Origin of the sequence: Stenotrophomonas sp. ZAC14D2_NAIMI4_6 (assembly GCF_003086875.1) — a bacterium.
Lineage (GTDB): Bacteria > Pseudomonadota > Gammaproteobacteria > Xanthomonadales > Xanthomonadaceae > Stenotrophomonas.
Genome location: NZ_CP025996.1, coordinates 1 through 115,343 on the forward strand (window position 1 = coordinate 1; position 115,343 = coordinate 115,343).

General features: G+C 67.6%; 90 protein-coding genes (1 of these 90 running past the window's edge). 63 read left to right on the forward strand and 27 right to left on the reverse strand.

Going from position 1 to position 115,343, the window contains the following annotated elements:
- The 16 genes from dnaA to C1933_RS00080 all read left to right on the forward strand — a co-directional run bounded on the left by dnaA (position 1) and on the right by C1933_RS00080 (position 17,521).
- Positions 1-1,332 carry a chromosomal replication initiator protein DnaA gene (dnaA, locus tag C1933_RS00005; protein ID WP_108747903.1) on the forward strand — a complete coding sequence of 444 codons (1,332 nt, stop codon included), beginning with the start codon at positions 1-3 and terminating at the stop codon, positions 1,330-1,332.
- Positions 1,333-1,608: 276 nt separating this feature from the next.
- Positions 1,609-2,709, forward strand: coding sequence for a DNA polymerase III subunit beta (dnaN, locus tag C1933_RS00010; RefSeq protein WP_005411731.1), 1,101 nt, complete (start codon positions 1,609-1,611; stop codon positions 2,707-2,709).
- 879 nt (positions 2,710-3,588) lie between these two features.
- Positions 3,589-4,683 (forward strand): DNA replication/repair protein RecF, encoded by a 1,095-nt coding sequence (gene recF / locus C1933_RS00015; protein WP_108751676.1) that lies wholly within the window; start codon positions 3,589-3,591, stop codon positions 4,681-4,683.
- Between the two features lie 111 nt (positions 4,684-4,794).
- Positions 4,795-7,254, forward strand: a complete 2,460-nt coding sequence (gene gyrB / locus C1933_RS00020; protein WP_108751677.1) for a DNA topoisomerase (ATP-hydrolyzing) subunit B — start codon at positions 4,795-4,797, stop codon at positions 7,252-7,254.
- 67 nt (positions 7,255-7,321) lie between these two features.
- Entirely contained in the window at positions 7,322-8,167 is an 846-nt protein-coding gene (locus C1933_RS00025) for a CPBP family intramembrane glutamic endopeptidase (protein WP_108751678.1), read from the forward strand.
- Positions 8,168-8,236: 69 nt separating this feature from the next.
- Positions 8,237-9,043, forward strand: coding sequence for a M48 family metallopeptidase (locus C1933_RS00030; protein ID WP_108747907.1), 807 nt, complete (start codon positions 8,237-8,239; stop codon positions 9,041-9,043).
- 131 nt (positions 9,044-9,174) lie between these two features.
- Positions 9,175-10,362, forward strand: coding sequence for a DUF4032 domain-containing protein (locus tag C1933_RS00035; protein WP_108747908.1), 1,188 nt, complete (start codon positions 9,175-9,177; stop codon positions 10,360-10,362).
- Between the two features lie 255 nt (positions 10,363-10,617).
- A complete protein-coding gene (locus C1933_RS00040; protein ID WP_199911433.1) occupies positions 10,618-11,175 on the forward strand; it encodes an energy transducer TonB in 558 nt (185 codons plus the stop codon).
- Between the two features lie 92 nt (positions 11,176-11,267).
- Positions 11,268-12,029: a TonB-system energizer ExbB gene (exbB, locus tag C1933_RS00045; RefSeq protein WP_108747910.1), complete on the forward strand. Its 762-nt coding sequence runs from the start codon at positions 11,268-11,270 to the stop codon at positions 12,027-12,029.
- Between the two features lie 57 nt (positions 12,030-12,086).
- Entirely contained in the window at positions 12,087-12,512 is a 426-nt protein-coding gene (locus tag C1933_RS00050) for a biopolymer transporter ExbD (RefSeq protein ID WP_025875550.1), read from the forward strand.
- Between the two features lie 3 nt (positions 12,513-12,515).
- A complete protein-coding gene (locus C1933_RS00055; RefSeq protein WP_065200109.1) occupies positions 12,516-12,929 on the forward strand; it encodes a biopolymer transporter ExbD in 414 nt (137 codons plus the stop codon).
- A gap of 169 nt (positions 12,930-13,098) precedes the next feature.
- Positions 13,099-14,559 carry a cardiolipin synthase gene (gene cls / locus C1933_RS00060; protein WP_108751680.1) on the forward strand — a complete coding sequence of 487 codons (1,461 nt, stop codon included), beginning with the start codon at positions 13,099-13,101 and terminating at the stop codon, positions 14,557-14,559.
- Between the two features lie 40 nt (positions 14,560-14,599).
- Entirely contained in the window at positions 14,600-14,881 is a 282-nt protein-coding gene (locus C1933_RS00065) for a hypothetical protein (protein ID WP_108751681.1), read from the forward strand.
- A 9-nt stretch (positions 14,882-14,890) separates the two neighbouring features.
- Positions 14,891-15,634, forward strand: a complete 744-nt coding sequence (locus C1933_RS00070) for a pyridoxine 5'-phosphate synthase (RefSeq protein ID WP_108751682.1) — start codon at positions 14,891-14,893, stop codon at positions 15,632-15,634.
- A 210-nt stretch (positions 15,635-15,844) separates the two neighbouring features.
- Positions 15,845-16,957 carry a PA0069 family radical SAM protein gene (locus C1933_RS00075; protein ID WP_108751683.1) on the forward strand — a complete coding sequence of 371 codons (1,113 nt, stop codon included), beginning with the start codon at positions 15,845-15,847 and terminating at the stop codon, positions 16,955-16,957.
- A 201-nt stretch (positions 16,958-17,158) separates the two neighbouring features.
- Positions 17,159-17,521 (forward strand): hypothetical protein, encoded by a 363-nt coding sequence (locus C1933_RS00080; protein ID WP_159093921.1) that lies wholly within the window; start codon positions 17,159-17,161, stop codon positions 17,519-17,521.
- A 75-nt stretch (positions 17,522-17,596) separates the two neighbouring features.
- On the opposite strand, the gene C1933_RS00085 is transcribed toward C1933_RS00080, so the two are convergent.
- The 3 genes from C1933_RS00085 to C1933_RS00095 form a co-directional block, all read right to left on the reverse strand.
- Entirely contained in the window at positions 17,597-18,304 is a 708-nt protein-coding gene (locus tag C1933_RS00085; RefSeq protein ID WP_108751685.1) for a 2OG-Fe(II) oxygenase, read from the reverse strand.
- Positions 18,305-18,412: 108 nt separating this feature from the next.
- On the reverse strand, positions 18,413-19,429 hold the full coding sequence (locus tag C1933_RS00090) for a class 1 fructose-bisphosphatase (protein ID WP_108751686.1): 1,017 nt from the start codon (positions 19,427-19,429) through the stop codon (positions 18,413-18,415).
- 345 nt (positions 19,430-19,774) lie between these two features.
- Entirely contained in the window at positions 19,775-20,977 is a 1,203-nt protein-coding gene (locus tag C1933_RS00095) for an amino acid aminotransferase (protein WP_108751687.1), read from the reverse strand.
- 168 nt (positions 20,978-21,145) lie between these two features.
- Between C1933_RS00095 and C1933_RS00100 the strand changes: the two genes are divergently transcribed.
- The 4 genes from C1933_RS00100 (at position 21,146) to C1933_RS00115 (ending at position 27,861) form a co-directional block, all read left to right on the forward strand.
- Entirely contained in the window at positions 21,146-23,260 is a 2,115-nt protein-coding gene (locus tag C1933_RS00100) for a TonB-dependent receptor (protein ID WP_108751688.1), read from the forward strand.
- A gap of 120 nt (positions 23,261-23,380) precedes the next feature.
- The gene (locus C1933_RS00105; RefSeq protein WP_199911396.1) at positions 23,381-25,699 is read left to right on the forward strand and encodes a TonB-dependent siderophore receptor; all 2,319 of its coding nucleotides are present in this window, start codon (positions 23,381-23,383) and stop codon (positions 25,697-25,699) included.
- A 58-nt stretch (positions 25,700-25,757) separates the two neighbouring features.
- Complete coding sequence (locus tag C1933_RS00110; RefSeq protein ID WP_108751689.1) at positions 25,758-26,474, forward strand: response regulator transcription factor; 717 nt, start codon at positions 25,758-25,760, stop codon at positions 26,472-26,474.
- Positions 26,467-27,861, forward strand: a complete 1,395-nt coding sequence (locus C1933_RS00115) for an ATP-binding protein (protein WP_108751690.1) — start codon at positions 26,467-26,469, stop codon at positions 27,859-27,861. The genes C1933_RS00110 and C1933_RS00115 overlap by 8 nt, the downstream gene beginning before the upstream one ends.
- A 171-nt stretch (positions 27,862-28,032) precedes the next feature.
- Here the strand turns inward: C1933_RS00115 and C1933_RS00120 are convergent, their stop codons facing one another.
- Positions 28,033-28,356 (reverse strand): hypothetical protein, encoded by a 324-nt coding sequence (locus C1933_RS00120; protein WP_108747923.1) that lies wholly within the window; start codon positions 28,354-28,356, stop codon positions 28,033-28,035.
- Between the two features lie 143 nt (positions 28,357-28,499).
- Between C1933_RS00120 and C1933_RS00125 the strand changes: the two genes are divergently transcribed.
- The 3 genes from C1933_RS00125 to ligD all read left to right on the forward strand — a co-directional run bounded on the left by C1933_RS00125 (position 28,500) and on the right by ligD (position 32,409).
- On the forward strand, positions 28,500-28,898 hold the full coding sequence (locus tag C1933_RS00125; protein WP_108751691.1) for a hypothetical protein: 399 nt from the start codon (positions 28,500-28,502) through the stop codon (positions 28,896-28,898).
- A gap of 112 nt (positions 28,899-29,010) precedes the next feature.
- Positions 29,011-29,946, forward strand: a complete 936-nt coding sequence (locus tag C1933_RS00130; RefSeq protein WP_108754677.1) for a Ku protein — start codon at positions 29,011-29,013, stop codon at positions 29,944-29,946.
- A gap of 3 nt (positions 29,947-29,949) precedes the next feature.
- Positions 29,950-32,409, forward strand: a complete 2,460-nt coding sequence (gene ligD / locus C1933_RS00135; RefSeq protein WP_108751692.1) for a DNA ligase D — start codon at positions 29,950-29,952, stop codon at positions 32,407-32,409.
- A gap of 42 nt (positions 32,410-32,451) precedes the next feature.
- On the opposite strand, the gene C1933_RS00140 is transcribed toward ligD, so the two are convergent.
- The 5 genes from C1933_RS00140 to adh form a co-directional block, all read right to left on the reverse strand.
- Complete coding sequence (locus tag C1933_RS00140) at positions 32,452-35,205, reverse strand: TonB-dependent receptor (protein WP_234414593.1); 2,754 nt, start codon at positions 35,203-35,205, stop codon at positions 32,452-32,454.
- Between the two features lie 169 nt (positions 35,206-35,374).
- Positions 35,375-35,770, reverse strand: a complete 396-nt coding sequence (locus C1933_RS00145; RefSeq protein ID WP_108751694.1) for a hypothetical protein — start codon at positions 35,768-35,770, stop codon at positions 35,375-35,377.
- Between the two features lie 24 nt (positions 35,771-35,794).
- A complete protein-coding gene (locus C1933_RS00150; RefSeq protein ID WP_108751695.1) occupies positions 35,795-36,172 on the reverse strand; it encodes a DUF779 domain-containing protein in 378 nt (125 codons plus the stop codon).
- Between the two features lie 116 nt (positions 36,173-36,288).
- Positions 36,289-37,317: an alcohol dehydrogenase AdhP gene (gene adhP, locus C1933_RS00155; protein ID WP_108751696.1), complete on the reverse strand. Its 1,029-nt coding sequence runs from the start codon at positions 37,315-37,317 to the stop codon at positions 36,289-36,291.
- 74 nt (positions 37,318-37,391) lie between these two features.
- The gene (adh, locus tag C1933_RS00160; RefSeq protein ID WP_108751697.1) at positions 37,392-38,921 is read right to left on the reverse strand and encodes an aldehyde dehydrogenase; all 1,530 of its coding nucleotides are present in this window, start codon (positions 38,919-38,921) and stop codon (positions 37,392-37,394) included.
- A 225-nt stretch (positions 38,922-39,146) separates the two neighbouring features.
- On the opposite strand from adh, the gene C1933_RS00165 reads away from it, so the two are divergent.
- Positions 39,147-41,021, forward strand: a complete 1,875-nt coding sequence (locus tag C1933_RS00165) for a sigma-54-dependent Fis family transcriptional regulator (protein ID WP_234414594.1) — start codon at positions 39,147-39,149, stop codon at positions 41,019-41,021.
- Positions 41,022-41,146: 125 nt separating this feature from the next.
- Here the strand turns inward: C1933_RS00165 and eda are convergent, their stop codons facing one another.
- A complete protein-coding gene (eda, locus tag C1933_RS00170; protein WP_108751699.1) occupies positions 41,147-41,785 on the reverse strand; it encodes a bifunctional 4-hydroxy-2-oxoglutarate aldolase/2-dehydro-3-deoxy-phosphogluconate aldolase in 639 nt (212 codons plus the stop codon).
- On the reverse strand, positions 41,772-42,791 hold the full coding sequence (locus tag C1933_RS00175; RefSeq protein WP_108751700.1) for a sugar kinase: 1,020 nt from the start codon (positions 42,789-42,791) through the stop codon (positions 41,772-41,774). Before C1933_RS00175 ends, eda begins: the two co-directional genes overlap by 14 nt.
- Positions 42,792-43,076: 285 nt before the next feature.
- Here C1933_RS00175 and C1933_RS00180 point away from each other — a divergent pair, with 285 nt between their 5' ends.
- The 3 genes from C1933_RS00180 to C1933_RS00190 all read left to right on the forward strand — a co-directional run bounded on the left by C1933_RS00180 (position 43,077) and on the right by C1933_RS00190 (position 53,141).
- Positions 43,077-45,857 carry a TonB-dependent receptor gene (locus C1933_RS00180; protein ID WP_108751701.1) on the forward strand — a complete coding sequence of 927 codons (2,781 nt, stop codon included), beginning with the start codon at positions 43,077-43,079 and terminating at the stop codon, positions 45,855-45,857.
- A gap of 224 nt (positions 45,858-46,081) precedes the next feature.
- Positions 46,082-49,264, forward strand: a complete 3,183-nt coding sequence (locus C1933_RS00185) for a TonB-dependent receptor (protein WP_108751702.1) — start codon at positions 46,082-46,084, stop codon at positions 49,262-49,264.
- Between the two features lie 58 nt (positions 49,265-49,322).
- Positions 49,323-53,141: a LamG-like jellyroll fold domain-containing protein gene (locus C1933_RS00190; protein WP_108751703.1), complete on the forward strand. Its 3,819-nt coding sequence runs from the start codon at positions 49,323-49,325 to the stop codon at positions 53,139-53,141.
- Between the two features lie 352 nt (positions 53,142-53,493).
- Here the strand turns inward: C1933_RS00190 and C1933_RS00195 are convergent, their stop codons facing one another.
- From C1933_RS00195 to C1933_RS00210, 4 genes are all read right to left on the reverse strand, one after another.
- Positions 53,494-54,081, reverse strand: coding sequence for a cysteine dioxygenase family protein (locus C1933_RS00195; protein ID WP_108751704.1), 588 nt, complete (start codon positions 54,079-54,081; stop codon positions 53,494-53,496).
- Positions 54,082-54,202: 121 nt separating this feature from the next.
- Positions 54,203-55,060, reverse strand: coding sequence for a rhamnogalacturonan acetylesterase (locus C1933_RS00200; RefSeq protein ID WP_108751705.1), 858 nt, complete (start codon positions 55,058-55,060; stop codon positions 54,203-54,205).
- A gap of 1 nt (position 55,061) precedes the next feature.
- Complete coding sequence (locus tag C1933_RS00205; protein WP_108751706.1) at positions 55,062-56,687, reverse strand: carboxylesterase family protein; 1,626 nt, start codon at positions 56,685-56,687, stop codon at positions 55,062-55,064.
- Positions 56,684-57,718 (reverse strand): alpha/beta hydrolase, encoded by a 1,035-nt coding sequence (locus C1933_RS00210; RefSeq protein WP_108751707.1) that lies wholly within the window; start codon positions 57,716-57,718, stop codon positions 56,684-56,686. The genes C1933_RS00205 and C1933_RS00210 overlap by 4 nt, the downstream gene beginning before the upstream one ends.
- A 155-nt stretch (positions 57,719-57,873) precedes the next feature.
- On the opposite strand from C1933_RS00210, the gene C1933_RS00215 reads away from it, so the two are divergent.
- From C1933_RS00215 to C1933_RS00260, 10 genes are all read left to right on the forward strand, one after another.
- Entirely contained in the window at positions 57,874-58,701 is an 828-nt protein-coding gene (locus tag C1933_RS00215) for a 2-keto-4-pentenoate hydratase (protein ID WP_108751708.1), read from the forward strand.
- A gap of 40 nt (positions 58,702-58,741) precedes the next feature.
- A complete protein-coding gene (locus C1933_RS00220; protein ID WP_108751709.1) occupies positions 58,742-59,743 on the forward strand; it encodes a TRAP transporter substrate-binding protein in 1,002 nt (333 codons plus the stop codon).
- Positions 59,744-59,753: 10 nt separating this feature from the next.
- Positions 59,754-60,290 (forward strand): TRAP transporter small permease, encoded by a 537-nt coding sequence (locus C1933_RS00225; RefSeq protein ID WP_108751710.1) that lies wholly within the window; start codon positions 59,754-59,756, stop codon positions 60,288-60,290.
- A 3-nt stretch (positions 60,291-60,293) separates the two neighbouring features.
- Positions 60,294-61,577 (forward strand): TRAP transporter large permease, encoded by a 1,284-nt coding sequence (locus C1933_RS00230; protein ID WP_108747944.1) that lies wholly within the window; start codon positions 60,294-60,296, stop codon positions 61,575-61,577.
- A complete protein-coding gene (pelA, locus tag C1933_RS00235; RefSeq protein ID WP_234414595.1) occupies positions 61,574-62,731 on the forward strand; it encodes a pectate lyase in 1,158 nt (385 codons plus the stop codon). Before C1933_RS00230 ends, pelA begins: the two co-directional genes overlap by 4 nt.
- A gap of 28 nt (positions 62,732-62,759) precedes the next feature.
- Complete coding sequence (locus C1933_RS00240) at positions 62,760-64,346, forward strand: family 43 glycosylhydrolase (protein ID WP_108751711.1); 1,587 nt, start codon at positions 62,760-62,762, stop codon at positions 64,344-64,346.
- Positions 64,347-64,384: 38 nt separating this feature from the next.
- Positions 64,385-65,443 carry a LacI family DNA-binding transcriptional regulator gene (locus C1933_RS00245; protein ID WP_108751712.1) on the forward strand — a complete coding sequence of 353 codons (1,059 nt, stop codon included), beginning with the start codon at positions 64,385-64,387 and terminating at the stop codon, positions 65,441-65,443.
- A 155-nt stretch (positions 65,444-65,598) separates the two neighbouring features.
- On the forward strand, positions 65,599-66,447 hold the full coding sequence (gene kduI / locus C1933_RS00250) for a 5-dehydro-4-deoxy-D-glucuronate isomerase (protein WP_108751713.1): 849 nt from the start codon (positions 65,599-65,601) through the stop codon (positions 66,445-66,447).
- A gap of 81 nt (positions 66,448-66,528) precedes the next feature.
- A complete protein-coding gene (kduD, locus tag C1933_RS00255) occupies positions 66,529-67,284 on the forward strand; it encodes a 2-dehydro-3-deoxy-D-gluconate 5-dehydrogenase KduD (protein ID WP_108751714.1) in 756 nt (251 codons plus the stop codon).
- Between the two features lie 92 nt (positions 67,285-67,376).
- Positions 67,377-68,474: a GDSL-type esterase/lipase family protein gene (locus C1933_RS00260; RefSeq protein ID WP_108751715.1), complete on the forward strand. Its 1,098-nt coding sequence runs from the start codon at positions 67,377-67,379 to the stop codon at positions 68,472-68,474.
- 129 nt (positions 68,475-68,603) lie between these two features.
- On the opposite strand, the gene C1933_RS00265 is transcribed toward C1933_RS00260, so the two are convergent.
- Both C1933_RS00265 and phhA read right to left on the reverse strand, forming a co-directional pair.
- Positions 68,604-69,287, reverse strand: a complete 684-nt coding sequence (locus C1933_RS00265) for a DUF4375 domain-containing protein (RefSeq protein ID WP_234414596.1) — start codon at positions 69,285-69,287, stop codon at positions 68,604-68,606.
- A gap of 117 nt (positions 69,288-69,404) precedes the next feature.
- Positions 69,405-70,298 (reverse strand): phenylalanine 4-monooxygenase, encoded by an 894-nt coding sequence (gene phhA / locus C1933_RS00270; protein ID WP_108751717.1) that lies wholly within the window; start codon positions 70,296-70,298, stop codon positions 69,405-69,407.
- Positions 70,299-70,423: 125 nt separating this feature from the next.
- Between phhA and C1933_RS00275 the strand changes: the two genes are divergently transcribed.
- From C1933_RS00275 to C1933_RS00290, 4 genes are all read left to right on the forward strand, one after another.
- A complete protein-coding gene (locus tag C1933_RS00275) occupies positions 70,424-70,906 on the forward strand; it encodes an Lrp/AsnC family transcriptional regulator (RefSeq protein WP_108747953.1) in 483 nt (160 codons plus the stop codon).
- Between the two features lie 86 nt (positions 70,907-70,992).
- Positions 70,993-73,002: a hypothetical protein gene (locus C1933_RS00280; protein ID WP_108751718.1), complete on the forward strand. Its 2,010-nt coding sequence runs from the start codon at positions 70,993-70,995 to the stop codon at positions 73,000-73,002.
- A 127-nt stretch (positions 73,003-73,129) separates the two neighbouring features.
- Complete coding sequence (locus C1933_RS00285; protein ID WP_108751719.1) at positions 73,130-73,984, forward strand: hypothetical protein; 855 nt, start codon at positions 73,130-73,132, stop codon at positions 73,982-73,984.
- Positions 73,981-75,345: an XVIPCD domain-containing protein gene (locus tag C1933_RS00290; protein WP_159093922.1), complete on the forward strand. Its 1,365-nt coding sequence runs from the start codon at positions 73,981-73,983 to the stop codon at positions 75,343-75,345. The genes C1933_RS00285 and C1933_RS00290 overlap by 4 nt, the downstream gene beginning before the upstream one ends.
- Positions 75,346-75,412: 67 nt before the next feature.
- Here C1933_RS00290 and C1933_RS00295 read toward each other — a convergent pair whose 3' ends face one another.
- Positions 75,413-76,405: a patatin-like phospholipase family protein gene (locus tag C1933_RS00295; RefSeq protein WP_108754679.1), complete on the reverse strand. Its 993-nt coding sequence runs from the start codon at positions 76,403-76,405 to the stop codon at positions 75,413-75,415.
- A gap of 163 nt (positions 76,406-76,568) precedes the next feature.
- Positions 76,569-77,615: a TIGR00266 family protein gene (locus C1933_RS00300; protein ID WP_108751721.1), complete on the reverse strand. Its 1,047-nt coding sequence runs from the start codon at positions 77,613-77,615 to the stop codon at positions 76,569-76,571.
- Positions 77,616-77,774: 159 nt separating this feature from the next.
- Between C1933_RS00300 and C1933_RS00305 the strand changes: the two genes are divergently transcribed.
- Positions 77,775-80,042, forward strand: a complete 2,268-nt coding sequence (locus C1933_RS00305; RefSeq protein WP_108751722.1) for a TonB-dependent receptor — start codon at positions 77,775-77,777, stop codon at positions 80,040-80,042.
- 124 nt (positions 80,043-80,166) lie between these two features.
- Here C1933_RS00305 and C1933_RS00310 read toward each other — a convergent pair whose 3' ends face one another.
- Positions 80,167-81,006, reverse strand: a complete 840-nt coding sequence (locus C1933_RS00310; RefSeq protein ID WP_108751723.1) for a phosphatase PAP2 family protein — start codon at positions 81,004-81,006, stop codon at positions 80,167-80,169.
- Positions 81,007-81,215: 209 nt separating this feature from the next.
- Between C1933_RS00310 and C1933_RS00315 the strand changes: the two genes are divergently transcribed.
- Together C1933_RS00315 and C1933_RS00320 are read left to right on the forward strand one after the other, a co-directional pair.
- Positions 81,216-82,094, forward strand: coding sequence for a hypothetical protein (locus tag C1933_RS00315; protein WP_108751724.1), 879 nt, complete (start codon positions 81,216-81,218; stop codon positions 82,092-82,094).
- A gap of 11 nt (positions 82,095-82,105) precedes the next feature.
- Positions 82,106-83,308, forward strand: coding sequence for a DUF4785 domain-containing protein (locus C1933_RS00320; protein ID WP_108751725.1), 1,203 nt, complete (start codon positions 82,106-82,108; stop codon positions 83,306-83,308).
- Between the two features lie 220 nt (positions 83,309-83,528).
- On the opposite strand, the gene C1933_RS00325 is transcribed toward C1933_RS00320, so the two are convergent.
- Positions 83,529-84,323: an ATP-binding cassette domain-containing protein gene (locus tag C1933_RS00325; protein WP_325051514.1), complete on the reverse strand. Its 795-nt coding sequence runs from the start codon at positions 84,321-84,323 to the stop codon at positions 83,529-83,531.
- Positions 84,324-84,501: 178 nt separating this feature from the next.
- On the opposite strand from C1933_RS00325, the gene C1933_RS00330 reads away from it, so the two are divergent.
- The 7 genes from C1933_RS00330 to C1933_RS00360 all read left to right on the forward strand — a co-directional run bounded on the left by C1933_RS00330 (position 84,502) and on the right by C1933_RS00360 (position 92,382).
- Positions 84,502-85,704, forward strand: a complete 1,203-nt coding sequence (locus C1933_RS00330; RefSeq protein WP_108751726.1) for a fatty acid desaturase — start codon at positions 84,502-84,504, stop codon at positions 85,702-85,704.
- Positions 85,701-86,033: an EF-hand domain-containing protein gene (locus C1933_RS00335; protein ID WP_108751727.1), complete on the forward strand. Its 333-nt coding sequence runs from the start codon at positions 85,701-85,703 to the stop codon at positions 86,031-86,033. Before C1933_RS00330 ends, C1933_RS00335 begins: the two co-directional genes overlap by 4 nt.
- A 44-nt stretch (positions 86,034-86,077) precedes the next feature.
- On the forward strand, positions 86,078-86,728 hold the full coding sequence (locus tag C1933_RS00340; RefSeq protein ID WP_234414598.1) for a hypothetical protein: 651 nt from the start codon (positions 86,078-86,080) through the stop codon (positions 86,726-86,728).
- A 66-nt stretch (positions 86,729-86,794) separates the two neighbouring features.
- A complete protein-coding gene (gene mutM / locus C1933_RS00345; RefSeq protein WP_108747964.1) occupies positions 86,795-87,607 on the forward strand; it encodes a bifunctional DNA-formamidopyrimidine glycosylase/DNA-(apurinic or apyrimidinic site) lyase in 813 nt (270 codons plus the stop codon).
- 67 nt (positions 87,608-87,674) lie between these two features.
- Positions 87,675-88,241, forward strand: coding sequence for an ECF-type sigma factor (locus tag C1933_RS00350; protein WP_108747965.1), 567 nt, complete (start codon positions 87,675-87,677; stop codon positions 88,239-88,241).
- A gap of 22 nt (positions 88,242-88,263) precedes the next feature.
- Positions 88,264-90,729 carry a serine/threonine-protein kinase gene (locus C1933_RS00355; protein WP_108751728.1) on the forward strand — a complete coding sequence of 822 codons (2,466 nt, stop codon included), beginning with the start codon at positions 88,264-88,266 and terminating at the stop codon, positions 90,727-90,729.
- Positions 90,730-90,777: 48 nt separating this feature from the next.
- Positions 90,778-92,382: a glucan biosynthesis protein D gene (locus C1933_RS00360; RefSeq protein WP_108751729.1), complete on the forward strand. Its 1,605-nt coding sequence runs from the start codon at positions 90,778-90,780 to the stop codon at positions 92,380-92,382.
- 611 nt (positions 92,383-92,993) lie between these two features.
- Here the strand turns inward: C1933_RS00360 and C1933_RS00365 are convergent.
- Positions 92,994-93,614 (reverse strand): thymidine kinase, encoded by a 621-nt coding sequence (locus tag C1933_RS00365; protein ID WP_108751730.1) that lies wholly within the window; start codon positions 93,612-93,614, stop codon positions 92,994-92,996.
- Positions 93,615-93,715: 101 nt separating this feature from the next.
- Here C1933_RS00365 and C1933_RS00370 point away from each other — a divergent pair, with 101 nt between their 5' ends.
- From C1933_RS00370 to C1933_RS00380, 3 genes are all read left to right on the forward strand, one after another.
- A complete protein-coding gene (locus C1933_RS00370) occupies positions 93,716-95,692 on the forward strand; it encodes a UvrD-helicase domain-containing protein (RefSeq protein ID WP_108751731.1) in 1,977 nt (658 codons plus the stop codon).
- A gap of 260 nt (positions 95,693-95,952) precedes the next feature.
- The gene (locus C1933_RS00375) at positions 95,953-96,489 is read left to right on the forward strand and encodes a GNAT family N-acetyltransferase (protein ID WP_108751732.1); all 537 of its coding nucleotides are present in this window, start codon (positions 95,953-95,955) and stop codon (positions 96,487-96,489) included.
- Positions 96,490-96,535: 46 nt separating this feature from the next.
- The gene (locus tag C1933_RS00380) at positions 96,536-97,543 is read left to right on the forward strand and encodes a DUF4272 domain-containing protein (protein ID WP_108751733.1); all 1,008 of its coding nucleotides are present in this window, start codon (positions 96,536-96,538) and stop codon (positions 97,541-97,543) included.
- A 42-nt stretch (positions 97,544-97,585) separates the two neighbouring features.
- Here C1933_RS00380 and C1933_RS00385 read toward each other — a convergent pair whose 3' ends face one another.
- Positions 97,586-98,245: a DUF480 domain-containing protein gene (locus C1933_RS00385; RefSeq protein ID WP_108751734.1), complete on the reverse strand. Its 660-nt coding sequence runs from the start codon at positions 98,243-98,245 to the stop codon at positions 97,586-97,588.
- Between the two features lie 102 nt (positions 98,246-98,347).
- Here C1933_RS00385 and C1933_RS00390 point away from each other — a divergent pair, with 102 nt between their 5' ends.
- The 5 genes from C1933_RS00390 to plsB all read left to right on the forward strand — a co-directional run bounded on the left by C1933_RS00390 (position 98,348) and on the right by plsB (position 104,937).
- Complete coding sequence (locus C1933_RS00390; protein ID WP_108751735.1) at positions 98,348-99,271, forward strand: 5'-nucleotidase, lipoprotein e(P4) family; 924 nt, start codon at positions 98,348-98,350, stop codon at positions 99,269-99,271.
- Positions 99,268-99,993, forward strand: coding sequence for an orotidine-5'-phosphate decarboxylase (pyrF, locus tag C1933_RS00395; protein ID WP_108751736.1), 726 nt, complete (start codon positions 99,268-99,270; stop codon positions 99,991-99,993). Before C1933_RS00390 ends, pyrF begins: the two co-directional genes overlap by 4 nt.
- 215 nt (positions 99,994-100,208) lie before the next feature.
- Positions 100,209-101,024 carry a serine protease gene (locus tag C1933_RS00400; protein WP_108751737.1) on the forward strand — a complete coding sequence of 272 codons (816 nt, stop codon included), beginning with the start codon at positions 100,209-100,211 and terminating at the stop codon, positions 101,022-101,024.
- Between the two features lie 317 nt (positions 101,025-101,341).
- Positions 101,342-102,301, forward strand: a complete 960-nt coding sequence (locus C1933_RS00405; RefSeq protein ID WP_108751738.1) for a hypothetical protein — start codon at positions 101,342-101,344, stop codon at positions 102,299-102,301.
- On the forward strand, positions 102,301-104,937 hold the full coding sequence (gene plsB / locus C1933_RS00410) for a glycerol-3-phosphate 1-O-acyltransferase PlsB (protein WP_108747980.1): 2,637 nt from the start codon (positions 102,301-102,303) through the stop codon (positions 104,935-104,937). The genes C1933_RS00405 and plsB overlap by 1 nt, the downstream gene beginning before the upstream one ends.
- Before the next feature lie 406 nt (positions 104,938-105,343).
- Here the strand turns inward: plsB and C1933_RS00415 are convergent, their stop codons facing one another.
- Positions 105,344-105,547, reverse strand: a complete 204-nt coding sequence (locus C1933_RS00415) for a YdcH family protein (RefSeq protein WP_079224582.1) — start codon at positions 105,545-105,547, stop codon at positions 105,344-105,346.
- A 91-nt stretch (positions 105,548-105,638) separates the two neighbouring features.
- On the opposite strand from C1933_RS00415, the gene ttcA reads away from it, so the two are divergent.
- From ttcA to C1933_RS00430, 3 genes are read left to right on the forward strand one after another with little or no spacing between them, the layout of a single operon-like run.
- The gene (ttcA, locus tag C1933_RS00420; RefSeq protein ID WP_199911397.1) at positions 105,639-106,526 is read left to right on the forward strand and encodes a tRNA 2-thiocytidine(32) synthetase TtcA; all 888 of its coding nucleotides are present in this window, start codon (positions 105,639-105,641) and stop codon (positions 106,524-106,526) included.
- A gap of 39 nt (positions 106,527-106,565) precedes the next feature.
- Positions 106,566-107,471, forward strand: coding sequence for a recombination-associated protein RdgC (locus C1933_RS00425; protein ID WP_108747982.1), 906 nt, complete (start codon positions 106,566-106,568; stop codon positions 107,469-107,471).
- Between the two features lie 59 nt (positions 107,472-107,530).
- Positions 107,531-108,310 (forward strand): SprT family zinc-dependent metalloprotease, encoded by a 780-nt coding sequence (locus C1933_RS00430; protein ID WP_108751740.1) that lies wholly within the window; start codon positions 107,531-107,533, stop codon positions 108,308-108,310.
- 168 nt (positions 108,311-108,478) lie between these two features.
- Here C1933_RS00430 and C1933_RS00435 read toward each other — a convergent pair whose 3' ends face one another.
- A complete protein-coding gene (locus C1933_RS00435) occupies positions 108,479-109,342 on the reverse strand; it encodes a methylglyoxal synthase (protein ID WP_108751741.1) in 864 nt (287 codons plus the stop codon).
- A 165-nt stretch (positions 109,343-109,507) separates the two neighbouring features.
- Here C1933_RS00435 and C1933_RS00440 point away from each other — a divergent pair, with 165 nt between their 5' ends.
- A complete protein-coding gene (locus C1933_RS00440) occupies positions 109,508-111,970 on the forward strand; it encodes a response regulator (RefSeq protein ID WP_234414600.1) in 2,463 nt (820 codons plus the stop codon).
- Here C1933_RS00440 and C1933_RS00445 read toward each other — a convergent pair.
- Both C1933_RS00445 and gltB read right to left on the reverse strand, forming a co-directional pair.
- On the reverse strand, positions 111,956-113,401 hold the full coding sequence (locus C1933_RS00445; RefSeq protein ID WP_108751742.1) for an FAD-dependent oxidoreductase: 1,446 nt from the start codon (positions 113,399-113,401) through the stop codon (positions 111,956-111,958). The two genes, C1933_RS00440 and C1933_RS00445, sit on opposite strands and share 15 nt — an antisense overlap.
- Before the next feature lie 28 nt (positions 113,402-113,429).
- Positions 113,430-115,343: the end of a glutamate synthase large subunit gene (gene gltB, locus C1933_RS00450; protein WP_108751743.1), read on the reverse strand. 2,541 nt of this gene lie beyond the right edge of the window; the window shows 1,914 of its 4,455 coding nt (coding positions 2,542-4,455); the start codon falls outside the window, past its right edge; it ends in the stop codon at positions 113,430-113,432.

The following is a 115,343-nucleotide window of genomic DNA, read 5'->3' on the forward strand; positions in this document are numbered from 1 at the left end:
ATGGATGCCTGGACCCGAAGTCTCGAACGCCTCGAAGCGGAGTTTCCGCCGGAAGACGTTCACACCTGGTTGAAGCCACTGCAGGCCGATCTGCGCGTGGACAGCCTGGTGCTGTATGCACCGAACGCCTTCATCGTCGACCAGGTGCGCGAGCTGTACCTGCCGCGCATCCGCGAGCTGCTGGCCCATTTCGCCGGTTTCAGCGACGTTTTTCTTGAAATCGGCTCGCGCCCGCGGCCCTCGGACACGCAGAACGCGCCGGTTTCGAGCCCGGCAGCGGCCGTGGCTGCAGAACCGCAGGTGCCGTTTGCCGGCAACCTGGACAACCACTACACGTTTGCCAACTTCGTGGAAGGCCGCAGCAACCAGCTGGGTCTGGCCGCGGCGTTCCAGGCGGCGCAGAAGCCGGGCGACCGCGCGCACAATCCGCTGCTGCTGTACGGGGGCACCGGCCTGGGCAAGACCCACCTGATGTTTGCCGCCGGCAATGCCATGCGCCAGGCCAATCCGGGGGCGAAGGTGCTCTACCTGCGTTCGGAACAGTTCTTCAGCGCGATGATCCGGGCCCTGCAGGAAAAGACCATGGATCAGTTCAAGCGCCAGTTCCAGCAGGTGGACGCGCTGCTGATCGATGACATCCAGTTCTTCGCCGGCAAGGACCGCACCCAGGAAGAGTTCTTCCACACCTTCAACGCGCTGTTCGACGGCAAGCAGCAGATCATCCTGACCTGCGACCGGTACCCGCGCGAAGTGGAAGGCCTGGAAGCGCGCCTGAAGTCGCGGCTTGCCTGGGGCCTGTCCGTCGCGATCGAACCGCCGGACTTCGAGACGCGCGCAGCGATCGTGCTGGCCAAGGCACGCGAGCGCGGCGCGGAGATTCCCGATGATGTTGCGTTCCTGATTGCCAAGAAGATGCGCTCCAACGTGCGCGACCTGGAAGGTGCGCTCAATACCCTGACCGCCCGCGCCAATTTCACCGGCCGCGCGATCACCACCGAATTCGCCCAGGAAACCCTGCGCGATCTGCTGCGCGCCCAGCAGCAGGCGATCAGCATTCCCAACATCCAGAAAACCGTGGCCGACTACTACGGGCTGCAGATCAAGGATCTGCTGTCCAAGCGCCGGACCCGTTCGCTGGCCCGCCCGCGTCAGGTCGCCATGGCCCTGACCAAGGAACTGACCGAACACAGCCTGCCCGAGATCGGCGACGCCTTTGCCGGTCGCGATCACACCACGGTGCTGCACGCCTGCCGTCAGATCCGCACCCTGATGGAAACCGACGGCAAGCTCCGCGAGGACTGGGACAAGCTGATCCGGAAGCTGAGCGAATGATGCACCGACGCCGATAAGGCGTCATCGCACAAAACGGTGCAGAATCCGGTAGCAAGCGCGGGATGAGTTGTGGATAAAAAAGCGGTTTGAAATCGCTGCAGATTTATCCACAGCTTTCCCCACCCCTTGGGGGTCGGTAATGCAGAGGGTTTCGCGGTCTGAAAACTCTTTAATTACAAAGACTTAGGGTTGTTTTCCAGCAATTCTGTCTCTACCAGCACCACCAAGCTTTTGATTTATTCCACATTTTTTTAAAGCATAGGGGCACGGAACCACATGCGTTTCACACTGCAGCGCGAAGCCTTTCTCAAGCCGTTGGCACAGGTCGTCAACGTGGTCGAACGCCGCCAGACCCTTCCGGTTCTGGCCAATTTCCTGGTCCAGGTGCAGAACGGCCAGCTGTCGCTGACCGGTACCGACCTGGAAGTGGAGATGGTGTCGCGGATCGCGGTTGAAGATGCCCAGGACGGCGAAACCACCATTCCCGCCCGCAAGCTGTTCGAGATCATCCGCGCCCTGCCCGACGGCAGCCGGATCACCGTCTCGCAGACCGGTGACAAGATCACCGTGCAGGCCGGTCGCAGCCGCTTCACCCTGGCCACCCTGCCCTCCAACGACTTCCCGTCGGTGGACGAAGTGGAAGCCACCGAGCGCGTGGCCATTGGCGAAGCGACCCTGAAGGAACTGATCGAACGCACCGCGTTCGCGATGGCTCAGCAGGACGTGCGCTACTACCTCAACGGCCTGCTGTTCGATCTGCGCGGCGATGCCCTGCGGACCGTGGCCACTGACGGCCACCGCCTGGCCCTGTGTGAAACCGATCTGGCCAAGCCCAGCGGTTCCAAGCGCCAGATCATCGTGCCGCGCAAGGGCGTGACCGAACTGCAGCGTCTGCTGGAAAGCGGCGATCGCGAGATCGAGCTGGAAGTCGGCCGCAGCCACGTGCGCGTGAAGCGCGACGATGTCACCTTCACCTCGAAGCTGATCGACGGCCGCTTCCCGGATTACGAAGCGGTGATCCCGATTGGCGCCGATCGCGAAGTGAAGGTGGACCGTGAAGCGCTGCGTGCCTCGCTGCAGCGCGCCGCGATCCTGTCCAACGAGAAGTACCGCGGCATCCGCGTGGAAGTCTCGCCGGGCAACCTGAAGATCAGCGCGCACAACCCGGAGCAGGAAGAAGCGCAGGAAGAGATCGAAGCCGACACCACGGTCAGCGACCTGGCCATCGGCTTCAACGTGAACTACCTGCTGGATGCCCTGTCCGCCCTGCGCGACGAGGAAGTCATCATCCAGCTGCGCGATTCCAACTCCTCGGCTCTGGTGCGTGAATCCAGCAGCGAGAAGTCGCGCCACGTGGTGATGCCGCTGCGTCTCTGACGCTTGCGTTGTTCCACGTGAAACAAGAAGACGCCCGGCAGATCCGGGCGTTTTTTTTTGTTCCACGTGGAGCATTACCGAGAACAGGCGGATGACGGTGGCCACGTCATCGATGGGAGACGCACATGGCTGCGGTGGTCGGAGTCGATTCCTTCGACCCCGGGTCTGCGCTGACTTCGCAGGTCAACAGTCGGCGAGGCGAAGCCGCATCTGCTGACGTTACTGTCCACAGGCCTGGATTCGTGCGCTCGAGGGCGTCCCAAGCTTTTAAATCTGGGTATAAATCTAAAGCATGGTGGTGCTGGTAGAGCCAGATTTCGTGGAAAACAGGCTTATCTCTTTGTTTTTAAAAAGATTTATGACCCTGAAACCCCCTGTATATCGGGCTCTGGGGCTGGGGGGGAAGCTGTGGATAGTTTTACCAGCGGTCAAAACCGGCTTTTTTATCCACAGATTGTCCATAGCTTGTGCATAAGTCATACAGACCTGCTGTGGACAGCGTGGAACGCAGCGCCTGAATTTCTTGAAATCTGTGGAACGCTCGGCTGCTCCGCCCCGCAGATTTCAAGCAATCAACGCACTGGCTCGCCCGCTGCCCTGCGCCGCATTGCGCGACGGGACCTGGCGAAGGCGAAAATCTGTTGAATTCTGCTCACGCCAGCCCTGCCAAGGCCCGCAGATTTCAAGAAATCCACGCTGTTCCAGCGGCCGGCATGGGCAGCAATCGGCACGGCTGCACGTGGAACCCACTTGGTGTCCGAAACGCGCGTTGCCGTCGCCCGCCATGCCCCCGCAACACGGTGCCGGCCTTGACCGATGCAGTAAGCTGATGGATTCCCTGCCCTGTTGCCGCCCCGCGCGGCTGGTCCCCCGCGTCCCATGCTGATCCGCCGCCTCGCCTTGAACCAATTGCGCCGCTTCAGTGCCGTGGAGCTGTCGCCCCAGCCGGGGCTGAACCTGCTGACCGGCGACAACGGTGCGGGCAAGACCAGTGTGCTGGAAGCGCTGCACCTGATGGCCTATGGCCGTAGCTTCCGCGGGCGCGTGCGCGACGGACTGGTCCGCCAGGGCCAGGAAGCGCTGGAGATCTTCGTCGAATGGGACGAACAGCGTTCCAGCCACCCGCCCCACCGCCGCAAGGCTGGCCTGCGCCATAGCGGGCAGGAATGGAAAGGCCGGCTGGATGGCGAGGATGTGGCCCAGCTCGGCAATCTCTGTGCGGCCCTGGCGGTCGTGACGTTCGAACCCGGCAGCCATGCCCTGGTCAGCGGCGGCGGTGAACCGCGTCGGCGCTTCCTGGATTGGGGCCTGTTCCACGTGGAACCAGACTTTCTTTCGCTGTGGCGCCGCTACTCCCGTGCACTGAAGCAGCGCAATGCGCTGTTGAAGCAAGGCGGGCCCTCGCGGATGCTGGACACGTGGGACCACGAGCTGGCCGAGGCCGGCGAACCGCTGACCAGCCGGCGCCAGCACTACCTGGAGCGGCTGCAGGAGCGGACGATCGCCCTGGCGTCGCAACTTGCGCCCCAGCTGGGCATCCAGGGCCTGAATCTCAGTCCTGGCTGGCGCCGGCACGAACTGCCGCTGGCCGATGCGCTCCTGCTGGCCCGCGAACGCGATCGCCAGGCCGGTTACACATCGGTGGGCCCACACCGCGCCGACTGGAGCGTGGAGTTCCACAGCATTCCCGGTCGCGATGCCTTGTCCCGTGGCCAGGCCAAGTTGACGGCGCTGGCCTGCCTGCTGGCACAGGCCGAGGACTACGCCGAGCAGCGTGGCGAATGGCCGGTGATCGCGCTGGATGATCTGGCCTCAGAGCTGGATCGCACCCATCAGGCCCGCGTGCTGCAGCGGTTGCTGGCCGGGCCGGCACAGATCTTCGTCACCGCCACCGAAACACCGGCGGCGCTGGTGGATCTGCCCGAGATCACCCGGTTCCACGTGGAACATGCACGGATCGTGGCTGTGCCATAGTGGCAACATCAGGGCCCGCAAGGCCCGACTGGTATAATTCACGCTGTACCCCTACTTACCCGGCGCACCGCTCCACGTGGTGCCCGACCTGCGGAGCCTACGGCAAGCGCAATGACCGACGAACAGAACACCCCGGTAAACAACGGCAACTACGACGCCAACAGCATCACCGCCCTGGAAGGGCTCGAGGCTGTCCGCAAGCGTCCTGGCATGTACATCGGCGACGTCCATGACGGCACCGGTCTGCACCACATGGTGTTCGAGGTTGTCGACAACTCCATCGACGAAGCGCTGGCCGGCCATGCCGACCACGTCGCGGTGACGATCCACGCCGACGGCTCGGTGTCGGTGTCGGACAACGGCCGCGGCATCCCCACCGGCAAGCACGAGCAGATGAGCGCCAAGCTCGGTCGCGAAGTGTCGGCTGCCGAAGTGGTGATGACCGTGCTGCACGCCGGCGGCAAGTTCGACGACAACAGCTACAAGGTGTCCGGCGGTCTGCACGGCGTGGGCGTCAGCGTGGTCAACGCGCTGTCGCAGAAGCTGCTGGTGGACGTGTTCCAGAATGGCTTCCACTACCAGCAGGAATTCAGCGATGGCGCCGCGGTAACGCCGCTGAAGCAGCTGGGCACCACCACCAAGCGTGGCACCACCGTGCGCTTCTGGCCGTCGGTGGTGGCGTTCCACAACAACGTGGAATTCCACTACGACATCCTGGCCCGCCGCCTGCGCGAACTGTCGTTCCTCAACTCGGGCGTCAAGATCGTGCTGGCCGACGAGCGTGGCGACGGCCGCCGCGATGATTTCCACTACGAAGGCGGCATCCGCAGCTTCGTGGAGCATCTGGCCCAGCTGAAGACCCCGCTGCACCCGAACGTGATCGCCGTTACCGGCGAGCACAACAACATCGTGGTGGACGTGGCGCTGCAGTGGACCGACTCCTACCAAGAGACGATGTACTGCTTCACCAACAACATCCCGCAGAAGGACGGCGGCACCCACCTGGCCGGCTTCCGCGGCGCGTTGACCCGCGTGCTCAACAACTACATCGAGCAGAACGGCATCGCCAAGCAGGCCAAGATCAACCTGACCGGCGACGACATGCGCGAAGGCATGATTGCCGTGCTGTCGGTGAAGGTGCCCGATCCCAGCTTCTCCAGCCAGACCAAGGAAAAGCTGGTCAGTTCCGACGTGCGCCCGGCGGTGGAAAACGCCTTCGGTGCGCGCCTGGAAGAGTTCCTGCAGGAAAACCCGAACGAAGCCAAGGCCATCGCCGGCAAGATCGTCGATGCCGCGCGTGCACGTGAAGCGGCACGCAAGGCCCGCGACCTGACCCGCCGCAAGGGCGCGCTGGATATCGCCGGCCTGCCGGGCAAGCTGGCCGATTGCCAGGAGAAGGATCCGGCGCTGTCCGAACTGTTCATCGTCGAGGGTGACTCGGCAGGTGGTTCGGCCAAGCAGGGCCGCAACCGCAAGAACCAGGCCGTGCTGCCGCTGCGCGGCAAGATCCTCAACGTGGAACGCGCACGCTTCGACCGCATGCTGTCCTCCGACCAGGTCGGTACGCTGATCACCGCGCTGGGCACCGGCATCGGCCGCGACGAGTACAACCCGGACAAGCTGCGGTACCACAAGATCATCATCATGACCGACGCCGACGTCGACGGCGCGCACATCCGTACCCTGCTGCTGACGTTCTTCTACCGTCAGATGCCGGAGCTGATCGAGCGCGGTTACGTCTACATCGGCCTGCCGCCGCTGTACAAGATCAAGCAGGGCAAGACCGAGTTGTACCTGAAGGACGACCCGGCGCTGGACAGCTACCTGGCCAGCAGCGCGGTGGAAAACGCCTCGCTGGTGCCGGCGTCCGGTGAACCCGGCATCGAAGGCGTGGCGCTGGAGAAGCTGCTGCTGGCCTACGCCGGCGCGCAGGATGCGATCGCCCGCAACGCGCACCGCTACGATCGCCTGCTGCTGGAAGCACTGGTCGATTTCGTGCCGATGGATCTGGAAAGCCTGCGCAATGCGCCGGCCGGCGAAGGTCTGGACGCACTGGCCAAGCAGCTCAACCAGGGCAGCCTGGGCAGCCCGCGCTTCACCCTGGAACTGCAGGACGCCACCGAAGAGCGCTCCGCCGCTGTGCTGGTCACCCGCCGCCACATGGGCGAGGAGCACCTGCAGGTGCTGCCGCTGTCGGCCTTTGAAAGCGGCGAACTGCGCGCCATCCATCAGGCCGCCAAGCTGCTGCACGGTCTGGTGCGCGACGGTGCCACCATTGCCCGCGGTGCCAAGTCCATTGAAGTGGACAGCTTCGCCAAGGCACAGAACTGGCTGCTGGACGAAGCCAAGCGCGGCCGCCAGATCCAGCGCTTCAAGGGCCTGGGTGAAATGAACCCGGAACAGCTGTGGGATACCACGGTGAACCCCGATACCCGCCGCCTGCTGCAGGTACGCATCGAGGACGCGGTCGCGGCTGACCAGATCTTCAGCACCCTGATGGGCGATGTGGTCGAACCGCGTCGTGACTTCATCGAAGACAACGCGTTGAAGGTCGCCAACCTGGATATCTGACACACTCGACTGCTGGCCGGTGCGCGGGGAGGCGCGCCGGCCGTCGTCCCTTGACCACAGGTACCCGATGTCTGCTTCCGCTCCGGTTTCCGCACCGCCGCCGGTTCCCCCGGCATCCGCCGCGCCCCGCGCCTCCTCGCCGCTGGCCGGCTTCTTCATCGATCTGGGCATTGCCGTGGTAGCGCTGTTCGGGCTCAGCCTGATCAGCGGCATGGTCTGGGGCCTGACGCGTACCGTGGCGATCAGCGTGGCCAATGCCAAAGCCGGTGGCGAAGCCGCCGATGCCGGCGCACTGGCCGCCCAGCTCGGCCAACCCGGTGCCCTGGCACAGGTGGTGATGGCGCTGGTGGCCACCGGTGGCGCCGCGTTGCTGGTCTATTTCTGGCGCCGGCCGGCCAATGCCGCCGAACGCCAGCGCTCCCTGCAGGCACTGCGCCGCCCCGCGACCTGGGGCTGGACGCTGCTGGTGGCCACCCTGATCGTGATCGGCAGCAACGGCATCGCGTTCCTGGCCAAGCAGCTGGGCGTGGAACCGGTGCCCACCAACCTGCACCTGATGCAGAACGCCATTGCCCAGTTCCCGGTGTTCCTGGTGCTGTTTGCCGTGGTGCTGGCGCCGGCATACGAAGAACTGCTGTTCCGCCGCGTGCTGTTCGGGCGCCTGTGGCAGGCCGGCCGGCCCTGGCTGGGCATGCTGCTCAGCAGCCTGGCCTTCGCCCTGATCCATGAAATTCCCGGAACCAGCGCCAACGGTCCGGCCGAGATCGCCCAGCTGTGGCTGGTCTACGGCGGCATGGGCGCGGCGTTCTGCTGGCTGTACAAGCGCACCGGCACGCTGTGGGCCGCCATTGCCGCGCACGGCCTGAACAACGCCGTGGCGCTGGCGGCACTGGTGTTCTTCGGCGCCACGTAAGGCCACGCGCGCTTGACGAAAGATTAAGCAGGCGCGGTACACACTGCCTGCATGAACACGGGGGATTCCATGAAATCACTGCTGCTCGCCCTGCTCATTACGTCGCTGGTGGCCGCGTGCGCGACCACCACCTCGCCCACCGGCCGCCGCCAGATGGTGGGCGGCGTGTCGCAGGCTCAGCTGGACCAGCTGGGTGCGCAGGCGTTCGCCGAAACCAAGCAGAAGGAAAAGATCAGCACCGACGGCCGCCAGAACGGCTACGTGCAGTGCGTGGTCAATGCGCTGGTAGCCCAGCTTCCCGATCAATACCGTGGCGTACGGTGGGAAACCGCGGTGTTCGTCGACAAGGAACCCAACGCCTTTGCCCTGCCCGGCGGCAAGGTGGGGGTGAACAGCGGCATCTTCACCGTGGCCAAGAACCAAGACCAGCTGGCGGCGGTCATCGGCCACGAGATCGGCCATGTGATCGCCCGCCACCACGAAGAGCGCATTACCCGGCAGATGGGCGCGCAGACCGGCCTGGCAGTGCTGGGGGCGCTGGCTGGGGCTTACGGCGGCGATGGCGCGGCCAGCACGGTCAATCAGCTGGGCGGCATGGGCGCGCAGGCGGCCTTCCTGCTGCCGGGCTCACGTACCCAGGAAAGCGAGGCCGATGTGATCGGTCAGCGGCTGATGGCCCAGGCCGGTTTCAACCCCGCCCAGGCCGTGGATCTGTGGCAGAACATGATGGCCGCCAGTGGCGGACGCAGCCCGCAATGGCTGTCCACCCACCCCGATCCGGCCAACCGTATCCGCGAACTGCAGCGTGACGCCCCTGCCCTGGCGCCGGTCTACCAGCAAGCCCAGGCGGCCGGTCGCCGGCCAAAGTGTGGGTGAGTGCGCAGATTCATGCTGTACTGCAGCACATAAAACGATTTCTCATGCCATCCGTTTCTGATACGTTTGGCGGCTCAGATTTTTCTGACAGTCCGACTTTGCCGCTCCGGGCGGTTCGATCGAGGTGAACGATGATTTTCCGTAACCACAAAGCTGTGCTTTCCGTCCTGATCGCCACTGCCCTGACCGGCGCCGTGGTCACCGATGCGTTCGCGCAGTCCTCGCGTTCGTCCGAGCGTGGCAACCGCGGCGGCAAGCAGGCCAAGGCCGAAGTCCTGTACCCGAACGCCACCCGTGAGGAGCCGAAGGAAAAGGCGTCCTCGAAGATGGGCAGCAAGCTGCAGAAGCTGATTGACAACTACAACGATCAGAAGTTCCCGGAGACACTGCAGGTTGCCGGTGAGATCCTGGGCAACAGCGCGTCGAACAACTACGACAAGTCGCTGGCTGCGCAGCTCGCTTCGCAGGCCGCCTACCAGACCGACGACACCGCCGGCGCGATCACCTACCTCAAGCAGGCTCTGCAGCTGAACGGCCTGGACAACAACGGCCACTTCCAGGCCATGCTGATGCTGGGCCAGCTGCAGCTGCAGGAAGACCAGACCGCCGAAGGCCTGGCCACGCTGGACAAGTACTTCGCCGAGAGCAAGTCGAACAAGCCGGAAGAGCTGATCGCCAAGGGCCAGGCGCTGTACCAGCTGGAGCGCTACCAGGAAGCGATCCCGGTGCTGCAGCAGGCCATTGCCGGCGCCACCGAGCCGAAGGACAACTGGAACCAGCTGCTGATGGCGGCCCTGTCCGAAGCCGGCCAGACCGGTGAAGCGGTGAAGACCGCCGAGGCGCTGGCAGCGAAGAACCCGAACGACAAGAAGGCGCAGCTGAACCTGGCCAACATGTACATGCAGGCCGACCAGATGCCCAAGGCCGCCGCGGTGATGGACAAGCTGCGCAGCAGCGGCCAGCTCACCGAAGAGCGCGAGTACAAGCAGCTGTACTCGATCTATGCCAACACCGAGAACAAGGAAAAGGACGTCATCGCGGTCATCAACGAAGGGTTGCAGAAGGGCATCCTGAAGCCGGATTACCAGGTTTACCTGGCCCTGGCCCAGTCCTACTACTACTCCGACCAGGTGCCGCAGGCGATCGAGGCGTGGCAGAAGGCTGCCCCGCTGTCCAAGGACGGTGAGACCTACCTGAACCTGGCACGCGTCCTGCATGCCGAAGGTCGCGTTCCGGAGGCCAAGCAGGCCGCCCAGCAGGCGCTGGCGAAGGGCGTGAAGAACCAGGCTGATGCCAAGAAAATCATCAACCTGAAGTAAGTAGGAATAACGCCTGAACGCCTGCGAGATTAATGCGCAGGCGCTCAGGATTGGTATAAGCTTGGAGGTTCCTGCGGTGTCATGCACCGCTGATCAGGGATCCCGCCCCCCGGGACTCCGGCCCCACTATTGAGCTCTTGGCGCATGACGGAACAACTAGTCGTTCACCGGTACGAACAACCCGATGACAAGGGGCTGAGCTGGCCTCGCATCGTCGGCATCGCGTTTGTAATCGCCCTGCATCTGGCCGCCTTCATGATGCTCCTGATCCCCGCTGTGGCCCCCAAGGCCGTGGCTGAGAAGGAGCGCAACGTCATGGTGACCATCGTCGACGCGCCGCCGCCACCGCCGCCGCCGCCGCCGCCGCCGCCGCCGCAGGATACTCCGCCGCCGCCGGTGAAGAATCTGTCGCCGCCGAAGCCGTCGCCCGTCCCGCCGCCGCCGCAGGCGCCGGTCGTCGACGTGCCGGAACCGCGCCCGAACGATATCGTCACCCCGCCGTCGCCTCCGTCGCCCCCGGCACCGCCGGCGTCGATCGAGGCCAGCGTCGACATCTCGTCGAAGGCCATGAATCCGCCGCGCTACCCGCCGGCCGCTTTCCGCGCTGGTATCCAGGGCGAAGTGATCCTGATCATTGATGTCGATGCCCAGGGCAACGTCACCAATGTCACGGTGGAAAAGTCCAGCCGTAACCGCGACCTGGACCGTGCTGCGATGGAAGCCGCGCGCAAGTGGCGTTTCAACGCCGCTGAATCTGGCGGTAAGAAGGCTGCTGGTCGCGTCCGCGTCCCGGTCAACTTTGCGCTGAACTGATGCGAGCGGGTGGCCGCCGGCCACCCCTCCTCCGGTTCGATTGTCTAGCTTAGCTACACCCTTTATCACCACACACAACAAAGGTAAGCGTCATGCTGCAGGAAATTTTCATCGCCGCTGCTGCCGGGGGCAATCCGTCCAACGCCCTGTCGCAGATGGGCTTCGAGCACCTGATCCACGAAATGACCACCAAGCCGGGTGATTTCGCCGTTTCCTGGGTCGTGCTGCTGACCCTGGTCGTCATGTCGGCCATGTCCTGGTACTGGACCGTCATCAACATCTTCCGCGCTACCCGCCTGAAGAGCGCTGCTGACCGCGTCGTCAGCCTGTTCTGGGATACCCCGAACGCACAGGACGCCATCCGTGCGATGGAAGAACAGCCGGCTTCGGAGCCGTTCTCGAAGATCGCCCTGGATGCTGCGCAGGCTGCTGCCCACCACCAGCGCGCTGAAGGCGGCGCCACCGGTGGCCTGGGTGAAAACCTGAGCCGTTCGGAGTTCGTCGACCGCGCCCTGCGCCAGGCCGTCACCCGCGAAAGCAACAAGCTGCAGTCGGGCATGACCCTGCTGGCCACCGTCGGTGCAACCGCTCCGTTCGTCGGTCTGCTGGGTACCGTGTGGGGCATCTACGGCGCGCTGATCAAGATCGGTGCCACGGGCTCCGCTTCGATCGACGCCGTTGCCGGCCCGGTGGGTGAAGCGCTGATCATGACCGCCATCGGTCTGTTCGTCGCGATCCCGGCCGTGTTCGCCTTCAACTTCTTCAGCAAGATCAACAGCGCGACCATCAGCAAGTTCGATACCTTCGCGCACGACCTGCACGACTTCTTCGCCACCGGTTCGCGCGTCCGCTAATTGCGACGCGCTGTACCCAGCGAGAACGTAGTCAACACGATCTAGACGGAGCCCGTTATGGCTTTCAGTAGTGGTAACAGCGGCGGCCCCATGGCCGACATCAACGTTACGCCCCTCGTGGACGTGATGCTGGTGCTGCTGATCATCTTCATCATCACGGCGCCCCTGATGTCCCACAAGGTCAAGGTGGATCTGCCGGAGGCCAATCTGGTCCAGAAGCCGGACGACACCAACGACCGCAAGGGCCCCATCACCCTGGCAGTCAAGGAAGACGGTTCGATCTACTGGAACGACGAGGAAATCGACAAGCAGACTCTCGAGTCGCGCCTGGCGACCGCCGCCCAGCAGACCCCGCAGCCGCCGCTGAACCTGCGTGGTGACCGCACCACCAAGATGCGTGTCATCAACGAGATGACCAAGGTCGCTCAGGAACAGGGCATGCTGGACGTCGGCTTCGTCGCTACCAAAGAAAAGGGGCAATAAGCCATGGCATTCAGTAGTGGTGGTGGCAAAGGCCCCATGGCTGACATCAACGTGACGCCCCTGGTGGACGTGATGTTGGTTCTGCTGATCATCTTCATCGTGACCGCGCCGATCATGACGTACCCGATCGCCGTGGACCTGCCGCAGCGCGTGCTCAACCCACCGCCGCAGCTGGTCGAACCGCCGCCGCCGATCGAACTGAAGATCGACGCCAGCAACCAGGTCTCGTGGAACAACAGCCCGATCAGCACGCACGAACTGCAGCAGCGGATGGAACAGGAGGTCCAGCGTGACCCGACCAACCAGCCGGAACTGCGGATCGATGCAAGCCCGGATTCCGAGTACGACGTGATGGCCAAGGTTCTGGCCGCCGCGAAGAATGCTCAGATGAAGAAGATCGGCTTCGTGCAGCAGTAATTACGCAATACCGCAGCACAACAGTCATGACGCGACTGCAGACGCCCCTGGAGACAGGGGCGTCTTTTTTTGTGCCCGGGGGTGGGGTCAGAGCCCTTCCCTGCGGGAAGGGATCCGACCCCGGGGGCTCTGACCCCACCACCACGCACCCGCCCGCTATCATCGGCGCATGCTCGCCCTCTTCGATTCCCTGCGCGTCTGGCTCGATGGCATCGCCCATCTGGGCACGATCCTGGCCGTGGCCTACCTGCTCTACCTGCTGGCACTGGCCGGCTGGATCATGCTGCAGAAGCGCGAACCGGTCGCCACGCTCAGCTGGATCCTGTCGCTGGCCCTGCTGCCCTACCTGGGCCTCTTCATCTACTACCTGCTGGGCCCACAGAAGGTGAAACGGCAGCGCCTGCGCCGTGGCCGCGCGCGCTCGGGCATGGAGCACTACAGCGATGTCTGTCCGCCCGATGCCGGCTGCACCGAACTGGCCAAGGTGGCCCAGGCGACCACCGGCCTGGCGCCCAGCACCGCCACCGAAGTGACCTGGCTGGTGGATGGCGCGGCCACCTATGAAGCCCTGCTGCAGGCCATCGCCGAGGCGCGCGACCACGTGCACCTGGAGTACTACATCTTCAGCCCCGACCATGCCGGTACGGCGCTGCGCGATGCCCTGGTAGAACGTGCACGGGCCGGCGTGCAGGTGCGCCTGCTGCTCGATGCGGTGGGCTCGTCGTCGTTGCCACGGCGCTTCCTGCAGCCGCTGCTGGATGCCGGCGGCGAGGCCATCTGGTTCCATCCGCGGCAGCTGCTGAAACCTTTCAAACGGCCGTGGTTGAACCTGCGTACCCACCGCAAGCTGGTGCTTGTCGATGGACGCTTGGCCTTCACCGGTGGCATCAACATCACCGACGAAGAAGACGAGAGCCGCAACCCCAACGCCTACCGTGACCTGCACATGCGCATTGCCGGCCACGTGGTGCGCAGCCTGCAGCTGGTGTTCGTGGAAGACTGGCTGTACGCCAGCGGCCAGGAACCCTCGCGCTTCGACATCGCGCGGCTGTGGCCGGCCGACATGCCGCTGCGTGGCGATGGCAGCATCGATGCACAGGTGCTGGTGTCCGGCCCCGATTCGGGTTGGGAAACCATCCACCGCCTGCATGTGGCGGCCATCCAGGAAGCGCACGAACGGGTCTGGCTGGTCACCCCCTACTTCGTGCCCGGCGAAGCGGCGCGCATGGCGTTGACCTCGGCCGCACTGGGCGGGCTGGACGTGCGCCTGCTGGTGCCGAAGATGAGCGATTCCTGGTTCGTCACCCAGGCCGCGCGCTCGTACTTCGACGAACTGCTGCATGCCGGGGTGAAGATCTACGAATACGGCCCGCGCATGCTGCACACCAAGGCCTTCATTGCCGACGATGATGTCTGCATCGTCGGCAGCGCCAACTTCGACCACCGCAGCTTCCGCCTGAATTTCGAACTGTCGATGATGATCAGCGACCGCGACCGGGTGGCTGCGCTGGCCGAGCTGCTGCAGGCCGAATTCGACCGCTCGAGCCGTGTACAGGACCAGGCGGCCCGTTCGCTGTGGCTGCACCGCCTGCCCGAGGCGTTCGCGCGGCTGGCCTCGCCGCTGCTGTAACGCAGCGCTACACTGCCGCCTGACCTGCGGGAGATCGCACATGTACTGGCTGTACCTGCTGCTGGCGCTGGGCTGCTTCGCCTTCGCCCTGAAGACCCCGCACATGGGGCTGATGTCGCTGGCACTGCTGGCGGCGCTGGCCTTCCTGCTGGCCTGGGTGCGTGGCCGCTACGTGGCCCGCTTCGGCGATCTGCAGCGCGACCCGTCCACCCTGGTCGACGCCGAACAGGTGCGCCGGCTGCGCGAGCAGGCCCCCCAGGCGCATGCCTCGCAAGGGCACGCCCCGCGCGAACCCCACGATCCCCCTTCCCCGACCCCGTAGTTCCGTTCCATGACCCAGCTCAGCGTCAACGTCAACAAGATCGCCGTCCTGCGCAACTCGCGCGGCGGTGCCGAACCGGACGTGGTGCGCGCCGCCCAGGCCTGCCTGGATGCCGGTGCGCATGGCATTACCGTGCACCCGCGTCCCGACCGCCGCCACATCACCGCCGAGGACGTCCTGGCGCTGTCCACGCTGACCCGCGCCCGCGGCGTCGAGTTCAACATTGAAGGCAACCCCTTCGCGCCGCCGCGCGAGGGTTACCCGGGTCTGCTGCCGCTGTGCGCGCAGACGCGGCCGGCGCAGGCCACCCTGGTGCCCGACGGCGATGGGCAGATCACCTCCGACCACGGCTTCGACTTCAAACGCGACGGCGAGCGCCTGCGCCCGCTGGTGGCCGAGCTGAAAGCCATGGGCTGCCGGGTCAGCCTGTTCGTGGATGCCGGCAACCCCTTGCTGGAACAGGCCGCCGCAGTTGGTGCCGATCGCATCGAGCTGTACACCGGCCCATACGCCGAAGCCCACGCCGCCGGCGACGCGCGCGCCATGCTGGAGCTGTTCGCCAACGCCGCACGTCGCGCCCAGGCGGTCGGTTTGGGGGTGAATGCCGGCCATGACCTGTCGCAGGACAACCTGCGCGATTTCCTGGCGGCCGTGCCGCAGGTACTGGAAGTGTCCATTGGCCACGCGCTGATCGGCGAGGCGCTGTACGACGGCCTGGACGCCACCGTGAAGGGCTATCTGGCCCTGCTGTAAACCCTGGTCGCAGTTGTTGAGACCGCCGTGGCCCAGGCTTCTGGATTGCCACGGCGTTCGGCTGCGCCTGCCCCGTGGAACCTGTGGATAACCTTGGGGTCAACCTGCACCGGGATTCGCCTGTACGCCTACAGCTACGTGAATTCCCGCCGCTTGCGCCGCCTGTGGTTAGCAATAATACTAACGGCCCAGCAACGGCCGGAGGGCGACATGCAGCACCTGCCTCTCAAGGCCCACGCCGCCATCAAGGGTCGCGGCTCCACCTCGCATCTGGCCGGCCGCTTCGAAAGCACGGTCAGTGAGGCCATCGATGACGGCTGGGCGCCAGACGAAAGCGACGAGTTCAGCGCCCCCCGCCTGCGCACCGAAGTGCGTGCGGAGACCGCGCGCAGCATCATCAGCCGCAACAATTCCCCCGACGTGGGGTTCAGCCAGTCGGTGAACCCCTACCGAGGCTGCGAGCACGGTTGCTCGTACTGTTTCGCGCGGCCCTCGCACGCCTATCTGAACCTGTCGCCGGGCCTGGACTTCGAAACCAAGCTGTTCGCCAAGACCAACGCGCCGCAGCTGCTGCGCAAGGAGCTGGCGAAACCGGGCTACGTGCCGCAGCCGATCGCGCTGGGCATCAACACCGACGCCTACCAGCCGATCGAACGCAAGTTGAAACTCACCCGCCAGCTGATCGAGGTGATGCTGGAAACGAAGCATCCGTTTTCGCTGATTACCAAGAACGCGCTGGTGGAGCGCGACATCGATCTGCTGGCACCGCTGGCGGCGGAAAACCTGGTCAGCGTGCATTTCTCGGTCACCTCGCTGGACCTGCACCTGTCCGCCAAGCTGGAACCGCGCGCATCGGCACCGCATGCACGCCTGCGTGCGATGAAACGCCTGCACGAGGCCGGCATTCCGGTGGGCGTGATGGTGGCGCCGGTGATCCCGTGGATCAACGACAGCGAGCTGGAGGCCGTGCTGGAGGCCGCCCATGACGCCGGCGCCAGCACCGCCGGCTACGTGCTGCTGCGCCTGCCGCTGGAAGTGGCACCACTGTTCCGCGATTGGCTGGAAACCCACCACCCCGACCGCGCCGCGCACGTGATGAGCACCATCCAGCAGTTGCGCGGCGGCAAGGATTACGACAGCCAGTTCGGCACGCGCATGCGCGGCCAGGGCGTGTATGCGGATCTGTTGAACAACCGGTTCAAACTGGCGCGCAAGCGGCTGGGTTTCAATGCGCAGAACAGCCATTGGCCAAAGCTGGATTGCAGCCGGTTCCTGAAGCCGTTGCCGCCGCAGAAGGAATCGCCGCAGGGAACGCTCTTTTAGTAGAGTCGAGCTTGCTCGACTGAAGTTGAAAGCAGTCGAGGTAGAGTCGAGCTTGCTCGACTGATGATGAAAGCAGTCGAGCACGCTCGACGCTACGAAGCAGAAGCAGTCGAGCACGCTCGACGCTACGGGGTGGACGCGGCGCCCTGCTTCGGCCAAGAATCGGGGCGAGGCCCATGAAGGGCCGGACAGGAGATGCCCGTGAACGATGGCGCACTTGCCGCAGCGATCGCCGCTTCCGCTGCCAACACCCATCCTTGGATGCAGGCGCAGCATCGCCAGGTACTGGAGTACTTCGAACAGCGGCAGGCATTTTCGCCGGCGACCTCGATTCCGTTGGCCGCCTTCGACGTGGAGCTGGAAGAGGTGGTGTACGACATGATCGACGACGGCCTGGTCGAGGTCGTGGCGACCGACCGCTGCTACCTGGACCGGCAGACGCTGCTGCAGCGCGTGCAGGACGACGAACGATCGGCCGAGCGCCTCAACCGCGTGCTGCTGCGCTACGTAGTGCCCGTTCTGGTGATCGTACTCATCGCCGTGGGCGTAGCGCTGGCCCTGTAGCGTCGAGCTTGCTCGACTGAGCGCGCCGCAAAGAGCAGCAAAGCGCAGTCGAGCAAGCTCGACTCTACGGCGTCGTCAGCCCCCGAACAGCTTCTGCGCGCTCTGGAACAGGATCCAACTCGTCGCGATGAACTTGTCGCCACCCTGCGGCCGATTGCCACGATGGGTATGGGTGAACGCTGTCGGCGCGATCAGCAGGCTGCCGGTGCGCGGTGCGATCTTGCGGCCCTGGAACAGGAATTCGGTTTCGCCTTCCTCGAACTCATCGTTGAGGTAGAGCGTCCACAGCACGTGCCGGTGCAGGGTCTCGGCCTGCGGGTCCTTCGGGTACAGCTCACAGTGCCAGTACGGGTAACCGCCCTCGCCCGCCGCGTACCACTGCAGGTTGATGGCACCCGGGCGCAGGCAGGTGCGGGCCAGGTCGGCCAGCTGTTCCTGCGCCATGTCGGGGAAATCCTCGGCCGACAGTCGGCGCGGCTGGCCGCTGCTGTCCTGGATCTGCAACATCAGGGGCGCGATCAACGCCTGTGGATAACGGCGTAGATAAGTCAACAGTCCGGCGAAAACCGCCTGCTGCAGCGCGCTGTCCACATCCTTCCAGCCCTCCGCGCCACTGATGCGCAGATCCTTGCTGCGCTTGAGTTCCGGGAACACGCCACTGCCCACTGCGCCGGGTTTCAGGTGCTGGCTGGCACGCATGCGGGCAACGATCGCCGCGCAGACGTCGCTGGGGACGGCGTTGTGGATGACTTCGATGAAATCGACCGGACCCGGCTCGTGCATGCGTACATTCCTTCGGCGGCAAGGGCCTGATGGTGCCGTTTGCCGCCGCTGCTGTCACCCTGCGGTCATGTCATCGTTGTGCCATGACCGCTGTAGGGGTGGCCGCCGTCAGACGCTCTTCGCGTCGTGCTCCTGGTGATAGCGCACCGCTTCAGCCACTTCCTCGCGCGAACCCAGGAACACCGGCACGCGCTGGTGCAGATGCTCGGGCTGAATGTCGACGATGCGTTCGCGGCCGGTCCACGCGGCGCCGCCGGCCTGTTCCACCAGCAGGCCCATCGGGTTGGCTTCGTACATCAGGCGCAGCTTGCCGGCCTTGCCTGGTTCCTTCTTGTCCCACGGGTAGATGAAGATGCCGCCGCGGGTCAGGATGCGATGCACGTCGGCCACCATGCTGGCGATCCAGCGCATGTTGAAGTTCTTGCCGCGCGCGCCTTCCTTGCCGGCCAGCAGATCGCCCACGTACGCCTGCATGGGAGCTTCCCAGTGGCGCTGGTTGGACATGTTGATGGCAAATTCCTGGGTGGCGGCGGGAATCTGCATGTTGGCGGTGGTCAACACGAACTCACCGGTTTCGCGGTCCAGGGTGAAGGCGTGGGTGCCATGGCCGACGGTCAGCACCAGTTGGGTGCTGGGCCCGTAGATGCAGTAGCCGGCGGCAATCTGCTTGCTGCCCGGCTGCAGGAAGGCATCATCCCCCGGCAGTTCGACATTGGTGGGGCAGCGCAGCACCGAGAAGATGGTGCCGACCGAGACGTTGACGTCGATGTTCGAGCTGCCGTCGAGGGGATCGAACAGCAGCAGGAAATCGCCACGCGGGTAGATGTCCGGCACCGGCTGGCTGTGGTCCATTTCTTCCGACGCGCACGCGGCCAGGTGGCCGCCCCAGGCGTTGGCTTCCAGCAGGATCTCGTTGCTGATCACGTCCAGCTTCTTCTGCGCTTCGCCCTGTACGTTGCCGGTGCCGGCATCGCCCAGTACGCCGCCCAGGGCGCCCTTGCTGACGGCGATGGAGATGCTGGTGCAGGCGCGGGCGACCACGGCGATCAGCTGGCGCAGGTCGGCGTTGATGCGGCCGGCGTGCTGTTCTTGAATCAGGTACCGGGTCAGCGAAGTACGGGACATGGCGGGCGGGCCTTGGCAGCGGGGAAACGGCTATTGTCGCTGCTGCGCGCGGCGCGTGCGTGATTGGTTTGAGGGGAAATCGATTACAACGGCGTTGCGCTGTGCGGCGCCGTCTTTCTATCGAGGCCCGCGGGAGGGACAGGCTGCGCGGGACACGCCGTTAACCCATCCATGGGGGCTCGTAGGCGCCATCCTTGGCGCCTGCGGTCCCGCGCAGCCTGTCCCTCCCGCGGGCTTCAGGGTTCGCCGCGAGCGCGGAGGGTGTGGCAAAGGCAGGAGCAAAGGCAGAGCAAAAAACAAAGGCGCCTTTCGGCGCCTCTGTTTTCAAGCATGTGCAGCGGTGCTTCAGCCCTTGGCGACGGTGGCCACGGCCTTGGCGACGTATTCCAGGTTGTTCTGGCTCAGTGCGGCCACGCAGATGCGGCCGGTGCCGACGGCGTAGATGCCGAACTCGTCACGCAGACGCTCGACCTGCACGCGGCTGAGGCCGGAGTAGGAGAACATGCCGGCCTGCTGGTTGATGAAACCGAACTGCGGCGCGCCGGCGGCGGCCAGCTTTTCCACCAGACCGCCACGCAGGGCGTGGATGCGTTCGCGCATCTCGGTCAGTTCCTGTTCCCACAGCGCGCGCAGTTCCGGGCTGTTGAGCACACCAGCCACCAGTGCGGCACCGTGGGTGGACGGGCTGGAGTAGATGGTGCGGATGATGCGCTTGATCTGCGACTGCACGGCCTTGGCGTCGTTGGCGGTCGGGGCGACCACCGACAGTGCGCCCACGCGTTCGCCGTACAGCGAGAACGACTTGGAGTACGAGTTGGCGACGATGAAGCTGTCGATGCCGGCTTCGGCGATGATGCGCACGGCCGCGCCGTCCTGCTCGATGCCCTTGTCGAAGCCCTGGTAGGCCATGTCGATGAAGGGGAACAGCTGGCGGTCCTTCAGCAGCTGTGCCACCTGCTTCCACTGGCTGACGGTGAGGTCGGCGCCGGTGGGGTTGTGGCAGCAGGCGTGCAGCAGCACCACGGTGCCCGGCTGCAGCGTCTGCAGGTCGGCCAGCATGCCGTCGAAGTTCACGCCATGGGTGGCGGCGTCGAAGTAGGTGTATTCCACCACCTCGAAACCGGCCGCACCGAACACCGCGCGGTGGTTTTCCCAGCTGGGGTTGCTGATGGCGATGGTGGCGTGCGGCAGCAGCTTCTTCAGCAGGTCAGCGCCGACACGCAGCGCACCGCTGCCGCCCACGGTCTGGGTGGTGGCCACGCGGCCGGCGTCCAGCAGCGGCGAGTCCTTGCCGAACACCAGTTCACGGGTGGCCTGGGTGTACGCCGGCAGGCCGTCGATCGGCAGGTAGCCGCGCGGTTTTGCTTCGGTGGCGAGCTGCTGCTCGATCTGCTTGACGGCACGCAGCAGCGGAATGCGGCCGCTTTCGTCGTAGTAGATGCCTACACCCAGGTTGACCTTGGTCGGGCGGCTGTCGGCGTTGTACGCCTCGGTCAGGCCCAGGATCGGGTCGCCCGGGACCAGTTCCACGTTTGCAAAGAAGGACACGGCGGTACTCGTTCGATATGAGGGGGAGAAGAAGCGCGGGTCGCGTGGTTGCAGCCGTCGGCCGCAACCGTCCCATCGTAACAAAGCGTGCCACCGGCGCGGCGCTCATCGTCACGCTGCAGCCCGTACCATGCCGTGTTGTTTTCCCCCCGTGGTTGAAGCTGAACAATGAACGAGCCCGTGGCGCGTCGCCGCCTGCCCCTGCTGATCGCCCTGCTGCCGGCTGCCGCCGTGGCGCAGGCCCAGACCACCACCGCGTTGCCCACGGTGGAGGTGCAGGCCGCACGGGTACAGGGCATCGACCCGTTCGCGCTGCCGGCCAGCCAGGACACGGTCTGGGTGGACGACGACCGCAGCGGCGCCAGTGCCCAGCTTTCCGAGGCGCTGGCCGGCGTACCGGGGCTGCTGGCACGTGACCGGCAGAACTTCGCCCAGGACACCCAGCTGTCGATCCGCGGCTTCGGCGCCCGTTCCACCTTCGGCGTGCGCGGCGTGCGCGTGGTGGTGGATGGCGTGCCGGCCACCATGCCCGACGGGCAGGGCCAGCTGTCGCATGCCAGCCTGCTGGGTGCCGAGCGCATCGAGGTGCTGCGGGGGCCGTTCTCGGCGCTGTACGGCAATTCATCCGGTGGCGTGCTGCAGGTCTGGAGCGCGCAGGGCCAGGCCGGCGATCCCTGGCGGCTGCGGGTCAATGCCGGGGCCGACAACACCCTGAGCGTGGGTGCGCAGCTGCGTGGCGCCAGTGCCGGCATCGATTACAACATCGCCGCCAACCACTTCCGCACAGACGGCTGGCGCGACCACAGCCGGGCCCGGCGCGAATCGTTGAACGCGCGCATCGGCGGCGAGCTGGCCGGTGGCCGCCTGGAGCTGCTGCTGAACGCGCTGGACGCGCCCGACGCGCAGGACCCGCTGGGCCTGACCCGCGCACAGGTGGCCGCCAATCCGCGCCAGGCCACGTCCGTGGCCACGCAGTACAACACCCGTAAATCGGTCAGCCAGCAGCAGGCCGGGCTGCGCTGGACCCGTGAGACCGGCGCCCAGCGCTGGCAGCTGATGGGCTACGGCGGGCAGCGCGAGGTGACCCAGTACCTGGCCATTCCGCCGGGCCCGCAGGCCAACCCGCTGCACGCCGGCGGGGTGATCGATCTGGACGGCAACTACGGCGGCGTGGACGCGCGCTGGGGCTGGCGCGGCGATCTGGCCGGTCGCCCGCTGGACGTGGTGGTGGGCGCCAATGCCGACCGCCAGCGCCAGCACCGCACTGGTTACGAGAACTTCATCGGCAGCACGCTGGGCGTGCGCGGTGCGCTGCGCCGCGACCAGCGCGACACCGTGCAGAACGTGGACCAGTTCGCCCAGGCCTGGTGGCAGTGGAGCCCGCGCTGGTCGCTGCTGGCCGGGGTGCGCCACAGCACGGTGCGCTTCGAGTCGGACGACCACTACATCGTTGGCCGCAACCCCGACGACAGCGGTCGCCGCCGCTACCAGGCCACCACCCCGGTGGCCGGGGTCAGCTTCGAGGCCACGCCACAGTGGCGCCTGCATGCGGCGGTGGGCCGTGGTTTCGAAACGCCCACCTTCAACGAACTGGGCTACCGCGCCGATGGCCAGGCCGGGTTGGCGCTGGACCTGGCCGCCGCGCGCAGCCGCAACCTGGAAGTGGGCAGCAAGTGGCATGCGCAGAACGGCACCCAGTTCGACGTGAGCGTGTTCCGCGCCGACACCGATGACGAACTGGCGGTGGCCAGCAACACCAACGGCCGCAGCACCTACCGCAACATCGGCCGCACCCGGCGCCAGGGCGTGGAACTGCAGTACCGGCAGCCGCTGGCCGAACAGCTGGAACTGCAGGTGGCCTGGACCTGGCTGCAGGCGCAGGTGCGGTCCGGCTACCTGGCCTGTGCCGGCAGCGGCTGCAGCGTGCCCGATACCGAAGTGCGTGCCGGCAGCCGCCTGCCCGGCGTGCCCCGCCAGCAGGCCTATGCGCGCCTGCAGTGGTCGCCCGGTGCCTGGCAGTGGGCGCTGGAAGGCACCGCCAGCAGCGACGTGGTGGTGAACGATCTGGCCACCGAACGGGCGCCCGGCTACGTCGTGCTGAACCTGGAAGCTGGCCACCGCTGGTCGCTGGCCAGTGGCGATCTGCGCGCGTTCGCCCGCCTGGACAACGTGCTGGACCAGCGCTACATCGGCTCGGTGATCGTCAACGATGGCAACGGTCGCTTCTTCGAACCCGGCCCGGACCGCCGTGCCAGCGTCGGCCTGCAGTGGTCGTGGCGCTGAGCGCGCAGCGCGGCCCGTTACACACGCTTACATTCCCACACGCAGGAACACAGGACGGCGTCGCTATCATGACGCAAATGGGAATCGATCCCATTTGAATCTCCGATAAGGACTCCCCCTGTGACTGCCGATGCCCTCACCCGCGCGGGCCTGCCGCGCGCTGTTCTGCCGTGCCCGCATGCGCCTGGCCTGCGCCGCGCCCTTGCCCTGGCCGTCGCGCTGGCGCTGCCGCTGGCCGCCCATGCCGAGGCCCCGGCCGATGCCAACCCCACCACCCTGGACGGGTTGGAAGTGACCGCGCGCCGCCAGTCGCAGGCCGACAGCTACACCCTGCCGGTCAGCCGCGCCGCCATCGGCCTGGACCTGAGCGTGCGCCAGACCCCGCAGTCGGTCACCAGCGTCACCCGCCAGCAGATGGACGATCTGCAGATCGAATCCATCGATGACGTGCTGACCAGCACCACCGGCATCACCACCTATTCGCTGGACAACGCCGGCCGCACCACGTTCCGCGCGCGCGGCTTCGACATCGGCAACTTCAAGGTGGACGGCATGCTGGTGAACGGTGCCAGCAGCTTCAGTGGCGGCGGCGCGGCGCTGAACATGGATCTGTACGACCACGTGCAGGTGGTGCGCGGTGCCAACGGCCTGCTGGGCGGCACCGGCGATCCCTCGGCCACGGTCTACCTGGAACGCAAGCGGCCGACCGCCGACTTCGGTGGCGCCGCCGCGCTCACCCTCGGCAGCCATGACAAGCGCCGCCTGATGGGTGACGTGAACGTGCCGCTGACCACCGATGGTCGCGTGCGCAGCCGCTTCGTGGTCAGTGCCGAAGATTCGGACACCTTCCGCCAGCGCGAAGACATCCAGCGCCTGGCCGGACTGGCCAGCTTCGAGGCCGACCTGGGCAGCGCCACCGTGCTGAACCTGGGCGTGCAGTACGAAAAAACCCGCAACGGCGGCGCGTCGTGGGGCAGCAACGTGCCGATCTGGTGGGCCGACGGCAGCCGTGCGCAGCTGTCGCGCAGCACCAACCCTGCCGCCGACTGGAGCCTGGCCAAGCGGGACAACACCACCGTGTTCGGCAGCGTGGAACAGGGGCTGGGCGCGGACTGGACGCTGCGCGTGGCGTTCGCCCACGACAGCGGTGAAAGCTTCACCAACTACGGCGTGGCCAAGGTCAACAACGCCGCGCGCAACCAGGGCTTCGCCGGCTTCTGGAACCCGGACGGCAGCGGCGCCTTCCTCAATGCGATCCACAGCGAATCGGAAACCCGCCGCGACAACCTGGACATCAGCGCCAGTGGCCCGCTGCAGCTGTTCGGCCGCGAGCACCAGCTGATGGTGGGCTTCAACGGCTACCGCAGCGAGATCACCGACTACAGCTTCAGCGCCGCGCTGGGCAACTGCACCATTGCCGGCGTGGCGCCGTGGAGCGGCTGCCAGTACCGCGCCGTGGGCCTGCCGATCGCCGACTGGCGCAGCTGGGATGGCAGCTACGCGGGCTTTGAAACCTTCCGCACGCCTGCACGCAGCAAGACCATCACCGAGAACCTGGGCGGCTACCTGGCCGGTCGTTTCAGCCTGGCCGACCCGCTGTCGCTGGTGCTGGGCACGCGGCTGAGCAACTACAAGACCTATACCCAGACCTACACCCAGGCCGACGTGCGCACCCGTGGCGCGGCCACTGGCGAACAGCAGGTCGTCACCCCGTACGCCGGCCTGGTCTGGGACTTCGCCGCGAACTATTCGGCGTATGTGAGCTACACCGATGTGTTCAGCCCGCAGGGCAACGTGCGCGATGCCAACGACACCCTGCTCGATCCGGTGACCGGCAAGAGCTATGAGGCCGGCATCAAGGGCGAATGGGCCGACGGCGCACTGAACGCAGCGCTGGCCCTGTTCCGCAACGAGCAGAACAACGTGGCCGAAAGCACCGGCGAGGTGCATCCGGACACCGGCCTGACCATCTACCGCGCGGTGGACGGGGTGAAGTCCAAGGGTGCCGACCTGGAAATCAGCGGCCGGCTGGCCCAGGGCTGGAACGTCTATGCCGGCTACACCTGGCTGCAGGTCGATGGCCTGTCCTACCAGCAGGACCCGCGCCACCTGCTGCGCTTGAACACCACCTGGACCCTGCCCGGTGCGTTGTCGAAGCTGACCGTTGGCGGTGGCCTGTCGGTGCAGAGCGGCACGGTGATGTCGACCAACCCCGGCCGCCCGCTGGGCGGTGGGCGCTACGACGCCAGCAACCTGCCGATGGGCGGCTACACCCTGGTGAACCTGATGGCGCGCTATGCCCTGACCGATACCGTGCAGCTGGCGGTGAACGTGAACAACCTGACCGACAAGACCTACTACACCCAGTACGGCTTCTACGACGGGTTGATCTTCGGCGAGCCGCGCAGCACCACCTTCAGCGTGCGTGCGCGCTTCTGATCCCACCAACGGCGGCGCCTGCACTGCGGGGCGCCGCCGCTTCTGGGAAGATGCAGCAATGACTGACAACGCCGCTGCCACTGCGCGCATCCTGATCGTCGATGACGATCCGGAAATCGGCGCGCTGCTGGCCGAATACCTGGGCCGGCACGGCCTGCACACCGATACTGCCGCCGAAGGGATGGCCATGTGGGCAGCCCTGGATCGCCAGCGCTTCGACGCGGTGGTGCTGGATCTGATGCTGCCGGGCGAGGACGGCCTGTCCCTGTGCCAGCAGTTGCGTGCGCGCACGGCGCTGCCGGTGATCATGCTGACCGCCCGCGGGCGCGCGGCCGACCGCATCCTGGGGCTGGAACACGGTGCCGATGACTATGTGGCCAAGCCGTTCGACCCGCGCGAGCTGCTGCTGCGGCTGCAGGCGGTGCTGCGCCGGGCGCAACCGGCGGCGCTGGCCACGCGGCTGCGCTTTGCCGGCTGGACCCTGGACACGCGCACCCACCAGCTGCAGGCCGACGATGGCCGCCGCCACCTGCTGGGCGAGACGGATTTCATCGCGCTGCAGCTGTTCCTGCGCCACCCCGACGAAGTGCTGGAACGCGATTACCTGGTGGAACAGGTCTACGGGCGCGACCGCCTGCCCAGTGATCGCAGCATCGACATGTGCATCAGCCGGCTGCGGCAGATGCTGGAACACGACAGCCGCGCGCCGCTGCTGATCCGTACCGTGCGCCACCGCGGCTACTGCCTGGCCGGGCCGGTGCACGCCGATGGCTGAGCCGCGCCAGGGCTGGCCGCGCACCCTGTATGGCCGCCTGGTGCTGGTGCTGGTGGCCGGCATGCTGCTGGCCCAGCTGCTGACCGGCACGATCTGGCATGACGCCCGCTACGAGCGCGTGGCCGAGATTCCCGCGCGGCTGGCCGCCGCCCACGTCGCGCAGAGCCTGCGCCTGCTGGAAGCGCCGGGATCGCCACTGGCCGGTGCCGACCCGGCGTTGCTGTCCACCGCCGACCTGACCGTGCACGCGGTCGACGACGGTGGCCCGGTGCCGCTGCGTGCGCGTGACCGGGCGGTCGAACACCTGCTGCAGGCCGCACTGGCCAGCGAACTGGGCGCGCCGCGTGAACTGCACCTGCAGCACCTGCGCCTGTACGACGGGCAGGGACGCGAGGACGACAAAGCGCTGTCGGCCCGCCACGTGGCCGGGCAGTTCCAGTTGCGGGTGCGCAGCAGCACCGGCCGCTGGCTGCAGTTCGACGTGCGCGAAGGCCAGGCCGGCCTGCAGCTGGAGCCGGGCCACGCCCTGAGCGACTACCTGCTGCGCATCTATGGGCTGCGCACCTTGCTGATCGTGCTGCTGGCCCTGCTGGTGGTGCGCTGGCTGACCCGCCCGCTCACCCGCCTGGGCGCCGCCGCGCAGGCGCTGGGCCACAACCTGCACGCACCGCCGCTGCCACTGGAGGGGCCGCGCGAAGTCCGCCAGGCCGCGCAGGCCTTCAACCAGATGCAGCAGCAGCTGCAGCAGGCCGCGCAGGCGCGCGAGGAGCTGCTGGCTGCGGTATCGCACGACCTGCGTTCGCCGTTGACCCGGCTGCGCCTGCGTACCGAACTGCTGGCTGATGAAAGCGCGCGCACGCGCTGGCGTGCCGATCTGGACGACATGCAGGAGCTGGTGGATTCGATCCTGGACTACAGCAGCGCCACCCAGCTGCGCGGCGAACGCGAGCCGCTGGATATCGACGCCCTGCTGCGCACGGTGGTGGACGATGCACGCGAGGCCGGGCATGCGGTACAGCTGCAGGGACAGGCGGGCGTGGCCTACCGCGGCTTCCCGCGCAGCCTGAAGCGCGCGCTGGCCAACCTGCTGGACAACGCCGGGCGCTATGGCGGCGGCGCCTGGGTGAAGGCTTGGAGCGATGCACAGGCCATCCACATCCGCATTGTCGATGAAGGACCAGGCATTCCTGCCGAACAGCGCGCGCGCATGCTGCAGCCGTTCCAGCGCTTGGAAGCCTCGCGCAGCGCGCGGCATGGCGGTACGGGGCTGGGCCTGAGCATTGCCGTGGCCGTGGTGCAGGCACATGGCGGTGAACTGCTGCTGGAAGACGGCGAGGCGGGGCGCGGTCTGTGCGTGCGCATCACCCTGCCGCATGCGCCCGGGTAGAGTCGAGCTTGCTCGACTGGCTTCTGTAGAGCCGAGCCGTGCTCGGCTGTCTTGAAGCAGTCGAGCAAGCTCGACTCTACCAACAGCAGTCGAGCAAGCTCGACTCTACCAACAGCAGTCGAGCAAGCTCGACTCTACCAACAGCAGTCGAGCAGGCTCGACGCTACGCGTTCAATCCGGTGCCTTGGCCGGCACGAACGGCGAGGTCGGGTCGCTGGCCGGGAAGGTCTCCTCCAGTGCCTGGTCCTGGTTGTCGCTGGCGTGCTGCTTGCGCTCGCGGCGCTTGAGCGGGCTCTCCTGCCCGCCCCGGTGGCGGTCGCCACAGTCCTTGCGGTCCTGCGCCGCCTGTTCAGGGTGGTGGACCACGGGCAGGGCGTCCACGTGCTCGGCAGGCATGCCGGCGCCGCGGTCTTCGGCATCGGCCAGATCATGCTTGGCACGTTGTTCGCCCGGAACCGGGGTGTGGGTCTGGCGCAGGGGATCTCGGCTGGACATGGGCGTGCTCCGCGGACGGGGTGTCCACTACAGCGCCGCGCGGGTAAAGGAACCGCGAACCCGGCGTCATGAACATATCTGTCACGGCTGGATAACGGCACCGCCGGTATTCCTGCCCTCCCGCCTCGCTGCAGGAGCCGGCCATGCCCCGTCTTGAACGCCCCGCCCCGTCCGTGTTCAACGCCCTGCTGGACCCGGCCGCGCCGCGCCCGGCGCAACGTCGCAGCCGTCGCCATGAAGATCCGCAGGCGGTGGCGCAGGACTACCTGCAGTACATGCTGAACGACTACGAGACCCGCCGCGCCCACGGCCACCGCAACTGGCGTGATCTGTGCCCGGTGTACGCCTTTGCGTTGACCACCCATGCCGCCGACTGGCCGCGCGGCGATGCCGCCGACACCTGCGAAGAACTGGCCGAGCACTGGGAACAGATGCGCGGGCAGTCGCGCATGGGCTGGGCGCAGGCGCGCCCCGTGGTGGAAGACGCCTGGCGCGCGCTGGACCACATTCCGACGGCAGCGGTGCGGCCATTGCTGCAGTGATGCAGCACCGAACCCACGCGCGCCTGCACCACCCGCCCTGCACGGCCCCGACACGGCTGTTTCACGGCGGCCGACGGAAGCTGTGCGCCCCGCCGCTATGCAGGTGCGCGCCATGGCCCGCCCGATCTGGACCGGAACCCTTTCCTTCGGCCTGCTGAACGTGCCGGTGTCGCTGATGTCCGGTGAACGCAAGGTCGACCTGCAGTTCCGCATGCTGGATTCACGGGATCGAAAGCCGATCCGCTTCGAGCGGGTCAACGCCGATACCGGCGAAGAAGTGCCGTGGAAGGACATCGTCAAAGCCTACGAGTACGACAAGGGCAGCTATGTCGTGCTGGAAGAAGGCGATATCCGCTCGGCCGCACCGGAAAGCCACGAAACCGTGGAAGTGGAAACCTTCGTCGATGCCAACGCCATCGATCCACGCTACTACGAGAAGCCCTACCTGCTGCTGCCTGGCAAGAAAGCCGAGAAGGGCTACGTGCTGCTGCGTGAAACCCTGCGCGACACCGGCAAGGCCGGCATTGCGCGGGTGGTGGTGCGCACCCGCGAGTACCTGTGTGCGGTGATGCCGCAGGGCCATGCGCTGGTGCTGATGATCCTGCGCTACCCGCAGGAACTGGTCGATCCGGACGATTACAAGCTGCCCACCGGCAGCCTGGCCGACTACCGCATCACCGCCAAGGAAACGGCGATGGCCGGCCAGCTGATCGAATCGATGGCCGCCGACTGGGACCCTTCGCAGTACCACGATGAATTCCGCGAGCGACTGCAGCAGGTATTGAACAAGCGCATCAAATCCAAGGGCGGCACCACCCGCGTGGAAGAAGAGCCGGAACCGCGCGAGGACGCCACCACCAACGTGGTGGACTTCATGGCGCTGCTGCAGAAGAGCCTGGATGCGAACACGCGCACGCCGGCGAAGAAAACCGCTGCACGCAAGGCGCCGGCGAAGAAGGCCAGCAAGACGAAGAAGGCGAGCAAGAGCACCACCGCCAAGGTCGCCAAGGCGACCAGGAAGGCTGCAACGCGCCGCAAGGCAGGCTGAGCCGTGTCCCTGCACCAGTACCGCCGCAAGCGCCGCCTGGGCGGGGGCAGCGGGCAGACACCCGAGCCCGACGATGCCCCGGCGGCCGGCAACCCGAAGCGGCGCCCGCAGTTCGTCATCCAGCTGCACCATGCCAGCTCCCGCCACTACGACTTCCGTCTGGAGATGGATGGCGTGCTGAAGAGCTGGGCGGTGCCCAAGGGCCCTTCGTTGCGCGTTGGCGAGAAGCGCCTGGCGGTGGAGGTGGAAGATCATCCGCTTTCCTATGCCGGTTTCGAGGGCAATATTCCCGAAGGCCACTATGGCGCGGGCCATGTGCAGGTATTCGACCACGGCAGTTGGGCCTGCGAAGGCGACCCGCTGCAGGCCCTGGCCGACGGCAAGATCGACTTCGTGCTGCACGGGCAGCGCTTGGCTGGCGGCTGGAAGCTGGTGCGCACGGCCATGAAGGGCCGCCAGGTGCAGTGGCTGCTGATCAAGCGCGATGATGCGCAGGCACGCGATGCGGAGGCCGATGATCTGCTGCAGGAAGCCACGCCATCGCGCGCGGTGGCCCGTACGCGCGGCACGACACCCACCGCGCCACGCAAGGCTGATGCGCGCTGGCACGCGCGCGCGCTGAAGCTGGCCGGTGCACGTGATCATGCATACCCGCGCGGCTTCAAGCCGCAGCTGACCGACCACCGCGACAGCGCGCCCGACGGCGAGCGCTGGCTGCATGAGATCAAGTGGGATGGCTATCGCCTGCTGGCCGACCTGCACGAGGGCGAGGTGAAACTGCGCTCGCGCAATGGCCTGGACTGGACCGCCGACTTCCCCGAAGTCACCCAGGCCGTGCGCGCGCTGCCGGTGCGCGATGCGCGCCTGGATGGCGAGCTGGTGGTGCTCGATGCACAGGGACGCAGCGACTTCGCCGCCCTGCAGCGGGTGATCGATGGCAGTTCGAAGCAGCCGCTGCGCTACATCGTGTTCGACCTGCCCGGCGTGGCCGGCGTGGACATCAGTCGTGCGCCACTGGTCGAACGCAAGGCCTTGCTGAAGCAGCTGATCGGGACGGAACCGGGCACGCTGGCCTTCAGCGAGCACGTGCTCGACCACGGGCCGGCGGTGTTCGCCGCCAGTGGCGACGCCGGCTTCGAGGGCATCGTCAGCAAGCAGGTGGACGCGCCCTACGTGAACACGCGCGCGCGCAGCTGGGTGAAGGTGAAGCATGAAGACAGCGACGAGTTCGTCATCGTCGGACACACCGCACCCAAGGGCAGCCGGGTCGGCTTCGGTTCGCTGCTGCTGGCCACGCCCGATGGCGACGGCCTGCGCTATGTGGGGCGGGTCGGCACCGGTTTCGATGATGCAAGCCTGAAGAGGCTGGGCAGCGTGCTGGCGCCTTTGGCGGGGAAGACGCCGGTGCTGGAACTGCCGGCCCATGTCCCGTTGCGAGCGTCCAGCGTGCGCTGGGTGAAGCCGCAGGTGGTGGCCGAGGTCGCCTTCCGTGGCTGGGGCAAGGAAGGACTGCTGCGCCAGGCCAGCTTCAAGCGCCTGCGCAGCGACAAGGGAAAGCAGGACCTGGGCGTGGCACAGCCCGCTGCGGGGCGCGATGACACTGCGGTAGCCATCAGCCATCCCGAGCGGGTGGTGTACCCGCGGCAGAAGCTCAGAAAGGGGGATGTGGCCGACTACTACCGGCAGATGGCGCGCTGGATTCTGCCGGAGATTGCCGCTCGCCCGCTGTCACTGCTGCGTTGCCCGGACGGCGTCGGCAAGGCCTGCTTCTTCCAGAAGCACCACGGACCGGGCCTGGGCGATGCGGTGCATGCCGTGCCGCTGCAGCAGAAGAGCGGGCGCGAGGACTACGTCTACATCGACGATGCGCGCGGTTTGCTGCAGCTGGTGCAGATGAACACGCTGGAGCTGCATCCGTGGGGTGCGACGGTGGATGATCCCGAGCATCCGGACCGGCTGGTGTTCGACCTGGACCCCGGTGACGGTGTGTCCTGGGCGCAGGTAAAGACGGGTGCCCGCGATGTGCGCGACCGCCTGCTGCAGGTCGGCCTGCAGAGCTTCGTGCGGTTGTCCGGTGGCAAGGGCGTGCACGTGGTGGTGCCATTGCAGCCGAAAGCCGATTGGGAACAGGCCAAGACATTCTGCGAGGCCTTCGCGCAGGCGATGGCGCTGGAACAGCCTGAGCGCTACGTGGCGACGATGAGCAAGGCCAAGCGCAGCGGCGTGATCTTCATTGACTGGCTGCGCAACACCCGCGGTGCCACCAGCGTGTGCTCGTGGTCGCTGCGGGCACGCGACAGCGCCGGCGTCGCCGTGCCGTTGCGCTGGGACGAGCTGGCGCGGGTGAGTGCTGCCGATGCCTTCCCGATGCCCAAGGCGTTGGCCCGGGCGAAGCGGCTGAAGGCCGACCCCTGGCAGGGCATCGAACGGTTGCAGCAGGTGTTGCCGGGCGGTAATCGGTAGCGCCGGGCCACGCCCGGCGCTACCAGATCACTGCGGCGCCGATCAGAAGTCCGCGCGGATGCCGAAGGTCACCCGGCGTCCGGAGAACTCGTACTGGGTCGGGAAGGCCTTGTTGATCGTATAACCGCTGGTCTTTTCATCCAGCAGGTTGATCGCTTCCAGGTTCACCTTCCAGGTGTCGTTCAGGCGCAGGCCGATGGACGCGTCCAGCTGACCGTAGGCATCGCGGTAGACCGGGTACATGTTCAGGTGGATGTACTCGACGTACTTGTCCTTGTAGTTGTACGAGGCGCGCGCGCTGAAGCGATCGTTCTCGTAGTACAGGGTGAAGTTGTACGCCTTCTCGGCAAGGCCTTCCGGCGGGGTGGGAATGTCCAGGTCCGAAGCGCCGGTCAGCGAGTTGTCCAGCTGGGTGTAGTTGGCATTGATACCCCAGCCTTCCAGCGCCGGATGCAGCATCGACAACGGCAGCTGCGCCACCAGCTCCACGCCGGTCACCTTGTAGGAACCGTCCGCATTGACCGGCTGGTAGACCTCGAAGTCGTAGTAGCCGTCGAGCGACCCGTTGGCATTGAGCTTCTCCACGCCGGGCACGATGCCGGTCAGCGACTGCCGCACCACGCCATCGATCTTCTTGGAGAAGTACGATGCGGCCAGCAGCCCGCCGTTCTGCAGGTACTTCTCAAGGCCCACTTCCCACTGCCGGGCGGTGGTCGGCTTCAGTGCCGGGTTGCCGTCCATGAAGCGGAAGCTGCTCCAGCTGACCGTGCGGCGATAGGCGATGTCGGTCAGCGACGGGCGCATCAGCGTTTCCGATGCGGCGCCGCGCAGCACCAGGCCATCGGCAATCTCGGCGGTCATGTTGAAACTGGGCAGCACATCGCTGTAATCGCCGCTGCTGGAAATCGGCGTGGGCGTGTAGCCGTTGCTGCCATCGGCGTTCTGCACCGGGTGGAAGCCGGCCGAATCCACATCGGTGTCGATCGAGCGCACACCCAGGTTGGCATACACCGGCACCCGGCCGATATCGAAGTAGAAATCGGCCATGGCGTACAGCGCCAGGGTCTTCTCTTTCACTTCGTAGTACTGGCCTGGATCAATCGGCGTGCTGTAGCCGGGGTAGCGGAACGTCGCGCGTGCATAGGCGTTGGACACCTGCTGCCAGTCCAGATCGCTGGGGCGATAGCCGCCGCCCGGCGCCAGCTGGCTGATCCAGGTCGGGTTGCTGTCGGCCAGGGTGCGGGTGTTCACCCAGGCCACGCTGCCGGCGCTGGGGCCCTGGATCTTGCCGCTGCCGAACGCGCGTTCCTTGGTCTTGTCGGTATAGCGCGCGCCGAACTGCACGGCGTTGAGCGCGGGGAAGAACGCCAGGTTGAGCTGCCGGCGCAGGTCGAGCTGCGCGGCGTACTTGTCATCCTTCACGTTCTCCACTTCGGTTTCGTAGGCCTCGAACAGGTATTTCTCCGGCGAGGCATACATGTTGAAACCGTTGGAGGCTGCACTGGGCACGGTCTCGCCGCCATCGGCAGTCCAGCGCGTGCGCGAGGGCGCATAGGCCACATGCTTCAGGTTGGCGTAGTCCGAATCCTTGCGCGCGCCGGAATAGCCGACCAGCGCGTCGATATCCCAGCCGCCCACCTTCCAGTCCAGTTTGCTGCTGAACTGGCGATAGTCGGTGTTGGCGCTGCGTTCCTTGCTGAGGATCTCGTGCTGGGTGGCGGTGTAGGACACATCCTTCAGCACGGTGATGCCATAGGCCGACAGGGTGTCGCTGTCGTAGTCGTGGATGGTGTCGAGCGTGCTGCGGCTGGAGGCCGAATAGGCGGCCGCATCGTACTCGTCCTCATGCGTGTCGTAGCCGCCGAACATGGCATCGAAGCTGAGCGAGAACGTATCGCTGGGCTTGAACTGCAGCGATGCGGTGGCACCCCACTGGTCCTGTTCGTTCAGATAGACGCGGTCGCCGACCTTGTCCTGGAAGATGATGCGGCTGGTTTCATCCTTGTCCATGCGGTCCTGCACGATGATGCCCGCATCGCGCGCCAGCACCGCCGCGGCCTGCGCGCCACGCGTGCCTGACGCCTCCAGGAAGCGCCCCATCGGCCGGAAGTTGATGCCCGAGTTGGAATCAGTACGGTTCGTGCGCTTGGCCTTGGAGAACGACACCAGGCCACCCCAGTCGCCCCAGGTGTCGCTGGCCAGGAACGAGATCTTCGGATCGATCTTGCCGTTGATCGAGTTGTGCGAGGCTTCGGCCGAGGCGCTGAACTTCGGTTCGGCATAGTCGAACGGCTTGGCGGTTTCGATGTAGACCGAGCCGGCGATGCCCCCTTCCTCGTCGGCCGCGGTCGGCGACTTCTGCACGGTCACCGTCTGCACCACGTCGGCGGCGAAGATGTCGAACTGCACATCACGCCCACCGCTGCCGGAGGCCGTGGCCAGGTTGTTGATCGACACCAGGGTGAACTCGCTGGGCAGGCCACGCACGCTGACCTTGCTGCCCAGGCCCTTGTTGCGCTCGATGGTGACACCGGGCATGCGCTGCAGCGCTTCGGCCAGGTTCTGTTCGGGGAAATCGGCCACGTCGGTGGCCACGATCGAATCGGAGAAACCGATGTTGGCGCGCTTGAGGTCGACGGCCTCCTCAAGGCTTTTGGCGTAGCTGCCGGTCACGGTCACCGTGTCCAACTGCTGCAGCTGTTGGCGGGTATCGCCATCGGCGGCCTCTTCGGCCATCGCGTCGATGGGCAGCACGGCCAGGCCGCCGATCAGCACCGCATGCACGGCGCGGGACAAAAGCTTCGCATGGGGAGCCGCAACGGCGGCTTCCCGGATCTGGTGACGCATCGGATGATTTCCCGGTTCCCTGTGGTGTCTTACGCCGCGCCTGCCCCTTTATCCGTGGGTGCAGGCCCCTGCGCCGCGTTGCCGACGTTCGGCGGGCACCGAGCCTAGGGGGGAATTGTTAAGCCTGTGTTGCGCTGCGCGAGGGGCGGCGCCCGAACCACCAGCCCAGCAGCAGTTGCACCGGCAGTGACAGCAGCAGGGAAACCGCGAACCAGCGTGGGAAATCGCCGCCCATCAGCCACAGACCGTAACCGGCACCGAGCACCAGCAGCAGCCACACCGAGGTGCCATGCGCGCGCGGCCAGCACGGCGCGTAGTAGGTCGCGAAGGCAATGGCGGCGATGCCGCCCAGCACGCTGAAGCCCAGGTCCCAGCCCAGCTGCGCTTCACTGCCCGGGTGCAGGCCGAACAACGACGGCAGCCAGCCACCGGCGCTGCTGACCAGAGCCAGGGCAAGCAGCGCACCGATCAGGGCGACGATGGACAGGAAGATGGTTTTGAGCAGGGCAGGCATGCACACATTGTACGGCGCGCCGGGTCATGCCTTGCTGGCGGCCTGCAAGGCGGCGAACTCTTCATCGCTGAACAAGCGCGAGCGCACCAGGAAGCGCACGCCCTCGCCGTTTTCCAGCGAAAACATGCCGCCCCGCCCGGGCACCACGTCGATGATCAGCTGTGTGTGCTTCCAGTATTCGAACTGCGAGGGGCTGATGTGGAACGGCGCGCCGCCGATCTCACCCAGGCAGACGTCACGGTCGCCCACGATGAAATCGCCCTGCGCGAAGCACATCGGCGAAGAGCCATCGCAGCAGCCACCGGATTGATGGAACAGCAGCGGGCCGTGGCGCGCGTGCAGCCGCTCGATCAGCTGCAGTGCGGCCAGGGTGGCGGTGACCTGTGGCGGAAGGTCGTTCATGGTGGCCTCGTTCGAGGGTCAGAGCCCTCTGCCAGTGGCAGAGGGATCCGACCCCTTTGCACGCCTGCCGCGCCCGTGGGAGAGGGGGACGGGCGCGGCAGCCGTGCGCGGGAGGGTCAGGCGGCGAAGTCCAGCACCACGCGGCCTTCAATGGTGCCCGCGTGCATGCGCGCGAACACGTCGTTGACGTTCTCCAGGCGGTCGGTGCTGACCGTCGCCGCCACCTTGCCCTCGGCAGCGAACAGCAGCGATTCCTGCAGGTCCAGGCGGGTGCCGACGATGGAACCGCGCACGGTCACCCCGTTGAGCACCATGCCGAAGATATCCAGGGGGAAGTTGCCCGGCGGCAGCCCGTTCAACGACACCGTGCCGCCGCGGCGGACCATGCCCAGCGCCTGCTCGAACGCCTTGGGCGACACCGCGGTGACCAGTGCACCGTGCGCGCCGCCGATTTCCTTCTTCAGGAACGCGGCCGGATCGGTGGTGCGCGCATTCACCGTCACCTGCGCGCCCAGGCGCTCGGCAAGCTTCAGCTTGGCATCGTCCACGTCCACGGCCGCTACGTTCAGGCCCATGGCGCGTGCGTACTGCACGGCCATGTGGCCCAGGCCGCCGACGCCGGAAATCACCACCCAGTCGCCGGGCTTGGTGTCGGTCACTTTCAGGCCCTTGTAGACGGTCACGCCGGCGCACAGCACCGGTGCGATCTCCACGAAGCCCACTCCCTTGGGAAGCAGGCCGACATAGTTGGCATCGGCCAATGCGTACTCGGCGAAACCGCCGTTGACCGAATAGCCGGTGTTGCGCTGTGTTTCGCACAGCGTTTCCCAGCCGCCCAGGCAGTGTTCGCAATGGCCACACGCCGAGTACAACCAGGGGATGCCGACCCGGTCACCTTCCTTGATGTGGCCGACCCCGCCGCCCACGGCCACGACGTGCCCCACGCCCTCGTGGCCGGGGATGAACGGCGGGTTCGGTTTCACCGGCCAGTCGCCCTCGGCGGCGTGCAGGTCGGTATGGCAGACGCCACAGGCCTCGATCTTGACCAGTACCTCGCCCGCCCCCGGGCGCGGTACCACCACTTCTTCGATGACCAGCGGCTTGCCGAACTCACGGACAACGGCGGCCTTCATGGTTCTGTTCATGCATGGATCTCCGTAGTGCGCTTGCGGACAGAATGGCGCCGGCGGCGAACCGGCGCCTTGATCACGATCAAACTTCAGAAGAAACCCAGCTTCTTCGGCGCGTAGCTCACCAGCAGGTTCTTGGTCTGCTGGTAGTGGTCGAGCATCATCTTGTGGTTTTCGCGGCCGATGCCCGACTGCTTGTAGCCGCCGAAGGCCGCGTGCGCGGGATAGGCGTGGTAGCAGTTGGTCCACACCCGCCCGGCCTGGATCGCGCGCCCGACCCGGTACAGGCGCGCCGCATCGCGGCTCCACACGCCCGCCCCCAGGCCGTACAGCGTGTCGTTGGCGATCTGCAGGGCCTCTTCCTCGGTCTTGAAGGTGGTCACCGCCACCACCGGCCCGAAGATTTCTTCCTGGAAGATGCGCATGCGGTTGTGGCCCTTGAACACAGTGGGCTTCACGTAGAAGCCGCCGGCCAGCTCACCCTGCAGCGTGTTGCGCTCGCCGCCGATCAGCACTTCAGCGCCCTCCTGGCGGCCGATGTCGATGTAGGACAGGATCTTTTCCAGCTGCTCGCTCGATGCCTGCGCGCCGATCATCGTGTTCGGGTCCAGCGGGTCACCCTGGACGATCGCCGCCACGCGCGCCAGCACGCGTTCGATGAACTTCTCGTAGATCGATTCCTGCACCAGTGCACGCGAGGGGCAGGTACAGACCTCGCCCTGGTTGAGCGCGAACATCACGAAGCCTTCCACCGCCTTGTCGAGGAAGTCATCGTCTTCGGCCATCACATCGGCGAAGAAGATGTTGGGCGACTTGCCGCCCAGCTCCAGGGTGACGGGAATCAGGTTCTGGCTGGCGTACTGCATGATCAGGCGGCCGGTGGTGGTTTCACCGGTGAAGGCGATCTTGGCGATGCGCGGGTTGCTGGCCAGCGGCTTGCCCGCTTCCAGGCCGAAGCCGTTGACCACGTTCAGCACGCCCGGCGGCAACAGATCGCCGATCACTTCCATCAGCACCAGGATCGAGGCCGGGGTCTGCTCGGCGGGCTTGAGCACCACGCAGTTGCCGGCGGCCAGCGCCGGGGCCAGCTTCCACGCCGCCATCAGCAGCGGGAAGTTCCACGGAATGATCTGCCCGACCACGCCGAGCGGTTCATGGAAGTGGTAGGCCACGGTGTCCGCATCGATCTCGGACAGGCTGCCTTCCTGCGCGCGCAGGGCACCGGCGAAGTAGCGGAAGTGATCGACCATGAGCGGCAGGTCGGCGTTGAGCGTTTCGCGGATCGGCTTGCCGTTGTCCCAGGTTTCGGCATGGGCCAGCAGTTCCAGGTTCTGCTCGATGCGGTCGGCAATGCGGTTCAGCACCAGCGCGCGCTGGGCCACCGGAGTGCGGCCCCAGCCCTCCCGGGCGGCGTGGGCCGCGTCCAGCGCGGCTTCAACATCGTCGGCATTGGAGCGGGCCACTTCGGTGAACACCTGGCCGTTCACCGGCGAGGTGTTGTCGAAGTACTGGCCGCTGCGCGGGGCAACCCAGTCGCCGCCGATGTAGTTGCCGTAGCGCGGCTTGAAGATCGAACGCGGGTCGGTGGCATGCGGACGGGTGGACGGTACGGCGTTCATGCGGGGCTCCCAACGGGTTGGCGTAGTGCCCGTGCTGGCGCAAGGACGGTGCCAACTGTGGCGTGCTGCGGCGCGTCACGAGGTCCTGCGCTGCCCCGCCTGCGCCTGAGACGCGCGGCTGCGGCGCTGCAGCAGCGGCCTTCCTTGCGGGCTGGCGCGCGATGTGCTGTTAATCGGAACAGGTCCTGAAACAACTGTCGCAGAATGCGACACAGGAGGCTGTCGGTGTCCCCGCTTGCTCCCGACCCGCGCCTGGGCAGTGCCCGGCGCAGTTTCTTCGAACGCGGTGCGGCGCCGGTGGGCGCGGTGCCCGACGCCATCCTGCACTCGTGGCAGCGCTGCCAGCGCCATGGCCTGCTGGTGGACGCGCAACCCAATGCCGAACCGCTGACCGATGGCCGCCTGCGCGAGCTGCGGCAGCGCCGCGAACGGTTGTGGCGGCAGGCCCGGCCCGAACTGGAAGGCTTGGCGGCGGAGATGACCCACAGCGGCAGCATCGTGCTGCTGACCGACGAGGATGGCTGGATCCTGGATGCCGAAGGCAGCACCGGCTTCCTGGACAAGGCTGGCCGTGTCGCGCTGATGCCGGGCGTGCGCTGGGACGAAACCAGCGTGGGCACCAACGCGATCGGCACCGCGCTGGTGGAAGGCCGTGCGCTGCAGGTACGCGGTGGCGAACACTACTTCGCCCCGCACGGCATCCTCACCTGCTCGGCGGTACCGATCATGGACCCGCACGGCCAATGCCTGGGGGTGCTGGACGTATCCGGCGACGCGCGCCTGCCCCACCTGCACGCACTGGCCCTGGTGCGGCAGGCGGTGGCCCAGATCGAGCACCGTGGTTTTGCCGATGGGCTGCCCGACTGCGAGCTGTTGCGCCTGCACCACCAACCGGTGCTGCTGGGCAGCGCGCGGGAGGGCGTGCTGGGCTTCCGCGGCGGGCGCCTGGTCGCGGCCAACCGTGCCGGCCTGGCCCTGTTCGGGCTGGAGCGCCATGACATCGGAAGAACGCCGTACGAAGCCTTGTTCGAGCAACCGCTGTCACGGCTGGCCGACGATGGCGTGCTGCTGGATCGCCAGGGCCGCCGCCTCTACGGGCTGCGCCAGCCGCGCGGTACGCGGCGCGCGCAGGGCGCCCCCGCGCAGCGCCTGCCGCAGGCGCCGCCGGTGGTCGCAGCGGTTCCGCGCGGGCCGTTGTTCGATGCCGCCCAGCAGGCGCAGCTCGACGCGGCCGGGCGGGTCCTGCAGGCGGGCCTGCCGGTGCTGCTGCAGGGTGAAACCGGAACCGGCAAGGAAGTATTCGCACGTGAACTGCATGCGCGCAGCGCACGCGCGGGGCGGCCGTTCGTTGCGGTGAACTGCGCTGCATTGCCCGAGGGCCTGATCGAATCGGAGCTGTTCGGTTACGAAGAAGGCGCGTTCACCGGCGCGCGCCGCCACGGCAGCACCGGGCTGCTGCGCCAGGCCGAAGGCGGTGTGCTGTTCCTGGATGAGATCGGTGACATGCCGCTGGCGCTGCAGCCCCGGTTGCTGCGCGTGCTGCAGGAACGCGAGCTGTCGCCGCTGGGCGGCGGCAAGCCGGTGAAGCTGGATTTCGCCCTGGTCTGCGCCAGCCACTGCGACCTGCCGCAGGCGGTGGCCGCCGGGCGCTTCCGCGCGGATCTGTACTACCGCATCGCCGACCACGTGGTGACCCTGGCACCGCTGCGCCAGCATCCCGATCGTGGCGCGGTGGTCGATGCGCTGTGGCAGCAGCTGGGCCACGACCAGGCGTTGCCCGCTGCCACCCGTGCCGCGCTGGCGGCCTGTGCCTGGCCGGGCAACCTGCGCCAGCTCAGCGCCTGCCTGCGCACCCTGGTGGCGTTGGCAGGGCCAGGCCAGCCGGCAGGCCCGGAACTGCTGCCTGATGGCGTGCGCAACGGTGCGGCGGACACCGTGCCACCGGTACTGGCGTCCACCGCAGCACTGGGGGAGATTGCCGAAGCGGCGATGCGCCAGGCGCTGGCCGCGTGCGAGGGCAATGTAAGCGCAGCGGCCAAGCGGCTGGGAATCAGCCGCAGCACGCTGTACCGGCGGCTGGGCGCACCGCGCGGCGGTTGAACGCGGGGCAATGCCGGGCTTGCGCGACGAACCCGGTCCGTAGAGTCGAGCCTGCTCGACTGCTCTACGCGAAATGCCGCGAAAGGCCAGTCGAGCAAGCTCGACTCTACCAACGGCGGTGGCCGTCAGCTGGCCAGTACCGAGGCCTGGCGTGCCAGGTCTTCGATGCCCTGCCAGTCGCGCGCCTGCACCAGGGCGGCGGTGGTCAGCCACGAACCGCCCACGCACAGCACGTTGGGCAGGTGCAGGAACTGCGGTGCGGTCTGCACGCTGATGCCGCCGGTCGGGCAGAAGCGCACATCGGCGAACGGGCCGTGCCAGGCCGACAACAACGCCGCGCCACCGGCCTGCACCGCCGGGAAGAACTTGAAGGTGTCCAGCCCGTGCTCAAGACCCACGATCAGCTCCGAACCGGTGGCCACGCCCGGCAGGTACGGAAGGTCGGCATCGCGGGCGGCGGCATACAGGGTGGGCGTTGCGCCGGGCGACACCGCGAAGCGCGCACCGGCGGCCTTCGCGGCCTGCATCTGCGCCGGCGTCATCACCGTGCCAGCGCCGACCACGGCATCGGGCACGGCCTCGACCATCGCCTTGATCGCCTCCAGCGCGCGCGGCGTGCGCAGGGTCACCTCGATCACCGGCAGGCCGCCACGGAACAGGGCCTGTGCCACCTGCACCGCATCGTCCACGTCATCGGGAGTGAACACCGGGATCACCGGGGCCAGTTTCAGTACCGCACGTACGCGCGGATCAGCGCCGGACATCGAATCGCTCCTCGCCCACCAGGGCCAGCACGTCAGCTTCGCTGACAGGGTTGAAATCGCCGGGGATCGAATGCTTCAGTCCGCCGGCCGCCAGGCCGAAGCGCACGGTGGCCTCGGCATCCAGACCGGACAGGATGCCATGCAGAATGCCGGCGGCGAAGGCGTCGCCACCGCCGATGCGGTCGACGATGCCCTGCAGCTGGCGTACCGGCGCCTGAGCGCGGGTGCCATCGCGGCCCAGCAGCAGCGCGCCCAGTGCGTGGTGGTCCACGCTGATCGCCTGGCGCTGGGTGCAGGCCATCCACTGCAGGTGCGGGAAGGCGGCAAAGGCGGCCGCCGCTGCGGCTTCCACCTTGGCCACCACATCGGCCTGCTCGAACCGCTGGCCGAGGATCACCTCGATGTCGCGGTAGTCGGCGAACACGATGTCGGCCTGCGCGAACAGCTGGTGCAGGATCGCCTGCGCATCGCCGCCCCAGCGCTGCCACAGCTTGGGCCGGAAGTTGCCGTCGAAGGACACGCGCACGCCCAGGGCGCGCGCTGCACGCGCTGCTTCCAGCGTGGCCTGCGCCACGTCCGGGCCCAGCGCCGGGCTGACCCCGGACAGGTGCAGCCACTGCGCGCCCTGCAGCAGTGCCGGCCAGTCGTAGTCGGCGGCAGTACTGCGGGCGAAGGCCGAATCGGCACGGTCGTAGACCACTTCGCTGGCCCGCTGCACCGCACCGGTGGTCAGGAAGTACAGGCCCATGCGCCCATCCGGGTCCTGGCGTACGCCGCGCGTGTCCACGCCATGGCGGCGCAGTTCGCCCAGCACGTGCGCGCCCAGCGCATTGCCGGCCACGGTGCTGACCATGGCCACCTCATGTCCGAAGCAGGACAACGAGACACCCACGTTCGCTTCCGCACCGCCCACATGCACCTGCAACTGCGGCGACTGCAGCAGCAGCTCGCGACCTGGTGCTCCCATCCGCAGCAGCAGTTCCCCGAAACACACGACACGACCCATTTCCGCTCCCTTACGCTGGCCGCCAGCACGTACGGCTGCACGGCGTGGAATCGCACCACGCACCCGCGTGGCGGTTGGCTATCGGTGTCATTGTAGATCCGACCCGCCGTCCGCACAGCCTAGCAAACTGTCGGAAGCATTGTCCCGCAAGCGTCTTGGAGACATTGCAGATCTGTTGCGGTGCAAGATGCCGGAACCGGGAGGTGCTGTTACCGTCCGCCTTGACCAGCGGTGTCATTCCGCTGAAACACTCGCGAGACCAGACCTTTGGGAGAGGGGAAAGGCATGCATTCTCGGAACCACGCAAAAAAGACACCGGTTACCTTGCTCGCCATGGCCGTCGGCCTGGCACTGTCGGCAGGCGCCGCCGCCCAACAGCAGAGCGAAGCGCCCGCCGCCACCAACCTGGACACGGTGAACGTCACCGGCTACCGCGCCAGCGTGGAAAAGGCGCTGGACATCAAGCGCAGCGAATCCGGCGTGGTCGACGCCATCGTGGCCGAGGATGTGGGCAAGTTCCCCGACCTGAACCTGGCCGAATCGCTGCAGCGCATTCCCGGCGTGGTCATCACCCGCGAAGCCGGCGAAGGCCGCAACATTTCGGTGCGCGGCCTGGGCCCGGATTTCACCCGCGTGCGCTTGAACGGCATGGAAGCGCTGACCACGGTGGGCGCCGGCGACCAGAGCGGCGGCACCAACCGTGGCCGTGGCTTCGACTTCAATGTGTTCGCCTCGGATCTGTTCTCGCAGATGATCGTGCGCAAGACCGCCTCGGCCGATGTCGAGGAAGGGTCGCTGGGCGCCACGGTGGACCTGCGCACCGCGCGCCCGTTCGACTACGACGGCTTCACCTTCGCGGCCAGCGGCCAGGCCGGCTTCAACGCCATGGCTGAAAAGGCCGACCCGCGCATGGCCGCGCTGATCGCCAACACCTTCGCCGACGGCACCTTCGGCGCGCTGCTGTCTGTGGCCTATTCCGAACGCCAGGCGCTGGAAGAAGGCTCCAACACCGGGCGCTGGGCCAACGGCACCAGCAACGGCGGGTTCGCCGCCAGCCCGCTGTTCCCGGCCGCGCGCAGTGCCGATGTGTACCACCCGCGCTTCCCGCGCTACGTGCAGATGGAACACGAACAGAAGCGATTGGGCGTGACCGGTTCGCTGCAGTGGAAGCCGACCGATCGCACTGAAATATCGCTGGATACGCTGTACTCGAAGATCGACGCCACGCGCGACGAACACTACATCGAAGCGATCTCGTTCAGCCGCAACCGCGATGCCGCCACCGGTGCCAACCGCCGCCCCGACCGCGACGGCAAGCCGGTGATGGTGGTGCGCAACGGCGAGATCCGCAACAACGCGCTGGTCTACGGCGAATTCGACAACGTCGATATCCGCAGCGAGAACCGCCACGACGAATGGAGCACCGAGTTCAAGCAGGCCAGCCTGAACTTCGATCATCGCTTCAACGATGCGTTCTCGTTGAACGGCAAGCTGGGCGTCTCGCGTTCCAAGCACGAGAACCCGGTGCAGACCACCATCATCATGGACAAGTACGATGTGGATGGTTACAGCTACGACTACCGTGGCAACAGCCGTGCGCCGGTACTGAACTACGGCATCGACCCGACCAACCCCAATGGCTGGGAGCTGGCCGAGATCCGCCTGCGCCCGCAGTACGTGGACAACGACTTCGACACCGCCGAAGTCAACTTCAACTGGAACATCAGCCCCGGCTTCCGCCTGAAGGGCGGCGTGCTGGCCAAGAACTACACCTTCGACACGCTGGAACTGCGCCGCAACAGCGAAGGCGCGGTACCAACCTTCGCCAACGGTTCGCGCATCGTGCCGGTGGACCTGACCAGCCAGGCCGGGCTGAAGGGCATCTCCGGTTCGCCGTCGAGCTGGGTGGTGCCGAACCTGGATGCCGTGGCCGACGCGCTGGACATCTACAGCAACACCGGCACGTTCGCGCTGGCACCGCGTGCCAACAACAGCCGCAGCGTGGAAGAGAAGGACCGTGGCGTCTGGCTGATGGGTGAGTTCTCCACCGATCTGGGCAGCATTCCGCTGTCGGGCAACTTCGGCGTGCGCTACGTGCAGACCGAACAGACCTCCAGTGGCGCGGCCACCGTGGGCGGCGTGCTGGTGCCGGCCACCACCAACCGCAAGTACAACGACACCCTGCCCTCGTTCAACCTGGTGGCCGAGATCACCCCGGACTTCCTGATCCGCCTGGGCGCGGCCAAGGTGATGAGCCGACCGGGCCTGGGCAACCTGACCCCCGGCGTGACCGTGGCCGTGGCCGGCGGTGCGCGCACCGTGGCCGGCGGCAACCCGAACCTGGATCCGTTCCGCGCCACCAACGTGGACATGAGCTTCGAGTGGTACTTCAACGAAGGCGCGATGGCCGGCATCGGCCTGTTCTACAAGGACATCGAATCGTTCGTGCAGACCACCCGCGAAGTGCGCCCGTATTCCACCAGCGGCCTGCCGGCCAGCCTGCTGGACGGCACCGGTGCATCGGTCAACGATGACTTCACCTTCAGCATTCCGCTGAACACCCCCGGTGGCGAGCTGTACGGCGTGGAAGCCAACTACACCCAGCCCTTCACCTTCCTGCCCGGCAAGTGGTCGAACCTGGGCGTGCAGCTGAACTACACCTGGGTCGACACCAGCATCCAGTACGTGAACGGCAACGGCGTGGCGGTGATGAAGAACCAGCTGACCGGTACCTCGAAGAACGCCTGGAACGCCACGCTGTTCTACGAAGGCGAGGTCTGGTCCGGGCGCGTGTCGGCCACCAACCGCAGCGATTACCTGACCCAGGCACCGGGCCAGGAAACCGGCTTCAACCTGGATGGCTACCACGGCATGACCGGCACCACCGTGCTGGATGCTTCGATCCGCTACCGCATCAGCGACCAGCTGGAACTGAGCCTGGAAGGCATCAACCTGACCAACGAAGCATCCGACGAGTGGGTGTACTCGCCCACCACCGGTCAGCTGCCGCTGCAGTACACCGAAACCGGCCGCCAGTATCTGCTGGGCGTGCGCTACAAGTTCTGATGCAGCCGCGGCGGCGTGTGCGCACGCCGCCGCATTCCCGTGCAACGACATACCGCTGCGGCGCACTGCTGCGGCGCAAGATGCCGCGTCCCATGTGCTTTGTTACGTTCACGCATGACCCGCGGTGTCAGCACGTCGTTGCACCCGCGTCGTGCCGGAGGAGGCCGGCACGAACGCAGCAACGCACCTGCAACGCTTGAGGACACCCTGGGAGGGGATTTCAGATGGATTCGTCGCTCGCGCTTCATCGCGGCCGCGCGCCGCGCGCCGTGCTTGCCCTGTCGATCGGCCTGGTGCTGTGCCAGGCTGCCTATGCCCAGCAGACCCCGGAAGCGGCTGCGTCCGCACCCGATGCGGTCGACCTGGACAAGGTGGAAGTAAAGGCCACCTACCGCGAAAGCCTGCAGCAGTCGCTGGACGAGAAGCGCTACAGCGTCGAGCAGGTCGATGCGATCTACGCCGAGGACATCGGCAAATTCCCCGATCTGAACCTGGCCGAATCGATGCAGCGCATTGCCGGCGTATCGATCGACCGCGAAGGCGGCGAAGGCCAGCAGATTTCCGTGCGTGGCCTGGGGTCGGACTTCACCCGCGTGCGCATCAATGGCCTGGAAGCCCTGTCCACCGCCGGCAGCGGCACCACCGGGGTGAACCGCAGCCGTGGCTTCGACTTCAATACCTTCGCCTCGGAACTGTTCAGCCGGGTCAAGGTGAACAAGACCCAGTCGGCGCAGATGGATGAAGGCTCGCTGGGTGCGACCGTCGATCTGCGCGCCTCGCGACCGTTCGATTTCGAGGGCTTCCAGGCCTCGCTCAACGGCCAGTACGGCTTCAACGAACTGTCGCGCAGCAAGGACCCGCGCGTGTCTGCGCTGCTGAGCAACACCTGGGCCGATGGCCGCTTCGGTGCGCTGATGTCAGTGGCGTGGAGCAAGCGCACCATCTTCGAGGAGGGCTACAACCCGGTTCGTTGGGAGCACGGCAACTACCGCAACTCCAACCAGTCCACCGCTGCCAACAACGGCACCTACGGTTTCTGCAGCCCGGTGGGCTACGACCCGCAGACGCCGCGCAACCCGGCCAGCAATGAAACCGCGCAGGGCGTGGGCAGCGCCGCCAACCAGGCGCGCAACAACGGCTGGGGCAGCTACGGCATCGATGCCACCCACTGCGGCACCGGCATCGACCGGCCGGCGGCCACGGCAGAAAACATCGCCGCCTACGAGACCGCGACCAATGCGTGGATTCCCCGCTACCCGCGCTACGTACGCACCGAACACGAGATCGAACGGCTGGGCGTGACCGGCGCGCTGCAGTTCCGCTTCAGCCCCGACAGCCTGTTGAACCTGGACCTGATGTATTCCCGCCTGGACAAGGACCAGCGCGAGGATTCGCTGGGCGCCAACCTGCACCGCACCGCGCAGTACGGCGGCAAGACCCAGATCGCCGTGCGCGAGGCGCAGGTGGATGCGCAGAACCGCCTGGTCTACGGCGTGTTCGACAACGTGGATTTCCGCACCGAATCGACCTCGATCGAAGAGACCACCGAGTTCAAGCAGGCCAGCCTGAACTTCGAGCACCGCTTCAACGACGCGGTGCGCCTGGACGCGCTGGTCGGCCATTCCTCGTCCAGCTTCGAACGTCCCGTGTTCTCCATGGTCAGCTTCGACAACAGCAACCTGGATGGCTTCGTGCTGGACATGCGCAACGGCGCCAGCATGCCCTCGATGACCTTCCCGTTCGCGCTGGGCGATGCCGCATCGTGGCAGTGGCTGGGCTATGGCACTGCACCGGTGAATGCCAACGGCACCGCGCGCGGCGGCAACATCAGCGAAGTGCGGCTGAACCCGCAGTACGTCGACAACAGCTTCGACACCGCCAAGGTCGACCTGACCTTCAACATCTCGCCCACCTTCACCCTGCGCGGCGGCCTGGCCTACAAGGACTACGGCATGAGCACGCAGGAATACCGCAACATCAGCTACGGGCGCATGTCGCAGGCGCTGCCCAGCGGCGTGGGCGTGGGCGATCTGTCCACCACCCTGGACGGCTTCGGCAAGGGCCTGGACGGCAACACGCCGAACGGGTGGTTGATTCCCGATTTCAGCCGCATCGCCGAACTGCTGGATATCTACTGCAACTGCAACACCGGCACCCTGGGCGGCGACTACCGGCTGGCCGGCGTGGGCCACTATGGCGCATCGAACAACAACTTCGACGTGACCGAGAAGAGCTACGCCAGCTACCTGCAGCTCGATTTCAACACCGAACTGTGGGACCGGCCGTTCCGCGGCAACCTGGGCCTGCGCTACGTGCGCACGCAGATCGATGCCAGTGGCTATGCGCCGTGCCAGGCCGCCAACAGCAACGACCTGTCGTCGCAATGCGAGCCATTCCTGGGCGTGGCCAGCGCCACCGCCGATGCCGGCGAGCGCCTGCTGGTCGGCACCACCGTCGCCCACCGCTACGACGACTGGCTGCCGTCGCTGAACCTGGCGTGGGACCTGACCGACACCTTCGTGCTGCGCTTCGGCGCGGCCAAGACCATGGCCCGGCCCACCCTGTCCAACCTGTCGCCCAGCGTCAGCGGTGGCCCAACCGCCTTCGTCGATGAAGACCGCTACTACTCGATCAACCTGGGCAACCCCAAGCTCGATCCGTTCCGCTCCACCAACTACGACCTGAGCGCGGAGTGGTACTTCCAGGAAGGCGCGCTGCTGTCGGCGGCGGTGTTCTACAAGGACATCGAAACCTACGTGCAGCGCACCCGCCTGCTGACCACCTGGCAGGACATGGGCTATTCGCTGGACCTGCTGCCGGCCGGCTTCAGTCCGAACTCGCTGTTCAACGTGCAGAGCTACTTCAACACGCCGGGCGGCCCGTTGAAGGGCTACGAGCTGACCTACCAGCAGCCCTTCAGCTTCCTGCCGGGCTTCTGGAAGAACTTCGGCATCCAGCTGAACTACACCCACGTGGATTCGAAGATCAAATACCTCTTCAGTTCCGGCAGCGGCGACACCATCGTCACCACCTACACCGAGAACGACCTGCTGAACCTGTCGCCGAACTCGTACAACGCCACCCTGTACTACGACGACGGGCGCTTCAGTGCGCGTGTTTCCACCAGCTACCGCGACGCCTACATCAACCAGATCCTGACCCAGGAAAACGTCTGGGACCTGGACGGCAACCAGTACGCCACCGCCGACGTGACCGGCAAGTACAGCGTGGAGAACGTGGATTTCAACATGTCCTGGAAGTTCAACAAGCAGCTGACCGTCAGCTTCGAGGCGATCAACCTGCTGGACAGCGCCGATGAGCGTTACGTGGACTCGGCCTTGTCCCTGCCCGACCGCTACACCCATACCGGTCGCCAGTACTACCTGGGGCTGCGCTACAAGTTCTGAGCCCCTGCCTGCCCTGCCGTACCGCTGCACCGTCGAATGCTGCTGAAAGGAAGGTTCCATGCACCGCACCGCTTCTGCTTCGCCCCGTCCGCGCCGCCGCCTGCTGGTGGCCGCGCTGCTGCTGGCCACCGCCCTGCCTGCGGGCGCCGCGGCACCGCCCGCGCTGCTGTTCCACGTGGACGCCAACCAGGGACTGACCGCGGTGACGGCGCAGGGCGAGGCGGTGCCGAACTTCCGCGACAAGGCGGCGGTGGTGGACGACGGCGCACGCGGCAAGGCGATCCAGTGGGAAGACGATGGCGTGCTGGCCTGGGATGCACCCGGCAACATCCAGGCCCAGCGCGGCACCCTGGCCTTCGACTGGCGCCCGCGCTACGCCGTGGGCGAAGCACCGTTCGTGATCTTCCGCGTGGGCTATGCCGACCACAGCAGCTGGGACATGGCCTGGCTGCGCATCGACTGGAACGGCCACGGCTTCGATGCGTTCGTGACCGATGCCAACCTGGCACGCAGCCGCGTGTCGTTCCGCATGGACACACCGCCGCGGCCGGACCAGTGGCTGCACCTGGCCTTCGCCTGGGACGAGGACCAGGGCGTGCGCCTGTTCGTGGATGGGCGCGAAGTGGCGCGCACGCAGGCCACCGGCGATTTCGATGCCGCGCTGGACCAGTTGGGCCTGGCCGGGCGAGTGATGGCCCCTTACCAGGTGCAGAGCCGCTACAACTTCCTGCGCGGCAGCGATTTCCAGCACATCCGCGTGTACGACCGCATGCTGGATGGGCCCGCCGTGGCCGCACTGGCGCGCGGCCAGGCACCGGCCAGCGCGGTGGCGTCGGCCACCGACGAACGCGCCTGGCGCCATCGCTTCGGCTGGGAAGGCGCCGCCCCGCCTGCGCTGTCGGCGGCGGGCACGCGCATCCGCAAGATCGAGTTCGCCGACACCCGCGACCTGAAAGCGTGGATGTGGAAGGCCACCGATGGCATTGCCGAGACCACCTGGCCCGGCGTTTACAACCGTTCGCGCCTGCCCGGCCGCAACGACTACTTCCAGTTGCCGGACTGGAACACCTACGTCGAAAGTGGCCAGCACCTGGACCTGACCCTGCCGGTGGGCGAAACGGTGAACCGGGTTGAGATCCGCGGTGCGGCCTTCGGCACCCTGGCCCACGGCGCCGACGCCGCGCATGCCAGCCAGGTGCTGGCCACGCGGCAACAGGGCGTGGTGCGCAGCGTGCAGGACATTCCCGCGCAGTCCGGTGGCGTGCTGCGCTTCAGCAACGTGGAACAGGAAACCCCGATCCAGGAAATCTGGGCCTACCACGTGAGCGAGGGCGCCGAGCCCGACGGCACGGTGAAGCAGACGTACATCATCGACAGCCAGGCCCTGCCCGACTACACCAACCTGGACGCGCTGCGCCGCTACATCGACGGCCGCTATCCGGCCGCCGAGCGCAGCACGGTCATGGCCCTGCCCAAGGGCGCCGGCTCACGCCGCCGCAGCGCCGATACCCTGCCGGCGCAGCCGCGCCCGATCGTGCACGTGCTCATTCCCTCCGGCGTGGGCGATGCGCCGGCCAACCAGCCGTTGATCCGCAGCTGGGCCTACAGCTGGGAAAACATGCACGACGGCCTGGACGGCGTGGCCATCGACCTGCCCGCGCTGGACCTGCCGGCCACGCAGGACGGCCTGATTCCGCTGAACATCCGCATCAAGGATCCGATCTGGCCGGCGCGCGACATGATTGATGTCTCGGTGTCGGTGCAGCCTGGGCAGAAGCGCACGCTGTGGCTGGACCTGCGCGACCGCATCCTGACCCCCGACAGCCTGTGGCTGAGCATCGCCTCGGCGGCACCGGGCTTCGACGCCGCTGCGCTGGATGGTGCGCAGGTGCGGCTGGTGTTCAAGCCGCGCGCCGAAGCGCTGAAGGAACACGTGGCCGACCGCTTCAACCAGGTGCGTGACAACTGGGGCTTCCTGGTGGAAGAACACACCACGTCCAAGCGCCAGCGCCTGTACGCGCGCGTGTACGCCGACCTGAGCGATCTGCTGCGGGTCGACCCGGACCACGAACTGGGCCGGCTGTACTGGAACTACATCAGCTACAACAGCCAGGGCCGCCCGCCGTTCAGCGCCCCGCAGGTGCCCAAGGGCGTCCCCGCCTGGGCGTTCCACCAGCTGCAGGACCTGGCCCACGTGCGCCGCTTCGTGGACTGGTGGATCGACGAACGCCAGGTGGCCTACGGTGATTTCGGCGGCGGCATCTCCGACGATTCCGACCTGACCCAGCAGTGGCCGGGCCTGGCCCTGATGGGCGTGCAGCCGGACCGCCTGAATGCCTCGCTCACCGCGTTGTCCGATGCGGTGTACCGCAACGGCATGTTCAGCAACGGCCTGAGCACCATCGAAACCGACGAACTGCATTCCTACGAGGAGGGCATCAACACCAACAGCGCCATGCTCTACCTCAACTGGGGCGACCCGCTGACGGTGGAGCGGCTGATGGAAACGGTGAAGGCATTCGACGAACGCATCATCCTGCGCAATCCGCAGGGCCACCTGCTGTTTTCCAGCAACTGGTTCGGCGGCAACAAGGTCTACCGCGAACCGAACTGGCAGTGGCAGAAGCCTTACTCGTTCCCGGTGCTGCACCCGGCGTTCCTGCTCGGCCAGTACAACGCCGATCCGACCGGCCGCAAGCTGGTGATCGGCCTGGCCGACGGCTATCTGGCCCACGCCGGCCGCGACGACAAGGGCCGCTTCACCCTGCCCAACGAAATCAACTGGGCCACCGGCGCCACCCGCGGCGGTGAACTGAACAACGGTTCCGGCAGCGGCGACATCATGCATACGTTCTGGGCCGCCTGGCGCTGGACCGGTGATGCGAAGTACCTGCAGGCGCTGGACTACCGCGTGGCCCGTGGCGGGCCGGGTGCGCTGGCCAACCTGGGCGAGAACTACGTGGAAGTGCTGGGCCGCCAGCAGGACTGGTACCCGCAGCTGACCGCCGATGCCAAGGCCGGCAAGACCGGCTTCGCCAGCCTGATGGCCTGGCAGGCGACCGGCGACCTGCAGTACATCGACGCACTGCATGCCGACGGTGTGCAGGCCAAGGCGCAGCGCGAGTACATGAACACCGAAGGCCACTGGTGGTCCGATCGCGTGGAAGCGCCCAGCGAGTTCCTGCAGCGTGCACGCCTGGGCGGCATCGCGTTGAAGCGCAACCAGAGCTGGCCCGGACACACCGTCAGCTGGCGCTTCGACCGCGAAGACGCCGCCGAGCAGGTCGCCCTGCTGGTGCATGCGCCATCGCGCGAGCGCTTCACGGTGACCAGCTACACCCTGGGCAGCCGCACCATCGCCGCGGACATGACCGGCTGGAACGTGGCCAGCGGCACCTGGCGCGTGCGCAGTGGCGTGGATACCGATGGCGATGGCCGCATCGACGGCAGCCCGCGCGAGCGCACCGTGCAGTTGGAAACCAGCGTCGCGGTGCCGATGCAGTTCCGCCCCGGCCGCACCGAGATCTTCGAGTTCGAGCGGGTGAGCGCGGGTACACCGGTGGAAACCCGCCCGGACCTGGGCATCGGCCGCGGCGATCTGCGCGTGGACGGGCGCCAGGTACTCGTGACCGTGCACAGCCTGGGCCATGTGGGCAGCGGCGTGGGCGTGGCCGTCCTGGAAGATGCGCGTGGCCGCGAGATCGCACGCAGCGAGGTGCCGGCCATGGCTGCCCCGGCCGAGCTGCAACCGAAGACGGTGGTGGTGTCGCTGCCGTTGCCGGCCGGCGACCGCAGCGGCCTGCGCGTGCGCGTGGCCTTGGCCGATGGTGGCGAGGAAGTGACCCGGTTGAACAACGTGGCCGACGTACCGCGTTGAGGATGCGCACGCACGCGGCAACGCCCGGCCGGTTCCAACGTACCGCGTTGAGGGGGATCTGATCGCCCTGGCGTTCGTAGAGTCGAGCTTGCTCGACTGCGCTTTGCATGGCGCCAACAGCAGTCGAGCAAGCTCGACTCTACGAAGCGGCGCAGCGCGCAGCCGGTTGAACAATGTGGCCGACGTGCCGCGTTGAGGAGGATCTGATCGCCCTGGCTTTCGTAGAGTCGAGCTTGCTCGACTGCGCATTGCATGGCGCCAACAGCAGTCGAGCAAGCTCGACTCTACGAAGCAATGCAGGGCGCAGCCGGTTGAACAACATGGTCGCCGGGCCATGCCCGGCGGCACGCGGTCACGCCGCGTCGGTCTCCATCATCTTCACCCGGCGCTGGTACCAGCCGTCGCCCAACGGATCGAACACCGCACTGCGTTCCATCACGCCCTGGTACACGTGCACCGACACGGCCACGTCGTCATCGCTGGCGTTGCGCAGCGTGTGGTACTCGTGCGGTGGAATCAGGCTGCCGGCGCTGCCGCGGTAGCCGTACAGCGCTTCCTGCGCGGCGAATCGGTGGCGTTCGCCCTGGCGTTCCAGCAGCGCATACGGGGTAACAATCAATTCGCCCTGCCAGACCCCTTCCACGCACCACATGGCATCGTGGTCGTGCAGTGGCGTGCCCTGCCCCGGCCCCCAGCACATGGCGATGACGCTGTAGCCCAGGGTCGGGCTGCGGTGCAGTTCGCGACGGGCGTAGTGGCCGTCCACCGGGCGGCGTACGCAGGGTGGCAACTGAATCTGTGGATCGGCAATGGCCTCGCGCAGCACACGCTGCAGGGCGCCAGTGATCGCGCGCGGATCGGCCAGGCAGACGGCGCCGTCGATGGCCGCAAGCAGGCGCTCCCGGCCCGCAAACGGCAGTGGTGTGAATCGCTCTCCCATGACAGCCAGTCTAGGCGAGCGGGGTTAACAGAATGTTGTCATCCTGCTGCGGTGAGTGGGATGCAGCCGATTGCGACAGTTATCGCCGAACATCAACGAAAATGGCGGGTCAATTACGACATCATGGCAACAGCAACGGACGCAGCGCCGGCACCTCGCGGGCCAGTTCGGTCGCCACCAGGCTGGCGAACACCGCTGCGCCGTCCGCACCCAGGTGGGTGTAATCGAAGGCCCGCTTGGCCTGTCCCATCGGTTCCAGCGCGGCGTTCTGCGCCGCCGCCGTTGCACCGGCCACCGCAGGGCTGGCGCCGACCGTGGTGCCGCCCAGCGCGCTGGCCACCTGCGCCTGGCTGGCCGGTGCCTGCGCCAACTGCATGGCCGGCACCGGCCCCAGCGCCTGCACCAGGGCGCGGCTGCGCGCATGCAGGTCCACCAGCGGCACCTGCAGTTCGCGCGCCACGGTGCGCACGCTGTCGGCCCATGGCGCCAGATCATCCACCAGCGCGCCATCGACGAACTGGCGACGGGTGAGCGGGGTCAGCAACACCGGCGTGGCACCGGCGGCACGTACCTGCTGCACGTAGCGGCGCAGGTTGTCGGGGAACTCGTGCTGCAGATCGGTGGACCGCCCCGGCTTGCCCGGCTGGTCGTTGTGGCCGAACTGGATCAGCACCCAGGTGGCGGCGTAGCCCGGCGTGCGCATTTCCGCCTCGACCAGCGCCCACGAACCTTCGGCACGGTAGTTGTACGTACTGCGGCCGCCACGCGCCAGGTTCAGGCAGGCCGCGAACGAGGTCACATGGTCGGCGCAGAAACGCGGTCCCCAGCCGCCCTGCACCGCCGTGGTGGAATCTCCCACCAGCACGATCTTGCTGGCGCGGATCGGCGTGGGCGGTGGGCGGTCACTGATCGAAGGATCCGCCGCGGCCTGCGCGGTGCCGGCCGCCAGCAGCGCCAGCAGGACAGTCAGAAAACGCATCTCAGGCAGTTCCTCGCTGCAGGAAAGGCACGCGCTGGTAGAGCTCGCGCTCGCCACCACGCGGGTCATCGGCGCCGCGGCTGTGCACGTCGAACAGCATGGTGCGCCGCTGCGGCAGGGTGTACGGCGCCCATGCCGGCAGACCGGCATGGTTGGGATCGCCGTGGCGGGCAAAGGCGATCAGCGCATCGCTCATGCGCGCCGCCAGTGCACGCGCCTCGCTGCCGCCGCCGGTGCGCGCGCTGGGCAGCCCAGCGTTGTCGAACACCAGCGGGATATCCAGCGTATGGAAGGCGCGCAGGCGGCCGTCTTCCACCGGCGAGGGCCAGTCCAGCTGGTAGGCCCAGGTAGGCGCCGCAGCGGCCGGCTGCCGTGCACGCGCCTCCAGCTCTTCCACCGCGCCGCGCCACGAACGGCCGGCGGTGGTGGCGGCGAAGAACACTTCCGACGCCGTGTAGTGCGGGTACATGCGCCGGTAGGCCTCGATCACCACCGACGGCAGCAGGTCGACGAACTGCTGTTTTTCCAGTTGCGCCGGCAGGGTGTTCCAGTCCAGCGCGAAGTTGGCTGGATCATTGCCCAGGAACGCGCGGGTCTCGTCGCGGGTGTTGCCGATCACCATCGGGATGGCCGCCGATTGAGCCGGCGCCTGCGGCCAGAACGGATGCACCGGCAGTACCACCTCGTCCAGCACCGGACCGAAGTACAGCGCGGTGTCTTCCACCCGCGACGGATCGCGGGCCCGGGTGGCAGCCAGCAGATCGGCCGTCGGCAGGCGCAGCAGCGCCGTCATGTCCGCCGCACCTACGCTCTGCATGGCCAGCGCCGCACGCTGCGCTGCTGCACGCGGGCCGGCCGCGGTCACCTGTTGTCCGCTCATGGTCCAGGCGCGCTGGAACAGGCCGCGCGCGGCGGGCATGGCCATCAGCGTGGCGATCTTGGCGCCACCGCCGGATTGGCCGAACACGGTGATGTTGTCGGCGTCGCCGCCGAACACGGCCGCATGCGCGCGTACCCAGTGCAGGGCCTGCACCAGATCCAGCTGGCCCACGTTGCCGGACATCGCGTAGCGCGGGTCGCCCAGCGCGCCCAGGTACAGATAGCCGAAGGTATTCAAGCGGTGGTTCAGCGTGACCACCACCACATCGCCGCGCCGGCACAATGCACTGCCGTCGTACAGCGGGTCGCTGCCCGAGCCGTTGTTGAAGCCGCCGCCATGGATGTAGACCAGCACCGGACGGCGCGCGCCGTCGTTCAGCGCAGGGGTCCATACGTTGAGGAACAGGCAGTCTTCGCTGCCCGGACCTTCGCCGCCACCCTGCGGTGCCGCCGCGCCGTATTCCAGTGCATCGGCAATGCCGCGCCACGGCGCCTCCGGCCGCGGCGGCTGGAAGCGGTAGGCACGGGTGTCGGCGCCGTAGCGCAGGCCACGGAACACGTGCACGCCATGTTCGCGCTGGCCGCGCACGCGGCCGCCCCGCACCCGCGCCACGACCTGCGTATCTGCGCGCGGGCCGGGTGCCGCCAGGGCGGCAGGTAGCGCTGCCATCGTTGCCGTGGCCAGCGCCCAGCGTGCACTGTCGCGCAGGAAACGGCGGCGCTGAAGATCGTTCGGCGCGGTGTTCATCGGCTACCCCGGGGTTGTATCCCCTCTCCACCGGGGAGGGGCTCTGACCCCACCCCTGCCTCACCCGCCGCCAGCCACGCCTGCGCCAGCGCCGGCCACAGCGCCAGCGTGGAACCGGGCGCAACCCGCATGCCGAAACCATGTCCGCCGTGCGCGAACAGGTGCAGTTCGTGCTCCACCCCGGCCGCCGCCAGTGCCTGCGCCATCAGCGCGCTGTTGTGCACGCTCACCACGCCATCGTCGCTGGCATGCACCAGCAGGGTGGGCGGCATGTCCGCGCGCACCTGCTGCTGCATCGAATACTGTGTTGCCAGCGCGGGATCCGACTGTTCGCCCAGCAGGCGCTTGCGCGAACCGCTGTGTGCGTGCGCGCCCATGTCGATGACCGGATACACCAGCACCGCCCGTGCCGGGCGCGCGCTCAGCTGATCGATGGCATCGCGTGCCGGATAGGCCGGAACATCGAAGCCGGTGGCCAGCCGTGCCGCCACATGGCCGCCGGCGGAAAAGCCCATCACCGAGACGCTCCGCGCGTCCAGCCCGCGCCGGGCCGCCTGCGCGCGCACCACGCGCATCGCACGCTGTGCATCGGCCAGCGCGGCCTGGCGGTCGCGGCCCGGCTGCGGCAGCCGGTAGCGCAGCACGAACAGCGTGTAGCCGGCGCGGTCCACCCACTCCGGCAGCAAGGCGCTGTCTTCCTTGTCGATCACCACGCGCTGGTAGCCGCCGCCGGGAATCACCAGCAGGGCAAGGCCGTTGCTGCGTGCGGGGGTGTGCACCAGCAGGTAGGGCGCGTCCACCTGGTCGACGTAGCGGTCAGGCTGCGCCGGGTCACTGCTGCGCTCGACCACCCGTGGCGGCCGGGGCTTCCCCTGTTCGCCGGGCACCTGTCCGACCGGCCACAGCGCGATCTGTTCGCCCGCCAGCTCCTGGCTGGGCCGTTCGCCCTCGCGCAGTGGCGTGGCGCCACCGCTCAATGGCGTGGCCAGCAGAAGAGCGCACAACAACAGCACCACAGGACGCAGACGCATGGCAGGCAAGGGCTCCGAAGGCAGGGAACAGCGTGCCCCAAGGCAAGGTCCGGTGCACTTGATGCGCTGCGGCTTGCACGATGACACCGGTTTACCATATACACCTCCTGCAGACGCTGTCGATGGGCAGTGCAACAAACACAGGGAGACCGTTCTTGAGCAACGAACACGGCACACACGGGCAGACGCCGCCGCCGGACGATGCGGCCGCGATCGCCCACGCCTTCACCACGGCGCGCCGCGCCGGGCAGGCCCTGCCCGCATTCCCGGGCAATATCCCCGCCGACCTGGTCAGTGCCTACCAGCTACAGGACCTGGCCATTGCCGCCTGGGATGACCAGGTGGTGGGCTGGAAAGTGGGCTACATCGCCGCCGAGCGCCGCGATGGGTCCGGGGACGAGCGCCTGCTGGGCCCGGTTTTTTCCCGTCAGCTGAAAAATGCTACCGGTGGAACAACGGACATCCCGATCTTCGTCGGCGGCTTCGCGGCGGTCGAAGCCGAGTACGTGCTGGAGCTGTTGGAGGACGCTCCGGCCGGACAGGTGCAGTGGACCCCCGAGCAGGCCGAAGCCCTGCCCGCCCGCCTGTACATCGGCGTGGAAGTGGCCAGCAGCCCGCTGGCCACCATCAACGAACTGGGCCCGCGCGTGGTGGTATCCGACTTCGGCAACAACAACGGCCTGGTGCTGGGACCGGAGATCGTGGACTGGACCACGCGCGATGAAACCGCACTGCGCGCCGAAACCTTGATCGAAGGCGAAGTGGTCGGCACCGGTGGTGCCACCCGCCTGCCGGGCGGGCTGCGCGCGGCCTACGCGTTCGCGCTGTCCCGTTCGGCGCTGCGTGGCCGCCCGCTGCGCAAGGGCGACCTGATCGCCACCGGCAACGCGACCGGCATCCATGACATCACCGCCGGGCAGACCGCGCTGGTGCGTTTCGCCGGCTTCGGCGACATTGCCTGCAGGGCCGTGCCGGCCGGGTAACCGCCAGCACGCCCCAGTGAACACGCGCGGGAGGGCGCAGATGATCACACGACGTAATTTCCTGGCCGGTGGTGCTGCTGCCCTGGCCACGCCGATGCTCGCCGCCTGCAGCCGTGGGCCGGGCGGCAGCGTGGACGGCGGCGCCCTGCTGACCGCCACCGACGTGCACGTGGCCGACTACCCCACCGTGACCGCGGTGAAGTGGATCGGTGAGACGCTGCAGCGCGAAACCAACGGCCGCCTGCGCCTGCGCCAATACCACTCGGGCCAGCTCGGCCGCGAATCGGAAGCGATCGACATGGCCCGCTTCGGCGCCATCGACATCACCCGCGTGTATGCCGGTGCGCTGAACAACGCGTTTCCGCTGACCCAGGCGCTGTGCCTGCCTTACGTGTTCAAGTCGGTGGCGCACCAGCGTGCCGCGCTGGACGATGGCGTGGCCGAGGCGGTGCTGCGTGGTTTCGAGAGCCGCGACCTGGTCGGCCTGGCGATCTACGATTCCGGCGCGCGCTGCTTCTACAACACCAAGCACCCGATCGTGGCACCGAAGGACCTGCACGGCCTGAAGCTTCGCGTGGCCTCGTCGGACATCTTCATCCAGCTGATGCGCCTGCTCGGCGCGAACCCCACGCCGATGTCGCTGGGCGACACCTTCTCGGGCATGGAAACGCACATGATCGATGGTGCCGAGAACAACATGCGCAGCTTCCACTCCAGCCGCCACTTCGAGGCCGCGCACTACTGGTCGCAGAGCGATCACTCGTATGCGCCGGACGTGCTGCTGATGTCGCGGGCCAGTTTCGAGCGGCTGCAGCCCGATCACCGGCAACTGCTGCTGCACACCGCACGCGCTTCGGTGGCGGTGATGCGCGAGCAGTGGGATGCCTCTGAAAGCGCCGCACGCCGCGCCGTGCTCGATTACGGCGTGAAAGCCAACGAAGTGGACATGCCGGCCTTCCGCGCGGCCGCACAGCCACTGCTGAAGCACTACCTGCAACAGCCGGATATCGCCGCGCTGGTTGATCGCATCCGCGCTGCCTGAGGACCCTGCCATGACCGAGACGACGACGCCCGCCGCCGGGCCTGGACAGCGCCTGCTGGACCGCATTGCCGACATCGCCATCTACTGCGCCGTGGCCGCCCTGCTGGGGCTGGTGGTGGTGCAGGGCTGGCAGGTGTTCGCCCGCTACGTGATCAACGATTCGCCCAGCTGGACCGAACCGGTCACCCTGCTGCTGCTGGCCACCGCCATGAGCCTGGGTGCTGCCTGTGGCGTGCATACCAACCGCCATTTCGGCTTCTTCCTGCTGCACGCGTACATGGGCGCCGGCCTGCGCCGCGCCGTGGATGTGCTGATCCAGCTGGTGGTGGCGGTACTGGGCGGCTTCATCGCGTTCTGGTCGACCGACCTGCTGCTGGACGGCCTGGACATCAAGGCGGCCGGCGCGAACCTGCCGCAGAGCATCAACTACCTGCCGCTGGCACTGGGCGGCGCTCTCATGTTGCTGTTCGCGCTGAACCGTGCGTGGAAGGCACTGCACCAGACGGCGGCCGATACCGGCGCCGATGACGCTGAAGGAGATCGTTGATCCATGGGTATCACCATTCTGTTCTCCGTGTTCGCCGTGCTGCTGCTGTTGGGCGTGCCGGTGGCCTACGCGCTGGCGGCCGCGGCGCTGGCTACGCTGCTGTACCTGGATATTCCGACCATCGTGCTGGTACAGCAGATCTCGGCGGGTACCGGCTCGGCGTCGCTGATCGCCATCCCGCTGTTCATCTTCGCCGGTGAAATCATGATGCGCGGCGGCATCTCCGAACGCCTGATCGCACTGGCCTCGTCGCTGGTCGGCCGCATGCGCGGTGGCCTGGGCCAGGTCTCGATCCTGTCCTCGCTGTTCTTCGGCGGCGTGTCCGGCTCGGCCATCGCCGACGTCTCGGCCGTCGGCGGCACCATGATTCCGCAGATGGTCAAGCGCGGCTACGACCGCGACTTCGCGGTGAACGTCAGCATCACCGCTGCGCTGGTGGCGCTGCTGGTGCCGCCGTCGCACAACCTGATCCTGTTCTCGGCCGCGGCGGGCGGCGGGTTGTCCATTGCCGATCTGTTCGCCGCCGGCATCGTTCCCGCGCTGCTGATGACCCTGGCGCTGATGCTGACCGGCTACGCGGTGGCACGCCGCCGTGGCTATGGCGTGGAAGCTTTCCCCGGCTGGCGCGCGGTGCTGCTGCGCATCGTCTCCGCCCTGCCCGGCCTGGGCCTGGTGGCACTGATCTTCGTCGGTATCCGCGCGGGCATCTTCACTGCAGTGGAAAGCGCGGCCATTGCCGTGGTCTACGCCCTGCTGGTGACCACGGTGCTGTACCGGCAGCTGCGCTGGCGCGAGTTCTTCGACACGGTGATCCACGCCGCGCGCAGCACCGGCGTGATCCTGTTCGTGATCGCCACCGCCGCCGTGTTCGGCTGGCTGCTGGCCTACCTGCAGGTGCCGACTGCGGCCGTGGACTTCCTGCAGTCGTTCGCGCACAGCCAGTTCATGGTGCTGCTGATGATCGTGGTGATGCTGCTGCTGCTGGGTACCTTCATGGACCTGGCGCCGATGATCCTGATCTGCACGCCAATCTTCCTGCCGGTGGCCAAGGCCTATGGCATCGACCCGATCCACTTCGGCCTGGTGCTGGTGCTGACCGGTGGCCTTGGCCTGGTGACCCCGCCTGTGGGCTCGGTGCTGTTCATTGGTACCTCCATCGGCAAGATCACGGTGGGCCAGAGCATGCGCACCATCTGGCCGTTCTGGTTCGCTGCGTTGGCGGTGCTGCTGATCGTCACCTTCTTCCCGCAGCTGTCGCTGTGGCTGCCGGCCGCGTTGCGCGCATGATGCGCGGGCGCACGCTGCCATTGCTGCTGTGCCTGGGCGTGGCGGCCGCCGCCGCCCAGGCCGGGCCGCCGCCGGCATCGCCGGCATCACAGGCAATTCCGGTGGGCAGCTTCAACGATGGGGTGAACCACTGGCGCAGCGGCCATGCAGAGGATTACGCGCGGCTGCAGCCGCAGCAGTACCGGCAGATTGCCGACAACCTGCTGCTTCTGCAGCGCCGCTCCGGCGGCTGGCCGGTGAACCAGGACCCGCTACGGGTGCTGGATGCCGCGGCCCGCGAGGCCGCACGCAAGGCGCAGGACGAACCGGGCGGCAGCTTCGACAACCGCACCACCTATACCCAGGTGGATTACCTGGCCGAAGCCTTCGCCCGCAGCGGTGACAGCCGCTATCGCGATGCAGCGCTGCGCGGCCTGGACTTCATCCTCGACCAGCAGATCGCCAGTTGCGGCGGCTGGCCGCACTCGGTGCCGGCGCGTACCGATTACCACGACCGCATCACCTTCGCCGACGATGTGACCAGTGGCGTGCTGACCACGCTGCGGCAGGTGCAGACGGCGCAGCGATTCGCCTTCGTCGATGCCGCGCGGCGTGCACGGGTGGCCAGCGCCGTGCAGCGTGGGGATGCCTGCCTGCTGCAGTTGCAGGTGCGCCAGCAGGGCCGGCCCACGATCTGGGCGGGCCAATACGATGCCGCCACGCTGCAGCCCGCACCGGGGCGGAAGTTCGAACTGGCCGCACTGGTCACCGACGAAAGCGTGGGCGTGGTGCGCTACCTGATGTCCATTCCCGCTCCGTCGCCGCAGACGGTGCAGGCCATCGACGGCGCACTGGCCTGGTTCCAGGCCAATGCCCTGCACGGGCTGCGCCTGCAGACCGTGGATGCCCCGGCCGAACAGTTCGCCCACCACCGCAGCACGCAGGACCGGCAATTGCTGGCCGACCCCGGCGCGCCGCTGCTGTGGGGCCGCTTCCACGACCTGGCCGACAACACGGTAGTGCTGGCCGACCGCCAGGGCCAGCGCCTTCAGACCTATGCGCAGGTGGGCCGCGAACGCCGCACCGGCTACCACTGGTACGGCACCTGGCCGCAGGCCCTGCTTGACCGCGACGCGCCGGCCTGGCGCGCGCGTAGCGGGCACCGCGCCCCCTGAACCCGCATCCGCACCACGGAGGAACCCGATGCTGTCCAGCACCGCTCTGAAATCCCTGTTGGCCGCCACCCTGCTGCTGGCTGCGCCTGTGCTGGCGCAGGCCCAGCCAGCGTCCACGGCGTGGAAGCGCGGCATCGAGAACCAGCGCCAGGCCGACCTGGGCGACGGCACCTTCCTGAACCCGGTGTTCGCCGGCGACCGCCCCGACCCGTCGGTGCTGAAGGACGGCCAGGACTACTACCTCACCCTGTCCTCGTTCGATGCCTACCCCGGCCTGCCGATCTGGCACTCGCGCGACCTGGTGAACTGGCAGCCGCTGGGCCACGCGATCACCCGCAACGTGGGCGCGATCTGGGCACCGGACATCGTCAAGCACCAGGGCCGCTACTACATCTACTTCCCGGCCCGTACCGGCGAACACCGCAGCAACTTCGTGGTCTGGGCCGACAGCATCAAGGGCCCGTGGAGCGAGCCGATCGACATCGGCCTGGGCGGCTACATCGATCCCGGCCATGCCGTGGGCGAAGACGGCAAGCGCTACCTGTTCCTGAGCGGCGGCGACTACGTGCAGCTGGCCGACGACGGCCTGAGCGTGGTCGGCACGCCGAAGCACGTCTACGACGGCTGGAAATACCCGGAAAGCTGGGACGTGGAGGCCTATGCGCAGGAAGGCCCGAAGATCCACTTCCGCGACGGCTGGTACTACATGACCACCGCCGTGGGCGGCACCGCCGGGCCGCCCACCGGGCACATGGTGATCACCGCCCGCTCGCGCTCGATCCATGGGCCGTGGGTGAACGCACCGAACAACCCGATCATGCGCACGCAGTCGGCCGCCGAACCCTGGTGGTCGCGCGGCCATGCCACGGTGATTGAAGGCACCGACGGGCGCTGGTGGATGATGTACCACGGCTACGAGAACGGCTATTGGACGCTGGGCCGGCAGGCCCTGCTGGAGCCGATCGAGTGGACCGACGATGGCTGGTTCGTGGCCAAGGGCGGCGACCTGGGCCAGCCGCTGCGCAAGCCTTCGGGGGAATCGGTGGGTCGCCACGGCATGGCCCTGTCCGATGATTTCCGCGGCAAGTCGCTTGGCCCGCAGTGGTCGTTCTTCAACCCGGCCCAGGACGAGTACCGGCGGCTGGGCTTCAGCGGCCAGGGCCTGGTGCTGCAGGGCAAGGGCCAGACCCCGCGCGACAGCTCGCCGCTGACCGCCATCGCCGGCGACAAGGCCTACCAGTTCGAGGTGGAGATGGACATCGCCCCGGGCGCGGTGGGCGGCGCCCTGCTGTTCTACAGCGACCGCCTGTACGTGGGCGTGGGCAGCAACGGCGAGAAGTTCATCATGCACCGCTACGGCGAGGAACGCCCCACCCGCTTGGCGCCCAGCGCAAAGGGCGGCAAGCTGTGGCTGCGGGTGACCAACAACCGCCACATCGTCACCATCCACTCCAGCACCGATGGCCAGCGCTGGCAGAAGTACCCGGTTCAGATGGAAGTGTCCGGTTACCATCACAATGTGGCGGGCAAGTTCCTGGCACTGAAACCGGCGCTGTATGCGGCCGGCGACGGTGCGGTAACCTTCCGCAGCTTCCGCTATCGCGCGCTGGACTGAGCGCGCGCTGGAATCCCCAGACTTACCGGGTTCACTACATGTCAGTGCGCAACAAGAACGATGCCGCCACGCCGGCATTGGCGAAGGGCAAGGCCGCCACGATCAACGACATCGCGCGACTGTCGGGAGTATCGAAGAAAACGGTTTCACGGATCATCAACAACTCGCCCCTGGTGCGCAAGGACACGCGTGACAAGGTCGAGGCGCTGATGCGCGAGGTCGGCTATACGCCCGATCCGCTGGCCCGTGGCCTGGCCTTCCGCCGCTCCTTCCTGATCGGCATGGTCTACGACAACCCCACCGCGCAGTACATCGTGGACATGCAGTACGGCGCGCTGGACGCGCTTCGCGGCTCCAGCTTCGAACTGGTGGTGCACCCCTGCGACAGCCGCAGCCCGGGCTACATCGATGGCGTGCGCCGCTTCGTGCAGCAGCAGAAGCTGCACGGGGTGATCCTGGTGCCGCGTGCGTCCGAAGACCAGGCGCTGGCCGACATGCTGGATGAGATCGGTTGCCGCTTCACCCGCGTGGCCGCGCTGCCGCTGGATGACAGTTCGCAGATGGTGGTGACCCATGACCGCGACGGCGCCGCCGAAGCGGCGGACTACCTGCTGTCGCTGGGCCACCGCGAGATTGCCCTGGTGACCGGCCCCAGCGCCTACCGCTCGGCCCATGAACGCACCGCCGGCTTCATCGACGCGCTGTCCCAGCGTGGCATCGAGCTGCCGAAGGACCGCATCATCGAGGCCGGCTACACCTTCGAATCGGGTGTGGCCGCGGCGGAGAAACTGCTGCTGGGCAAGCGCCGGCCCACCGCCATCTTCACCGGCAACGATGAAATGGCCGCCGGCATCTACAAGGTGGCGCTGCGGGCGGGCATCAACATTCCGCGCCAGCTGTCCATCGTCGGCTACGACGACAGCCCACTGGCCTCGCGGCTGTGGCCGTCGCTGACCTCGGTGCGCCGGCATACCCGCGACACCGGGCGCACCGCCGCGGCCATGCTGATCCAGCCCGAAGGCCAGGCCGCGCTGCAGATTGCCAGCGTGCGCCCGCACCTGATCGTCCGCGACTCCTGCCAACCGCCCGAGGATTGATGCCGAAGGCATCAGTCCGGTAGGTCGCAAGCTTGCTTGCGACACATCACCCTATCGTGCGACGCAAAATGACACCGGTTACCAGTGTCGCTAGAATCGATCACGAACCGCGCCGGGGCCGAACCCTTCGGCCCGCCCCCTGCTCTGGAGAAGCCATGTACTGCAAGACCCACTACGCCACCCATCCCGACGCCATCAAGGGCGCCAGCAACGACCAGCTGCGCGAGCTGTACCTGCTCGACGGCCTGTTCAACGCCGGCCAGATCACCCTGAAGTACACCCACTACGAGCGCTTCGTGCTGGGCGGTGCCGCCCCGGTCGATGCCCCGCTGGCGCTGCCGGCGCAGACCGAGCCGGCCTCGGCCGCCGGCCATCCGTTCCTGGAGCGCCGCGAGCTGGGCGTGATCAACGTGGGCAGCGGCACTGGCACCGTCACCGTCGATGGCACCGTGTACACGCTGGGCCCGAAGGATGGTCTGTACGTGGCCATGGGCAGCAAGGACGTGGTGTTCGCCTCGCAGGACGCCGCCAACCCGGCGCAGTTCTACCTGGCCTCGACCCCGGCCCACGCGCGTTTTGAAACCAAGCAGCTGTCGATCAAGGACGCGGTGGCGCTGGATCGCGGCGCGCTGGAAACCAGCAACGAACGCACCATCTACCAGTACATCGTGCCGGCCACCTGCCAGTCCTCGCAGCTGCTGCTGGGCCTGACCGTGCTGAAGCCGGGCAGCGTGTGGAACACCATGCCGCCGCACCTGCACGACCGCCGCAGCGAGGTCTATTTCTACTTCGACCTGGGCCAGAACGACCGCGTGTACCACTTCATGGGCGAACCGGACGCGCAGCGCCACATCGTCATGCAGAACAACGAAGCGGTGGTATCGCCGCCGTGGTCGATCCACATGGGTGCCGGCACCAGCAACTACGCCTTCATCTGGGCGATGGGTGGCGAAAACCTGGATTACACCGACATGCACGTGCTGGACATCTGCCAGCTCAAGTAAGCCCTGCCCCGCCACCGTGCCCCCCGCGCCGGTGGCCTTCGGCCTGCATCACGCACGCCCCTACCAAGGAACGCATACGCAATGGCTAATCCCTTCAGCCTGGAAGGCAAGGTCGCTCTGGTCACCGGTGGCAACACCGGCCTGGGCCAGGGCATCGCAGTGGCGCTGGCCGCCGCTGGCGCCGACGTCGCCGTGGCCGGCATCGCCCCGCCCACCGAGACCATCGAGAAGATCACCGCGCTGGGTCGCCGCTGCCTGGCCATCGAAGCCAACCTGATCAGCATCGAGCCGGTGGAACGCGTGGTGCGCGAAACCATCGAAGGCCTGGGTGGCCTGGATATCCTGGTCAACAACGCCGGGCTGATCCGCCGCGCCGATGCCGTGGACTTCAGCGAGCAGGACTGGGACGACGTGATGAACGTCAACATCAAGTCTGCGTTCTTCATCTCGCAGGCGGCCGGTCGCCACTTCATCGAACAGGGCCGCGGCAAGATCATCAACATCGCCTCCATGCTGTCCTTCCAGGGCGGTATCCGCGTGCCGTCGTACACCGCCAGCAAGAGCGGCATCGCCGGCATCACCCGCCTGCTGGCCAACGAGTGGGCAGGCAAGGGCGTGAACATCAACGCCATCGCACCGGGCTACATGGCCACCGACAACACCGCCCAGCTGCGTGCCGACGAAGCGCGCAACCAGTCGATCCTGGACCGCATCCCGGCCGGTCGCTGGGGCACGCCGGATGACCTGGCTGGTGCGGCGGTGTTCCTGGCGTCGTCCGCGTCGGACTACGTGAACGGCGCGGTGCTGCCGGTCGATGGTGGCTGGTTGGCGCGGTAACCCGGCAACGCAACCAACGGTGGGTGCGGACCTTGGTCCGCGCCGCTTCCGCAACGCAGCCGGGCAGGGCTCGGCTCTACAGGAGTGCCGCGATGCGAAGGCTGTTGCTGCTGTTGTTGCTGTCATGCACCGCCGTGCAGGCGGCCCCCGTACGGGTGTTCATTGCCGGTGATTCCACCGCTGCCGAATACGGGCCCGAGCGCGCACCGCAGGCGGGCTGGGGCCAGGCGCTGCAGAGCTACCTGGACCCGGCGCGCTTCGAAGTACACAACCACGCCAAGGGCGGGCGCAGCACACGCAGCTTCATCGACGAAGGACGCCTGGACGCAATCGCTGCCGAGCTGCGGCGCGGCGATGTGCTGCTGATCCAGTTCGGCCACAACGATGCGAAGTTTGAAGACGCCAGCCGCTACACCGATCCGGACAGTGACTATCCGCGCCTGCTGATGCGCTACGTGCAGGTGGCGCGCGAGCGCGGCGCCACGCCGGTGCTGATCACCCCGGTGGCGCGCCTGCTGTACGACTTCGGATCGCTGCTGGACACGCATGGCCGCTATACGCAGTCGATGAAGGCCTTGGCCGCGCGCGAGCAGATCGCGTTGATCGATCTGAATGACCGCAGCACGCGCTGGATCCGCGCGCTGGGCGAGCAGGGCGCACGACCGTACTTCCTGTTCGTGCCCGAGCAGGGCAAGGCCGACGGAACGCATTTCAGCGTGGCCGGCGCCAACGCGGTGGCCTGCCTGGTGCTGCGCGAGGCGGTGCCCTTGCGTGCCGATCTGAAACCGGCGCTGCGGCGCGATATCGACTGCGATGTGATGGCGCCGGCGCAGGGCGGCGAAGCGCCGCGCGCCTCGCAAATGGTGCACGAAGACGCGGTGAAGCGCACCCAGCCAGGCCCGCATGGCGGTGCCGGGCCGACCACCGCGTATCCGTTCTTCGCCGATGCAGCGGATCTGCCGTTCGTGCTGCGCAAGCGGGTACTGCACAAAGGCGCCGGCATCGGCCTGCATCCGCAGCACAAGGACGAGATCTATTACATCGTGAGCGGGCAGGGCAGTTACGTGCTGGATGGCAGGCAGCACGACGTGCGTGCCGGCCATGCGCTGCTGACACGCACCGGCAGTACGCACGCGCTGCAGCAGGTGGGCGACGAGGATCTGGTGGTGTTGCTGGCGTACCCGCGTTGAACCGTGATACCAACACCGCGTCAGTCGAGCAAGCTCGACTCTACAGAGGGGGCGCGGCGCCGTAGAGTCGAGCTTGCTCGACTGCTCTTCTACGTCAGTCGAGCAAGCTCGACTCTACCGGGGGCTGGGTCATCGTTGTTCAACTGGTTCCGGGCCGAAGTGCATCAACCCCAGCCGGGCCAGATCTTCCGGGCGCTCGAAGTACGCTTCGTCGAAGGCATGCAGTGCCTCCTGCTCCTGCTCGGTCATCGCGCCGTACAGGTCGGTCAGCTGGGTGATCGCCGGGTCATCTTCCAGCCGGTCCAGCAGCCCGCGCATGCCGGCCAGGATCGCGTGGGTGTGCACCGCACCCATCGCTTGCAGCGCACGCAGCGCCAACTGGCAGGTGGGGTCGCCCCAGTTGCACAGGAACTGCATGAAGCCGCCGTTGTTGATGTCCGCTTCCATGCGCCACAGCGCCACCAGCTGCTGGTCCTCATCGGACAGCGCATCCAGCGTCCATGCCGCCGCCTTCAGTCGTGCCAGCGCCGCCTCGTAGCGGTCGTCCCAGACCTGGTTGGGGATATCGACCACGCCGTCCTCGCGCGGCGGCAGCAACGCGGGCCAGTTCACCCCCAGGCCGTTGGGCGTGGCAACCCAGTGCAGGCGCTGTTCGGGCGTGGCCTCGAACAGCGCAGGCGCCCAGCGCAGCGGCTGGCGGGTGCGGCGGCCATCGGCCAGGGTCAGCAGGATGAAGTCGTCGTTGAAGGCGACGTCGGATACGCGCAGCGAGGCAAATACGTCAGACATGCCGTGCAGGATAGCGGACGCCATGGGACGACCGTCATAACCTTCAAAAGCGGCAGAGGCTTTTGAAGGTTAGCCAGCAGCATTCGGGGTCAGCGCCCTTTCGTGCGAAAGGGATCTGACCCCAACGGCCAGAGGGTGGCCTCAGACGTCGCCGCCGTCTGCCCAGCCCTCACCGGTACCCGCCTGGAACACGCGGTCGTCGGCCTGCACATCGCCGGCCGCCAGGTGGGCCTGGTCGGCCAGTGCGGCGTAGATCGGGGTGAAGTCGGGCGAGGTCGCCTGCATCAGCTGTTCGAAACTGTCGATGACGAAGTAGGTCTTCTGGAACGTGTCGATGCGGTAGCGGGTGCGCATGATCCGCTGCAGGTCGAAGCCGATCCGGTTGGGCGCGGCCGATTCCAGCGAGTACAGCGATTCGCCCTTGGACGACACGATGCCGGCGCCGTAGATGCGCAGGCCCTCGGGCGTGTCGATCAGGCCGAACTCCACTGTGTACCAGTACAGCCGGGTCAGGTTCTGCAGCGCGTCGGGGCCGATCGCGTGGGCCTTCACGCCACCCCGGCCGTAGGCTTCCATGTAGTCGGCGAACACCGGGTTCATCAGCAGCGGCACATGGCCGAACAGGTCGTGGAACAGGTCCGGCTCGGCGATGTAGTCGATCTGGTCCGGGCGGCGGATCCACCAGGTGACCGGGAAACGGCGGTTGGCCAGGTGGTCGAAGAAATCCAGTTCCGGCAGCAGGCCTTCCACGCCCACCAGGGTCCAGCCGGTGGCCGCGCCCAGCACTTCGTTCAACTGGTCGAAGCGCGGAATCATGTGCGCGCTCATGCCCATCTCGTCCTGTGCGTCCAGGAATTCCTGGCAGGCGCGGCCGACCAGCAGCTCGCGCTGGCGCTGGTACAGCGTGCTCCAGGTGGCGTGGTCGTCTGCGCTGTAGGTTTCCCACGGCTGCTCGACCAGCGCGGTGGTGTACACCGGCACGTAGCCCTTGTCGGTCTGCTGGTGTTCGACGCGGCGGGGCTGGGCGAGGTCCATGGGGCACTCCTTGATGGGATACCGGTGATGCTAGGGCAGGGCGCGCGCAACAGGGTTGCAAAAGTTGCGCAGAATTGGCCTTGTGGCGCAATATCCTTGCGTACTCACCGTGTTGCGGGGCAGCAATGGCCGGAGAAGTCCAGTTCGATCGCACGGATATACGCCTGTTGGCCGAGATCCAGCGTGATGGTCGCGCCACCAACGCCGAGCTGGCGGCGCGGGTGAACCTGTCCCCGTCTGCCTGCCTGCGCCGCCTGCAGCGGCTGGAAAGCGAGGGCGTGATCGTGGGCTATGGCGCACGGCTGGAGCCACGCCAGCTGCGCCTTGGCCTGCAGGCCTTCGTGCGGGTGCAGCTGGAAAAGCACGACCAGGCCGCCATCGGCCATTTCGTGGACAGCGTGCAGGGCTGGGATGAAGTGGTGGCCTGCCATGCCCTGACCGGTGACATGGACTACCTGCTGCACGTCTACGTGCGCGACCTGGAACATTTCTCGCGCTTCCTGCTGGACAAGCTGCTGAACGCCGGCGGCGTGGCCGATGCCAATTCCAGCTTCGTGCTGCGCACGGTGAAGGGGTTCCAGGCCCTGCCGCTGTCGCAGCTGGAATGAACGGCCGCTGCGATTTGACGGCGCCGGGCGGGTAGCCGAGCATCACCGCCCTGCGCCCGCCGCAGCGTTCCTTTCCGGTAACAGGCATGTCCGATATCCAGCCCCCGGTGCTTGCCACCACCTTCCTGCCACTGCAGCGCAAATCGCTGGCGCGCTTCATCGCCCATGGCACGCCGCCGCAGACCGCGCTGGAACAGGCCGGGCTGATGGCCGCGCAGCTGTGCCGCGCACGCCTGCACGCACCAGCGGAGATCGAGCGGCTGCTGCACGATGCCTGCACGCTGTTCGCCGCCGATGGTGCCGCCGCAGCCGCGCAGCTGGCGGGGCAGGGCGGCGGCGCGCAGCCGGAACTGGATGCCTGGCTGTCCGCACTGGCCGCGCACGGTGTGCTGCTGGCCCCGGCGGAGATCCTGCAGGACTTCATCGTGCAGTCGCCATGCGCCTATCCCGGCCTGGCCCTGCAGCAGGCCTGCCAGCAGACGCTGGCCGAGCATGCCATCCGCTTTCCTGCCACCTTCGCCAGCGATGTCGATGATGACGATGCTGCACAGGACCAGGCCGACGCCGAAGACGCGCGCGCGGTCGAACACCACGGCCTGTACACCAGCGAGCAGGCGCGCGTGCTGCGTGCCATCGCGGCCAATCCCGATGAACTGATCGATCTGGACGGCTACGCCGGTACCGGCAAGGGCCATCTGGTGCTGGCACTGATGGATGCGCGCCCTGGCCGCTACACCTACGTGGCGCCGTCACGCGCGCAGGTGGAAGCATTCCGCAGCCGCGTGCCGGGCAGTACCGCAGCGCGCCTGCTGACCCAGATCGAATTCGCCAACCGTCTGGCCCAGCACGCCGCGCGCAGTGGCCTGAGCAACGGCTTCGTGGCCAGCTACCGGCGCAGTACGCGCACCCCGCGCGAGATTGCCGGGCGCATCGGCCTGCAGGGCATCGGCGCGCGTACGCCGGAACAGGTGCTGATGACGGCCTTCGAGGCGATCAACCGCTGGTGTGCCTCGGCAGCGCCGCGCATGGCCTTCCAGCATTTCGACCGCTCGGTGCCGGCGGCCATGCTCGACGTGGGGCCTTATCTGCAGGCGGCCGAGTATGTCTGGCGCTGCATGTTCGACGCCGAGCTGCAGCGTGGCACGCTGTTGAGCCTGAGCCCGCTGCACATCGGCAAGTGGCTGGCCCTGCGCGGGGTGCGTCCACCGTTGGAGCTGGGCATGCTGCTGATCGACGAGGCACACGATCTCAGCCCATCGTGGAAGCAGCTGCTTGCCACCCACGCGCCAGGCGTGGTCAGCCTGGGCGACCCGTACCAGTGCCTGACCGGCACCGTGCCGCGCTGGGCTGCATCGAAGGTGCTGGAAATGCACCAGTCGGTGCGGCAGGGCAACCAGGTGGACGACCTGGTGAACCAGACCCTGGCGCTGGACGGGCTGGGCCAGGACAGCGGGCCCTTCGTTGGCGCCACCGACCGCGCCACCGGCGTGCTGCAGTACCGCGACTGGACGCAGGTGCCGATCGCCGGCCTGCGCATCCACGGCAGCGCGGCCCCACTGGCCCAGGATGCGGCCCAGCTGCAGCTGCGTGGCCTCAGCACCTACCTGCACCCGGCGTCACTGCGCGCGCTGCGCAGCCAACTGCAGCGCCCGCTGGACGCCTGGCGTCGGCGCGGCGACAACGGCTCCAGCCAGGAGTGGCAGCGCGTGCTGGCGGCCCTGGCCGACGACGGGCAGGGCGCACTGGTGGAACTGCTGGCATCCAACGAACAGGTGCAGGCGCTGCTGCAGGTGCTGGACGCGCAGGAAGCGGCCAGCGATGGCGGCGTGGTGCTGTGCCTGGCCGAACATGCGAAGAACCTGCAGTTCGACGTGGTTGCACTGTCGCCCAGCTGCTTCAGCGCAGGGCAGGGTAGTCGTATCTGGCACAACCCGGTGCGCGCGGCCTATCTGGCCATGACCCGTGCGCGGCGCCAGCTGCATGTGCCTGCCGATGGCATGGAACACCTGCAGCACACGGCCGCTCTGCAGGAACAGGCCCGGCAGGCACGCAAGCGCGAGCGGCAGCACGCCAGCGGCTACCGGCCACTGCGCTGATACCCGCGCGGATGGGCCACTGGGACAGTGGTTCGCGCTGTGACCGGGGCCGCACAACCGGGCGATGACCACGCCGCACCTTCATGGCGCGACGTATGCTGGGCCGTGTCTTACCGCAAGGATTGCAATGCATCTGCTGAAACTGCCCGTGGCTGGCCTGTTGATCACGCTGCTGCTGGGTGCGTGCGCGCAGGCTGAAACGCCGCGCAATATGTCGCCGACGCAGACCAACGAGGAAGGCTGCACGCGCAAGCGCAGCCTGGGTCCGCAGAACGCTTACGCCGATCCTGCTCCCATCAAGCAGGCCTGCGTGGGCCCATACCTGCTGGAGCTGCCGCAGAACTACTTCAGCAACCAGATGGGCACCGAGCACGATGGCAGCTTCTCGCTGGCGCTGGAGTACCCGTCGCTGCAGCCCTTCAAGCCCGGCGAGCGGATGAACCTCACGGTCGATGTATCCATCCGCACGGTAAGTCTCAGTTACATGTACATCGGCCGGGCCGATGTCTGGGACGTGATGCAGCGCAGATACACCCCCCGGCCAGGCCGGAGCGATGATCCGGCGGCATCACTGGAAGGGCGCGTCCAGGGTGACGCGGTCCATGGCTTGGTTCCCTACTACGTAGACATGGACAACGTGCGTGCTTACCACCGCGCGAGGGGATTGCCCGAAACAGCACCGGTCATGAAACCGGACTATCACTACGACTGGTACGTATCGCGCGACGACGTGGGGCGCGTCGACCAGCTGGTTCGCTGTACGCCGCGCGAGATCACCGAGTCGGGCGTGGAGTACCGTGATGGAAAGATGGTGAAGAAGCGCGTTATTGGATTCGCCGAATGCCAGCAGACGTTCGTCATCGAAGAACTGAACACCATCGTTGACATCACGTATCCCCGCGAGGGGCTGCCGCAATGGAAGCAGATCGCAACGCGCGCGCGCGCGTTGCTGATTGACAACATCACGAAGGAGCGCAAGTGAATACTGGAAAGGACGGACTGAGCAGACAGGACCTCGATATTCTCGAGGCTTACGCAGAGGCGGGCAACCGCGAGTTGTATTTCAATTACCTCGCGCAGAAGCAGGGCAATGATGGCTACGGCCTGCTGGCACTCGGTGTCGTGCGCAACGACAACAACCCCGGTGCCACGGCGAACAGCTTTGCCGACCGGCAAGCGCGCGCCGATGGGGTGCATTTCAACGAAGGTCAGTGGCAGGAATTCGGCGTCGATCTGATCCGGCGCGATTTCGCGCTGCGCGCAGCGCAGTTCGATGCGGGAAGACCGGAGCTGGCGCTGAATCTCCCAGTGAAGGATGTCCAGAAAGCGCACGATGAAGCTTTCAAGGCACGCGGTATCGATCCCTCTGCCTGGACGCCCTACACGCTACTGATGGCCGCCCGCGTGCATGGCGGCGATCCAGAAGCCGAAGCCGTCTGGACCATGCTGCTGGACAACAACAATCGCGGCCTGGATCGCGCGGCCGAGACAACAAACCTGGTGCTCGGCAAGTACCGGAACCTGATTGACGATCCGGCCGGCTATCTGAAGAACATGGCCGAGGCACGTGGACCGCATGGCCTGCAGCCGGTGTCCAATCTCGACCCGGATCGGATTGCCTACCACGGTGCGACGTATGTGCACGACGATGCCAAGGGACAGTGGCGCCGCGAAGTCTCGGTGCCGGTGAATGCCCCGGTGCTGCCGCTGCCCATCGGTTCGGTGCCGGTGGGCAGCGTGCGCGAGACCGATCCGGCCACGCTGCGGTATCTGGACGATGCACGCGATGTGCGCCAGTTGCGCGAGACGCTGCGCGGGCAGTTCCATGCGGACGATGAGAACAAGGACCGGCCGATCATGGCCAGCCCGTTCGTGCTGAGTGATGCCACCCCGCTGCAGATGCAGCCGGAACGGCAGCGTGCCGGCATCGATCCGCGCGAGCCCGGGCATGCACGCCACGCGCTCTACCAGCAGTGCGCGGCGGGCGTGCGCGATCTCGAGGCGGGGCTGGGCAAGCCGTGGGATGCGCAGAGCGAGTGCGTCAGCGCCAACCTCACCACGCTGGCGGCCGGTGCCGACCTGCAGCGGGTGGACCACGTGCTGATGGGGCGCGGGGCGGCGGCCGGGCAGGAAGGGCCGAACCTGTTCGTGGTGCAGGGCGACCCGGCCGACCCGGCGCATCTGCGCGCGCAGATGCCGGTGGCACAGGCGCTGGCGACTTCGGTGGAGCAGACCTTCCAGCAGTTGGCGGTGAACGATCAGCGGCAGGCGCAGGAACAGGCGCTGCAGCGTGAGCAGGATCAGCAGCTGCAGCAGGCCCGCAGCGCGCCGGTCATGGCCTGACCGGCCCCGGCGCATCTGCGTAGGCGGTGGGCGCGGCCTGCGGGCCACGCCTGCCGATAGTCTCAGCTCAGCACTTTTCCTTGCGGCCCATCAGCTTGCCCAGGCGCGACGGTTCTTCGCACTTGGGGGCCACGACCGGGGTCGGTGCCAGCGCCGCACCGCGTGCCTTCTGCATCTGCTGCAGCTTGGCGCGGATCTGCGGCATGGCCGCCATGGCCGCCTTCTCACCTTCCAGAATGGCGGTGCCGCGCTGGCTGAAATCGGCTGCGCCGATATCCAGCACCTTCGGCCGGATCACGATGTCGGCGCGGGCCAGTTCCTGCTCGCCCAGGCGCTGGCCCATGATCGCGATCGACTGGTTGACGATGCCCAGCATGCCGGTCGGCGCCTTGCCGCTGGCCTTGCTGGAAATATCCACGGCGATCACGAACTCGGCGCCCAGCTGGCGCGCGGCATCCACCGGCACCGGGCTGACCACGCCGCCGTCGATGTAGTTGCGGCCGCCGATCTTCACCGGCTCGAACACGCCTGGAATGCTGCTGGACGCGCGTACCGCCTGGCCGACATTGCCGCGCACGAAGATCGAACGCTCGCCGGTTTCCAGCTGGGTGGCGACGGCGGCGAAGGGCTTCTTCAGCTTCTCGGCGGGGCGGTTGGCCACCTGTTCGTTGACGTAGTCCTGCAGCTTCTGGCCCTGCACCAGGCCGCCGGAGAACAGGCGCACGTCGCGGATGCTGGCTTCGTCCAGCGCCACCGCCTTGCTCTGCATCTGGAAGGCGTCCATGCCGCTGGCATACAACGCACCGACCACGCTGCCGGCGCTGGTGCCGGACACCACCACCGGTTCGAAGCCGTTGGCTTCCAGCATCTTGATCACGCCGATATGGGCAAAGCCCTTGGCCGCGCCGCCGCCCAGGGCGATGCCGATCTTCACCGGCTTGGCCTGCGGCACCACGGTCGGCGGCGGGGGCGGGGTGGGCCGCACCTCTTCGCCACCGCAACCGGCCAGCAGGCCGAGCAGGGCGACGGAGAGCAGCACGCGGGGGCGGAACACGGTCATCGGCAGCGGCGCACGGGGCGCGGGTTCAGGAAAGGGCGCCAGCATACCGAAGCTGCAATTTACGTGGGTAGCGCCGGGCGATGCCCGGCCGATGGTTCAGCTGGCGGTGCCGTTGCCGTCGCCGCTGCGCTCGCCGGGCGTGGCCCGGCGCTACCGTGGAAGGTCAGAAGCGGTTGTCGCCGTCCAGCATGCGGCCCAGCCCACCCAGCACCGAGCCTTCGCCGCGGTTCTTGCCACCGCCCTGCGGCGCGGCCATCCACATGCGCCCGGCCAGGCGCGAGAACGGCAGCGACTGCAGCCAGACCTTGCCCGGCCCGGTGAGGGTGGCCAGGAACACGCCCTCGCCACCGAACAGCATGCTCTTGATGCCGCTGACCCGGCGCACGTCCATGTCCACCGTGGGGTGGTAGGCCACCACGCAGCCGGTATCCACGTCCAGGCGCTCGCCGGCGGCCAGCTCACGCTCGACCACGCAGCCGCCGGCATGGATGAACACCCAGCCGTCGCCTTCCAGCTTCTGCATGATGAAGCCCTCGCCGCCGAACAGGCCGGTCATGATCCGGCGCTGGAACTGCACGCCGATCTGTACCCCGCGGGCGCCGGCCAAAAAGCTGTCCTTCTGGCAGATCAGGCGGCCGCCATGCTGGTCCAGCTTCATCGGCAGCACGGTGCCGGGGTAGGGCGCGGCGAAGGCCACGGTGCCGCGGCCGTTGCCGGTCTGGGTATAGACCGTGGCAAACAGGCTTTCGCCGGTGACCACCCGGCGGCCGGCGGCCATCACCTTGCCCATGAAGCCGCTGCTGGCCTGCGAACCGTCGCCGAACACGGTGTCCATCTGCACCGAGGCGTCCTTGAACATCAGCGCGCCGGCTTCGGCAATCGCGCTCTCGCCGGGGTCCAGGCCGATTTCCACGAACTGCATCTCATGGCCCACGATGCGGAAATCGATCGGGTCGCCGTGGCCGCCGCTGTTGCTGACCGGCGATTCCACGCTGCGATGCGCCGCGGCCGGCGGTGGTGCGCCCGGTGGCGACGTAGGCGCGGTCGGCTGGCGCAGTGCGGCAACGTCGGACACCGGTGTCCACCCGGACATGCCCTGGCACCAGGCCAGCGCGTGTGGATACGCCTGCGCATGGGCGCGCGCGGCCTCGTCATCAAGCGGGCCGACACGCTCGGCCTGGCCGGCGGCATGGAAGTACCACTGGGTCATTGCTGCAGCTCCGTTGCGGGAACAAACCACGAGTCTAGCCGCAGCACACGGGGGCGAATGGCAGGGCCATGAACGATCGGCATTTGCGGCGCGGGTGCTGTATTGCAACAATTATCTGGTAGCGCCGTTTTACCACCCCTCCAAACACAGCCTACCGCCATGTCTCCGACCCGCACTTCCCGTGGCCGCCATCCGGTCGCGCGCCCCCTCGTTGCCGCTCTTTCCGCTCTGTTGCCGCTGGTAGCAGCCGCCCAGGAAACCCCTGCCGCCAAGGACCCGGTTGCCCTCGACGCCCTGCAGGTGACCGCGCAGCGGCGCGTGGAAAATGCCAAGGACGTGCCGGTGGCGATCACCGCCATCCAGGGCGAAAAGCTGGATGTGCTCGGCTCGGCCGGCGATGACATCCGCTTCCTGTCCGCACGCGTGCCCAGCCTGAACATCGAGTCGTCCTACGGCCGTGCCTTCCCGCGCTTCTACATCCGCGGCCTGGGCAACACCGATTTCGACCTCAATGCCTCGCAGCCGGTGTCGCTGGTGTACGACGACGTGGTGCAGGAAAGCCCGCTGTTGAAGGGCTTCCCGCTGTTCGACCTGGCCGGCGTGGAAGTGCTGCGCGGCCCGCAGGGCACCCTGTTCGGCCGCAACACCCCGGCCGGCGTAGTGAAGTTCGATTCGGCACGCCCCTCGCAGGACGCCGACGGCTACGTGAAGGTGTCCTACGGCAGCTATGACACCTGGAACGTGCAGGGCGCCTACGGCGGCCCGCTGACCAGCCGCTGGTCGGCCCGCGTGTCCGCGCTGTACCAGCGCCGCGACAACTACGTCGACAACACCATCGCCAATGCGCCCAGCTCGGGCTTCGAAGGCTATGACGAAGCCGCTGGCCGCGTGCAGTTCCTGTACGAAGGCGACGACGTGGAAGCGCTGTTCAACCTGCACAAGCGCAAGCTCAACGGCACCGCGCGCCTGTTCCGCGCCAACATCATCCAGCCGGGCAGCAACGCACTGGTCGAGAACTTCGACCGCGACAAGGTGTCCACCGACGGCCTGAACTTCTCCAACCTGGAAACCTGGGGCGGCAGCGCGCGCATCAAGTGGGACCTGGGCCGGGTCACCCTGCATTCGATCACCGGCTATGAAACCGCCGAATCGCTGAACCACGGCGACGTGGACGGCGGCTACGGCGCCTCGTTCCTCGGTGCGGGCAACTACGGCCCGGGCTTCATTCCGTTCCCGTCCGAGTCGGCCGACGGCCTGCCGCACCACCGCCAGTGGACGCAGGAATTCCGCGTCGAATCCAACGAGTGGCGCCGCTTCGACTGGCAGGCCGGCGTGTTCTACTTCGATGAAGACGTCACCATCGACAGCTTCAACTACGACTCGCTGACCCCGGGCAACCCGCAGACCGGCCACGCCGTGCAGAGCCAGCGCAACAAGGCCTGGGCCGCGTTCGCCTCGGGCGACCTGGACGTGACCGACCGCTTCAAGCTGCGTGCCGGCGTGCGCTACACCCAGGACAAGAAGGACTTCACCGCCAGCGTGCTGCAGGCCGTGTCTGGTGGTACGCCGGTGAGCGGCCCGTACCTGGCCAACAGTGACGTGGACGATGTCAGCTGGGACCTGAGCGGCGTCTACCAGATCACCGACAACATCAACGCCTATGCGCGCGTGGCCAAGGGCTTCCGCGCACCGTCCATCCAGGGCCGCCTGGCGTTCGGCGGCGTCACCCAGGCCGATTCGGAAAAGGTGATCTCGTATGAGGCCGGCATCAAGGCCGACCTGTTCGACCGCCGCGCACGCCTGGGCTTCAACGTGTTCCGCTACAACGTGGACGGCCAGCAGCTGATCGCGGTGGGTGGCAGCAACAACACCGCCACCCTGCTCAACGCCGACAAGACCATCGGCCAGGGCTTCGAGCTGGACCTCGAGGCCTACCTGACCGACCACGTGCTGATGACCCTGGGCAGCAGCTACAACGACACCGAGATCAAAGACCGCGATCTGGCGGTGGCGATCTGCGGCGGTGGCTGCACCATCACCGACCCGACCACCGTCATCAACGGCGGCACCTACGCGCTGGTGAACGGCAACCCGCTGCCGCAGGCGCCGAAGTGGATCCACAACCTGACCCTGCGTGCCGGCTTCCCGGTGAACGACGCCAGCGAGATCTACGTCTACACCGACTGGGCGTACAAGAGCCCGGTGAACTTCTTCCTGTACGAGTCGCCGGAGTTCCGCAGCCGCAGCTCGCTGGAAGGTGGCCTGCGCGTGGGCTACAACTGGGATTACGGCCAGTACGACGTGGCCGTGTTCGGCCGCAACCTGACCAACCAGACCCGCGTGGTCGGTGCGATCGACTTCAACAACCTCACCGGCTTCCTCAACGAGCCGCGCACGTTCGGCGTGGAATTCACCGCGAAGTTCTGAGGCGGTTGACCGCGTGATGCCATGAAGAAGGGCCGGCGAAATGCCGGCCCTTCTGCTTTCTGTAGAGTCGAGCCATGCTCGACTGCCGTGAGCCGAGCATGGCTCGGCTCTACGGAGACGTGCCTTACAGCGCGCTTTGCGGGCGCACCTTCAACACCGCTTCTTCTGCCGCACAGTCGCGGGCCGAGTGCTGCCCCGCCTTGCGTGCCGCGGCAATTTCCCTGCGTGCCGCCAGCAGGTCCTGCTGGAACGCCGCATTGTCGTGCAGGCGCGCAACGGCGGCGGCACCCATGAAGCGGCCTTCCAGGATGTCGCTCTGCCAATGCACGTTGCACACCAGGCGGCTTTCGCCGTAGTTGCGGCCGCGGGCCTGGATGGCGTCGGCGCGGTCCGGGGCGATCTCGGAAAGAATCAGCGCCCAGGCCCAGCCGATCGAGGTGTGGCCGGAGGGGTATGAACCGTTCTTGCGCAGCCCGGCTTCATCGTCGGGCGTGCAGGTGGGTTCGCCATTGACCATGAACGGGCGCGGGCGCTGGTAGTGGTTCTTGGCCGCCTTGGTGGCCGCACTGGCATCGATCCGGCTGCGCTCCAGCAGGCGATACAGCGCAGGCGTCTTCACTGCATCCACGTCCACGTCGATCGCGCACGAGAACTGGTTGGCGCCTTCCGGGAAGCCCAGTTCGGCGTCACGCGTGGCCTGGGCGAAGCGCGGCGTGCCGCGCAGGGCGCGGGCTTCACGGCTGACCTGTTCGTCCAGCGCGAAGCCAGCCGAACCGGCCGCAGGCGGGGCAGGCACCAGCAGCAGGCTGGCCGGCACTGCGGTTGCGTCCAGGTAGCCCACTGCCCGGGTGGTCACGTTGGCCTCCACCGCGGTGGGCTTGCTGGCGGTGGCGGCGCAGCTGGCCAGGGTCATGGCGATGGCAAGACCCAGCAAGGGGCGGGCAGGGCGGGCGATCAGGGACATGGGCAGACTCGGGGCTGTGAACACAGGCGCCATGATCGCAGCCGCCGCCGGGTGCCGCAGCGCCCATCGGTCATACGGCCAGACCCGGCACGGTCGGCTTGTCGCCAATGTCCTGATTCCGGTCACAGCGCACGGACTTTCACACGCCTTCAGCACCAGCATCTGCCCACAGCCGGGCCGGGGGGATCTGCTGACAAGGGAGAGATGCGATGCGCAGCACCGCAACAGGAAGTACCGTCCTGGCCCTGCTGGTGGGCCTGGCCGCCGCACCGGCACTGGCCGCCGACGTCTACGGAGTGGCCTTCGTGCATGGCACCGGCGCACAGACCAACGCCACCCAGGATTACTGGCAGCCGGCGATCATCGACACCGTGCGCCAGGGGCTGCCGAACAGCAGCAACTACGTGGTCATCAACTGCGATTTCACCCAGTACATGTGGAAGCCTGAAGCGGCCGGCTGCCTGGCCAGCCAGCTCACCGGCTTCATCGACAGCCGCGGCATCACCCAGCTGGTGGTCATCACCCATTCCAACGGCGGCAACGTGATGCGCTGGATCCTGTCCAACCCCACCTACGACAGCCGCTACCCGAAGATCATCAGCCGTACCCGCAAGGTCACCGCGCTGGCCCCGTCGTCAGCCGGCACGCCGCTGGCCGATGCGGTGCTCAACGGCAATACGTTCGAAACATCGCTGGGCTGGCTGCTGGGCTACAAGAACGATGCCGTGCGCATGCAGCAGGTCGGCCACATGGCCACCTACAACGCGCAGAACCTGTATGGCACCGCCGGCCGGCCGGCGCTGCCCAAGCCGTTTCGCGCGGTGGTCGGCAGCGATGTCGAATCGGCGGTCTGGGACAGCAACAGCTACTGCGGCGGCTACGCGGCCAATGTCGGCCTGGAATTCACCCAGAACTGGTTGTCGTCCTGTTCCGATGGTTTCCTGGAATGCAGCAGCCAGAAGGCGGCCGGCAGCCTGCTGTTCACCGACAAGGCGCGCACCCAGGGGGCCGAGCCGTTGAGCCACAACCAGAGCCGGCGCGAATGCTTCGGCCTGGGCACCATCCTGCGCAACGACCTGACCCAGTGAGGGAGACGACCATGAAGATCCATTCCACCTTCCTGGCCGCTGCCGTGCTGACCGCACTTGCCGCCGGGCCCGCCCTGGCCGCACAACCGCTGCGTGCCGCCCTGGGCACCGACCAGGTGCCCGCCGCGCTGGTGGCCGCGCCCCTGCCCGCCGAAGACAGCGAGCGCGTGCCGCTGGCCTTCGCCTGGGCGCTGGACCCGGCGCAGCCGTTGCAGGCACCGGGCGCGTATGCCGCCGTCAGCCGCAGCTATTGGCAACAAGTCGACGCGGCCGAGCTGCAGCGCGGCCTGGACCTGCCCCTGACCGCCCCGGACGCGGTGATCCAGGTCAGTCCCGGTGCCGGCGCACGCGCGCTGCCCGCCGACGTACTGCAGGTGCGTGATGCCGCTGGCCGTACCAGCGTGGCCCGCAGTGTCGATGCGCGCCAGCTGCAGGACGCCGGCATGGCGGTGAGCGATGGCAGCAGCATGCTGCGCACCGGTGCCAGCAGCGCGGTGGGCGCCTACCGCCTGCAGAGCGCGCAGGCGCAGGGGCGCTACGTGGTGCAGGTGCTCGAACCCAACAGCCCCGTGCGGTTGGAAGTGCAGGCCAGCCAGGCACAGGTGCTGGCCGGTGGCAGCGTGCAGCTGCAGGCGCGCCTGCTGGAAGACGGTGCCAACGCCAACCAGCTGGCGGCACGGCGCGGCAGCCTGGGCGGCGAGGCATTGCTGGTGGCGCCCGATGGCCGCAGCTGGCCGCAGCGGCTGCTGCGTACCACCGACGGCAGCCTGCGTGCGCAGGTGCGCATTCCGGCCCAGGCCAGCACCGTGCAGGGGCTGTGGGAACTGCAGGTGTTCGCCCAGGCAGACGGCGTACTGCGCGATGGCAAGGTGGCCTTTGCCGTGGCCCAGCCCACCGCGCGGTTCAGCGGCCAGGCCAGCCCGGATACCGCCAGCCGCCGGGTCAGCCTGCCGCTGCAGGTGGCTGCGCCAGGCCGCTATGAAGCGCGTGGCACGCTGTACGCCACCGGCGCCGACGGCCAGTTGAAGCCGGTGGCGCAGGCGCATGCCGCAGCGTGGTTCGACGGCGCGGGGCAGGGCGCACTGGTGCTGCCGTTCGACCAGGCACCGCTGCCTGCCGGCTTTGGTGCGCCGTATGAACTTCGTGAGCTGCAGCTGCAGGACCAGAGCCGGATGGCACCGATCGAATCGCGCGCGCAGGCGCTGCGGTTCTGAGCAACAGCAGCGGGCCGGTGAACCCGGCCCGCTGCAACCGCGTAAGGGCGAGGCAACATCGCGATGGGGCGGGACCATGGCGGGGTAGAGTCGACTGTCAGTCGACTACCGCGCGCCGCGCGGGACTTTCGGGGGCCGTACGAAGAGCAGTCGACTGACAGTCGACTCTACCGTCGTCCGCCAACCGTCGTCCGCCGTCCGTGCGCTTCGACCCGGTGGTTCACCCCGCGTACGCGCTCAACCGGCCTTCGTGTTCCACCACGTGGATCGCACCGCCGAACACCGCCGACAGCGGCTCATCACGCAGCAGTGCATCGCGCGGGCCGTCGGCCAGCACGCGGCCGTCGCGCAGCAGCACCACCCGCTCGATCTCGGGAATCACTTCTTCGATGTGGTGGGTCACCAGCACCAGGGTGATGCCCTGCTGGGCCAGGGTGCGCATGGTGGCGATCAACTGCTGCCGCGCCACCAGGTCCAGCCCGGTGGACGGTTCATCCAGCAGCAGCGCCTGCGGCCGGTTCACCAGTGCGCGGGCAATCAGCACGCGGCGGGTCTCGCCGGCCGACAGCTCGGCATACGCGCGTTCGCGCAGGCCCAGCGCACCGGTCATGGCCAGGGTCTGGCCGACCCGCTCGCGCATGTCGGCGGTCACTTCGCGGAACGCCGGCACCACATAGCTGGCGAAGAAGCCCGACAGCACGGCCTGCTCCACGGTCAGCCCGGGCATGTCGGACAGGTTGCTGCTCAGATCGCCGGTGACGATGCCCAGCTGCGAGCGCAACCGGTCCACCTGCCAGCGGTTCTGCCCCAGCACTTTCACCGCCACCCGGCCGTCGGCCTGGGCCAGCGGGTACAGCTCGCGGGTAATCAGCTTGATGAAGGTGGATTTGCCACAGCCATTGGGGCCCAGCAGCGCGGTGTGCTGGCCCTGGGCGATGCGCAGGCTGAGCGCGTGCAGCACCTTCACCTGGCCACGCATCACGCTGGCGTGGTCCAGTTCGATCAGGGGCGGCAGGACATCGCCGGCGCCGGCCGGCGACGGGGCGTGGGTGCGTGGTTCAGGACTCGACAACGGGTTCCCCAACGTGTGAACGGTGCCACGGAATGACGGTGCCGATCACCGTCGCAGGGTGCAGTTTGCAACGCAAGCGCCCATCATGTCTGCCATCCCCGCGTCGATCTGGAGAGCCGCCATGCCCGATGCCCTGATCTCCCTGCTGGCCCACGGCCTGCTTGGCCCGACGTGGTGGGAGCTGCTGCTGGTGCTGCTGGTCTTCACCCAGCTGACCATCTTCTCGGTCACCCTGTATCTGCACCGCAGCCAGGCCCACCGCGGCGTGGATTTCCACCCGGTGCTGGCCCACCTGTTCCGTTTCTGGCTGTGGCTGACCACCTCGATGATCACCCGCGAATGGGTGGCCATCCACCGCAAGCACCACGCCAAGGTGGAAACCGAAGACGACCCGCACAGCCCGGTCACCCGTGGCATCGGCCAGGTGTTCTGGCACGGCGTGGAACTGTACCGGCAGGCCCGCGGCCAGCGCGCGGACATCGAACAGTACGGCCGCGGCACTCCGGACGACGCCATCGAGCGCCACCTGTATACGCCGCGCGCCACCCTGGGCCCGGTGCTGCTGCTGGCCATCAACGCGGCCTTGTTCGGCCTGCCGGGCGTGGCGCTGTGGGCCATCCAGATGGCCTGGATTCCGTTCTGGGCGGCCGGCGTGGTCAACGGCCTGGGCCACTGGTGGGGCTACCGCAACTATGAATCGGCCGATACCTCCACCAACCTGACGCCTTGGGCGTTCTGGATCGGCGGTGAAGAACTGCACAACAACCACCATGCCTTCCCCAGTTCGGCGCGCTTTGCGATGCGGCGCTGGGAATTCGATATCGGCTGGAGCGCGATCCGCCTGCTGCAGACGTTGCGCCTGGCCACGGTGCTGCGCGTGGCGCCGGCCATGGATGTGCGCCCGAACATCGCCGTACCCGATGCGGACACCCTGAAGGCATTGCTGTCGCACCGTTTCCAGGCCATGACCGACTACCAGCGCAACGTCTTCGTGCCGGCACTGCGCGAGGAGGCCGCCCACGCCGGGGCGAAGCTGCGCCGTCTGCTGCCGCGCCGGCTGCGCCGCGGTCTGGTGAACGACGGCCGCTGGCTGCATCCGGACAGCCGCGCGCAGTTGCGCGCCTGGGTCGCGCAGCGTCCGCGCATCGGGGTGCTGGTCGAGTTCCGCGCGCGCCTGGCCAGGCTGCTGGAAGCCCGCGGCCACGATGCGGCCGAGCGCCTGCGCCAGCTGCAGGCCTGGTGCCGCGAAGCCGAAGAGAGTGGCATTGCCACGCTGCAGGCCTATGCCGCGCGCCTGAAGGGCTACACCCTGGTGGGCCCATGAGGCGAATCGCAGGAGCATTGTTGGCCGTGCTGGCGCCGCTGTGCGCGCAGGCCCAGGTGAGCGACACCGCCACCTACCTGCAGCGCATGGACAGCGATGGCGACGGCCGCGTGAGCGAAGCGGAGTACGTGCAATGGATGCTGTACGCCTTCGACCGCATGGACCGCAACGGCGATGGCGTACTGACGGCCGACGAGCTGCCGGGCGGCAAGGGCCGGCCGATCACCCGCGAGCAGCAGCGGCAGACCCTTATCCAGCGCTTCCACAAACAGGATGCCAACCGCGATGGCTATCTGGACGCGCGTGAACTGTCCGCTCCGCCGCGCTGATCGGCGATCATGACGGCCGCACCGCTGCAAGGGAAAACCTCACCATGGATGACCGCATCGACGATGAACTGATGCAGGAGTGGACGGCATTCTGTGCCGGACACAGCGAGCAGGAGGACTGGTATTTCTCCGGCCTGCTGCAGGGCGTGACCGGGCCGGACACGCTGGACGCGGTGTTCGCCACCTTTCCGCATGCCGATGAACTGCGTGCGCGCGCGCTGGACGTGCTCGGTGCCGGTCACTGGGGCGACCACCTGTACCTGCAGCCGGCCCACGTGGGCGATACGCAGGCGCTGGCCCGCGCCGCGCGCGCCTGGCTGGATGAGCTGGCCCGGGTGGCCGGTGCTGCCGGCGAGCCCGCGCTGCAGGCCACGCTGCGCGCTGTGCCGGTGGTCGAAGCCCCCGCCGAGCGTCTGCAGTCGGCCTGGAGCGGCTCGGGCCCAGCGGCTTACCTGCACGATGTCATCTGCGATGAAGTGCGGCGGGCGCGCACGCTCGACACCCCGCAGATGAACGCACTGGACGAGGCGCTGTACCACCTTGCCTCCGATCTCTACCTGGGCTGGTACATCGCCCAGCCACTGGCCCCGGCCGCGGTCGATTTCGGGCCCTATCTGGCGTTCTGGCGGCTGGGTGGGCGGGGTGCATTGGTGGAAGGTGCCTTCCTGGTCGAAGCGCCCGCCGCGGACGCGTAGGGCGCCTTGTCCGGTAGCGCCGGGCCATGCCCTACGGCTTCGCATGGCCCGGCGTAGAATCAGCCCATGCCTGAACTGCCCGAAGTCGAAACCACCCGCCGTGGCCTGGCGCCGCATCTTGAAGGGCGCCGCGTACACGGGGTGATCCTGCGCCGCGCCGACCTGCGCTGGCCCATCCCACCGGACGTGGCCGAGCAGTTGCCGGGGCAGCGCATCGACAGCGTACGCCGCCGCGCCAAGTACCTGTTGCTGGATACCGCCGTGGGCAGCGCCGTGCTGCACCTGGGCATGTCCGGCAGCCTGCGCGTGCTGCCCGGCGACACGCCGCTGCGCACGCACGACCACGTCGATATCAGCCTGGACAATGGCCGCCTGCTGCGCTTCAACGACCCGCGCCGCTTCGGCAGCCTGCTGTGGCAGCCGGCCGGTGAAGTGCATCCGCTGCTGCAGGGCCTGGGCCCGGAGCCCCTGGACGAGATCTTCGACGGCGACTACCTGTTCGAGCGCAGCCGCGGCCGCAGCGCGCCGGTGAAGACCTTCCTGATGGACCAGGCGGTGGTGGTGGGGGTGGGCAACATCTACGCCGCCGAAAGCCTGTTCAAGGCCGGCATCAGCCCATTGCGCGAGGCCGGCAAGGTCTCCCGCGCGCGCTACCAGCGGCTGGCGCGCGAAGTGAAGGACACGCTGGGCTATGCGATCACCCGCGGCGGCACCACCCTGCGCGATTTCATCAGCCCCGACGGCGCTCCCGGTTACTTCGAGCAGGAACTGCTGGTGTACGGCCGCGATGGCCTGCCGTGCCCGCAGTGCGGGCGCCCGCTGAAGCACGCCATGATCGGCCAGCGCGCCAGCGTCTGGTGCAGCCGCTGCCAGCGCTGAACGTCTTCATGCGCTGCACACCGGCAGCGCTATAGTCCAGCCAACATCCGGCGGGGGAACGTTGGCGATGGATGAGGGACCGGACATCACCGTATGGCTGGACGCTGCGCGTGGCGGTGATCGCACCGCGCTGGACCGCGTGCTGACCACGCTCTACCAGGAACTGCACACCATGGCCCGGCGCCAGTTGGCCGGCCAGCAGGGGCGCACCCTGGATGCCACGTCGCTGGTGCACGAGTCGTACCTGAAACTGCTGGGCAGCCGCGGCGCCGCCCGCTTCGAAGATCGCGCGCACTTTTTCGCCTACGCGGCCTCGGCCATGCGCAGCGTGGTGGTGGACTACGCGCGCAACCGCCTGGCCCGCAAGCGCGGTGGCGACCTGAAACGGGTGGCCGAGATTCCCGAGAACAGCAGCAGTGGCGTGCGCCTGGACGAAGACCTGCTGGCCCTGGACGTGGCCCTGGAACGCCTGCAGGCGGTGGATGCGCACCTGGGCCGGGTGGTGGAACTGCGTTACTTCGCCGGCCTGTCCGAACAGGAGATTGCCGAACTGAGCCAGCGTTCCGAACGCAGCATCCGCCGCGACTGGCAGAAGGCGCGCCTGTTCCTGCTGGCCGCCATGCGCGAAGACTGAGCACCGCGACGCGGCCCGGCCGATGGACAGCGCACGCTGGCAGGAACTTTCATCCTGGCTGGACCAGTTGCTGGAACTGGACCCGGAGGCGCGGCAGCGGCGCCTGCAGCGCCTGACCGAACATGACCCGGCGCTGGGCCATGAACTGCAGCGGCTGCTGCAGCAGGAACCGGACAGCCAGGATTTCATGGCCCAGCCGCTGTGGACCGCGCCGCCACCGGGCCGCGCCGGCAGCGAGGTGGGGCCGTACCGGCTGTTGCGCCCGCTGGGCGAAGGCGGCATGGGCGAGGTCTGGCTGGCCGAGCGCTGCGATGGCCTGTACCAGCGCCAGGTGGCGCTGAAGCTGCTGCGCAGCGGCGTGGCCGATCCCGGCCTGCGCCAGCGCTTCGGCCGCGAGCGGCAGATCCTGGCCCGGTTGCAGCACCCGCACCTGGCGCAGCTGCTGGATGCCGGCGTGGATCTGCACGGACAGCCCTACCTGGCGCTGGACTACGTGGAAGGCGAGCCGATCAGCGATTACTGCCGCAGGGTGCAGCCGCCGCTGGAAGCCCGCCTGCAGTTGATGCTGCAGGTCTGCGCGGTGGTCAGCCATGCCCACGCCAACCTGGTGGTGCACCGTGACCTGAAACCGTCCAACATCCTGGTGCGCGACGATGGCACGGTGAAGCTGCTGGATTTCGGCATCGCCAAGCTGCTGGACCACGACGACACCAGCAGCCCGCACCCGGCCACCGAGATCCGTGCGTTCACCCTGCACTACGCGGCCCCGGAGCAGGTGCGCGGTGAACTGGTCACTACGCTCACCGACGTCTATTCGCTGGGCGTGGTGCTGTTCGAAGTGGTGACCGGGCACAAGCCCTACCGGCTGCGCCGGCACAGTGATGCCGAATGGGAACGTTCGATCCTGGACGTGCAGGCGCCACGCGCCTCGGTACTGCTGCAGCGGCTGGCCGACCAGCCCGGCGCGCCGCGTCGCGCGCTGCAGCGGCAGGCCCGGCGCCTGCGCGGCGATCTGGATGTCGTGCTGGAAAAGGCCCTGCAGAAAGACCCCGACCAGCGCTATGCCTCGGCCGAGGCGATGGCCGGTGACCTGCGGCGCTTCCTGCAGGGGCAGCCCATCCAGGCCCGTCCGCCCGGCGTGGGCTACCGCGTGCGCAAGTACGTGGGCCGGCACCGGTGGGGCGTGGCGCTGGCGTCGGTGGCCGTGCTGGGCTTGCTGGGCACCACGTCCATGGCGTTGTGGCAGGCGCGGCAGGCGCGGCTGGAAATGGCCCGCGCGCAGGCCATGCAGGATTTCACCGTGGGTCTGTTCGACAAGGCGGCCAGCCAGCGCCACGGGCATTTCGACGTGCCGCAGCTGCTGGCTGCCGGGCAGCAGCGTGGCGAAGCCGAGCTGGCCGACCAGCCGCTGGCACTGGCCGAGCTGGAGGGCGTGATCGGGCGGCTGCGGATCGGCCTGGGCGACTACCAGTTGGCCCTGCAGACGCTGGACCGGCAGCGCCAACTGCTGCAGCGGGTGGACGATGTGCCGCCCGCGCTGCAGCTGGAGGCGGTGACCCAGCGCGGGCGTGCGCTGCGCATGCTGGGCCGCGACCGCGAATGCCTGGCCCATCTGCAGCCGCTGCAGTCCCAGGCCGCCACCGAAGCCAGCGCCCTGCCGGCGTCGGTGGCCGAATTCCACAGCCAACTGGGCCGCTGCCAGGCCGAACTGGGCGATGCCGAGGCGGCACGGCGATCCTTCACCCAGGCCCTGGCACTGCGTCACCAGGGCATCGGCGAGCGCTTCGGGCGTGCCGAATCGCTGGCCGACCTGGCCGGTCTGGACGCCGCCGCGGGGGACCTGCCAGCGGCGCTGGCCGGCTACCGCCAGGCCTTGGCGCTGCTGCAGCAGCCCAGCGATGCCAGCAGCCCGCAGGTGATCGCCCTGCACCGCCAGCTGGGGGATGTGCTGGCGCGGCAGGGACAGACGGCTGCCGCTGCCACCGAGCTTGAACTTGCCTGGACAGCCGCCCAGGAGGCCTGGGGCCCGCGCCACCCGGAGGCGCTGGTGGTGCGCCGGGCGCGCGCGCTGCTGGCGCTGCAGCGGGGCGAACTGGCGCTGGCCGGCGAGGAGCTGCGGACCGCGCAGGCGCAGCTGCTGACCGCGCTGGGGCCGAGCCATCGCGAGATCGGCCACGGTGAATTCGCCCTGGGCCAGTGGGCCAGCGCCAGTGGCGATGCGGCTACCGCGGCGGGCCACTACGCGCGCGCGGCCACGCTGTGGCGACAGCCCGACCACACCGCGTTGCTGCCACAGGCGCTGCTGGCGCAGGGGCAGGCGCTGCAGCAGGCCGGTCACCCCGCACAGGCGCGCGAGGTGCTGGCCGAAGCGCGGCAGCTGCTGCTGGCCCAGCGCGGCCCGCAGGCGCCGGGCCTGCGCGGGCTGGAGGCTCGCATCGCCGCGCTGGCGCAGACTGAACCGCAGCCGGCCACCTCCGCTGCCCGTTAACGTTTGTCTGCCTATGATGGCCGACCTTTCCCTTGCTCCCGCGCCTGCATGCAACGTCGCGATTTCCTCCGCAATGCCTCCCTTGCCCTGGCTGCGTTCGGCCTGCCTGCCCTGCCTGCCTGCGCGGCCGGCAAGAGCGGCCAGCTGGGCCTGCGTCGCCTGGGCCAGCCGCAGCCGTTCGATTTCGCCACCCTGAAGGGCCAGGCCCGTGCCCTGGCCCAGGCCCCCTACAAGAGCCACAAGCGCGTGCTGCCGGGCCGGCTGGAAGGGCTGGACTGGGACCAGTACCAGTCGATCGGCTACCGCCAGGACCACGCGCTGTGGGCCGACCAGCCGGGCCGGTTCCAGGCCAAGTTCTTCCACCTGGGCCTGTACTTCCATTCGCCGGTGCGCATGTTCGACGTGGTCGATGGCAAGGCACAGGAACTGGCCTACGACGGCGCGGCGTTCAACTACGGCAAGAGCGGCATCAAGAACGGTGAACTGCCCGCCGACCTGGGCTTCGCCGGTTTCCGCCTGAACACCCGCACCGACACCGACCGCGATTTCGCCGCCTTCCTCGGCGCCAGCTACTTCCGCGCCGTCGGCAAGGAAGGCCAGTACGGGCAGTCCGCGCGTGGCCTGGCCATCGACACCGGCATGGGCAAGCCGGAAGAATTCCCCGATTTCATCGCCTACTACCTGGAACAGCCGGCGGCCGATTCCAACACCCTGGTGGTGTATGGCCTGCTGGATTCGCCCAGCGTGACCGGCGCCTACCGCTTTGCCATCACCAATGGCGACGTGCTGCTGATGGACATCGACAGTGCCCTGTACCCGCGCAAGGCGATCGAGCGGCTGGGCATTGCGCCCTGCACCAGCATGTACCAGGTGGGCGAGAACGACCGCCGCATGGGCTGGGACTGGCGCCCGGAAATCCACGATACCGACGGCCTGTCACTGTGGACTGGATCTGGCGAATGGATCTGGCGGCCGCTGCTGAACCCGCGCAACCTGCGCTTCAACATGTTCGTGGACCGCAACCCGCGCGGCTTCGGCCTGCTGCAGCGCGACCGCAACTTCGACCATTACCAGGACGACGGCGTGTTCTACGAGAAGCGCCCGTGCCTGTGGGTGGAGCCGAAGGGCGAATGGGGCGAAGGTTCGGTGCAGCTGGTGGAAATTCCCACCGTGGATGAAACCTTCGACAACATCGTCGCGTTCTGGAACCCGAAGGAAAAGCCGCAGGCCGGGCAGGAACTGCTGATCGGCTACCGCCTGTACTGGGGCGCCGAACCGCCGGCGCGCTCGCCGCTGGCGCACTGCGTGGCCAGCCGTACCGGCCTGGGCGGCATCATCGGCAAGAAGCGCGAGTACTTCAGCTGGCGCTTCGCGGTGGATTTCGAAGGCGGCGAACTGGCCGGTCTGATCGACAAGGCCGACGTGGAAGCGGTGGTGGAAACCAGCCGTGGCCGGGTCGAGATCGTTTCGGCGCGCCCGCTGCGCGAGATCAAGGGGTACCGGGCGATGTTCGACCTGGTGCCGCCGGAGGGCAGCAGCGAGCAGATCGACATCCGCCTGTACCTGCGCAGCGGCGGCAAGACCCTGACCGAGACCTGGCTGTACCAGTACACCCCGCCGCCGGCCGGCGCACCCGAGCGCACGCTGTACTGAGTTGGGGTTGGTCAGCAGGGCTTGCAGCCCTGCACCCGCTGTAGAGTCGAGCCATGCTCGACTGAAGCAACGTCAAAGGCCTGCATTCCCTGGGGTGGCGGGGTGGGTCCGGTGCCGGGGGACGCCGCAAGTACGTCCCTGTAGGCTTGGCCGCGGCATCCATGCCGCGGACACCCCCGCCACCGGACCCACCCCGCCTTCGACAGTTCTCCGCGATCTGTCGGTACGGCATTCTGCTCTGGTAGGTGTCGACCTTGGTCGACACGGATGAATTCATTCGATATCTGACCGATGTGTCGACCAAGGTCGACACCTACCAACAGCCGCAGGAACCTGTCAGAGGCGGGGCGGTGTGGGTGGGCAGGACCGCAGGCGCCATGGATGGCGCCTACGAGCCCCCATGGGTGAGGGCGCTTTGCTCGCGAAGCACTGCTTCGCAAGCGCCCGAACGCACAGCCGCCAGCGGCTGGGCCGGACTGGGGGTTTACGGCGTGTCCTGCCCACCCACACCGCCCCGCCAACCCACGGAATGCTGCTTTGGCTTTGGCCGTTGCTGTTGCTGTTGCTCCAAGCAGGTGCAGGGCTGCAAGCCCTGCAAAAGACCCCACCCCTTACAACGGCAGCGGGGCCTGCATCGGCTCGATCCGCCCTTCGCCCCGGGTGATCTTCTTGAACTCGGCGCGGCTGACCGACACGTAGCGGTCGTTGCCGCCGATCTCCACCTGCGGGCCGTCCTGCACCGCATGGCCGTGTTCGTCCACGCGCACGGTCATCGTGGCCTTCTTGCCGCTATGGCAGATCGTCTTGATCTCCTGCATCTCGTCGGCCCAGGCCAGCAGGTACTGGCTGCCCTCGAACAGCTCGCCGCGGAAGTCGGTGCGCAGGCCGTAGCACAGCACCGGAATGCGCAGCTGGTCCACCACCTCGCTGAGCTGCCAGACCTGGGCGCGGCTGAGGAACTGCGCTTCGTCCACCAGCACACATCCCAACGGTCCGTTGGCCGCCAGATCCTGCTGCACCCACCGCTGCAGATCAGTATCGCGCTCGAAGGCCATGCCGTCGGCACGCAGGCCGATGCGCGAGGCCACCACCCCGGCGCCGGCGCGGTCGTCCAGGCGCGGGGTCAGGATCGCCACTCGCATACCGCGCTCGCGGTAGTTGTGCGCGCTCTGCAGCAGGGTGGTGGTCTTGCCGGCGTTCATCGCCGAATAATAGAAATAGAGCTTGGCCATCGGCAGATTGTACGCCGCAGCCCCCGCCGGCCGAAGCCGTTCAGCATCCCTGCCGGTCGGCGGCTGTGGCCGTCACCCGGGACCGCTACAATCCCCTTCCAATGCACGGTCTCAATCCCCCCCAAGCCGCCGCCGTCCTGCACATCGAAGGCCCCCTGCTGGTGCTGGCCGGTGCGGGCAGTGGCAAGACGCGCGTGATCGTCGAAAAGATCGCCCACCTGATCGGCTGCGGGCGCTACCCCGCGCGCCGCATCGCGGCGATCACCTTCACCAACAAGTCGGCCAAGGAAATGCGCGAGCGCGTGGCCAAGCGCCTGCGCGAACAGGATGCCGACGAGGTGACCATCTGCACCTTCCACGCCCTGGGCCTGAAGTTCCTGCAGATCGAACACGCGGCGGTGGGCCTGAAGCGTGGCTTCTCGATCTTCGATGCCGACGATGCCGCCGCGCAGATCAAGGATCTGATGTCCGGCGCCAAGCCCGATGACATCGAGGACATGAAGAACCTGGTGTCGCGCGCGAAGAACGCCGGTCTGTCGCCCGAACAGGCGATGGCCGCCGCGCGCAGCAACCGGGAAAAGGAAGCGGCCAGCGTCTACGAGCGCTACCAGCTGCGCCTGACCGCCTTCAACGCGGTCGACTTCGATGACCTGATCCGCCTGCCGGTGCAGGTGCTGGAGGAAAACCCGGATATCGCCGTGGCCTGGCGCGAGCGCATCGGCTACCTGCTGGTGGATGAATGCCAGGATACCAACGATGCGCAGTACCGGCTGCTGAAGCAGCTGGCGGGCGAAAAGGGCAACTTCACCTGCGTGGGTGACGATGACCAGTCGATCTACGCCTGGCGCGGCGCCAACCCGGAAAACCTGCAGCAGATGGGGCGCGACTACCCCGCGCTGGAAATCATCAAGCTGGAGCAGAACTACCGCTGCTCCAACCGCGTGCTGCGCGCGGCCAATGCGCTCATTGCCAACAATCCGCACGAACACCTGAAGAAGCTGTGGAGCGACCAGGCCGACGGTGAGCGCATCCGCGTGTGGGAATGCCGCAACAGCGAACACGAAGCAGAAAAGGTTGCCGCCGAGATCGCCTTCGTGGCGCAGTCGCGCAAGGTGCCGTGGAGTGATTTCTGCATCCTGTTCCGCGGCAACTTCCAGTCGCGTCCGCTGGAAAAGGCGATGCAGCTGCTGCGCATTCCCTACCACCTGACCGGCGGCACCATGTTCCTGGAACGCCAGGAAGTGAAGGACACGCTGGCCTGGCTGCGGCTGCTGGTGAACCCGGACGACGACACCGCGTTCATGCGCGCGGTGCAGTCGCCCAAGCGCGACGTCGGTGCCGGCACGCTGGCCAAGCTGGCCGAGCTGGCGCAGGAAAAAGACATCCCGATGGCGCACGCCGCCGAAGCGATCGGCGCGCTGCAGCAGTTGCCGCCGCGCGCGGCCAACAGCCTGGCGCGCTTCACCGACATCCTGCGCGACCTGCGTGCGCAGACCCGCCAGATCACCTCCGGCGACATGATCCGCAAGGTGGCCAAGGAATCGGGGCTGTTGAGCGAACTGCGCCAGCAGGCCAAGGAAGAGGCCAGCTACCAGCGCCGTGCCAACAACATCGAGGAACTGGCGCAGTGGTTCGAGGGTGGCCCGCGTGGCGCCACCGCCGCCGACCTGGCCGGTCAGCTCGCCCTGCTGTCGCGCAGCGACAAGGACGAGGGCGGCAACCAGGTGCGCATGATGACCATGCATGCGTCCAAGGGCCTGGAATTCCCGTACGTGTTCATCGTCGGCTGCGAAGACGGCGTGCTGCCGCACCAGGTCAGCCTGGACGAAGGCAACCTGCAGGAAGAACGCCGCCTGCTGTACGTGGGCATCACCCGCGCCAAGATCCAGCTGTGGATGAGTTACAGCAAGCTGACGCGCAAGTTCGGCGAGCATGTGCGCTTGAAGCCGAGCCGGTTCTTCGAGGAAATTCCGGCCGAGGAAATCCAGCGCGACGGTGCCGATCCGGTGGCCGATGCGGCGCGCAAGAAAGAGCGCGCCAGCGCCGGCCTGGCCGCGATCGAAGCCCTGTTCGACTAAGCGCTCCAACGGCGCCGCCCCTCCGTGCAGGAGCGCGCGTTGGTTGCGCGGTGTGGCCGGTCGGGGTGGGTTCGCGGGGGACGCCGTGAACCCTTCCCTGGGGGCTTAGCCGCGCCATCCATGGCGCGGATACCCCCGCGAACCCGCCCCGACCGGCCTCGGACAGATTCCGGGCGCGTCCTGCCACGGCAATGCAAAGAAAATCAAAACCCACAGCAGGGCGCTGAGGCAGAATCGGGTTTTCGGATTGAGACCTGCGCATGCATCCCATCGAAAGCGAACGCCTGCGCCTGCGCGCCCTCGAGCCTGATCGCGATGCGGCGCCGATGCTGGCGCTGCTCAACGATCCCGGCTTCCTGCGCTTCATCGGTGACCGCAACGTGCGCAGTGAGGAACAGGCGCGCGAGTACATCGCGCTGCGGGTGCTGCACAGCTATGCGTTGAACGGGTTCGGCATGTACGCCATCGAGCGGCTGTCCGATGGCGCCTGGCTGGGCAATGCCGGCCTGGTGCGGCGCGATGGCCTGCCGGGGCCGGATATCGGCTATGCGGTGCTGGCGGCGTTCGGCGGCCAGGGCTATGCCAGCGAGGCGGCGCGGGCGGTGTTCGCGCATGCACGTGCGGAGCTGGGCATCGAGGATCTGTACGGCATCACCGACCTGGACAACGTGGCCTCCGGGCGCATCCTGCTGGGCCTGGGCATGCAGGAACGCGGGGTGATCCAGCTGCCCGGCGTGGACGCGGCCAGCCGCTTGTATGCCACACCGGGCGCTGCGGCGGTTCAACCGCCAGCATGAGCCAGTGGAGTAAGGTGCAGGACTGTTTTCCTGCACGGATGCTCCGATGCTGATCAACGCGTATTCCACCCTCGGCCACGTACTGGCACCGCCACCACAGGCCGACGCTGCCAACGTCCGTGGTCTTGATGACCCCGCACTGGCGCCGCACCTGGGCGGCTTCGTCAACTACGTGCTGGGCCATGGCGACGGGCAGATGACCGCGGCGCGCTATCACCTGATGCGGCACGTGCAGCGCGTGCGCCAGCACTACCTGTTCGAGCTGGACGAAGCCGATCTTGCGGCGCTGCAGCCTTGGCTGCTCCAGGCCAACGCGGTGTGCTTCCTGGAAGATGGCAGCGTCCGCGATCCGGCCGGCAAGGTGCTGTTGGGTGACGCGCTCGATCCGCAGGCACAGGTGCCCTATCCCGTCGACGCCGAGCAGCGCGGGGCGCGCAGCCAGCAGCAGCTGCAGGCCCACGCGGTGCATGCCCCGCCGTCGTTGCCACCCGTGGTGGGCACGGCCGAGGCACAGCTGCGCGCACCTGCCCAGGTCTGGGCCAGAGCACAGGCGCTGCTGGCGTGTGCGCTGCGCGCCGAGGCGCTGCAGGCCGGTGACCCACCGTTGAGCCTGGCCGAGTTGGCCGAGCGTCTGCCGGCCCTGCCCGAGGCCCTGAGCCCGGCCGAGGCCGCCTTCATCGAGCACGGGGACGCCGAGGCGGCTCTGCCGTTCGGCTGGCGCTACGAGAGCCTGGCCGTGCTGCTGTGGGCGCTGGGCCTGTCCGAGGCGCTGCCGTGGCCGCAGGCGACCTGTGCCGTGCCGGATGTGGTGGGCGCCTTGCTGCAGAAGGCTGACAGTGGCAGCGAGCCTGCGACCCTGCGCGATACCGCCGAGTTGCTGGATGCGCTGGATCTGCACTACCGCCTGCACTGGGCTGCGCGTGAGGCCCAGCGCCAGGGTGCACCGATGCCCGGTGCGCTGGAGGGCGGTGTGATCTACGAGCGCCACTACGCGCTGAACTGGTTGTTCTGCTTTGAACAGGCCGACTGGGACGATGTCGATACGCCGACCTGAGTTCACATGGCATCGTGCCGGCCAGCGGCCGGCACCTACCCCTCAACCGCCGCGCAGTTCCGCCAGTTGCGCCTGCAGTTCTGCCACGGTGGCTTCCAGCTGCTCCACCCGGGCCAGCAGGTCCGGGTCGGCGCCGGCGGGACTGCTGCCACCGCCGCTGCCGGCGTACTTCGCCGCCAGTGCCGCGCCATCCACTTCACCGCACAGCAGGTGCATGTAGCGGTCTTCGCGTTGGCCGCTGGCGCGCGGCAGCACCAGCAGCAGGCCACGCTGCTGCAGGCGTTCGATCGCGTGGCGGGCTTCGTCGGTATCGGCGAAACGGTGCAGGCGCTCGCTGCGCGTCACCAGTTCGCCCAGGGTCTGCGGCCCACGCAGCAGCAGCAGGGCCAGCAGCACGGTCTGCTGCCGGGTCAGGTCCAGCGCGGCCTGCAGGCGGTGCTCGTAGCGGTCGGCGCGCGACGAGAAGTGCTGGCGGGCCAGGCCCAGCGTCTCCAGCTGTCGCAGGGCGTGCTGCACGCTGCCGGCATCGACGTTCATCACTGGCTCGCGGGCGGTCTTCTGGTTGGCCGCCGACTGCGCAGCATTCACTGTCAGCGGATAGGTGTCCGGCGTGGTCGCCTCCTTCTCCACCAGGCAGCCCAGCAGGCGGGCCTGGATGGGGTCGAGCAGGGGAACGTCGGGGGTCGGGGCGGAATCGGTCATGGCAGCCTGCAGCACGCAACGGGTGAACCGGGAAGCATAGCGGCCCCGGTGGCGTCTTTGCCGGTAAAATGGGCCGGTATATCTGAATGCCGGTGAATCCTGATGCGTCGTCCCGTTGCCCTGTCCCTGAGCCTGCTCGCCACTGCAGCGCTCGGCCTGTCCGCCTGCAAGCGCGTGGATGCGCCTGCCGCTGAAGCCGCCGCCCCGGAGGCTGCGGCCGCCACTGCCAAGGCAGAAGGCGCGCCCGATGCCACCGCCAACGACAACCTCAATGCGGTGCTGTGGATGCAGCGTGCGCAGGAATACAAGGCGATCACCGAGCAGACCTACCGCGCTGCCGCCGACCACCTGGACGTGGCGCTGAAGGAAGCCCATTGGGACGCCCTGGTGCCCGAAGAGCGCGGCAACGATGCCAAGGGCCTGAAGCCGGCCGTGGTGCTCGACCTGGATGAGACCGTGCTGGACAACTCGCCCTACCAGGCGCGTCTGGTGCGCGATGGCAAGGAATACGACGAGCTGAGCTGGGACCAGTGGGTGGCCGAAAAGAAGGCCAAGGCCATTCCCGGCGTTGTCGATTTCGCCAAGGCCGCCAACGCCAAGGGCGTGACCCTGCTGTACATCTCCAACCGCGCCGTGCACCTGAAGGACGCGACCCTGGCCAACCTGCGCGAACAGGGCCTGCCGGTGGCCGATGACAGCGTGTTCCTGGGTCTGGGCACCGTGGTGGAAGGCTGCGAGCAGGCCGGCAGCGAGAAGAACTGCCGCCGCCGCCTGGCCGGGCAGAAGTACCGCGTGCTGATGCAGTTCGGCGACCAGCTGGGCGATTTCGTGGAAGTGACCGCCAACACCAACGAAGGCCGTGACGCGCTGCTGCAGCAGTACCACGACTGGTTCGGCGAGCGCTGGTGGATGCTGCCGAACCCGACCTACGGCGGTTTCGAGCCGGCCCAGTTCAACAACGATTACAGTCAGTCGCGCCAGGCCCGCCATGACGCCAAGCGCGCCGCGCTGGACTACGCACCGTGAGCCGCGCGCCCTTGCCGCTGCGCGCTGACGAGCGCCTGATCTTCGCCCTGGACGTGCCCGACCGCGTGCAGGCGCTGGAGTGGGTGGACCGTCTGGGCGACAGCGTGGCGTTCTACAAGATCGGCATGGAACTGCTGGCCTCCGGCGAGTACTTCCAGGTGCTGGACGAACTGGCCCGCCGCGACAAGCGCGTGTTCGTCGACCTGAAGTTCTTCGATATTCCGGCCACCGCCGCCGCGGTGATCAAGCGCCTGTCGCAGTGGCCGGTCAGCTACGCCACCATCCACGGCTGGCACCCGGCCATGATGGAAGCCTGCGCGGCCGCCAACGGCAGCGACATGCGCCTGCTGGCGGTGACCGTGCTGACCTCGATGGGCCGTGCGGACCTGGCGCAGATGGGTATCGACCGCGAACCGGTCGACGTGGTGGTCGAGCGCGCGCTGGCCGCCCAGGCAGCCGGCATCGACGGGGTGATCGCCTCGGGCCAGGAAGCCGGTCCGATCCGCGCCGCCACCGGTGCCGGGTTCTCGATCGTCTGCCCGGGCATCCGCCCCGGTGGCCCGGTGGGCGATGACCAGAAGCGCACGGTGGGCGTGGCCCAGGCCTTCGCCGACGGCGCCGACGCCATCGTGGTCGGCCGCCCGATCCGCCTGGCGGCCGATCCGCAGGCCGCCGCACGTGCCATCCAGCAGGAAATCGTGGCGGCTCTGGCTGCCCGCTGAGCCTGCCGGCGACGTACCGCACTTCCGTACCCCGAACGCCATCCCACCCACCGTGGGATGGCGTTCGCATTTGTACGGATGAGCCTGTCGCAAGCATCCCCAGCGGCGAAAACTGTGCGCGGGTCGGCGCAACGGCGCGCCGCTGTGCTTCCCAATCGGTGAACCGGCACGACCTCTGGCTGCCGGCCCACTCACGATGAAGGGAGTACACCTACATGGATCGCAATACCCTGTTCCTGCTGGCCGGCCTGCTCGCCGCGTCCAGCACCGCCAGCGCGGCGCCGGCGCCACGCGAAACGCCGCGCATCATCGGCGGCGAAAGCGCCCAACCGGGCCAGTACCCGTTCATGGTCAGCCTGCAGGGGCTGTCCTACGGCGATACCGACTACGACCGGCACTTCTGCGGCGGCACGCTGATCTCACCGTCCTGGGTCCTGACCGCCGCCCATTGCGTGCAGGGCGCACAGCCGGCTGCGCTGGCGGTGCTGGGCGGCGCCACCGCGCTGTCCACCGAAGCCAGCCCGCGGCCCTCGAACGTGCGCGCCCTGCACGTGCACCCGGCGTTCAACAGCGGCAGCGCGCTGGAACACGACGTGGCCCTGATCCAGCTGGACGCGCCGCTGGCCGACGCCGAACCGGTGCAGTTGCGGCTGCGCCCGGATGCCAGCTACCTCAAACCCGGCCGCGATTTCACCGTAATCGGCTGGGGCACGACCGAAAGCGGCGCCGACGCCTTCCCGACCCATCTGCAGACCGTGCAGGTGCCGTTCGTGCCCTTCGCCGAGTGCCAGCAGGCCTACGCCGGCGAGCTGTCGCGCGGCAAGGTCATCTGTGCCGGTCGCGAAGGCATGGACAGCTGCCAGGGCGATTCCGGCGGGCCGCTGCTGCTGCGCCTGCGCGAAGGCTGGACCCAGTTCGGCATCGTCAGCTGGGGCGAGGGCTGCGCGCTGGCCGGCTACCCCGGGGTTTATGCCCGAATCGCCGAAAAACATGCCGTGGATTTCATTGAAGCGGTGTGGCAGAAGGATTGAGTCAATAAAATCAATTATTTAACTTGTGTTACATGAAGTATTGCCTGAACTTGAAGGTCGGCGTAGCATCGCCGCCATCCGGCCTCGTGCCGGAACCGTGCGACACCTTGTCCTCCGGCCTTGTGCCGGTTTGAAGAGCCTGCGATCCCCGTGATCCGGGCTCTTTTTTTTGTACGCCAGCGCAGTGGGGTCAGCGCCCTTCTGCCGGGCCGCAGAAGGGTTCCGACCCCGGGCTGTGCGGAAAACCGTGACCGTGCGGCTTGCCGCTGTCACCTCGCAGGCCGCAAGATGCGGACCGGTCCGGGGAGTCCGAATGCATGAGCGTGGCAAGGGCAGTGCAAACAAGGTCTGCGCGTTACGGGGGGCTGTTGGCCGTGCTGCTGCTGGCGGTGGCCGCCTGCCGCCAATCCAGCCCAGATGCCGTCGCACCTGCCGCTGAGCCGGTCGCTGCAGTACAGGCCATGGCCCAGCGCCTGGCCGAAGATGATCTGGTGGGCTACGCCAGGCTGGCCGTACCGCCCAGCCAGTACCAGCGGCTGCAGCAGGCCTGGGACGAAGGCCACAGCCAGTGGCCGCTGACCGAACTGCCGCTGGGTGACCAGCTGCTGCCGATGCTGTCGGCCCTGCGCGAGCCCGATGCCGGCCCCCGCCTGCAGCGCAGCTTCGACCGCCAGCTGGCCGGCCAGGCCAGCGCGGTGCGCCAGGCCGCGCAGTCGATGGGCAACTTCGGGGTGCAGTACCTGCAGCACCAGAAGGGCTACACGCCCAGCCAGCAGGCGCACTACGTGCAACTGGTGCAGACCCTCGCTCTGTGGGCGCAGGGCGCCCCGATCAGCGACCGTGCGCGCGCGCGCAGCACCATCAGCGCGCTGGTCGGTGCCGCCGGCAAGGTCGGCTTCGGCAACGAGGACGGCCTGCGTGCGGCCGGCATGGAAGGCAGCCTGCAGCAGCTGGCACCGTTCATCCACACCCTGAAGGCCGTGCTGGCCAGCTACGGGCTGGGCGTGGACGAAGCGCTGCGCAGCCTGCAGGGTGAGCTGCTGTCGGTGCAGGGCGACAACGCCCTCGTCCGCATGACCTACGAACTGGCCGGCAGCACCCTGACCCTGCAGTTGCCGCTCAGTCGCCGCGAAGGCCACTGGTACCTGACCCGTACCCTGGCCGATACCGACGCCCTGCTGCGCCAGGCCGATGCCGCGCGCGCGGCCGCCGCACCGGCACCCACCGCGGCCCCGGACGCGGCCGGGGAAGCGGCAACACCGCCGCCTAAGCCATAATGGCGCCGATGTCGAAACAGAACCCGCTGCCGTTCCCCGGCGAAGAATCCCAGACGACGCCCGCCGATGCAGTGCCGGCGTCCCCCTCGACCGGCACCGGCCCCAACCCGGTACCGCCGCCTGCGGCTGCGCGTGCCGCGGGCCGCCGCCCGTTGTGGGCGCGGCTGCTGGGCCGGCTGGTGGAACCGTGGCTGTCGCTGAAGATCGAACCCGAAGACCCGGGCCAGTACAACGACGGCCGCCCGGTGGTCTACGTGCTGGAAGACTACGGCCTGTCCAACGCGCTGATCCTGGACAAGGCCTGCCGCCAGGCCGGTCTGCCGTCGCCGCTGGTGCCGCTGGCCGGTGACCCCACCGGCCGCAAGCGCGCCTACCTGGCGCTGTCGCGTCGCAGCTCCAGCAATTCGCTCATTCCCGAGCAGCGCGGCGCCAAGACCCATTCCGATTCGCTGGCCAAGGTGCTGCAGGCGCACCGCGTGCGCGACGATCTGGACGTGCACCTGGTGCCGGTCTCGATCTTCGTCGGCCGCGCGCCGGACAAGCAGAGCGGCTGGTTCGCGGTGCTGTTCTCGGAAAACTGGGCGCTGGTCGGCCGCTTCCGCCGCTTGCTGGGCCTGCTGCTGAACGGCCGCAGCACCATCGTGCGCTTCGCCCCGCCCATTTCGCTGCGTTCCACCGTGGACGAGGGCCTGGAGCCCGAACGTACGGTGCGCAAGCTGCAGCGCGTGCTGCGTACCCACTTCCGCCGCATCCGTGAATCGGTGATCGGCCCGGATCTGTCCACCCGCCGCCTGCTGGTGGACCAGGTGCTGGCCGCCGAAACGGTGCGCGAAGCCATTGCCGCCCAGGCCAAGCGCGACAACTCCAAGCCCGCCGAGGCCTGGAAGAAGGCGCATGCCTACGCCTGGGAAATCGCCGCGGACTATTCCAGCCCGGTGGTGCGTTCGGCCAGCTTCATGCTCAGCCACGTGTGGAACCGCATCTATGCGGGCGTGCTGGTGCACCACCTGGACAAGTTCAAGGCCGCCGCGCCGGGCCACGAAGTGGTGTACGTGCCCAGCCACCGCAGCCACATGGACTACCTGCTGCTGTCCTACCTGCTGTACGACCGCGGCATCGTGCCGCCGCACATCGTGGCCGGCATCAACCTGAACCTGCCGGTGGTCGGCACCCTGCTGCGCAAGGGCGGTGCGTTCTTCATCCGCCGTTCGATCCGCGGCAACGCGCTGTATTCGGCGGTGCTGAGTGAATACGTGGCGCAGCTGGTCGCCGGCGGCTATTCCATCGAGTACTTCGTCGAAGGTGGCCGTTCGCGTACCGGCCGCCTGCTGCAGCCCAAGGGCGGCATGATCTCGATGACCCTGCGCGCCTTCCTGCGCCAGCCGCGCAAGCCGGTGCTGTTCCAGCCGGTCTACATCGGCTATGAAAAGCTGATGGAAGGCGGCAGCTACCTGGATGAACTGTCCGGGCGGCCGAAGGAAAAGGAGTCGATCTGGCAGCTGCTGTGGGGCATCCCCAAGGTGCTGAAGCAGAACTACGGCCAGGTGGTGGTGAACTTCGGCGAACCGATCGCGCTGAACGACGTGCTGGCTGAAAAGGCGCCGGAGTGGAACGGCGAGGCCGTCTCGGAAGACGAGAAGCCGAGCTGGCTGTCCAGCACCGTCGATACCCTGGCCGAGCGCATCCAGGTGCGCATCAACGGCGCCGCCGACGTCAACCCGATCAACCTGCTGGCGCTGGCGCTGCTGTCCACGCCCAAGCACGCGATGGGCGAGGCCGACCTGATCGCGCAGATCGAGCTGTGCAAGACCCTGCTGGTCGAGATGCCGTATTCGGACCGGGTGACGGTGACCCCGCACTCGCCGGAGCGCATCATCGCCCACGCCGAGGAAATCAACGTCCTGACCCGCATCAAGCACCCGCTGGGTGACGTGCTCAGTGTCAGCGGCGACACCGCGGTGCTGCTCAGCTACTTCCGCAACAACGTGCTGCACCTGTTCACCGCGTCCTCGTGGGTGGCCTGCTGCTTCCAGAACAACCGCCGCATGAGCCGCACCGGCCTGGTGCAGCTGGGCCGCACGGTGTACCCGTTCCTGCAGGCCGAGCTGTTCCTGCCGTGGAGCGAAGATGAATTCGCCCAGCGCATCGAGCAGACCATCGACGTGTTCGTGCGCGAAGGCCTGCTGCAGAACATCAACGACGATGACGGCGGCATCCTGGCGCGCAACACCGGACAGACCGACGAAGTCTTCCGCCTGCGCGCGATCGGCCATTCCCTGCAGCAGGCGTTCGAGCGCTACTACATCACCATTTCGGTGCTGGTGAAGAACGGCCCGGGCGTGCTCGGTACCGCGGAACTGGAAAGCCTGTGCCAGCAGGCGGCGCAGCGCCTGAGCCTGCTGTACGCCCCGGCCGCGCCCGAGTTCTTCGACAAGACCCTGTTCCGCGGCTTCATCCAGAAGCTGCGCGAGCTGCGCCTGGTCTGGCCGGATGAGAACAGCAAGCTGGTGTTCGACCAGCGGCTGGATGCCTGGGCCAAGGACGCCAAGTTCATCCTGGGCCGCGAGCTGCGCCACACCATTGAGCGGGTCAGCCCGGAAGCGGCGCGCCCGGACGAGCCGACCCCGCAGGCCTGACGGCAGCGCCGGGCCACGCCCGGCGAATGGGAACCTCATGGGTACCGTGCCAACCAAGGTTGGCACCTACCAGGGCCGGCGGGAATGGGTAGGTGCGGACCTTGGTCCGCACATCTTCCGCCCGTGCCAACCAAGGTTGGCACCTACCAGGGCCGGCGGGAATGGGTAGGTGCGGACCTTGGTCCGCACACCTTCCACCCGTGCCAACCAAGGTTGGCACCTACCAGGAGCGGCGGGAATGGGTAGGTGCGGACCTTGGTCCGCACACCTTCCACGCGTGCCAACCAAGGTTGGCACCTACCAGGGCCGGCGGGAATGGGTAGGTGCGGACCTTGGTCCGCACATCTTCCGCCCGTGCCAACCAAGGTTGGCACCTACCAGGAGCGGCGGGAACCCGAACGGGCCGTTACGCCGGTTCGTCGGGAATCTGCAGGCTTTCCAGCTTGGCGATGCAGTCCTTCAACTGCAGCTTGCGCCGCTTCAGGCGCTTGGATTCCAGTTCGTCCTCGCCATTGGCCGCCATGCGGGTGATCTGTTCATCCAGCACGCGGTGCTCGGCGCGAAGGGCGACCAAGCGTTCGACGATCTCGGCGGGGCTGTAGGTGTCCACAGTCTGCGAGCATACACAGCGACGATGACGACCGGGAGAGGGGAATTCCGACCCCCGGTCCGGGCGGCCGCAAGCCGTTAGAATGGAGCGCATGAGTGCTGTGATCTCCCTTCCCGACCCGGTGCCGCGCGCGGTGCGCGATGCGCGCGTGGGCGCGGGCGGGCATGACGCACTGGAACGGCGCCTGCGCCGCCAGGTCGGCCAGGCCATCGCCGATTTCGGCATGATCGGCGCCGGCGACAAGGTCATGGTCTGCCTGTCCGGCGGCAAGGACAGCTACACCCTGCTGCACCTGCTGCTGCAGCTGCAGAAGAAGGCACCGGTGCCGTTCGAACTGGTGGCGGTGAACCTGGACCAGAAGCAGCCGGGCTTCCCCGAACACGTGCTGCCGCAGTACCTGGCCAGCCTGGGGGTGGCGTACCAGATCATCGAACAGGACACCTATTCGGTGGTCAGCCGGGTCATTCCCGAAGGCCGCACGATGTGTTCGCTGTGCTCGCGCCTGCGCCGCGGCGCGCTGTACGCCCATGCCGAACGGCACGGCTTCACCCGCATCGCGCTGGGCCACCACCGCGACGACATGGTAGCCACCTTCTTCATGAACCTGTTCCACCACGCCAAGCTGTCCGGCATGCCGCCGAAGCTGCGCAGCGACGATGGCCGCCACGTGGTGATCCGCCCGCTGGCCTACGTGCGCGAGCACGACATTGCCGCCTACGCACAGGCACGCCAGTTCCCGATCATTCCCTGCAACCTGTGCGGCAGCCAGGAAAACCTGCAGCGCCGCCAGGTGGGCCTGATGCTGAAGCAGTGGGATGCCGACCATCCGGGCCGCGTCGATCAGATCGCACGGGCCATGGGCCAGGTGCATCCCTCGCAGTTGGCCGACCCCGCATTGTTTGACTTCATGGCGTTGGACCGTGGCAGTGCACCGCCACCGCCCGATGACCACGCACCCGCACAGATATCCGCTGCCTGAGCGGAATCGTCCCTTTTTCCTCTTGCCTTCCGGAATTCCATGTTCTTTCGCAACCTGACGTTCTTCCGCTTCCCGACCGCCACTGATTTTTCCGAAGTCGATACCCTGTTGCCGCACGCCCTGCTCAAGCCGGTGGGCGCGCTGGAAATGAACTCGCGTGGCTTCATCTCGCCGTTTGGCCGCGAGGAGAAGGAACAGCTGTCGCACCGCATCGCCGACCACCTGTGGCTGACCGTGGGGGGCGAAGACAAGATCCTGCCGGCGGCGGTGGTGAACGATCTGCTGGAGCGCAAGCTGGAAGAGATCGAAGAGAAGGAAGGCCGCCGCCCCGGTGGCCGCGAGCGCAAGCGCATGAAGGACGACCTGCTGCACGAACTGCTGCCGCGCGCCTTCGTGAAGTCCTCGCGCAATGATGCCTTCATCGACCTGCAGCACGGCTACGTGGTCGTGGATACGTCCAGCCGCAAGACCGGCGAATACTTCATGTCCGACATCCGTGGCCTGCTGGGCAGCTTCCCGGCCATGCCGCTGAACGCCGAAGTGGCGCCGCGCTCGATCCTGACCGGCTGGATTGCCGGCGAACCGCTGCCCACCGGCCTGAGCCTGGGCGAAGAATGCGAGATGAAGGACCCGGTGGAAGGCGGCGCGGTGGTGAAGTGCCAGCACCAGGAACTGCGTTGCGACGAGATCGACAAGCACCTGGATGCCGGCAAGCAGGTCACCAAGCTGGCGCTGATCTTCGAAGACAACCTGTCCTTCGTGATCGGCGACGATCTGATCGTGCGCAAGCTGAAGTTCCTCGACGGCGCCCTGGACCAGCTGGAGCACGCCGACGAAGACGGCCGCCGCGCCGAATTCGACGCCCGCTTCGCCCTGCAGAGCGCCGAGATCCGCCGCCTGTTCCTGCTGCTGGAAGAGGCTTTCAAGCTCAGCAAGGCTGACTGAACAGGCACCCCGTCGGCCGCCGGTCATCCGGCGGCCGCGCACGGCGCTATGCTGGGCACATGAGCCGCCTGCTGCGCCGCCTGATCGGCACGACCCCGCCCGCCACCGTGCAGCGTGATACCGTGCGCCTGCGCCTGGAAGATGCCGAGATCGAGGTGTTGCGCGTGCGCGACCCGCGCGCCCGCCGCATCAAGCTGAGCGTGGACGAGCGTGGCGCGCGCCTGACCCTGCCGCCGCGCGCCAGCCTGGTGATGGGCGAGCGCTTCCTGGAACAGCACCGCGACTGGCTGGCGCTGCAACTGCGCGTCTACCAGGACAACGGCCTGCCGGCGCCGCTGCAGCCGGGTGAGGCCGGCGAGCTGCCGCTGCGCGGCGAGCTGCTGCCGGTGCGCTGGCAGGAAGGCCGCTACGCCCGGCTGGAGATCGACGAACACGGCGCCTGCGTGCAATGGCCGGCCCGTGCCGGCGATGCCACGCTGCGGCGCCTGCTGCGCGAGTTCTACGAGGCACAGACCCGCGCCGATGTCGGCCGCTGGCTGCCCAAGTACCTGCCGGGCCTGCCGCGCGCGCCCAGCCGCGTGCGGCTGAAGGTGATGTCCTCGCAATGGGGCTCGCTGGCCCCCGATGGCAGCATGGCGCTGGACCTGGCGCTGGTGCTGGGCCGCCCGGCGGCGTTCGAGTACGTGCTGGTGCACGAGCTCTGCCACCTGATCCAGGCCAACCACTCGCCGGCGTTCTGGCAGGAAGTGGAACAGCGCTTCCCGGCCTGGCGCGAGCAGCGCGACTACTTCCAGCTGGAAGGCCGCCGGTTGAAGGCCATGCTGCGCCAGCTGCTGTAGCGTCGAGCTTGCTCGACGGCGCTTGGGTCCAACACCGCGCTGTTGCTGTTGTAGCGTCGAGCTTGCTCGACGGCTCTTGGGTCCAACACCGCGATGTTGCTGTTGTAGCGTCGAGCTTGCTCGACGGCTCTTGGTTCGAACGCCGCGCCCAGTCGAGCAAGCTCGACTCTACTTGCGCCTTGCGGCTGCGGTCGCCCAACGGGCGGCCACCTGCGGTGCGGTGATGCACACCGCCTGGTCGGTCACGGTGGTGACGGCGCGTTCCAGCAGCTGGATGTCGGCTTCGTGCTGGCGTGCCACGTGCGGGTCCTCGAAGAAGATCGCGCGCTGGCACAGGCCCTCCAGCACACGGTCGGCAATCTGCGCATCCCCGCCCATCGGCCCGCTCTGGTAGCGGGTCACCCAGGGCGTATCCGACGACCAGCCGCGGCTCCACGCCAGCTCGTTCAAGCGCTGGCCGGTGGTGCCGGTGGCCACGCGTTCGCCGAACCGTGCCAGCACATCGAAGTGCGCATCGGCGAAGGCGAGCATGGCCGGCTTCATTGCATCGTGGGCAATCAGCGCCAGCGTCTGCTGGCCGAAGGCATGCAGGTCATCGGCGCCCGGGTCGGCGGCCAGACCGGCATGCACGCGTTCCACTTCCACCCAGTCGCGCGCCGTGGCCACCGTGGAAATGAAGGGCTTGCCGTGGATCACGCACTGCCGCTTCAAGGCGGTGGCTTCGGGAAACACCGAGGACGGATCGACCGGATCGATCAGGTAGATGGCGCCATCCAGCACGCGATCGCCGCCCATGCCGACCACTTCCGCCACCAGCTTCATCAGTCCGCCCTGGCGACCGTACGGATAGCGGCGCAGGCCTTCGTAACCGGCCAGGAAGCCATGCCGCTCGATCGCATCGTGGGTGCGGCCCACCGCATGCAGCGACACGCCCAGCTGGCGCAGGCCCGCTTCGCTGGCGCGCAACCAGCGGAACAGCGCCGCACGGGGATCATGGTGGTGCAGACGGTTGGCGGCCAGGCCGATGCGCATCGTGGGTTCCAGCAGATGGTAGAAGCGGCAGTGTATGTCGTGATCGGCGCGCTAGAGCGGCTTTTGCAAGTTTCCTCATTGTCGTGCCGATCCCAGTCGCTAGCGTGACGGCAGGGCACCGAGCGGTTTCGCTGCCTGCTTGCCCGCGCCAGAGAGGATGCCAACGTGATCGTTGCCGGCCGTGCGGCCCGGGCCCTGCTGGCCATGCTGGCCGCGATGCCCGCCGCCTACGCCAAGGACGCGTGCCAGGGGCCGTGGTCAGTGGCCTATCCGGCCGATCGTCCGCCCCTGTCGATGGTGCATGAAGGCCAGCCCGCCGGCGTGCTGGCCACGTATCTGCAGGCCCTGCAGCAGCACGAGCCCAGCATGCAGGCCAGGCCGGTGCCGGCCGCCGCGCTGTCCGCGGGCCAGCTGCCCGCCGGTACCCAGGCCATCCTGGGCTGGCCGCGTGCACAGGTGCCGGCGGGATGGGTCAGCAGCCACAGCTACCTGCAGGTGCCGCAGGTGATCGTGCGCCTGCGCGGCGCGCGTCCGGTCCTGGGGCTGGGCGACCTGCAGGGCGCTACGGTCGCCAGCCCCGAACGGCAACCGCTGGCCCGGCACCTGCGCGAACAAGCCCCGTATGCCCTGCTGCTGCCCCCCGCGCCGGTGGACAAGGCCTTCGATCTGCTGGTGGAAGGGCGCGTGGATGCGGTGGTGGTGAACCTGGCCGAAGCCAGCGCTGCACTGCAGTTCTACGGCGATGTGCTGCGGGTGGCTGCACCGGCCGGCTTCAGCGATGCGCTGGTCATGGCCACCGTGCCCGAATGCGCAGCGCGGCTGGCCCGCCATGCACCGCTGCTGCAGGAACCGTCGCCTGCCGCGCAGGCCGAGGCGCTGGCGCGCTGGACGCCGTTGCAGGCGCAAGCGCGGCCGCCGCCGCAGCGTGCGCTGCGCTGGCTGGTACCGACGCTGCTGGCCGCCATGGCCTTGGCGCTGGTGCATGCCTACGGGTTCTGGCGCCTGCACCGCGAAGGGCTGCAACGGCAGCGGCTGGAACAGCGCCTGCTGGATGTCACCGCCAGCCTGCCTGCGGTGGTGTTCCGCGCCCGTCGCAGCAGCAGCGGTTTCTACAGCGTGCCGCATATTGCCGGCGATGTGCACGCCTTGTTCGGGGTCAGCGTGGATACCGCGCGCATCGATCATGCGCAGCTGATGGCCGCCGTGCATCCGGACGATCGTGCGCGGGTGCTGGCACATGTCGATGCCGCCGCCCTGGTGCGTGGCCCGATCGATGTCAGCTTCCGCAGCCGCGGCCGGCGTGGCTGGCGTTGGGTGCGCTCGCGTGCGCAGCCGATGGCCGTGCGTGGCGAGCAGACCGGCGACATGGAATGGACCGGCTACTGGATGGACGTGACCGACGCCCACGACCGTGCACTTGCCTTGGAGGACGCACGCCAGGAGGCCGAGCAGGGCGCGCTGGCCAAGACCCATTTCCTGGCCACGATGAGCCACCAGATCCGCACGCCGATGAGCACCTTGCTGGGTCTGCTGGAACAACTGGGCAGCACCGCGCTCGATGGCCGCCAGCAGCAGGCACTGTGCAGCCTGGACGAGGCCGCAACGATGCTGCGGCAGATCCTGGACGACGTGCTGGACAGCCAGCGCCTGCAGCCGCAAGCGGCGGCGCTGGCGCCCCAGCCCACCGACCTGCGCGCCCTGCTGCTGGGCGTGCAGCGGCTGTTGGCGCCGCTGGCGGCAAGCAAGGGCCTGTACCTGCGCTGCGAAGTGGATCCTGCCCTGCAGGCCGGTTGCTGGGTGGATGCGCTGCGCCTGCGCCAGATCCTGATGAACCTTGTCGGCAACGCGCTGAAGTTCACCCTGGACGGTGGCGTGGAACTGCGCGTGCAGGTGCTGCCGCAGACATCGCCGCAGCAGGGCGATGGCCAGCAGGTGCGGCTGCAGGTGGCCGACACCGGGGTCGGCATCAGCCCCGCCCGGCAGCGGGCGGTGTTCAGTGCCTATACCCAGGCCGAAGCGTCCACCACGCGCCGGTTCGGCGGCAGCGGTCTGGGCCTGGCGATCTGCCACGAGCTGGCCGCCACCATGGGCGGCCAGCTGCAGCTGCGCAGCCGCGTGGGGCAGGGCAGCACGCTGTGGCTGGACCTGTGGCTGCCGGCCTGCGTGCCGCCCGCCGCACTGCCGGTACCGGCGCGGCCGGGGCCGTCGCAGCGGCTGCCCAGCGTCGATGTGCTGGTGGCCGAGGACCATCCCACCAACCGCCAGCTGCTGGTGAACCGCCTGCGTGGCCACGGGTTGCGGGTGCAGGCCGTGGCCGATGGTGCGCAGGCCTGGAAGGCCTGGCAGGCGCAAACCTTCGCGCTGGTCGTCACCGACTGCCAGATGCCGGGCATGGATGGTTTCGCGCTGGCCCGCGCGATCCGTGCCGACCCCCGCCCGGGTGCGGCGCGGGTGCCGATCATCGCGCTCAGTGCCAGCGTGCTGGCCAGTACCCGCCAGGCCTGTGTCGACGCAGGCATGGACCGCTTCCTGGCCAAGCCGGTGGCGGCGCACGACCTGCACGCGGCCGTGGCCGACCTGCTGGCCACGCCGCTTCAGCCGGGCACGACGGTCTCAGCTGGCCAGTAGCCGCACGATGCTGGCGGCCGCATCGCGCCCTTCGGCCACGGCGGTCACCACCAGGTCGGCACCGCGCACCGCGTCGCCACCGGCGAACAGGCGCGGGTGCGCGGTCTGGTACGGCAGGCGCTGCTTACCACCGGCCACGATGCGGCCGTTGCCCTGGCTTTCCACCCCGTGTTCGGCCAGCCACGGCGGCAGGGTGGGCGAGAAGCCGAAGGCGATGATCACCACGTCGGCCTCCAGCAGCGATTCGCTGCCGTCGATCGGCACCGCGTTCTGGCGGCCATTGGCATCGGGTTCGCCCAGGCGGGTCTCGACCACGGTCACGCCGATCACTTCATCGTCGGCGCCGGCTTCGATCGACAGCGGCTGGCGGTTAAACAGGAAGCGCACGCCTTCTTCGCGCGCATTGGCCACTTCGCGCGCGCTGCCCGGCATGTTCGCCTCGTCACGCCGGTAGGCGCAGGTGACCTTGGCCGCGCCCAGGCGCACGGCACTGCGCACGCAGTCCATGCCGGTATCGCCGCCGCCCAGCACGACCACGCGCTTGCCGTTCAGATCGGGCAGGGCAATGGTGTCTTCCCAGCCGGCAATCGGCCGGCCCTTGGGGTCATCGCCGCTGACAATGCGGCTGTTCTGCACCAGGAACGGCAGCGCCGGCAGCACGCCCTTCAGGTCCTGGCCGACCAGGCCGCCGTCGGTGTAGCGGTACGCACCGGTGCCGACGAACACCGCGTCATGGCTGTCCAGCAGCTGCTGCACGCTGATATCGCGGCCGATCTCCACGCCCAGCCGGAACTGCACGCCCATGCCCTCCAGCACTTCGCGACGGCGGTGGATCACATCCTTGTCCAGCTTGAAGCTGGGAATACCGAACTGCAGCAGGCCACCAATCTGCTCGTAGCGGTCATAGACCACCGCGGCAATGCCGGCGCGGGCCAGGCGGTCGGCGCAGGCCAGGCCGGCCGGGCCGGCGCCGATCACCGCCACGCTGTGGCCGGTGGGCTGCACCGCTTCCAGATCGGGGCGCCAGCCGGTGGCCAGCGCGGTATCGACGATGTACTTCTCGACTGCGCCAATGGTGACCGCGCCGAATTCCTCCAGCGTGCAGCTGCCTTCGCACAGGCGGTCCTGCGGGCACACCCGGCCACACACTTCCGGCAGCGGGTTGGTGCTATGGCACAGCGTGGCCGCTTCGTGGATGCGGTTTTCCTGCACCAGCTGCAGCCACTGCGGAATGGCGTTGTGCACCGGGCACTTCCAGCTGCAGTAGGGATTGCCACAGTCCAGGCAGCGGCCGGCCTGGTACTGGGCGTCTTCCTTGCCGAATTTTCCGTACAGCTCACCCCAGTCGCCGGAGGTGCGCAGTTCCACGGGAATGCGCTGCGGCATGGTGCGGGGCAGGTCGAGGAACTGGAAAGCGTGCTTGCGGCTCATGATCGTCTCGGCAGTGCAGTGCGCGCGCTCAGGCGGCGCGGCGCAGGGTTTCGGTCAGCGACTCGATGCTGGCGGCCTTGGGTTTGACCAGCCAGAACTTGCCGATGTAATCGCGGAACTCGTCCAGGATCTGCTGCGCCCAGATGCTGCCGGTCAGCTCACGGTGGCGGCCGATCAGGCGGTGCAGGTGCTGGCGGTAGTTCTCGAAGCCCTCGGCGGACACGCGGTGGATGTCGATCAGCTCGTGGTTGTAGCGGTCGACGAAATCGCGGTCCACGTCCAGCACGTAGGCCAGGCCACCGGTGAAGCCGGCGCCGAAGTTCAGGCCGACCTTGCCCAGCACCAGCACCACGCCGTCGGTCATGTATTCGCAGCAGTGATCACCGGCCCCTTCCACCACCGCCAGCGCGCCGGAATTGCGCACGGCGAAGCGCTCGCCGGCGCGGCCAGCGGCAAACAGTTCGCCGCCGGTGGCGCCATACAGGCAGGTGTTGCCGATGATGGCGGTGCTGCGCGCCTCGAAGCGCGCGCCACGCGGCGGGCGCACCACCAGGCGGCCGCCGGCCATGCCCTTGCCCACGTAGTCGTTGGCTTCGCCTTCCACTTCCAGATGCAGGCCGCCAACGTTGAACGCACCGAAGCTCTGCCCGGCACTGCCGCGGAAGCGCAGTTCCAGCGGCGATTCGGCCATGCCCTGGTTGCCGTGCACGCGTGCCACCGTGCCGGCCAGGCGGGTGCCGATGCTGCGGTCGGTGTTGTGGATCAGGAAGCGGTGTTCGCCGCCGCGCTTCTCTTCGATGGCCTGGGCCAGCAGGCCGTCCATCTGCGTGGCCAGGCTGTCCGGCGATTCGTACAGGCGCTGGGCGGCGCAATGGCTGCCCTCGTAGCGGGCATCGGACAGCAGGCGCGACAGGTCCACGCGCACGCCCTCGCGCGGTGCCGCGTCGATCTGCCGCAGCAGGTCGGTGCGGCCGACGATCTCTTCCAGCGAACGCGCGCCCAGGTAGGACAGCCAGCCACGCACTTCCTCGGCCAGCAGGCGGAAGAAGTTCTCCACGCGCTCGGGCTGGCCGGTGAAGTGGTTCTCGCGCAGGCGATCATCCTGGGTGGCCACGCCGGTGGCGCAGTTGTTGAGGTGGCAGATGCGCAGGTACTTGCAGCCCAGCACGATCATCGGCGCGGTGCCGAAGCCGAAGCTGTCCGCACCCAGCAGTGCGGCCTTCACCACGTCCAGGCCGGTCTTCAGGCCACCGTCGGTCTGCAGCAGGGTGCGCCCGCGCAGGTCGTTGGCCAGCAGCGCCTGGTGCGCTTCGGCCACGCCCAGTTCCCACGGCACGCCGGCATAGCGGATCGAGCTGACCGGCGAGGCACCGGTGCCGCCGTCATGGCCGGAAATGGTGATCAGGTCGGCGCCGGCCTTGACCACGCCGGCGGCAATCGTGCCCACGCCGGCGTGGCTGACCAGTTTCACCGACACCAGCGCGGTGGGGTTCACCTGCTTCAGGTCGTAGATCAGCTGGGCCAGGTCTTCGATGGAATAGATGTCGTGGTGCGGCGGCGGCGAGATCAGGCCGATGCCCGGCTTGGCGTAGCGCAGCCGCGCGATCAGTTCATTGACCTTGTGCCCGGGCAACTGGCCGCCTTCGCCGGGCTTGGCGCCCTGAGCGACCTTGATCTGCAGCACCTCGGCATTGACCAGGTATTCGGCGGTGACGCCGAAGCGGCCCGAGGCCACCTGCTTGATCTTGCTGCGACGTTGCGTGCCGTAGCGCGCGGGATCTTCGCCACCTTCGCCGGAATTGCTGCGGCCGCCGAGGCGGTTCATGGCGATGGCCAGCGCTTCGTGTGCCTCGGGCGAGAGCGCACCCAGGCTGATGGCAGCGGTATCGAAGCGCGGGAACAGTTCGCTGGCCGCGGCCACTTCGTCCAGCGGCGTCGGCGC

What these genes read in the sequence shown, in the direction of transcription:
- dnaA (WP_108747903.1), top strand. Translation starts at nt 1, where the DNA reads ATGGATGCCTGGACCCGAAGTCTCGAACGCCTCGAAGCGGAGTTTCCG.
- dnaN (WP_005411731.1), top strand. Translation starts at nt 1,609, where the DNA reads ATGCGTTTCACACTGCAGCGCGAAGCCTTTCTCAAGCCGTTGGCACAG.
- recF (WP_108751676.1), top strand. Translation starts at nt 3,589, where the DNA reads ATGCTGATCCGCCGCCTCGCCTTGAACCAATTGCGCCGCTTCAGTGCC.
- gyrB (WP_108751677.1), top strand. Translation starts at nt 4,795, where the DNA reads ATGACCGACGAACAGAACACCCCGGTAAACAACGGCAACTACGACGCC.
- C1933_RS00025 (WP_108751678.1), top strand. Translation starts at nt 7,322, where the DNA reads ATGTCTGCTTCCGCTCCGGTTTCCGCACCGCCGCCGGTTCCCCCGGCA.
- C1933_RS00030 (WP_108747907.1), top strand. Translation starts at nt 8,237, where the DNA reads ATGAAATCACTGCTGCTCGCCCTGCTCATTACGTCGCTGGTGGCCGCG.
- C1933_RS00035 (WP_108747908.1), top strand. Translation starts at nt 9,175, where the DNA reads ATGATTTTCCGTAACCACAAAGCTGTGCTTTCCGTCCTGATCGCCACT.
- C1933_RS00040 (WP_199911433.1), top strand. Translation starts at nt 10,618, where the DNA reads ATGATGCTCCTGATCCCCGCTGTGGCCCCCAAGGCCGTGGCTGAGAAG.
- exbB (WP_108747910.1), top strand. Translation starts at nt 11,268, where the DNA reads ATGCTGCAGGAAATTTTCATCGCCGCTGCTGCCGGGGGCAATCCGTCC.
- C1933_RS00050 (WP_025875550.1), top strand. Translation starts at nt 12,087, where the DNA reads ATGGCTTTCAGTAGTGGTAACAGCGGCGGCCCCATGGCCGACATCAAC.
- C1933_RS00055 (WP_065200109.1), top strand. Translation starts at nt 12,516, where the DNA reads ATGGCATTCAGTAGTGGTGGTGGCAAAGGCCCCATGGCTGACATCAAC.
- cls (WP_108751680.1), top strand. Translation starts at nt 13,099, where the DNA reads ATGCTCGCCCTCTTCGATTCCCTGCGCGTCTGGCTCGATGGCATCGCC.
- C1933_RS00065 (WP_108751681.1), top strand. Translation starts at nt 14,600, where the DNA reads ATGTACTGGCTGTACCTGCTGCTGGCGCTGGGCTGCTTCGCCTTCGCC.
- C1933_RS00070 (WP_108751682.1), top strand. Translation starts at nt 14,891, where the DNA reads ATGACCCAGCTCAGCGTCAACGTCAACAAGATCGCCGTCCTGCGCAAC.
- C1933_RS00075 (WP_108751683.1), top strand. Translation starts at nt 15,845, where the DNA reads ATGCAGCACCTGCCTCTCAAGGCCCACGCCGCCATCAAGGGTCGCGGC.
- C1933_RS00085 (WP_108751685.1), bottom strand. Translation starts at nt 18,304, where the DNA reads ATGCACGAGCCGGGTCCGGTCGATTTCATCGAAGTCATCCACAACGCC.
- C1933_RS00090 (WP_108751686.1), bottom strand. Translation starts at nt 19,429, where the DNA reads ATGTCCCGTACTTCGCTGACCCGGTACCTGATTCAAGAACAGCACGCC.
- C1933_RS00100 (WP_108751688.1), top strand. Translation starts at nt 21,146, where the DNA reads ATGAACGAGCCCGTGGCGCGTCGCCGCCTGCCCCTGCTGATCGCCCTG.
- C1933_RS00110 (WP_108751689.1), top strand. Translation starts at nt 25,758, where the DNA reads ATGACTGACAACGCCGCTGCCACTGCGCGCATCCTGATCGTCGATGAC.
- C1933_RS00115 (WP_108751690.1), top strand. Translation starts at nt 26,467, where the DNA reads ATGGCTGAGCCGCGCCAGGGCTGGCCGCGCACCCTGTATGGCCGCCTG.
- C1933_RS00120 (WP_108747923.1), bottom strand. Translation starts at nt 28,356, where the DNA reads ATGTCCAGCCGAGATCCCCTGCGCCAGACCCACACCCCGGTTCCGGGC.
- C1933_RS00125 (WP_108751691.1), top strand. Translation starts at nt 28,500, where the DNA reads ATGCCCCGTCTTGAACGCCCCGCCCCGTCCGTGTTCAACGCCCTGCTG.
- C1933_RS00130 (WP_108754677.1), top strand. Translation starts at nt 29,011, where the DNA reads ATGGCCCGCCCGATCTGGACCGGAACCCTTTCCTTCGGCCTGCTGAAC.
- C1933_RS00145 (WP_108751694.1), bottom strand. Translation starts at nt 35,770, where the DNA reads ATGCCTGCCCTGCTCAAAACCATCTTCCTGTCCATCGTCGCCCTGATC.
- C1933_RS00150 (WP_108751695.1), bottom strand. Translation starts at nt 36,172, where the DNA reads ATGAACGACCTTCCGCCACAGGTCACCGCCACCCTGGCCGCACTGCAG.
- adhP (WP_108751696.1), bottom strand. Translation starts at nt 37,317, where the DNA reads ATGAACAGAACCATGAAGGCCGCCGTTGTCCGTGAGTTCGGCAAGCCG.
- adh (WP_108751697.1), bottom strand. Translation starts at nt 38,921, where the DNA reads ATGAACGCCGTACCGTCCACCCGTCCGCATGCCACCGACCCGCGTTCG.
- eda (WP_108751699.1), bottom strand. Translation starts at nt 41,785, where the DNA reads ATGTCCGGCGCTGATCCGCGCGTACGTGCGGTACTGAAACTGGCCCCG.
- C1933_RS00175 (WP_108751700.1), bottom strand. Translation starts at nt 42,791, where the DNA reads ATGGGTCGTGTCGTGTGTTTCGGGGAACTGCTGCTGCGGATGGGAGCA.
- C1933_RS00180 (WP_108751701.1), top strand. Translation starts at nt 43,077, where the DNA reads ATGCATTCTCGGAACCACGCAAAAAAGACACCGGTTACCTTGCTCGCC.
- C1933_RS00185 (WP_108751702.1), top strand. Translation starts at nt 46,082, where the DNA reads ATGGATTCGTCGCTCGCGCTTCATCGCGGCCGCGCGCCGCGCGCCGTG.
- C1933_RS00190 (WP_108751703.1), top strand. Translation starts at nt 49,323, where the DNA reads ATGCACCGCACCGCTTCTGCTTCGCCCCGTCCGCGCCGCCGCCTGCTG.
- C1933_RS00195 (WP_108751704.1), bottom strand. Translation starts at nt 54,081, where the DNA reads ATGGGAGAGCGATTCACACCACTGCCGTTTGCGGGCCGGGAGCGCCTG.
- C1933_RS00200 (WP_108751705.1), bottom strand. Translation starts at nt 55,060, where the DNA reads ATGCGTTTTCTGACTGTCCTGCTGGCGCTGCTGGCGGCCGGCACCGCG.
- C1933_RS00205 (WP_108751706.1), bottom strand. Translation starts at nt 56,687, where the DNA reads ATGAACACCGCGCCGAACGATCTTCAGCGCCGCCGTTTCCTGCGCGAC.
- C1933_RS00210 (WP_108751707.1), bottom strand. Translation starts at nt 57,718, where the DNA reads ATGCGTCTGCGTCCTGTGGTGCTGTTGTTGTGCGCTCTTCTGCTGGCC.
- C1933_RS00220 (WP_108751709.1), top strand. Translation starts at nt 58,742, where the DNA reads ATGATCACACGACGTAATTTCCTGGCCGGTGGTGCTGCTGCCCTGGCC.
- C1933_RS00225 (WP_108751710.1), top strand. Translation starts at nt 59,754, where the DNA reads ATGACCGAGACGACGACGCCCGCCGCCGGGCCTGGACAGCGCCTGCTG.
- C1933_RS00230 (WP_108747944.1), top strand. Translation starts at nt 60,294, where the DNA reads ATGGGTATCACCATTCTGTTCTCCGTGTTCGCCGTGCTGCTGCTGTTG.
- pelA (WP_234414595.1), top strand. Translation starts at nt 61,574, where the DNA reads ATGATGCGCGGGCGCACGCTGCCATTGCTGCTGTGCCTGGGCGTGGCG.
- C1933_RS00240 (WP_108751711.1), top strand. Translation starts at nt 62,760, where the DNA reads ATGCTGTCCAGCACCGCTCTGAAATCCCTGTTGGCCGCCACCCTGCTG.
- C1933_RS00245 (WP_108751712.1), top strand. Translation starts at nt 64,385, where the DNA reads ATGTCAGTGCGCAACAAGAACGATGCCGCCACGCCGGCATTGGCGAAG.
- kduI (WP_108751713.1), top strand. Translation starts at nt 65,599, where the DNA reads ATGTACTGCAAGACCCACTACGCCACCCATCCCGACGCCATCAAGGGC.
- kduD (WP_108751714.1), top strand. Translation starts at nt 66,529, where the DNA reads ATGGCTAATCCCTTCAGCCTGGAAGGCAAGGTCGCTCTGGTCACCGGT.
- C1933_RS00260 (WP_108751715.1), top strand. Translation starts at nt 67,377, where the DNA reads ATGCGAAGGCTGTTGCTGCTGTTGTTGCTGTCATGCACCGCCGTGCAG.
- C1933_RS00265 (WP_234414596.1), bottom strand. Translation starts at nt 69,287, where the DNA reads ATGGCGTCCGCTATCCTGCACGGCATGTCTGACGTATTTGCCTCGCTG.
- phhA (WP_108751717.1), bottom strand. Translation starts at nt 70,298, where the DNA reads ATGGACCTCGCCCAGCCCCGCCGCGTCGAACACCAGCAGACCGACAAG.
- C1933_RS00275 (WP_108747953.1), top strand. Translation starts at nt 70,424, where the DNA reads ATGGCCGGAGAAGTCCAGTTCGATCGCACGGATATACGCCTGTTGGCC.
- C1933_RS00280 (WP_108751718.1), top strand. Translation starts at nt 70,993, where the DNA reads ATGTCCGATATCCAGCCCCCGGTGCTTGCCACCACCTTCCTGCCACTG.
- C1933_RS00285 (WP_108751719.1), top strand. Translation starts at nt 73,130, where the DNA reads ATGCATCTGCTGAAACTGCCCGTGGCTGGCCTGTTGATCACGCTGCTG.
- C1933_RS00295 (WP_108754679.1), bottom strand. Translation starts at nt 76,405, where the DNA reads ATGACCGTGTTCCGCCCCCGCGTGCTGCTCTCCGTCGCCCTGCTCGGC.
- C1933_RS00300 (WP_108751721.1), bottom strand. Translation starts at nt 77,615, where the DNA reads ATGACCCAGTGGTACTTCCATGCCGCCGGCCAGGCCGAGCGTGTCGGC.
- C1933_RS00305 (WP_108751722.1), top strand. Translation starts at nt 77,775, where the DNA reads ATGTCTCCGACCCGCACTTCCCGTGGCCGCCATCCGGTCGCGCGCCCC.
- C1933_RS00310 (WP_108751723.1), bottom strand. Translation starts at nt 81,006, where the DNA reads ATGTCCCTGATCGCCCGCCCTGCCCGCCCCTTGCTGGGTCTTGCCATC.
- C1933_RS00315 (WP_108751724.1), top strand. Translation starts at nt 81,216, where the DNA reads ATGCGCAGCACCGCAACAGGAAGTACCGTCCTGGCCCTGCTGGTGGGC.
- C1933_RS00320 (WP_108751725.1), top strand. Translation starts at nt 82,106, where the DNA reads ATGAAGATCCATTCCACCTTCCTGGCCGCTGCCGTGCTGACCGCACTT.
- C1933_RS00330 (WP_108751726.1), top strand. Translation starts at nt 84,502, where the DNA reads ATGCCCGATGCCCTGATCTCCCTGCTGGCCCACGGCCTGCTTGGCCCG.
- C1933_RS00335 (WP_108751727.1), top strand. Translation starts at nt 85,701, where the DNA reads ATGAGGCGAATCGCAGGAGCATTGTTGGCCGTGCTGGCGCCGCTGTGC.
- C1933_RS00340 (WP_234414598.1), top strand. Translation starts at nt 86,078, where the DNA reads ATGGATGACCGCATCGACGATGAACTGATGCAGGAGTGGACGGCATTC.
- mutM (WP_108747964.1), top strand. Translation starts at nt 86,795, where the DNA reads ATGCCTGAACTGCCCGAAGTCGAAACCACCCGCCGTGGCCTGGCGCCG.
- C1933_RS00350 (WP_108747965.1), top strand. Translation starts at nt 87,675, where the DNA reads ATGGATGAGGGACCGGACATCACCGTATGGCTGGACGCTGCGCGTGGC.
- C1933_RS00355 (WP_108751728.1), top strand. Translation starts at nt 88,264, where the DNA reads ATGGACAGCGCACGCTGGCAGGAACTTTCATCCTGGCTGGACCAGTTG.
- C1933_RS00360 (WP_108751729.1), top strand. Translation starts at nt 90,778, where the DNA reads ATGCAACGTCGCGATTTCCTCCGCAATGCCTCCCTTGCCCTGGCTGCG.
- C1933_RS00365 (WP_108751730.1), bottom strand. Translation starts at nt 93,614, where the DNA reads ATGGCCAAGCTCTATTTCTATTATTCGGCGATGAACGCCGGCAAGACC.
- C1933_RS00370 (WP_108751731.1), top strand. Translation starts at nt 93,716, where the DNA reads ATGCACGGTCTCAATCCCCCCCAAGCCGCCGCCGTCCTGCACATCGAA.
- C1933_RS00375 (WP_108751732.1), top strand. Translation starts at nt 95,953, where the DNA reads ATGCATCCCATCGAAAGCGAACGCCTGCGCCTGCGCGCCCTCGAGCCT.
- C1933_RS00380 (WP_108751733.1), top strand. Translation starts at nt 96,536, where the DNA reads ATGCTGATCAACGCGTATTCCACCCTCGGCCACGTACTGGCACCGCCA.
- C1933_RS00385 (WP_108751734.1), bottom strand. Translation starts at nt 98,245, where the DNA reads ATGACCGATTCCGCCCCGACCCCCGACGTTCCCCTGCTCGACCCCATC.
- C1933_RS00390 (WP_108751735.1), top strand. Translation starts at nt 98,348, where the DNA reads ATGCGTCGTCCCGTTGCCCTGTCCCTGAGCCTGCTCGCCACTGCAGCG.
- C1933_RS00400 (WP_108751737.1), top strand. Translation starts at nt 100,209, where the DNA reads ATGGATCGCAATACCCTGTTCCTGCTGGCCGGCCTGCTCGCCGCGTCC.
- C1933_RS00405 (WP_108751738.1), top strand. Translation starts at nt 101,342, where the DNA reads ATGAGCGTGGCAAGGGCAGTGCAAACAAGGTCTGCGCGTTACGGGGGG.
- plsB (WP_108747980.1), top strand. Translation starts at nt 102,301, where the DNA reads ATGGCGCCGATGTCGAAACAGAACCCGCTGCCGTTCCCCGGCGAAGAA.
- ttcA (WP_199911397.1), top strand. Translation starts at nt 105,639, where the DNA reads ATGAGTGCTGTGATCTCCCTTCCCGACCCGGTGCCGCGCGCGGTGCGC.
- C1933_RS00425 (WP_108747982.1), top strand. Translation starts at nt 106,566, where the DNA reads ATGTTCTTTCGCAACCTGACGTTCTTCCGCTTCCCGACCGCCACTGAT.
- C1933_RS00430 (WP_108751740.1), top strand. Translation starts at nt 107,531, where the DNA reads ATGAGCCGCCTGCTGCGCCGCCTGATCGGCACGACCCCGCCCGCCACC.
- C1933_RS00435 (WP_108751741.1), bottom strand. Translation starts at nt 109,342, where the DNA reads ATGCGCATCGGCCTGGCCGCCAACCGTCTGCACCACCATGATCCCCGT.
- C1933_RS00445 (WP_108751742.1), bottom strand. Translation starts at nt 113,401, where the DNA reads ATGAGCCGCAAGCACGCTTTCCAGTTCCTCGACCTGCCCCGCACCATG.